The organism is Abyssisolibacter sp. ZYX002, assembly GCF_056892235.1.
In genome coordinates this window covers 1-115343 of the sequence record NZ_JARMXH010000008.1, presented here as the reverse complement: position 1 = coordinate 115343, position 115343 = coordinate 1, and the positions used below count along the sequence as shown (strand labels likewise).

103 protein-coding genes, 5 tRNA genes, 1 other RNA gene, 1 riboswitch and 3 other annotated features (1 of these 113 running past the window's edge) are annotated in these 115343 nt (G+C 29.8%); of the genes, 11 read left to right on the top strand and 98 right to left on the bottom strand.

Translation table 11 applies throughout. The features are described 5' to 3' along the window. From iorA to P3X86_RS18150, 5 genes are all read right to left on the bottom strand, one after another. Positions 1 to 229, bottom strand: the 5' end (the start) of a protein-coding gene (gene iorA, locus P3X86_RS18170; RefSeq protein WP_483294147.1) for an indolepyruvate ferredoxin oxidoreductase subunit alpha. Its footprint begins 1544 nt before the window's first position; only the first 229 of its 1773 coding nucleotides appear in the window; the start codon lies at positions 227 to 229; the stop codon falls past the left edge of the window. A gap of 30 nt (positions 230 to 259) precedes the next feature. Continuing rightward, the gene (locus P3X86_RS18165) at positions 260 to 1162 is read right to left on the bottom strand and encodes a bifunctional enoyl-CoA hydratase/phosphate acetyltransferase (RefSeq protein ID WP_483294146.1); all 903 of its coding nucleotides are present in this window, start codon (positions 1160 to 1162) and stop codon (positions 260 to 262) included. Positions 1163 to 1374: 212 nt separating this feature from the next. After that, the gene (locus tag P3X86_RS18160; RefSeq protein ID WP_483294145.1) at positions 1375 to 2514 is read right to left on the bottom strand and encodes a tetratricopeptide repeat protein; all 1140 of its coding nucleotides are present in this window, start codon (positions 2512 to 2514) and stop codon (positions 1375 to 1377) included. 6 nt (positions 2515 to 2520) lie between these two features. After that, positions 2521 to 4311, bottom strand: a complete 1791-nt coding sequence (locus P3X86_RS18155) for a B12-binding domain-containing radical SAM protein (RefSeq protein ID WP_483294144.1) — start codon at positions 4309 to 4311, stop codon at positions 2521 to 2523. Positions 4312 to 4675: 364 nt separating this feature from the next. Continuing rightward, positions 4676 to 5197: an amidase domain-containing protein gene (locus tag P3X86_RS18150; protein WP_483294143.1), complete on the bottom strand. Its 522-nt coding sequence runs from the start codon at positions 5195 to 5197 to the stop codon at positions 4676 to 4678. A 152-nt stretch (positions 5198 to 5349) separates the two neighbouring features. Here P3X86_RS18150 and P3X86_RS18145 point away from each other — a divergent pair, with 152 nt between their 5' ends. Further along, complete coding sequence (locus tag P3X86_RS18145; RefSeq protein ID WP_483294142.1) at positions 5350 to 5817, top strand: hypothetical protein; 468 nt, start codon at positions 5350 to 5352, stop codon at positions 5815 to 5817. Between the two features lie 39 nt (positions 5818 to 5856). Here P3X86_RS18145 and P3X86_RS18140 read toward each other — a convergent pair whose 3' ends face one another. From P3X86_RS18140 to P3X86_RS18015, 26 genes are all read right to left on the bottom strand, one after another. Beyond that, complete coding sequence (locus P3X86_RS18140; protein ID WP_483294141.1) at positions 5857 to 6903, bottom strand: hypothetical protein; 1047 nt, start codon at positions 6901 to 6903, stop codon at positions 5857 to 5859. A gap of 294 nt (positions 6904 to 7197) precedes the next feature. Then, positions 7198 to 7869, bottom strand: a complete 672-nt coding sequence (locus P3X86_RS18135; RefSeq protein WP_483294140.1) for a B-box zinc finger protein — start codon at positions 7867 to 7869, stop codon at positions 7198 to 7200. Between the two features lie 18 nt (positions 7870 to 7887). Then, a complete protein-coding gene (locus P3X86_RS18130) occupies positions 7888 to 8340 on the bottom strand; it encodes an anti-sigma factor family protein (protein WP_483294139.1) in 453 nt (150 codons plus the stop codon). Next, on the bottom strand, positions 8330 to 8893 hold the full coding sequence (locus P3X86_RS18125; RefSeq protein ID WP_483294138.1) for an RNA polymerase sigma factor: 564 nt from the start codon (positions 8891 to 8893) through the stop codon (positions 8330 to 8332). The genes P3X86_RS18130 and P3X86_RS18125 overlap by 11 nt, the downstream gene beginning before the upstream one ends. A gap of 23 nt (positions 8894 to 8916) precedes the next feature. Further along, a complete protein-coding gene (locus P3X86_RS18120) occupies positions 8917 to 10260 on the bottom strand; it encodes a DUF4097 family beta strand repeat-containing protein (protein ID WP_483294137.1) in 1344 nt (447 codons plus the stop codon). Between the two features lie 106 nt (positions 10261 to 10366). After that, positions 10367 to 11038: a lytic transglycosylase domain-containing protein gene (locus tag P3X86_RS18115; RefSeq protein WP_483294136.1), complete on the bottom strand. Its 672-nt coding sequence runs from the start codon at positions 11036 to 11038 to the stop codon at positions 10367 to 10369. 380 nt (positions 11039 to 11418) lie between these two features. Further along, entirely contained in the window at positions 11419 to 13116 is a 1698-nt protein-coding gene (argS, locus tag P3X86_RS18110) for an arginine--tRNA ligase (protein ID WP_483294153.1), read from the bottom strand. Positions 13117 to 13192: 76 nt separating this feature from the next. Continuing rightward, positions 13193 to 13416 (bottom strand) — a binding site (T-box leader). A gap of 58 nt (positions 13417 to 13474) precedes the next feature. Continuing rightward, a complete protein-coding gene (locus P3X86_RS18105) occupies positions 13475 to 14080 on the bottom strand; it encodes a GerMN domain-containing protein (RefSeq protein WP_483294135.1) in 606 nt (201 codons plus the stop codon). A 21-nt stretch (positions 14081 to 14101) separates the two neighbouring features. Further along, the gene (locus tag P3X86_RS18100) at positions 14102 to 14551 is read right to left on the bottom strand and encodes a 2-thiouracil desulfurase family protein (RefSeq protein WP_483294134.1); all 450 of its coding nucleotides are present in this window, start codon (positions 14549 to 14551) and stop codon (positions 14102 to 14104) included. 20 nt (positions 14552 to 14571) lie between these two features. Further along, positions 14572 to 16950: an endonuclease MutS2 gene (locus P3X86_RS18095; protein WP_483294133.1), complete on the bottom strand. Its 2379-nt coding sequence runs from the start codon at positions 16948 to 16950 to the stop codon at positions 14572 to 14574. 12 nt (positions 16951 to 16962) lie between these two features. Then, positions 16963 to 19407, bottom strand: a complete 2445-nt coding sequence (locus P3X86_RS18090) for a U32 family peptidase (RefSeq protein ID WP_483294132.1) — start codon at positions 19405 to 19407, stop codon at positions 16963 to 16965. Positions 19408 to 19437: 30 nt separating this feature from the next. After that, the gene (locus P3X86_RS18085) at positions 19438 to 19974 is read right to left on the bottom strand and encodes a cell division protein ZapA (RefSeq protein WP_483294131.1); all 537 of its coding nucleotides are present in this window, start codon (positions 19972 to 19974) and stop codon (positions 19438 to 19440) included. A gap of 281 nt (positions 19975 to 20255) precedes the next feature. Beyond that, positions 20256 to 21095, bottom strand: a complete 840-nt coding sequence (locus tag P3X86_RS18080) for a GNAT family N-acetyltransferase (protein ID WP_483294130.1) — start codon at positions 21093 to 21095, stop codon at positions 20256 to 20258. A 199-nt stretch (positions 21096 to 21294) separates the two neighbouring features. Then, positions 21295 to 21678: a DUF6608 family protein gene (locus tag P3X86_RS18075; protein ID WP_483294129.1), complete on the bottom strand. Its 384-nt coding sequence runs from the start codon at positions 21676 to 21678 to the stop codon at positions 21295 to 21297. A 174-nt stretch (positions 21679 to 21852) separates the two neighbouring features. Beyond that, positions 21853 to 24243, bottom strand: coding sequence for a phenylalanine--tRNA ligase subunit beta (pheT, locus tag P3X86_RS18070; protein WP_483294128.1), 2391 nt, complete (start codon positions 24241 to 24243; stop codon positions 21853 to 21855). A gap of 43 nt (positions 24244 to 24286) precedes the next feature. Further along, positions 24287 to 25309 carry a phenylalanine--tRNA ligase subunit alpha gene (gene pheS, locus P3X86_RS18065; RefSeq protein WP_483294127.1) on the bottom strand — a complete coding sequence of 341 codons (1023 nt, stop codon included), beginning with the start codon at positions 25307 to 25309 and terminating at the stop codon, positions 24287 to 24289. A 77-nt stretch (positions 25310 to 25386) separates the two neighbouring features. Beyond that, positions 25387 to 25607: a binding site (T-box leader), on the bottom strand. A gap of 8 nt (positions 25608 to 25615) precedes the next feature. Beyond that, the gene (locus tag P3X86_RS18060; protein ID WP_483294126.1) at positions 25616 to 25705 is read right to left on the bottom strand and encodes a YqzL family protein; all 90 of its coding nucleotides are present in this window, start codon (positions 25703 to 25705) and stop codon (positions 25616 to 25618) included. A 100-nt stretch (positions 25706 to 25805) separates the two neighbouring features. Next, positions 25806 to 26606: a 23S rRNA (guanosine(2251)-2'-O)-methyltransferase RlmB gene (rlmB, locus tag P3X86_RS18055; RefSeq protein WP_483294125.1), complete on the bottom strand. Its 801-nt coding sequence runs from the start codon at positions 26604 to 26606 to the stop codon at positions 25806 to 25808. A 10-nt stretch (positions 26607 to 26616) separates the two neighbouring features. Further along, a complete protein-coding gene (locus P3X86_RS18050) occupies positions 26617 to 27267 on the bottom strand; it encodes a potassium channel family protein (RefSeq protein ID WP_483294124.1) in 651 nt (216 codons plus the stop codon). A 12-nt stretch (positions 27268 to 27279) separates the two neighbouring features. Then, on the bottom strand, positions 27280 to 28632 hold the full coding sequence (locus P3X86_RS18045) for a TrkH family potassium uptake protein (protein ID WP_483294123.1): 1353 nt from the start codon (positions 28630 to 28632) through the stop codon (positions 27280 to 27282). 285 nt (positions 28633 to 28917) lie between these two features. Continuing rightward, entirely contained in the window at positions 28918 to 29271 is a 354-nt protein-coding gene (gene rplT, locus P3X86_RS18040; protein WP_483294122.1) for a 50S ribosomal protein L20, read from the bottom strand. A gap of 25 nt (positions 29272 to 29296) precedes the next feature. Then, the gene (rpmI, locus tag P3X86_RS18035; protein WP_483294121.1) at positions 29297 to 29494 is read right to left on the bottom strand and encodes a 50S ribosomal protein L35; all 198 of its coding nucleotides are present in this window, start codon (positions 29492 to 29494) and stop codon (positions 29297 to 29299) included. 25 nt (positions 29495 to 29519) lie between these two features. After that, a complete protein-coding gene (gene infC, locus P3X86_RS18030) occupies positions 29520 to 30026 on the bottom strand; it encodes a translation initiation factor IF-3 (protein WP_483294152.1) in 507 nt (168 codons plus the stop codon). 41 nt (positions 30027 to 30067) lie between these two features. Next, positions 30068 to 30190, bottom strand: a sequence feature (ribosomal protein L20 leader region). 67 nt (positions 30191 to 30257) lie between these two features. Beyond that, positions 30258 to 31586, bottom strand: coding sequence for a glucose-6-phosphate isomerase (locus P3X86_RS18025; RefSeq protein WP_483294120.1), 1329 nt, complete (start codon positions 31584 to 31586; stop codon positions 30258 to 30260). 66 nt (positions 31587 to 31652) lie between these two features. Beyond that, entirely contained in the window at positions 31653 to 33665 is a 2013-nt protein-coding gene (gene ptsG, locus P3X86_RS18020; RefSeq protein WP_483294151.1) for a glucose-specific PTS transporter subunit IIBC, read from the bottom strand. A gap of 291 nt (positions 33666 to 33956) precedes the next feature. Next, on the bottom strand, positions 33957 to 34799 hold the full coding sequence (locus P3X86_RS18015; protein ID WP_483294119.1) for a PRD domain-containing protein: 843 nt from the start codon (positions 34797 to 34799) through the stop codon (positions 33957 to 33959). 279 nt (positions 34800 to 35078) lie between these two features. Between P3X86_RS18015 and ftsH the strand changes: the two genes are divergently transcribed. Beyond that, positions 35079 to 36632 carry an ATP-dependent zinc metalloprotease FtsH gene (gene ftsH, locus P3X86_RS18010; RefSeq protein ID WP_483294118.1) on the top strand — a complete coding sequence of 518 codons (1554 nt, stop codon included), beginning with the start codon at positions 35079 to 35081 and terminating at the stop codon, positions 36630 to 36632. A gap of 82 nt (positions 36633 to 36714) precedes the next feature. Here ftsH and P3X86_RS18005 read toward each other — a convergent pair whose 3' ends face one another. The 14 genes from P3X86_RS18005 to P3X86_RS17940 form a co-directional block, all read right to left on the bottom strand. Then, positions 36715 to 37164 (bottom strand): N-acetyltransferase, encoded by a 450-nt coding sequence (locus P3X86_RS18005; RefSeq protein WP_483294117.1) that lies wholly within the window; start codon positions 37162 to 37164, stop codon positions 36715 to 36717. A 510-nt stretch (positions 37165 to 37674) separates the two neighbouring features. Beyond that, positions 37675 to 39354 (bottom strand): carbon starvation CstA family protein, encoded by a 1680-nt coding sequence (locus P3X86_RS18000; protein WP_483294116.1) that lies wholly within the window; start codon positions 39352 to 39354, stop codon positions 37675 to 37677. A gap of 165 nt (positions 39355 to 39519) precedes the next feature. After that, the gene (locus P3X86_RS17995) at positions 39520 to 40560 is read right to left on the bottom strand and encodes an SAM-dependent methyltransferase (RefSeq protein ID WP_483294115.1); all 1041 of its coding nucleotides are present in this window, start codon (positions 40558 to 40560) and stop codon (positions 39520 to 39522) included. A gap of 33 nt (positions 40561 to 40593) precedes the next feature. Further along, positions 40594 to 41199, bottom strand: a complete 606-nt coding sequence (locus tag P3X86_RS17990) for a DUF445 domain-containing protein (protein WP_483294114.1) — start codon at positions 41197 to 41199, stop codon at positions 40594 to 40596. A 198-nt stretch (positions 41200 to 41397) separates the two neighbouring features. Further along, the gene (ytxC, locus tag P3X86_RS17985; protein ID WP_483294113.1) at positions 41398 to 42300 is read right to left on the bottom strand and encodes a sporulation protein YtxC; all 903 of its coding nucleotides are present in this window, start codon (positions 42298 to 42300) and stop codon (positions 41398 to 41400) included. 68 nt (positions 42301 to 42368) lie between these two features. After that, a complete protein-coding gene (locus P3X86_RS17980) occupies positions 42369 to 43112 on the bottom strand; it encodes a DUF6873 family GME fold protein (RefSeq protein WP_483294112.1) in 744 nt (247 codons plus the stop codon). A gap of 106 nt (positions 43113 to 43218) precedes the next feature. Then, a tRNA-Cys gene (locus P3X86_RS17975) sits at positions 43219 to 43292 on the bottom strand. Between the two features lie 5 nt (positions 43293 to 43297). Next, positions 43298 to 43372 (bottom strand) — tRNA-Gly (locus P3X86_RS17970). A gap of 19 nt (positions 43373 to 43391) precedes the next feature. Next, positions 43392 to 43467: transfer RNA gene (locus P3X86_RS17965), tRNA-Phe, on the bottom strand. 105 nt (positions 43468 to 43572) lie between these two features. Beyond that, positions 43573 to 44445 carry an Hsp33 family molecular chaperone HslO gene (hslO, locus tag P3X86_RS17960; RefSeq protein WP_483294111.1) on the bottom strand — a complete coding sequence of 291 codons (873 nt, stop codon included), beginning with the start codon at positions 44443 to 44445 and terminating at the stop codon, positions 43573 to 43575. 139 nt (positions 44446 to 44584) lie between these two features. Continuing rightward, a complete protein-coding gene (locus tag P3X86_RS17955; protein WP_483294110.1) occupies positions 44585 to 44785 on the bottom strand; it encodes a cold-shock protein in 201 nt (66 codons plus the stop codon). 129 nt (positions 44786 to 44914) lie between these two features. Further along, complete coding sequence (locus tag P3X86_RS17950) at positions 44915 to 45655, bottom strand: class I SAM-dependent DNA methyltransferase (protein ID WP_483294109.1); 741 nt, start codon at positions 45653 to 45655, stop codon at positions 44915 to 44917. A gap of 65 nt (positions 45656 to 45720) precedes the next feature. Next, complete coding sequence (locus tag P3X86_RS17945) at positions 45721 to 45930, bottom strand: alpha/beta-type small acid-soluble spore protein (RefSeq protein WP_483294108.1); 210 nt, start codon at positions 45928 to 45930, stop codon at positions 45721 to 45723. A 405-nt stretch (positions 45931 to 46335) separates the two neighbouring features. After that, positions 46336 to 47271, bottom strand: coding sequence for a CPBP family glutamic-type intramembrane protease (locus P3X86_RS17940; RefSeq protein ID WP_483294107.1), 936 nt, complete (start codon positions 47269 to 47271; stop codon positions 46336 to 46338). 255 nt (positions 47272 to 47526) lie between these two features. Here P3X86_RS17940 and dapA (P3X86_RS17935) point away from each other — a divergent pair, with 255 nt between their 5' ends. Beyond that, on the top strand, positions 47527 to 48417 hold the full coding sequence (gene dapA / locus P3X86_RS17935) for a 4-hydroxy-tetrahydrodipicolinate synthase (protein WP_483294106.1): 891 nt from the start codon (positions 47527 to 47529) through the stop codon (positions 48415 to 48417). A gap of 2 nt (positions 48418 to 48419) precedes the next feature. Beyond that, positions 48420 to 49181, top strand: coding sequence for a 4-hydroxy-tetrahydrodipicolinate reductase (gene dapB / locus P3X86_RS17930; RefSeq protein ID WP_483294105.1), 762 nt, complete (start codon positions 48420 to 48422; stop codon positions 49179 to 49181). 203 nt (positions 49182 to 49384) lie between these two features. On the opposite strand, the gene P3X86_RS17925 is transcribed toward dapB (P3X86_RS17930), so the two are convergent. From P3X86_RS17925 to P3X86_RS17880, 10 genes are all read right to left on the bottom strand, one after another. Continuing rightward, a complete protein-coding gene (locus tag P3X86_RS17925) occupies positions 49385 to 49636 on the bottom strand; it encodes a CPF_0552 family protein (RefSeq protein ID WP_483294104.1) in 252 nt (83 codons plus the stop codon). A gap of 504 nt (positions 49637 to 50140) precedes the next feature. After that, positions 50141 to 50226, bottom strand: a tRNA-Leu gene (locus P3X86_RS17920). A 58-nt stretch (positions 50227 to 50284) separates the two neighbouring features. Then, the gene (locus P3X86_RS17915) at positions 50285 to 52012 is read right to left on the bottom strand and encodes a peptide ABC transporter substrate-binding protein (RefSeq protein WP_483294103.1); all 1728 of its coding nucleotides are present in this window, start codon (positions 52010 to 52012) and stop codon (positions 50285 to 50287) included. 76 nt (positions 52013 to 52088) lie between these two features. Further along, the gene (locus tag P3X86_RS17910; protein WP_483294102.1) at positions 52089 to 52643 is read right to left on the bottom strand and encodes a lytic transglycosylase domain-containing protein; all 555 of its coding nucleotides are present in this window, start codon (positions 52641 to 52643) and stop codon (positions 52089 to 52091) included. Then, a complete protein-coding gene (coaE, locus tag P3X86_RS17905) occupies positions 52636 to 53274 on the bottom strand; it encodes a dephospho-CoA kinase (protein ID WP_483294101.1) in 639 nt (212 codons plus the stop codon). The genes P3X86_RS17910 and coaE overlap by 8 nt, the downstream gene beginning before the upstream one ends. After that, entirely contained in the window at positions 53261 to 55969 is a 2709-nt protein-coding gene (gene polA, locus P3X86_RS17900; protein WP_483294100.1) for a DNA polymerase I, read from the bottom strand. The genes coaE and polA overlap by 14 nt, the downstream gene beginning before the upstream one ends. A gap of 421 nt (positions 55970 to 56390) precedes the next feature. Then, a complete protein-coding gene (locus P3X86_RS17895; protein WP_483294099.1) occupies positions 56391 to 57137 on the bottom strand; it encodes an SIMPL domain-containing protein in 747 nt (248 codons plus the stop codon). A gap of 13 nt (positions 57138 to 57150) precedes the next feature. Continuing rightward, the gene (locus tag P3X86_RS17890; protein ID WP_483294098.1) at positions 57151 to 58536 is read right to left on the bottom strand and encodes a DUF4349 domain-containing protein; all 1386 of its coding nucleotides are present in this window, start codon (positions 58534 to 58536) and stop codon (positions 57151 to 57153) included. Between the two features lie 22 nt (positions 58537 to 58558). Further along, positions 58559 to 59146: an RNA polymerase sigma factor gene (locus tag P3X86_RS17885; RefSeq protein WP_483294097.1), complete on the bottom strand. Its 588-nt coding sequence runs from the start codon at positions 59144 to 59146 to the stop codon at positions 58559 to 58561. Positions 59147 to 59310: 164 nt separating this feature from the next. After that, positions 59311 to 60753, bottom strand: a complete 1443-nt coding sequence (locus P3X86_RS17880; RefSeq protein WP_483294096.1) for a L,D-transpeptidase — start codon at positions 60751 to 60753, stop codon at positions 59311 to 59313. A gap of 133 nt (positions 60754 to 60886) precedes the next feature. Here P3X86_RS17880 and P3X86_RS17875 point away from each other — a divergent pair. Then, positions 60887 to 60973: transfer RNA gene (locus P3X86_RS17875), tRNA-Leu, on the top strand. Between the two features lie 44 nt (positions 60974 to 61017). Here P3X86_RS17875 and P3X86_RS17870 read toward each other — a convergent pair. The 4 genes from P3X86_RS17870 to P3X86_RS17855 form a co-directional block, all read right to left on the bottom strand. Further along, positions 61018 to 62100 (bottom strand): GerAB/ArcD/ProY family transporter, encoded by a 1083-nt coding sequence (locus tag P3X86_RS17870; RefSeq protein WP_483294095.1) that lies wholly within the window; start codon positions 62098 to 62100, stop codon positions 61018 to 61020. A 71-nt stretch (positions 62101 to 62171) separates the two neighbouring features. Next, the gene (locus P3X86_RS17865; protein ID WP_483294094.1) at positions 62172 to 63263 is read right to left on the bottom strand and encodes a GerAB/ArcD/ProY family transporter; all 1092 of its coding nucleotides are present in this window, start codon (positions 63261 to 63263) and stop codon (positions 62172 to 62174) included. Positions 63264 to 63422: 159 nt separating this feature from the next. Then, positions 63423 to 64520: a GerAB/ArcD/ProY family transporter gene (locus tag P3X86_RS17860; RefSeq protein ID WP_483294093.1), complete on the bottom strand. Its 1098-nt coding sequence runs from the start codon at positions 64518 to 64520 to the stop codon at positions 63423 to 63425. A 135-nt stretch (positions 64521 to 64655) separates the two neighbouring features. Then, positions 64656 to 65303, bottom strand: a complete 648-nt coding sequence (locus P3X86_RS17855) for a phosphatase PAP2 family protein (protein WP_483294092.1) — start codon at positions 65301 to 65303, stop codon at positions 64656 to 64658. An 82-nt stretch (positions 65304 to 65385) separates the two neighbouring features. Between P3X86_RS17855 and P3X86_RS17850 the strand changes: the two genes are divergently transcribed. Beyond that, complete coding sequence (locus P3X86_RS17850) at positions 65386 to 66288, top strand: selenium metabolism-associated LysR family transcriptional regulator (RefSeq protein ID WP_483294091.1); 903 nt, start codon at positions 65386 to 65388, stop codon at positions 66286 to 66288. Between the two features lie 639 nt (positions 66289 to 66927). Here the strand turns inward: P3X86_RS17850 and P3X86_RS17845 are convergent. The 9 genes from P3X86_RS17845 to P3X86_RS17805 all read right to left on the bottom strand — a co-directional run bounded on the left by P3X86_RS17845 (position 66928) and on the right by P3X86_RS17805 (position 78585). After that, on the bottom strand, positions 66928 to 67086 hold the full coding sequence (locus P3X86_RS17845; protein WP_483294090.1) for a hypothetical protein: 159 nt from the start codon (positions 67084 to 67086) through the stop codon (positions 66928 to 66930). Between the two features lie 103 nt (positions 67087 to 67189). Further along, a complete protein-coding gene (locus P3X86_RS17840; protein WP_483294089.1) occupies positions 67190 to 67843 on the bottom strand; it encodes a response regulator in 654 nt (217 codons plus the stop codon). Between the two features lies 1 nt (position 67844). Continuing rightward, a complete protein-coding gene (locus P3X86_RS17835; protein WP_483294088.1) occupies positions 67845 to 69008 on the bottom strand; it encodes a sensor histidine kinase in 1164 nt (387 codons plus the stop codon). A 122-nt stretch (positions 69009 to 69130) separates the two neighbouring features. After that, positions 69131 to 69589 carry a chemotaxis protein CheW gene (locus P3X86_RS17830; protein ID WP_483294087.1) on the bottom strand — a complete coding sequence of 153 codons (459 nt, stop codon included), beginning with the start codon at positions 69587 to 69589 and terminating at the stop codon, positions 69131 to 69133. Positions 69590 to 69816: 227 nt separating this feature from the next. Further along, complete coding sequence (locus P3X86_RS17825) at positions 69817 to 69996, bottom strand: DUF896 domain-containing protein (protein ID WP_483294086.1); 180 nt, start codon at positions 69994 to 69996, stop codon at positions 69817 to 69819. A 29-nt stretch (positions 69997 to 70025) separates the two neighbouring features. Continuing rightward, positions 70026 to 71552, bottom strand: a complete 1527-nt coding sequence (gene hutH, locus P3X86_RS17820) for a histidine ammonia-lyase (RefSeq protein WP_483294085.1) — start codon at positions 71550 to 71552, stop codon at positions 70026 to 70028. A gap of 309 nt (positions 71553 to 71861) precedes the next feature. Continuing rightward, positions 71862 to 72104: a YkuS family protein gene (locus P3X86_RS17815; RefSeq protein WP_483294084.1), complete on the bottom strand. Its 243-nt coding sequence runs from the start codon at positions 72102 to 72104 to the stop codon at positions 71862 to 71864. Between the two features lie 64 nt (positions 72105 to 72168). Continuing rightward, positions 72169 to 73170 (bottom strand): LacI family DNA-binding transcriptional regulator, encoded by a 1002-nt coding sequence (locus P3X86_RS17810; protein WP_483294083.1) that lies wholly within the window; start codon positions 73168 to 73170, stop codon positions 72169 to 72171. A 102-nt stretch (positions 73171 to 73272) separates the two neighbouring features. Then, complete coding sequence (locus P3X86_RS17805) at positions 73273 to 78585, bottom strand: diguanylate cyclase (protein ID WP_483294082.1); 5313 nt, start codon at positions 78583 to 78585, stop codon at positions 73273 to 73275. Between the two features lie 329 nt (positions 78586 to 78914). Here P3X86_RS17805 and P3X86_RS17800 point away from each other — a divergent pair, with 329 nt between their 5' ends. Further along, positions 78915 to 79847, top strand: a complete 933-nt coding sequence (locus tag P3X86_RS17800; RefSeq protein WP_483294081.1) for a peptidoglycan DD-metalloendopeptidase family protein — start codon at positions 78915 to 78917, stop codon at positions 79845 to 79847. 4 nt (positions 79848 to 79851) lie between these two features. Then, positions 79852 to 80253: a bactofilin family protein gene (locus tag P3X86_RS17795; protein ID WP_483294080.1), complete on the top strand. Its 402-nt coding sequence runs from the start codon at positions 79852 to 79854 to the stop codon at positions 80251 to 80253. 111 nt (positions 80254 to 80364) lie between these two features. Here P3X86_RS17795 and P3X86_RS17790 read toward each other — a convergent pair whose 3' ends face one another. The 9 genes from P3X86_RS17790 to P3X86_RS17750 form a co-directional block, all read right to left on the bottom strand. Then, complete coding sequence (locus P3X86_RS17790) at positions 80365 to 81258, bottom strand: YegS/Rv2252/BmrU family lipid kinase (protein ID WP_483294079.1); 894 nt, start codon at positions 81256 to 81258, stop codon at positions 80365 to 80367. A gap of 49 nt (positions 81259 to 81307) precedes the next feature. Beyond that, a complete protein-coding gene (locus P3X86_RS17785; protein WP_483294078.1) occupies positions 81308 to 81544 on the bottom strand; it encodes a hypothetical protein in 237 nt (78 codons plus the stop codon). A gap of 54 nt (positions 81545 to 81598) precedes the next feature. Next, positions 81599 to 82309 carry an OmpA family protein gene (locus P3X86_RS17780; protein WP_483294077.1) on the bottom strand — a complete coding sequence of 237 codons (711 nt, stop codon included), beginning with the start codon at positions 82307 to 82309 and terminating at the stop codon, positions 81599 to 81601. Further along, a complete protein-coding gene (locus tag P3X86_RS17775; protein ID WP_483294076.1) occupies positions 82296 to 83108 on the bottom strand; it encodes a motility protein A in 813 nt (270 codons plus the stop codon). Before P3X86_RS17775 ends, P3X86_RS17780 begins: the two co-directional genes overlap by 14 nt. A gap of 89 nt (positions 83109 to 83197) precedes the next feature. Continuing rightward, a non-coding RNA gene (ssrS, locus tag P3X86_RS17770) (6S RNA) lies at positions 83198 to 83376 on the bottom strand. 68 nt (positions 83377 to 83444) lie between these two features. Continuing rightward, positions 83445 to 85232 (bottom strand): ATP-dependent metallopeptidase FtsH/Yme1/Tma family protein, encoded by a 1788-nt coding sequence (locus P3X86_RS17765; protein ID WP_483294075.1) that lies wholly within the window; start codon positions 85230 to 85232, stop codon positions 83445 to 83447. An 88-nt stretch (positions 85233 to 85320) separates the two neighbouring features. Beyond that, the gene (locus P3X86_RS17760) at positions 85321 to 85899 is read right to left on the bottom strand and encodes a histidine phosphatase family protein (protein WP_483294074.1); all 579 of its coding nucleotides are present in this window, start codon (positions 85897 to 85899) and stop codon (positions 85321 to 85323) included. Beyond that, positions 85896 to 86300 (bottom strand): NUDIX hydrolase, encoded by a 405-nt coding sequence (locus P3X86_RS17755; protein ID WP_483294073.1) that lies wholly within the window; start codon positions 86298 to 86300, stop codon positions 85896 to 85898. Before P3X86_RS17755 ends, P3X86_RS17760 begins: the two co-directional genes overlap by 4 nt. Before the next feature lie 290 nt (positions 86301 to 86590). Continuing rightward, a complete protein-coding gene (locus tag P3X86_RS17750; RefSeq protein WP_483294072.1) occupies positions 86591 to 86872 on the bottom strand; it encodes a hypothetical protein in 282 nt (93 codons plus the stop codon). A gap of 197 nt (positions 86873 to 87069) precedes the next feature. Between P3X86_RS17750 and P3X86_RS17745 the strand changes: the two genes are divergently transcribed. Further along, positions 87070 to 87843 carry a hypothetical protein gene (locus P3X86_RS17745; RefSeq protein ID WP_483294071.1) on the top strand — a complete coding sequence of 258 codons (774 nt, stop codon included), beginning with the start codon at positions 87070 to 87072 and terminating at the stop codon, positions 87841 to 87843. Positions 87844 to 87853: 10 nt separating this feature from the next. Here the strand turns inward: P3X86_RS17745 and P3X86_RS17740 are convergent, their stop codons facing one another. Further along, positions 87854 to 88756, bottom strand: a complete 903-nt coding sequence (locus P3X86_RS17740) for an RluA family pseudouridine synthase (RefSeq protein WP_483294070.1) — start codon at positions 88754 to 88756, stop codon at positions 87854 to 87856. Between the two features lie 157 nt (positions 88757 to 88913). Between P3X86_RS17740 and P3X86_RS17735 the strand changes: the two genes are divergently transcribed. After that, positions 88914 to 89717: an NAD(+)/NADH kinase gene (locus tag P3X86_RS17735; protein ID WP_483294069.1), complete on the top strand. Its 804-nt coding sequence runs from the start codon at positions 88914 to 88916 to the stop codon at positions 89715 to 89717. Positions 89718 to 89722: 5 nt separating this feature from the next. Here the strand turns inward: P3X86_RS17735 and P3X86_RS17730 are convergent, their stop codons facing one another. The 4 genes from P3X86_RS17730 to P3X86_RS17715 all read right to left on the bottom strand — a co-directional run bounded on the left by P3X86_RS17730 (position 89723) and on the right by P3X86_RS17715 (position 93622). Continuing rightward, complete coding sequence (locus P3X86_RS17730; RefSeq protein ID WP_483294068.1) at positions 89723 to 90301, bottom strand: hypothetical protein; 579 nt, start codon at positions 90299 to 90301, stop codon at positions 89723 to 89725. A 168-nt stretch (positions 90302 to 90469) separates the two neighbouring features. Next, complete coding sequence (pepF, locus tag P3X86_RS17725; protein ID WP_483294067.1) at positions 90470 to 92269, bottom strand: oligoendopeptidase F; 1800 nt, start codon at positions 92267 to 92269, stop codon at positions 90470 to 90472. A 24-nt stretch (positions 92270 to 92293) separates the two neighbouring features. Further along, positions 92294 to 93085, bottom strand: a complete 792-nt coding sequence (gene yjbM, locus P3X86_RS17720) for a GTP diphosphokinase (protein WP_483294066.1) — start codon at positions 93083 to 93085, stop codon at positions 92294 to 92296. A gap of 18 nt (positions 93086 to 93103) precedes the next feature. Further along, positions 93104 to 93622, bottom strand: a complete 519-nt coding sequence (locus P3X86_RS17715; protein ID WP_483294150.1) for a cob(I)yrinic acid a,c-diamide adenosyltransferase — start codon at positions 93620 to 93622, stop codon at positions 93104 to 93106. A 184-nt stretch (positions 93623 to 93806) separates the two neighbouring features. Here P3X86_RS17715 and P3X86_RS17710 point away from each other — a divergent pair, with 184 nt between their 5' ends. Beyond that, on the top strand, positions 93807 to 94697 hold the full coding sequence (locus P3X86_RS17710; RefSeq protein WP_483294065.1) for a fumarylacetoacetate hydrolase family protein: 891 nt from the start codon (positions 93807 to 93809) through the stop codon (positions 94695 to 94697). 97 nt (positions 94698 to 94794) lie between these two features. Here P3X86_RS17710 and P3X86_RS17705 read toward each other — a convergent pair whose 3' ends face one another. The 16 genes from P3X86_RS17705 to P3X86_RS17630 form a co-directional block, all read right to left on the bottom strand. After that, a complete protein-coding gene (locus P3X86_RS17705) occupies positions 94795 to 96507 on the bottom strand; it encodes a phospho-sugar mutase (RefSeq protein WP_483294064.1) in 1713 nt (570 codons plus the stop codon). A 42-nt stretch (positions 96508 to 96549) separates the two neighbouring features. After that, positions 96550 to 98154 carry an amidohydrolase gene (locus P3X86_RS17700; RefSeq protein ID WP_483294063.1) on the bottom strand — a complete coding sequence of 535 codons (1605 nt, stop codon included), beginning with the start codon at positions 98152 to 98154 and terminating at the stop codon, positions 96550 to 96552. Positions 98155 to 98259: 105 nt separating this feature from the next. Continuing rightward, the gene (gene deoD, locus P3X86_RS17695) at positions 98260 to 98955 is read right to left on the bottom strand and encodes a purine-nucleoside phosphorylase (RefSeq protein ID WP_483294062.1); all 696 of its coding nucleotides are present in this window, start codon (positions 98953 to 98955) and stop codon (positions 98260 to 98262) included. Between the two features lie 471 nt (positions 98956 to 99426). Further along, positions 99427 to 101049, bottom strand: coding sequence for a Na+/H+ antiporter NhaC family protein (locus P3X86_RS17690; protein WP_483294061.1), 1623 nt, complete (start codon positions 101047 to 101049; stop codon positions 99427 to 99429). Positions 101050 to 101155: 106 nt separating this feature from the next. Next, positions 101156 to 101995, bottom strand: coding sequence for a DNA-binding domain-containing protein (locus tag P3X86_RS17685; protein ID WP_483294060.1), 840 nt, complete (start codon positions 101993 to 101995; stop codon positions 101156 to 101158). Continuing rightward, positions 101976 to 103256, bottom strand: a complete 1281-nt coding sequence (locus P3X86_RS17680; RefSeq protein WP_483294059.1) for a sensor histidine kinase — start codon at positions 103254 to 103256, stop codon at positions 101976 to 101978. Before P3X86_RS17680 ends, P3X86_RS17685 begins: the two co-directional genes overlap by 20 nt. A 96-nt stretch (positions 103257 to 103352) precedes the next feature. Then, positions 103353 to 104543 carry an aspartate aminotransferase family protein gene (locus P3X86_RS17675; protein WP_483294058.1) on the bottom strand — a complete coding sequence of 397 codons (1191 nt, stop codon included), beginning with the start codon at positions 104541 to 104543 and terminating at the stop codon, positions 103353 to 103355. A 12-nt stretch (positions 104544 to 104555) separates the two neighbouring features. After that, positions 104556 to 105266: a 2,3,4,5-tetrahydropyridine-2,6-dicarboxylate N-acetyltransferase gene (gene dapD, locus P3X86_RS17670; RefSeq protein ID WP_483294057.1), complete on the bottom strand. Its 711-nt coding sequence runs from the start codon at positions 105264 to 105266 to the stop codon at positions 104556 to 104558. After that, positions 105266 to 106045 (bottom strand): 4-hydroxy-tetrahydrodipicolinate reductase, encoded by a 780-nt coding sequence (gene dapB / locus P3X86_RS17665; protein ID WP_483294056.1) that lies wholly within the window; start codon positions 106043 to 106045, stop codon positions 105266 to 105268. The genes dapD and dapB (P3X86_RS17665) overlap by 1 nt, the downstream gene beginning before the upstream one ends. A 1-nt stretch (position 106046) precedes the next feature. Further along, a complete protein-coding gene (gene dapA / locus P3X86_RS17660; RefSeq protein WP_483294055.1) occupies positions 106047 to 106931 on the bottom strand; it encodes a 4-hydroxy-tetrahydrodipicolinate synthase in 885 nt (294 codons plus the stop codon). Positions 106932 to 106943: 12 nt separating this feature from the next. Continuing rightward, a complete protein-coding gene (locus P3X86_RS17655; protein ID WP_483294054.1) occupies positions 106944 to 107933 on the bottom strand; it encodes an aspartate-semialdehyde dehydrogenase in 990 nt (329 codons plus the stop codon). Positions 107934 to 107960: 27 nt separating this feature from the next. Further along, a complete protein-coding gene (locus P3X86_RS17650; protein ID WP_483294053.1) occupies positions 107961 to 109169 on the bottom strand; it encodes an aspartate kinase in 1209 nt (402 codons plus the stop codon). 140 nt (positions 109170 to 109309) lie between these two features. Further along, positions 109310 to 109461: riboswitch (Lysine riboswitch) on the bottom strand. A 78-nt stretch (positions 109462 to 109539) separates the two neighbouring features. Beyond that, positions 109540 to 110865 (bottom strand): pyrimidine-nucleoside phosphorylase, encoded by a 1326-nt coding sequence (locus P3X86_RS17645; RefSeq protein WP_483294052.1) that lies wholly within the window; start codon positions 110863 to 110865, stop codon positions 109540 to 109542. Between the two features lie 13 nt (positions 110866 to 110878). Next, complete coding sequence (locus P3X86_RS17640) at positions 110879 to 112051, bottom strand: phosphopentomutase (RefSeq protein WP_483294051.1); 1173 nt, start codon at positions 112049 to 112051, stop codon at positions 110879 to 110881. Positions 112052 to 112238: 187 nt separating this feature from the next. Further along, positions 112239 to 113492, bottom strand: a complete 1254-nt coding sequence (locus P3X86_RS17635; protein WP_483294050.1) for an MFS transporter — start codon at positions 113490 to 113492, stop codon at positions 112239 to 112241. A 232-nt stretch (positions 113493 to 113724) separates the two neighbouring features. Then, complete coding sequence (locus P3X86_RS17630) at positions 113725 to 114984, bottom strand: MFS transporter (protein ID WP_483294049.1); 1260 nt, start codon at positions 114982 to 114984, stop codon at positions 113725 to 113727. Positions 114985 to 115343: the final 359 nt, after the last annotated feature.

The window sequence follows — 115343 nt, the reverse complement described above, 5'->3', positions numbered from 1 at the left end:
CGACATGTTTCATAGCAGCTAAACTTCTAGCTCCTGCTATTGATCCTCCTATTGCAACTTCTAATGCAACTTTTTCGTTTGGAGCCCATTCTGAATATATTTCCTTGTATTTTGCCATATTTTCTAGTATTTCTGTACTTGGAGTTCCTGGATATGCTGAAGCTAATGTAACTCCCGCTTCAAATGCCCCTCTAGCTACTGCTTCGTTACCTGTAAATAATTTTTTCATTGTATATCACCCCTTTATTTTTTATAAAAGCTATACTGCCGATATTAAGCTCCCTAATGCTATTGAATTGAGCTTAGCTTTATGAGAGTCTGCTCTTGATACTAAGACTACTGGAGCTTTCGCCCCCATTATGATTCCTGCTGACTCGCTGTTCGCAAAATACGTTAGTGTTTTTCCTATTCCATTTCCCATCTCTATATTTGGGACTACAAGTACATCTGCATCACCTGCTACAGGGCTTTCATAGTGTTTTATCTTTGCAGCTTCTTTTGATATCGCTAAATCAAGTGCCATAGGCCCTTCTACTATTACTCCGTTTTCAAACTGACCTTCTAAATATCTCTGCTTGATATTTGCTGCATCTATTGTTGCTATCATTTTGTCATTTGGCTTCTCTTTAGCTGCTAATAATGCTATCTTTATTTCTTCTTTATTAAGTATTTTGCTAGCTTTTACTGCATTGTTAACTATTTTGATTTTCTGCTCTAATGTAGGGCTAATATTCATCCCTCCATCTGTTAGAAATAATAATTTCTTGTAAGCTGGAACTTCATAAACCATGACATGACTAAGTAAACTATCTGTTCTTAATCCGTATTCTTTGTTTAAAACTTCTTTTAAAAGTATTGATGTATCTACTAACCCTTTCATCACAAAATCAGCTTTTTTACTACTAACATATTGTACTGCTGTTTTTGCTGACTCTGTTAAATCTTTTACATCAACTTTTTCAAAATCATCAATGCAAATATTTAACTCTTTTGCGATTTTGTTAGTTTCATCGATATCACCAATAAGTATTGGGCTAATAATTCCCATCTGTGCTGCCTCTACTACCGCCATGAGTACTTCTTTATCTTGTGGTGCTACAACGGCTAAAGTCTTTGTAGGTTGGTTTTGAGCCTTTGTAATTAATTGATCTAAACTGTTCAATTCTTCACCCCTTTATTTTATTAACTCTTATATTTATATAAATCATGTTATTATAATATTTGATGATTTTACATCTTATATTTTAACATAAATAAATAATACTTCAAATAAATTTTTAATATTAAAAAAAATTGTAATACTTTTATAATATTTTAGTATTATCTTGGACAAGAAAAAACCCGCTATTTAACCTAGCGAGCTAATTTCTTTATTTAATGTAGTTGCCTTTTTACCTCTTCTATTTGTCTTTTGCAGTTTAGTGTTACTTCATCGTTTGGATTTATTTCATATGCCGTTTGTATATCACTCTCTGCTTCCTTTATTTTTCCAAAGTTTAACATGATCATCCCTCTATTGCACAATAACTCTGAGTCATCTGGCTTTAGAACTAAGGCTCTATCGATTTTTTCTATTGCACTATCAAAATTACCTATTGTTGCATAACTCATTGCAAGTTCATTTAGTGTGTCTATTTGGTCTTTATTTATTGCTAATACATTCTCAAATTCTTTTATAGCCAATGTATAATCTCCTAGTTGTCTATATGCAAGACCAATCATAAATAATAAATTCCACCAATCTGTGTATTTCTCTTTCAACTTTAATAATATATCTAACCCTTTTTGTGGTTGCCTGTTAAGCACATAGTTGTATCCTTCTTCGTATGCTACATCTTCGTTTATTGCTACTAAATTTTCTTGCACTTCTTCTATCAAATCACTATCTGTGGATAGTTCTATAAACTTTTCCCATATTATTTGAGCTTTTTTAAATAATTTAGCGTGTTTATAATGAAACCCAAGCTTGTAATACGTCAGCTCAAAATCATTATCTATGTCCAATATATCTTCTAAAATTGATGTGGATTCTCTAAGAAATATGTTTCCTTCTTTATTGTTGTTTTTATATTTTGTAATTGCTATTTTTTCTAGCACTAATGCATAATTGTACATACCTTTTACGTTATTTGGTTCTATTTTAGTTAACGCTTTGAAATATATCAATGCATCCTCATCTTTTTCTTCTTTTAAATATTGAAAACCTCTATAAAGTAGATATTTATCTAAGTCTTCATGAATTTGACCTAGTATTTGAATATAATCTTTTACATATTTAAATTCTTCGTCTACTGCTATCAAATATATCATGCCATCTACTAATATGTTTAGCTTTATTTCTTCTTGAGCTCTCTGCTCTTTTATCTCTGTTACTAAATTATCTATTAGCATTGGATACGGTATGTCTGTTCTTAATACACCTCTTTTTAATTTTATATCAGCTTGTTGCTTTAATTCTATGAATGTAATATTTTGTACTTTTTGAGTATAGAATTCTTTTATACTTTTTATCATATTTCTTTACCTTTCTTCTATTAATTTTGTAAATTCATCTGTTATATTGAATACTTGACATCTATCAAATACATTTTTACCTTTTAGATATTTAAATAGCAATATAACATCTCTTTCTATTAGTTTTACATCTTCTAATAAAAATCCTTTTTTCTTTAGCTCTAAAATATCTATTGTGAATTTTTCTATATGAATATCATTTATTGCTTTTTTTACTGGTTTTAATCTATCGCTAATGTATATATCTCTTTTATCTGTTTCTTTTAGAAAATCATGTCTTGTTTTCTGAATTATATTTACGTCTTTTCTAACCATAAAATTGGGTAATGTAGATGTCTTGTTTGATACTATATAGTCATATTTTATAAGCTGATTAAATATCGCATACTGATTAAGTTCTTTATATTTATAAAATTCATCTAAGATTATATAAAGCTTATTCCTACTATGCGATAATGTATTGTATTTTTTATCTACCCAATACTCTGCAAAATCTTCAAAGAAATCAAATGGTTCTATATAGAAATTATTTATTATAAATTTTAGTGCAAGTTCAAAGTAAGCTTCATCTGAATATTTCTCTACTATATGTTCTATTTCTTTTATCTTTGACATTTCCTCAAAGCTTATATATTTATTGTACATCACCTCATATGGAGGTTTGTCATAAAATACAAATCCATGCAAATCTATTTCTTCTCTTAATTTAGTTCCTTTCAATAGCTTTAGAAATCCCATTTGTAGTTTGTCAGCATTAAGCTTATATACGTCATTAAAAGATTTTTTATAGCTATCATAACCCTCGTAAGGTAATCCTGCTATTAAATCTAAGTGTTGATGTATGTTTTTATATGAATTAATTCTTTTTACCACTTTACTGAGTTTTTCAAAATCGGTGGTTCTATTGATAGACTTTATTACTTTGTCATTGGTAGATTGTACACCTATTTCAAACTGAAAAAGTCCTTTTGGAACTTCTTTCAGAAATTCAAGCATTTCTTCGTCTAATATATGAGCTGTAACTTCAAAATGAAAGTTTATATCTTCTACTTTTTGCTTAATTATATATTTCATTATTGTTATTGCAAAGTTTTTATTGGTGTTGAAAGTTCTATCTACAAATTTAACTTGTCTTACTTTTGCATCTATTAATTTTTTTAGTTCTCTTTTTGTTCTTTCTAATGGAAAATATCTTGTGCTTTTTAAAGTCGAGGATAAACAAAAACTACAATTAAAAGGACATCCTCGAGAGCTCTCAAAGTATACGATTCTATCTTTCAAATCTTCTGTATCATCATATGGCGATGGGATTATATCTAGATTTTCTACCAATCCTCTATCTTTATTTTTTATTATTTTATCTTGATGTCTATATACTAATCCATCTATTGTATTTATGTCTTTATTCTCATTATTTAAATATAGCACTAATTCCCTGAATGTTACTTCTCCTTCGCCAAATATTATGTAATCTATATATTCATTTTTTTTCATCACATCTATTGAATCAAATGATACCTCTGGCCCACCAAATATTATATTTATATCTGGGAAAATGAGCTTTATCTTATACGCTAATTCTTTTATGGCATTTATATTCCATATATAGCATGAGAAACCTATTACATCTGGTTTTAAATTGTAAATCTGTCTTGCTATTAAATCTACATTGTTGTTTATTGTGAATTCTTTTATATCTACTTTTACGTCTATATCTTTACACATGCTCTTTAAATACCTAAGCGCTAGTGATGAATGTATGTATTTAGAGTTTAGTGTTGTTAATAATATTTTCATTTTATTCTCCTTTGTACTTCCCTTGAGTATAACCCTTTATCTTTATAATTTGTTGAATTTGATTTGATTTTATCCTTCTTCTTTTTTATTAATATTATTAAATATAAGAGACCAATCTCTTATTATTTTGTCAAGTTACCAGCTTTTATTGTTTCACTCCATTGTATTTTACCATTTGGATTTATTAACTCAAAGCTCACTGAGCCTTCTGATACTTCTAACTCTATTTTTTCTCAATATTATAGTGAGCTCTACTTTCATACTTAACATAATAACACCCTGATAGTAAAATAAGCATAACTAATACCAAACTCCCATCCTAAAAGCACATTTATCTCACCTTATGTATATTATCTAATTATTTCTATTTTAATCTGTACCCTTCTATAACTAAAAATCTAAATTTTTCATAGTTATAGTTTGATAATCTATAATCAAATCTATCTATTGAATGTGTTGTTATATATATATCGTCTATAGTATTCCCTTCTTTCTTAGTAACCATAGTATTATGGGAAAAATCATATTTATTAGGAAATTTTATTTGCACTAAATCTCCTACTTCTAGTTCCTCTATAGTTGCATTTCTTGCTATCGGGCCTGCTTTTTTATTATTTGTTATAAAATTATAAAAATGGCTAACTGAAGTCCACGATGGCGACCTGTTATCTTTATTTATGTAAAACCATCCGTTTTTTGAATAGTTCATAACACACCCAGAGTAATGAAGTATCTGAGATATATAATTAGTACAATCACCACCACTATTTTCAAAATCATGGTATTTATTATTCCTTAAAAATGCCCATTTTGATGCATAATAGTAAGCTTTTTGCCTATTGTATGGTAATATAGAAGTGTCGGTCTTTTTAAAATTAAAGTTCATATTAAAATCCCCCTACTAACTATATATATAAAAACTAATATTTTTATTCATATATGTACTATACACTAATAAATCTTTATATTCAAGCTAGTTATTAGTTTTATTAATATAGTTTTTGGGTATAAATATAATAGAACAAAGGAGGAATTGAAATGGCTCTTATGACTGTGAGACAATTAAAACATCAAGCATGCCTTGATAAACTAAGAAATATTGGATGTACTGTTATTAATATTGAAGGTGTTATGTTCTTGATTAAGTATAAACTAAAAAACAATATGAAATTAACTTATTTTTATCATTTAAATGATGATAATACTTATTTTCTTGAAAGAATTAAACCCTATGTTGTTGAAGCTGGAACGTTTGATACTGAAGAAGAAATTGTAAATTCTATTATTGTTGATATAAATCAATTTATAAATGCTTCTAATAGTAAAAACTTTGGCGATTTTATAGATCTGACTACTAAACTCTCAAATAATGTTAAGTCTTTTGATGATTTGTTTTTACATTATAATATTTCTAAGGAAGACGTAGCTTCTTTTAATAAGCTTATATCAGAGTTTTCTTCTATGATGTCTTGTATTAAAGAACATAGTGAAGAAATAAAAATATAAAACTATTGCTTATGCAAAATACTCGGGCTAAAGTTATTACTATCCCGAGTATTTATATTTTAGCTTTTTAAAACCATAAATAGCTGATTTATTCTGTATTAACATTTTTATTTCATTATCATCATCTTTTTTACCAATCACTTTACACCTATTAAGCAAAGTATGATAAAACTCATTTCCTTTATTAAATTTAAAAACATTAGGATATGAATGATTCTTTATTTCTAGTTGCTCTGGACTAATTCTACCCTTTCTTAGCTTTATCAAATATGAAATCAAGTTTTTTATGAAACTCTTATTTATGAAGTCTAACTGTATTTTTTTATTGCTAAACCCACTCACTATTAAATAATTTGTAAATGTAGCTTCTACACTCTCATACGTGTTTACTTTATCTTTTATAATATTTAGACTCTCTCTAAATACACTAAATCTATTACTATTAATGCTATTTAACATATTAAGCATTTCAATCCTACATCTTTCAAAGTCTATGATATATTTTCCGTTGTAGGTTTTTAAGCTAAATTTAAACTCTATATTTTCTATTATATCTTTGACTGATATATTAATGATATCTTGTTTTATTTCTTTTATAATCGTGTCATAATTTATGTCTAAATCATTCACTATATTATAATATATTCTTGCTAATGCTATCGTCTCTATTAAATTTTCTATATTTCCTGTTGTTTTAAATGCTACTTTGATTATTTCATCTGTAATTACTTTAAAGTCATTATTGACTATAATTATTGGCAGTATTCTTGAAGTTAAACTATCATCATACTCTTTCCAATATATGTCAGCATTACTTAAGTTTAAGCTTTTATTTGAGGATATCTTGTATTCCTGCCATAGATCAAGCTCTTTTCCCAATCTTGTAATATCACAGTTAACACTAATCTCTTTTAATGAAGGTATTAGGGATTTAATCATAATAATCATTTGTTGTGATATATACGACATACAAAGCTGTCCTCTATGATAAAAAGTATATTGGTTATACTTTTTATTTTTTTTGAAATTTATACAATCACCTATTACTGAATTTAATACTAGGTTCTCTATTCTTTCCTCTAACATACTTCCTCCTGTACTTTACTGAACTCATACACAGTGTGCAAATATATTGTATCATTTAATCAACTGTTAATACAATACTTATTGTATTAACACAAGGACTATTGTTTTAACAATAGGACAGACTGTAGACAAAAGCCCAATTTTTTTGCGTTGCTCCAAAATCTCCGTTGCTCACTTATGTACTGTACATTGAATTTCCTAGTAAAACTTGCGTGCCGTTATTCTACTATTAGTAATAATACAAGATAAAAAAATAGAGAATATCATTTAAATGACATTCTCTATCTTCTTACCTTAATCGGTTCTAGATCTATTTAGGAATATTACGCCTATTACTATTAATCCTATAGGTATTATTGATCTTTCTATTGTGCTTGAAACATTATAATAAAGGTTCATTCCTAAAAATCCTGTAGATGCTTTAAGTAAATTCTTTAGTAGTATATATCCTCCGAATATTAACAATCCTATACCTAATTTCTTATTACTTATTCCTTTTATAAAATCTATATCTATGTCTACTACGTACTCATCTTTTACTTTTATACCACTTCTTATTTTTTTCTTAATCTGATGAGCGTCAAAGAAACTATAAAACCATACGATAAAAGTTGCAGCTACAAAAACTGATGGTAAAACTTCTGCCATAAGTATTATAGAAACTATAAATGCTGTGAGAAGCTGTATCCCTCTATGCATCAATCCCATATACATCTGAGCTGCTCCTGGTATTAATGAAGTTATAAATGTTAAGAATGGATTGCAATGCACTCTAATAATATATTCTTGTTCTCTAATTTCTTTTTTCTGTAGTTCTACTTTAGCATCTGTACTACTAATATCTTCATAACAATCTTTGCATATTATTTTACCGTTATATTTTATAGAACATTCTTCACAAATTAATTTACCACAATCTAAGCACCTACATTGTGCATCTTTGTTTTTGTGATTACTACATTTCATATATGTTTTACCTCCATTTTAATTATCAAATATATTTAAAAAATCTAAATCTGTAATAAACTCAACTATTGTATTAAGTTTTTTATTGATGGATCTTGTTATTGAGTACTTTTTGCTTATAATGTTATTTACACTACTTTCTATAGTCGTATCTGCAAATGAAATATTAACTATCGATATTAATATACCAGCAGCAACCAAACTAGATCCCCATAATCTATAAGCTTTTCTTTTATATCTCTTCGATTTTTCATTTATTTTACTAATCTCGTTCATGATATTATTGGTTAAATCAGATGGTGGACTTAGTAGTTGTAAATTTGATAATGATTCAAATACTTCTTCCATTTCATTAAATTCTCTATTACAGTCATCACAGTGAGCTAAATGCTCTAATAACTCCTTTTTTTCTTCATCTTTATTACTATTATATAATTCAAACATCTTATTTGAAAAATCATCACATTTCAATACTATCACCTCCATTTTTGCTTTTGTTAAGGATTTCTCTCAGTTTTCTTCTAGCTCTATACAGTCTTGTTTCCACTGTTTTAACTGGTATATCTAGTACTTCTGATATTTGGATATAACTTATATTGTTAAAATGATAAAGGTTTATCACACTTTTGTATTTGTCTGGCAACTCTCTTATTGCTTCATGTAGTTCTATGTTTTTTTCGTCCAACAAAATACTATCCTGAGGTGATATTTTATCATCTTTAACTTTAGACAGTGCTTTGTGTGAATCATTTACTATTTTAGGGCGTTTTTTCTTTGACCAATCTATACATACATTAGTAGCTACTTTATACAACCATGTAGAAAATTTACTGTCAAATTTAAATTTGTTTAAACCTTTATATACTTTTATAAATATCTCTTGGGTTAAATCTTGAGCTTCTACGTAGTCTTTGGTATAGCTATATGCCATAGAAAAAATCCTATCTTTATATAAGTCGACTATATTTTTAAATTCTTCATGAAATCCATCCTTGATCCGTTTCAAAATTTCTACTTCATTCAAGAATCATTCCTCCAATAATTACGTTATTTAGTCAAATTAATATCTCCATGTCTAACTCTTATGTTAAATTTACCTTTATCATTGTTTATTTTTGTCTTCAATTTGTGAATATTCTTATCAACTTTAATTAGGTCATTTAACTCAAATGAATCTGCTACATCTTTTATAGTACCATACTCTGTAAATATATCAAATTCTCCACCTTGTTCTTCATTGAGTTTTAAGTTCACATCTCCATGCTCATTTGTTATTTTTATAGTGTCATTGGCTTTATCTTCGAGGTCAATATCTATATGCCCATGACGGTTCCTTATATCGCATCTCTCTTTAACATTTTTTATCTCTATATTTCCATGTTCATTTTCTACATACATACCTTTTAATACTTCATCTGCTTCTATTCGTGAATGACTTGAGTTTACATTAACTTTCCCTTTTATGTTCTTTATTTTGATTTCTCTAAATGAAGCTCTTAATTTAACATCTCTTTCTATATTTTCTAAGTCAATTTCGCTATGTTCACTATCTATATCAGCATTACCTTGTATATTGAAAACTTTTATTTTTCCATGTCTATTATTTAGTTTAACATCTCCATTTACATTATTTACTGTCATATCACCGTGAGAACTTATTGCTTCTATTTCATTGGTATCGGTAAGACATATATCTCCATGCCTATTTGTTACTTTTATACCAGCTTTCACTTGCTTTATTTCTACGTCCCCAAATCCATTTACTACATCCAGTTTAATATCTTTAGGTAATGTTATATCGTAATCTATAGAAATACTCTTTATTAATCTTTTGTTATAGCTTGTTTTGCCAGATTTTATATCTATTGATGTGTCGTATTCTTTTACTCGTATTAATTCAGCGGCAAGTTTATCTGCGTATTCTTCATCATTATTTTTTATTGTTATTTTTGCTTCAATATTAATTTTGTCTACATCACCTTTTTTTATATACACCTCTCCGTATTCATTATCTAACTCTAATTTTTGTTGGTTATTTAATGGTATTTTATATTCTTTCGTGTATTCTGAATGATATTTTGAATAATTACTTATAAACATGATATTCCCAAAATCACCCTCTGCATAACTAAGTACTTTCAGTATAAAAATCATTACTATTATTATGAATATACTTGATTTACTGTAAACATATTTTATATCCTTTTTTCTTCTGTCTGTTATAGCTTTTGTAAACAGTATCTCAATACCTAACAGTATAATAATACAAGGCCATATTATATTCAGTACATTATTGATATTGAAATCTACAAACTGATATATTAAGTATGTTACCCCAACTACTATAAAAGTTATTGCTAATGTTATGATTCCTATTCGTTTTTTTTCCATATCAAACCTCCTTAAGTTTGCTCTCTATATTTTAGACGATGCTACTTTCTTATTCACTTCATTTCTTATAAAAAAACCTGCAATTTCATATTTGCAGGTTTTAATGTTATTCATTAGTTTTTTGAGAAATAGTTTTAAATTCGTTACTGTAGACATTTATAAATTTAACGACTTTTCTTGAATATGAGCTCTCTTGTGGTCTTTTTTCGCCAGCTCTTGATGCCATATGCTTGCGTAAACCACCTCTGCCTCTATTGTATGCTGTTAGCATTTTATGAATGTCATTATCATATTTATTCTCTAGATATTTTAAATGTTCTGTAAATATGTTTACATTGTACCTCACATCATAAAGGTATTCACGTTTGTAATCTATATTTAATCTCTTGGCTGTCAATCTAGCTGTATCGTCCATAAGTTGACCTATTCCAATTTCTCCTGAACGACCTACAACCTTATGACGAAAATCACTCTCTACTTTCATTACAGCCATTATTGTGAAAATATTCAAATTCTTATCTTCACATAAATCTATCAGAAATCTAGTATTTTCATCATTAAATCTAGCTCTTAACTTAATATAGTTTGACAATTCAATTTTATTCATAATATTTGGTACTATAACTGTATCTATAGTATTTATTTTAGTAGTTGTTTCTAATGTCGCTAATGCTATAACTTGGCTTTCGTTATCATAGTTCATGTTGCTTCTAGCGAAAACACTATTGCTAACTAAAATAAATATTATTGTCATGCTAACAATAACTTTTTTATCCATTTTTTTCCCTCCTTAAAAACAACACGAGCCACATTATATAATATAGTGATATCCAAGTCAACAATTTTTTATAACTATCGACAAATTTTAATTATTTGTAACATAGGATAATATAGCATGATATTCTAAACATATAGATTTTTAGTAGTTTTTTTGCATTATAAAAGACATCATTTTAACAATCAATGATGTCTTTTATTTTAACCTAAATTACTCATGGAACATTGATAAATATGCTGTAGTTTTCTAAATTACAGTATTTCAGCGATTTTGAAAGCGTACTGGGTGTACGGTGAAAAAGTGATGGATATATTGTAATTAGAAAGATGCAATATAGTTATTATTTTTCTGTGAATAATTTAGGTTTAATATTAATTTTTTTACATTTTATCTGGTGCTTTTATACCTAATAACGATAACGCTGTCTTTATTACAGTTTTTGTGCAGTAAACTAATAATAATCGTGCTTTTTTAAGCTCTAAATCTTCTACATTTATATGACAGCTGTTATAGAATCTATTAAAAGCTTGTGCTATATCAACCGTATGTCTTGTTACTAGTGAAGGTTCATTTTTATGCATAGCATCTATAACAACTTTTTTGAAACCTTCAAGTTCTTTAATTAAATGTAATGACTCTTCATTTGTAATCAAAGAAAAATCTACATTTTCATCTACCTTGATTCCAGCTTTTTCTATCAAGCTATTTGCTCTGGCATGAGCATATTGTACATAAGGACCTGTTTCGCCTTCAAATGTAAGTGTTCTATCCCATGAAAATGTATAATCTTTTATTCTATTGTTTGAAAGCTCTTGGAACATTATTGCCCCGATACCAACTTGTTTTGCTACTTCTTCTTTGTTTTCTAGATTTGGATTTTTAGTTGTTATAATCTCTTTTGTTTTTTCTACTGCTTTTGTCAGTACTTCTTCTAGAAAAACAACTCTTCCTTTTCTTGTTGACATTGTTCCTTCTTCTAAACTCACTGTTCCAAATGGTACATGTATGCAATCATTTGCCCATTCATGGCCCATTAACTCTATTACTTTAATCCATTGCCTAAAATGTAGTGCTTGAGTTGCTCCAACTACATAAATATTCTTATAAAAATCATAAGTATCTTTTCTATATTTTGCTGCCGCTATATCTCTAGTCATATACAATGTTGATCCATCACTTTTTGTGATCAACGCTGGTGGCATATCATATTCCTCTAAATCAACTATTTTAGCTCCTTTTGAATCCTGTAATAATTCTTTTTCGTTTAATTCTTCTATAATTTGTGGCATTTTATCTGAATAGAAGCTTTCTCCTGCATATGAATCAAATTCTATATCAAGCATACCATAAACTTTACTAAACTCTTTTAAGCTTATATCTCTAAACCATGTCCATAATTCAAATGCTTCTTCATCATTGTCTTCTAGCTTTTTAAACCATGCTCTAGCTTCATCTTCTAGTTCTGGATGACTTTCTGCTTCATCATGGAATTTAACATATATTTTTAATAGTTCTTTAATTGGATTAGCTTCTATAGCTTCTTTATTGCCCCACTTTTTATATGCTACTATTAATTTTCCAAATTGCGTTCCGTAGTCTCCTAGATGGTTTATACTTATTGCATTAAATCCTAAAAATTTATATATTTTGAATAATGAGTTTCCTATTACTGTACTTCTAATATGCCCTATATGGAAAGGTTTTGCTATATTTACTGATGAAAACTCAACTATAACATTTTTTCCTTTCCCTATATCTGTAGCACCAAATTTATCTTGTTTCTTGCAAATCTCTTTAAGCACACTCTCTACAAATAGCTTTTTATTAACAAAAAAGTTAACGTAACCACTTAAATTTTGTATTTTCTCAAAATATTCGTTTGCTTCTAACTTCTTCGCTAATTCTTCTGCTATTATATTAGGTGCTTTTCTAAATATCTTAGCTAATTTAAAGCAAGGAAATGCATAATCCCCCATATCGTAATTTGGTGGCACTTCTACTAGTTTTTCTAATTCTTCTATACTCATTTCTTTAACTTCATTTTGTAAAGCCTCTAGTAAATGTTTTTTAAAATCAATCATTCTTATTCCTCCAATTATTATTTTACGGTAATATAAAAATACAAAAGCTCTCATCTCTGTATTAATAAATAAAACAAGAGACGAGAGCTTGCCCGCGTTACCACTCTATTTGATATACTATCCTTTTAGAATAATATTATCCACTCAATAATTTTAACGCAATCAACGTCATACTATACTTTATTTCCAGTATGCTTCTTAGAGATTCTTTTCAAATGTAAGATTTTATTGAGCTTTCACCATCCTCAACTCGCTTAGAAACTACTTATATTCTACTGTTCTCTTCATTGAATTTATATATTATTTTATGAGTATATCACATATTAACTATTCTTTCAAGATTCCTTTTTACCTATTACTTGTCTGGAAAAAAGTCCACATTGTATTCAAATTCTTTTGTCATATCTACACCATTTAAGTTGTTTATTGTTTGCCCATTTATAGTAAATACTACTTTTTCTATGTCTTCTGCTACTGTCAACGTGTTAATAACACCTGCTAAGGATAACATTGTATTGTATACATCACCCTTCATATTGTCTTGAAACTCTTTTGAAAAATCAACTATTGCTTTGTTACCATCTATCTTTAGGCCAAGTAGTTTTGTACCACTAGGTATTGGTGATACTAAACCGTTAAATTCTCCAAAATCTATTAGATGCTGAAGTGCTATTTCTTTTATAGTTTTAGTTTTTAATCTTTCATCATTACTCTTTATTGACATTGTCTGGCTTACTATATTAGGATATCCTTTTTCTTTTAAAAATAATACATAATCTATATCTGTATTATCTGTAGATTCTTTGCCCTCTTCAGGACTATTGTTCTTATCCTCATTATCCTTTATTTTGTTTACATCGTTGTTTTTGTTAGCATCACTTGTTTCATCCTCTTTTGAACACCCTATCATCAGTGACATTGATAATATTATGATCATTGCTACTATCATTATTTTTTTCACATTTCGTCCCCCTATTCTTTCTTATTCTTTGTACCTTAATAAATCTGTATAATTTTCTTCATCATAAACACTTATATGATTTTCTGACAATAGTTTAGCTGTTAATCCATTTCCCTCTATTATATTACCACTAAATGTGCCATCATAGATTAAACCATTACCACACGATGGGCTTCTTTGCTTTAGTATTGCATTTTTTACATTTGCAAGCTTAGCTATTTTCAGCGTCTCTTTAGCCCCTTTTACAAATTCCTTTGTTACATCGTTTCCTTTACAGTCTTTTACTGTTATTGTACCATCCTCGATTACTATTTCAGATGGATTTCTTGGTGTTGTTAGCCCTCCTAATTGCTCTGGACAAACTGGTATTGCCTTTCCTTCTTTTATAAGCTTTGCTATATCTTCTATTATAACACTTTCACAATTATATCTGCAATCTAGCCCAACTAAACATGCACTAACAAGTATCATACTTTTTCTGTCTCCTTTCGCTAATTCAGCTCGACTACTGTAACTCCTGTTCCACCCTCGCTAAACGCACCTTGTTTATAGGTTTTCACATGTTTATGGCTTTTTAACAGTTGTCTAATCCCTTGTCTTAATGCTCCTGTTCCTTTTCCATGTATTATTGTTACCATACCTAAATTGGATATATATGCATCATCTAAATACTTATCTACATCTAACATAGCTTCCTCTATGGTTTTTCCTCGGATATCTATATTCATTTTTACTCCTCTGGTTTTACTCTTTATGAATTTCTTAGTTGATTTTACTATATCCTTGTTTTCTTCGTTTTTTGCAAGTTGGAGATTTGAAAGATTTATTTTTACTTTCATTATCCCTACCTGTACTAACACATTTCCACTCTCGTCAGGAAGCTCAATAACTGTACCTATCTGATTCAGATTTACAACTTTAACTGTATCTCCAATAGATAAACTCTTTGGTGGCTTGTAGTTTGGTACATTAAGCACATCCTCTGTAAGCTGCGAATTTATTTTATCAATCTTAGTTTTAAGCTTATCTTTTGACTCTTGTAATTTCTTTCTATGTTCTTTTTCTATATCAGTTGATATTTTTTGTATTCCTTTTATAATACTCTCTGCTTCTTCTTTTGCCTCAGCTAGTATTTTTCTAGCTTCTACTTTTGCATTTTTTTGAGCATCTCTCTTAATCTTAGTAATTTTCTCTTTTTGATTTATAAGCTCTTCTTTTAGCTGTCTTACTTCTTCTTTTAGCATTTGTGATTCTTCTCTGTTTTTTAGTGCCTTTACTCTATCCTTCTCTATATCTGATAGGATATCTTCAAATTGTATATTTTCTCCTGATATCTGGCCTTTAGCGCCATCTATTATGAAATCTGGTAGTCCCAGTCTTTTACTAATTTCAAATGCATTTGATTTACCTGCAACCCCTATTAATAGCTTATATGTAGGACTTAGTGTCTCTACATTAAACTCAACAGCTGCGTTCTGTACTTTATCATTGCTTAAAGCATAAAGCTTTAATTCACTATAGTGAGTGGTTGCTACTGTTCTTATATCTCTTTTATTTAGATGCTCTAGTATAGATATCGCTAATGCTGCACCTTCAACTGGATCAGTTCCTGCTCCTAGTTCATCAAATAACACCAAGCAGTTATGCTTAACATGTTTAAGTATGTCTATTATGTTTGTCATATGCGCTGAAAATGTACTTAAGCTTTGCTCTATACTTTGTTCATCTCCTATATCTGCAAATACATCTTCAAACACATTTATTGTACTACCCGATGCTACTGGTAAGTGTAAACCTGCTTGAGCCATAAGTGTCATTAAACCTATTGTCTTTAATGTTACTGTTTTACCACCTGTATTTGGCCCTGTTATCACTAATGAAGTAAACTCTTTGCCTACATAAATGTCTATAGGCACTACTTCTTTTTTGTCAATCAATGGATGTCTTGCTTTTTTCATTGACACATAACCGTCTTTGTTTAATTTAGGATTTACTCCATCCATGTCTATTGCTAGATGCCCTTTTGCAAATATAAAATCTATCTTAGCAAGTATCTTCATGTTCTTGTGTAATTGGTCAACTATTTCTGACACCATAGCCGATAGCTCACTAAGTATTCTTTTTATTTCTTCTTCTTCATCTAATTTTAGTTTATTTAATTCATTGTTCATATTCACTATTACCATAGGCTCTACAAACAATGTTGCTCCACTCGATGATTGATCGTGTATCATCCCACCAAACTGTGACCTGTATTCTTGTTTTACTGGTACAACAAATCTATCATTCCTCATTGTTACTAGGCTATCTTGCAAGTATTTTTTGTTTTGGGTTGAATTTATTATTGATGATAGTTTACTTCTTATTGACTGCTTTTTAAGCTCTATTTTTCTTCTCAATGATCTAAGTTTATTACTCGCATTATCTGATATTTCTTCTTCTGAAATTATTGCATTATATATACTATCCTCAATATCCTTGTATTCGTGTAACTGCTCAATTAAACTCTCTATTAATTGATAATGACTTCTTTTATCCCCTTTATCATTGCTGATAAATGACTTTACTCTCCTAGCTGCTCTGAGTAAATCGGCTGTATATATCAATCCCTTTGGTGATAATACTGCGCCTATTTTGGCTCTCCTAAGCTGATTATTTATGTCTCTTACTCCTCCTAATGGCGGAGTTCCTCTTTTTAAAAGTACATTCATTGCTTCATTAGTTTCTTGTTGCATTGTTTTAACAATTTCGTATTCAGATGATGGTTTTAATTCTTTTACCATCTCTTTACCTATGCTTGAAGCAGCTTTATCCTCTAGCATAGAAATTATCTTCTGATATTCTAATACTCTTAATGCTCTCTCATTCATTTTTCTTTCTCCTTATAATACACCTCTATAATAATGTCCTTTTGTAATTTGCGTCTTCTTTTTAAACTCTTTAACGAATTCTTTTAATTCCTGTTTATCACAAAAACTATTTAGATAGTCGTAATACATTGTCTGTATTTCTCTAATACCACTATCTTCTATTGTAAAATCTAATCTAAGATAATCTACATTCATATTTTTAAATTCATGTAAATACTCTAACATCATCAATGGTTCGCTATTATATATTATTGTATAATCACCATTTCTCCTAAATGGGAATATCTTTCCTATTCTATCTTTAAGCCCTAGTTTTTTACCTGTACACTGATTACAATCTGTACATTTTATGACTTTAGAAATAGGGCAATATTTTGTTATCATAGTCTGATAATAGCCATACACTACTGATTCGCTACAGCTAATTGTATGGTTTGACATTTCTTTGATTTGCTCTAATGAAAGTTCTAGCGAATATGTAAAGCTATTTGCTCTATAGTTACTTAGATAATCGATTGAATAGTTATTGAAAATATTAAAGCCCTCGTCTATGTGTAATATATAATCTGTATTTTTTAAGGCATTAAGCATCCCATAATTTGATACACAAATACCATCTATGTTTTTAATTTTTGTTATTTTATCAACTACAGAGTCTATCTGATTGTTTGATATGATTCTATCAGTTCTTATATAAACTTCTATATCTTTTATATGCTCCATCAAATATTCATCTAATCCATCAAAATATCTAACATACAACCTATCAACTTTAGTTAAATCTAACTGTTTTAATTGTAATAATGTATTTACTGAAATTGAAAGTTTTTTACTACTTTTTTTATCGTTATTTTTTAGCTTTAGAAGTTCTTCTTTATTGATTTTACTTACATTTATGATTTTTCTTTTATTAAAGTTAGCATTTATATTTTCTAATTTTTCTATAGCTTCCCTTCTAAGTTGATTGAGCTTACTAACAGGTACTATTATGTTATCATCCATATCTATGTTTATTTCATCTATGGTAAATATACTATTTCCTGCTTTACTTAGCTGTTTATTTATAATATCAGCTGTAGTTGGTTTGTTTCTTGCTTCTTCTATTATATAGTCACTATTTACTTGTACATAGTTATTATTATCATCACATGCTGTTAGTACCGGGGTTTCTCCTTTTTTGAGTTTTATGAATAGATTGAGTGATTTTGTTTTATTGGTTTTAATATCTTTATAAGTATCTGCTGCTTTTTGATTTAGAAGATAATCAGAAGTTTTCATAACTTTTGATGAGGCATACACACCTGATATATAAGGAATATCGACCGATTTACCTCTTTTTGCATGATCTGTTACTTTTCCACCTACAGTTATCTTATTGATTTTCATTCCTTTGCTTTCCATTCCTTCATCTACAAACTGTATACCGTCTCCCTTGTGTAAATCTTCATCTAATTTTATGGTTATATATCTATCCTTTTTTACTCTTGTGACGATACCAAGATATATACCTTTATTATTTGCTCTATCTAGTGATACCATATTTGGAGATTTTTCACCTAATATAAATCCCTTTGTGAAGCCTCTGTTAAATGCTTGCTTCATTTCTTTGATATCTTGGGATGTTATATTTTCTAATCCTTTATTCGATACTCTATCTAGTGCTTTTCTATATTTTGATACAATAGTCGCAACATACTCTGGCCTTTTCATTCTTCCTTCTATTTTTAATGACATAAGCCCTGAATCTACTATTTGTCTTATTTGCTCTATTGTCATAAGGTCCTTTAAACTCAATATGTATTTATTTATTAAGCTTTCGTTTATGTACTCTCCACTTTCTAAGTCTACTAGTGAATATGTCATTCTACATGGCTGTGCACACCTTCCTCTATTACCACTTCTCTGCCCTATAAGGCTACTCATAAGACACTGCCCTGAATAAGAAACACAAAGAGCACCATGAATAAAACCCTCTAGCTCTAGATGAGTTTTGGATTTGATATCTTTTATATCATCAAACTCTACTTCTCTAGCTAATACTACTCTTTTAAATCCACAGTCTTCTAAAAATTGTACGCCTCTATAGTTATTTATGGTCATCTGAGTGCTTGCATGTAACTCAAAATCTGGCAATACTTTTTGTACTATCTTAACTAGCCCCATATCTTGAACTATAATAGCATCAACGTCTATATTATAAAGGAATATTATATAATCTATCGCTTGTTTTAGTTCCTCATTGTTTAGTAGTATATTTAAAGTCACATACACTCTAACTCCACATAGATGAGCTAACTCGACTGCAGTCTTCATCTCTTCGTTGTTAAAGTTTGATGCATACTGACGTGCATTGAATAGTTTGCCACCCAAATATACTGCATTAGCTCCGTTTTTGACTGCTGCATACAGTGATTCCATGCTTCCAACTGGTGCTAATATTTCTATGTCTCTTTTCATGTTTTCCTCCCAAGCCTACCGCAAACCTCTTTATTCATATAGCTTTTTGAATTCTTCAAGTTCTTTTTTTGTTTGTAGCATTTCAACGTGATTTTCAAATAGCTTATTTTGAAGCTGGTTTATTTTCTCATGACAACTCTCAAGCTCAGCTTCTTTTAATTTAATAGTTTCTTCTTGTTGTTTGCATTTCTTTTGATATTTATCGTTTTCTTTTTTTAAATCATCACTACTTTGTATGTAATATTTGTTTTGCTCTATTAGTTTTGTGATTTCTTCACTATTATATTCTAGTTGTTTTTTTGCAGAGTCAAGCTCATTCAACGGTACTTTAATCTCTTTTTTTAACTCTTCAAGTTCTTTATCATTTTTATAAAGCTTATCAGCTATAGTAAATGCAGTTAATACTCCAGCCATAGACTGGCGTAACTTAGAATTTTGGGAAATTATCTCTTTCATAATCGAATCTACATACTCCGCAATCAAATGAATATAGTCTTCTGATTCTTTCCCGATGACTGTATAGTCTTGTCCATTTATTCTAACTATGACTTTATTTTTATCAGTCATATCAAAACCTCTCTTTCAAAAGATAAAATGTTTATTTTATCACAGCATTATTCATATATTTCTTGCAATATACATACTTTTCCTGCATATCTAGTTATATTTATAATTATATAACATTTAGCTTGCTTATGTATAGTTTTATTGTAGATTCTTATGAAAATGTTGATATTTTAAAGTAGTACTGCGTATATTTATAATTAAAAAAGATAGCATTGTACTATCTCTTTATATTTTTATTTATGGTTTCTATGGAACTAAAAATCATAAAATACTTCTATATTTTACCTTGCTAGTCTTCTAGCATCTTGAGATTGTATGACTCTAAAACCAAGTCGCCTATATATATTTTGTGCTTTTTCATTACTTTGCAATGCATTTAAGTAAACTCCATCTTCGTTTTGTTCTAATCCTCTATTTACTGTATATTCTAATATCTTTCTACCATAACCTTTACCTTGGTATTCTAGACTTACAAAAAACAGCTCTATTTCTGCGTTTTTAACCATAGAAACACCAACAATCTTTTCATTTTCTAAGAATAAGTAAATGTACTCTTTTTCTTGTAGTGTTTCTTTTCTACTACTTTCTAATGCTTCTTTGCTAGCACTTAAATACCAGTTGTATGGCTTTATATCGTTTTCTTTTCTTAGTGCTGTAAACGCTTCGCTTTCGAGTCTGATTTTATCTTCATAGTAGCTATCTTCATACTTTTGTACATATATTTCTGGTTCTTTAAATTTATCACCCTTATATTCAAAACGATTTATCGAATACCAATATTCAAACCCTATTTCATCAAATAATTCTTGCCAATTCAAGTTGTCTTTTACATGATATATTTCTATAAAATCTACTGAATTCTCAACTAAAAACTTATTTGCTTCTTCCCAAAGTGCTAAACCCACTGGTTTTATTTGTTCGTTAGATGCAATCCCCATTTCTACGTAGCAATAAGTACCACTCCTAGCTAAACGAATGAATCCTTGTATCCCATTATCTTCATATACTAAAATCTTTGTAGCTCTCTCTAGACTTTCTATTTCCTCTGGCATCGCTAAATATTCTAATGTATATAATCTTATTATCTCTTCTATATCTGATTGCTTATAATCTCTTATCATATGTTTATCGCTCCTTTTACTCTTATTAAGTATCGCCACACAGAATTTTTTAATATATACCTCTTACCAAAAAAATAATGTTATATAAATTATACATTTATTATAATATCGATTCAACAAAAAACTGCAAATATCTCACTTTATATACAAAAACACACTATTTTAAAGCAGTGCTTTTATTTAGTTCCATATACATTTTTTATTTATGTTTAGCTTGTTTATTTACTATTTTACTTTTAATAACTTCATAGAAGCTAAATACAATATATATACCTGTATAATTTAAGAAAATGTCTCTATAAGCTGTTTTTCCTAATTCCTCAATAAAACTGTTTAGCCAAACATAAAACAGAATAATCATTAAAGTACCTACATAGTGTATCAGTGTGGCAAATTTTGTTTTATCCCTAAGCCATATAAACACTGATAGTGATGATATACATATTACACATACCATAAAGCGATTGATTATGTGTAGATGTGTATCTGTTGTATTACCTATTATCAAATTTATAATTCCACTAAATAACGTTACAATAGTAAATGCCTGACAAATCAAAGTTAACATCCGTTTTAATTTCATAATTCCCCCCAAGTTTTCATTTGTTTCATATTATTCACTTAAAGTCTTACTTATTCATAAAAAAGAGCCACGCATATAAGCGTAGCTCAATTATCCTGAAATTATTACTGTATTTTTAAAAAACAATAACACCAATTTAAATACAAATTGATTATTTTTTTATAATTTTATTTATTATCTTTGACTAGCACCAAGCTCTCTCTCAAGTGAGTCTAGTATCTTTTGATGAACTTTTGCTATATCATCATCTGTCAGTGTCTTTTCGTATGATCTGTACTTTATTGAATACGCAACGCTTTTCTTGTCCTCTGGTATCTGCGAGCCTTTGTAAATATCAAATAAAGCTACACTCTCTACTAGCTTACCACCATTATTATTGATTACTTTTTCTATGTCTTTTACTAATACATCATCACTAACTACTACAGCAATATCTCTTGAGATTGCTGGATATTTAGGTAATGGTGTATATTTTTTCTTCATATTACTTAGTAGCGCTAACATCTCTATATCAAGCTCTGCAACATATGCTCTTTCTTTCATTCCATAGTTCTTTAATACGCTTGGATGAATCTCTCCAAGTATACCTAATACGTGATTTCCCTTTACTATACTACCTGTTCTTCCTGGATGGAATGATTTGTGTTGTTTCTCTGGTTCATATTCATAGTCCTTGATGCCTAATCTCTCTAATACTAACTCTACCACTGCTTTAAGCTTGTAGAAATCCACATCTTTATACATGCCTATTGTAACCGTTGAAGCCTCATATGGTAAGCTTGCTACTTCGCCTTTTTGTATAAATATCTTTCCTACCTCATAAACATATGCTTTTTCTACTCCATGTTTGTAGTTTTTAGATAGCACCTCTAATGAGTTTGGTATTAGTGTAGTTCTCATTACACTATAGTCTTCTCCAAGTGGATTCAACAGCTTAACGCTTTTTCTCTTCATACTATGCTCTGGAAGACATATCTTGTCATAAGCTTTTGGACTTATGAATGAATATGTTGTGATCTCGTTTAGTCCAGCTCCTGTTAGTACATCTTTTATTACGTCTTCTATGTTTCTTAGTGTTGATTTATCCCCTTTTGTCAATGCACCAAGTAGTGGTTTTGGCTCTATATTGTGGAAACCGTATATTCTACCAACCTCTTCTATTAAATCTGTCTCTATATTTATATCCTGTCTAAATGTAGGAACTACTGTGTTTATTATCCCATCTTTTAACTCTGCTCTTAGTTCTAGCTTGTTTAATATTTCTACCATTTTTTCTGTAGGTATATCTGAACCTAAAAGTTTATTTGCATTAGCTGGGTTTAGGGTAACTACCTTATCTTGATAGTCTTTGTCTCTTTCGTCATAGTATCCTTTTACTACTTCTCCTGCCCCTAGCATCTCTATAAGCTGACAAACTCTTAATGCAGCTATTTCTGATAAACCTGGATCTAAATCTTTTTCGTATTTCGATGATGCCTCTGTTCTTAGTCCTACTTCTTTAGCTGTAAGTCTTACGTTTCTACCATTGAAGTTTGCTGATTCTATTATTATAGCATTTGTATCTTCTACTATTTCGCTATTTTCTCCTCCCATAACCCCAGCTAAAGCTATAGCCTTATTTTCATCAGCTATTACCAACATTGAATCATTTAATTTTCTCTCTACTGAGTCAAGTGTTGTTATCTTTTCATCAATATTTGCTCTACGCACTATTATTTTTTTGTTATCTATCATCCTTGCATCAAATGCGTGTAATGGTTGACCATATTCAAGCATTACATAGTTTGTTATATCTACTATATTGTTTATTGGTCTCATACCACAGTCCATCAATCTGTTTTGCATCCATTGTGGTGATGGCTCTATTTTTACGTTCTTTACTACTTTTGCATAGTATCTTCTACAAAGCTCTTTATCTTCTATCTCTACTCCATCTAAATACTCACTTATATCTCCTGTTTCTTTTTCTATTTTTATCTCTCTTTGTTTCATATCTGAATTTAAAGTTGCAGCTGTCTCTCTTGCCATCCCCACTATACTAAGACAATCTGGTCTATTAGGTGTTATCTCAAATTCTATTACATAACCTTCTAAGTCAATTACTTCATTGATATCTATTCCTAATGGATAAGGCTTTTTGAGTATGTGTATGCCTAGCTTCTCACTCTCTGGTAATAACTGTTCATCTTTTCCTAGCTCTATCAGTGAACACATCATACCCTCAGATACTTCTCCTCTTAGCTTACCCTTTTTTATCTTTGTTCCATCTGCTAATTTCGCTCCAACTAATGATACTGGGATATAGTCACCTTCTGATATATTTTTTGCTCCTGTTACTATCTGCACTTCTTTACTTCCTATATCAACTGTTGTCACTACTAGCTTATCAGCATTTGGATGTTGCCAAATCTTTTTTATTTGACCTACTACTACATTTTTTATTCCCTTGTCTTTGTTTATAATTGAATCTACATGGGAACCAGACATTGTAAGTCTATCTGCTAGTTCTTTTTCATCTATATTAATATCAACATAATCTTTTAACCATGAAACTGGTACTAACATTCAAAACACTCCTTTACTGTTGTTATTTATTTATCTACCTAGTTTAAAATTGATCTAAAAATCTCATATCATTATCATATATTAGTCTAATGTCGTTTAATCCATATTTAACCATTGTCATTCTATCTATACCTAAACCAAAAGCAAACCCACTATATTCTTTTGAATCTATACCACAGTTTTCTAGTACGTTTGGATGAACCATCCCGCAACCTAGAAGCTCCATACTCCAGCCTGTTCCATTACATGAATCACAGCCATCTCCTTTGCATTTATGACATGATACATCTACCTCAGCACTTGGTTCTGTAAATGGGAAATCATGTGGCCTAAATCTTGTTTTCATTCCTTCTCCAAAGAGTTCTTTGATAAATAAATCTATTGTATGTTTTAAATTTGCCAATGTAACATTCTTGTCAACTACTAAACACTCAAGCTGATGGAACATTGGAGAGTGCGTATCATCTACATCATCTGATCTAAATGTCCTTCCTGCTGACACTATTTTAATTGGTGGTTTCACTTGCTTCATTACTCTTATTTGAACAGGTGATGTTTGTGTTCTGAGTAGTATTTTATCTGTTATATAAAATGTATCTGTCATATCTCTTGATGGATGGTTCTCCGGTGCATTCAGTGCATCAAAGTTATTATAAACAGTCTCTACCTCTGGGCCATCTACTACACTAAATCCCATATTAAGAAATATATTTTCAAGCTCCTCTTTTGTTTTCATAAGTGGATGACGATGTCCAAGCTTAACATCTTTGCTTGGTATTGTTATATCTATAGTTTCTTTGTCTAACTTTTTAGCAAGCTCTGCTTCTTGTAATCTAGTTTTAAGCTCTACAATAGCTGTCTCTATTTCATTTCTAACTACATTTGCAAGCTCTCCTATTACTGGTCTTTCTTCTTTTGATAGCTTCCCCATACCTCTAAGAACTTGTGTAAGTTCTCCTTTTTTTCCAAGATATTTAACTCTTATAGCGTCTACTTGTGCTAAATCAGAAGCTTCGTTGATTTCTTTTAATGCTATACTTTTTATTTCGTTAAGTTTCTCTTTCATTTGATTACTCCTTTCATTTTGTTGTATTTAATAATTTATAATCTGAATATAAAAAAACCTCCGTTCCTGCATAAATATACAGGGACGAAGGTTACTCCGCGGTACCACCCAAATAACACATCAATAAAGATGTATCGCTCATTTAATGTAACGGTAATTACCGACTAAGTTTACTATTATTTCAACTAAGTAGCTCCAGAGTGAACTTCAGTACTATAGGACTTAAAAATGCTTCCAGCTAGTTGCATTTTCTCTCTAAAAGTATTCTAATACCTACTCTCTCCTTCATAGCTTTTATATATTGTATTAGCTTGACATTAATTTTTTGTAAAGTATATAGGCATTTACCGAACCAGTTAATTTAAACAATTTCCAAAACAATTCAGCATCAAACATAAGATAAACACCCCTTCAATACTATTTAAGTAAATTATAGCACGAAGAATTGTAAATTACAAGCAATATGTAAACTAATTATTAAAATCTATTTCCTTAATTAATTTCTTTGCCTTGAAACCTCATACATCAATATTCCAGATGCTATTGCCGCATTTAGTGATTCTGCCTTGCCTTTCATAGGAATATTAACTGTAATATCTGAAGAATTTAAAAAATAATCACTAACGCCTTGCGCTTCATTTCCTATTATTAATGCTATGTTTTTTTTCAAATTTGCATCATAGCAGCTATAATCAGCATCGAGGGCAGTTGACATAATACTTATATTTTTTTGCTTTAATTTCTCTATTAGTTTGTTATTATCTTCATAATATGAAATATTAATATGAAATATTGAACCCATTGTCGATCTAACTGTTTTTGGGTTGTATAAATCGACACATCCTTTTGTCAATATTATAGCATTTACTCCCAATGCATCCGCTGTTCTGATTATCGACCCCATATTCCCTGGATCCTGTAATCTATCTAATATTATTATAAAATTATTTTCTTGTTTTAGTTCTATTTCGTTTTGCTTAATGTTAAAATTAACTACTGCAATTATTCCTTGGGGGTTCTCTGTTTCTGTAATATTATTCATCAACTTATCATCTATCATATAAGCTCTATATTGTTTATCTATACATAACTCTAGTAGTTTTATGCCTTCTTGTTTATCTTTGAAATCTTTTGTGTAGAGTAAGAAATCTATTTCTGCCGAGTTCATTATGGCTTCTCTTACTGAACGGATTCCATCTACTACAAATTTTTGCTCTTTCCATCTATCTTTTCTTTTACTTAATGCTCTAACTTGTTTTATTAATTTATTATTTAAGCTACTTATTATATTATCCATCTATAAACACCTAGCTATTTTTTTCTATTTTTTTAAGGTCTTTATTATCTCCAATTACTATTAATATATCACCATTCTGTATTACGTCCTCTGCATATGGACGTATATTTATGTCTTGCCCATGTTTTATAGCTATTACATTTATACCGTATTTCATTGGTAGTTGTAAATCTAGAAGCGTCTTTCCTTCCCACTCCTCTATTGCACTTATCTCTACTATGCTATAATCTGGCGCAAATTCAATATAGTCAAGTATGTTTGATGAAACTAGATTTCTTGCTACTCTCATACCCATATCTCTCTCTGGGAATACTACTCTATCTGCTCCTGCTTTTTCTAATACTCTACCATGAAGCTCGTTTTGAGCTTTTGCTATTACGTTCTTTACACCTAGTTCTTTTGCTATCAATGTAGCCATTATAGAAGCCTGAATATTTGATCCTATTGTAACTACTGCAACGTCAAAATTTCTAATACCTAGTGTTCTAAGTGTATTTTCATCTATAGCATCAGCTTGAACTGCATGTGTAACTTTTGTTGATATCTCTTGTATTCTTTCATCACTTTTATCTATTGCTAATACATCATAGCCTAAACTGTAAAGTGTCTCTGCTACACTTGTGCCAAACCTTCCACATCCTATGACAACAAATTGTCTCATTTGATCACACTCCTAACCAACTATTATTCTTTCTTCTGCGTATCTGTATACTCCCTTGTTTTCATTTCTCTTCTTTGCAAATGCAAATGCCATTGTCAATGGTCCTAATCTTCCTATAAACATAGTTACTGTTATTACTAATCTTCCTATTACTGTCAGCTCAGGTGTGAGTCCTCTGCTTAGTCCAACTGTAGCAAATGCAGATACTGTCTCGAATACTATATCTAAGAACGATCCTGCTTCTGTTATTGTTAATATCATAGTAACTAATATTACTATACTAAATGCAATTCCTGTTACTGCTATTGCTCTAAACACTAACTCTGTAGATACTCTTCTTTTTAGTATTTCTACATCTTTTTTACCTCGTATCACTGATATAATCGATAATACGATAGCTCCTATTGTAGTTGTTTTTATTCCACCCGCTGTTGAACCTGGTGAACCTCCTATAAACATCAATATGATTATAATAAATGCACTTGTGCTTGTTATAGCTCCCATGTCTATACTATTAAAGCCAGCTGTTCTAGGTACTATAGATTGAAAGATCGAAGCCAGTATTTTACCACCAAAAGATAGTTCTCCTAATGTTTGTGGGTTGTTGTATTCTAAAAACATTATCGCAAAGAAACCCAATACCAATAATATACCTGTAACCATCATAACAAGCTTGGTATGTAAAGACCATCTTTTAAATCTCTTCTGTGTTGTTATATCTATATATACTGTATAACCTAATCCTCCGATTATTACCAATAACCCAATTGTTATATTTACTATTGGACTACTTACAAATAGCTCCATACTAGTTCCTATTATATCAAAACCTGCATTACAAAAAGCTGATATAGAGTGGAATATTCCAAACCAAATACCCTGAGCTACTCCATAGATTGGAACGAATTTGAGGGATAGAAAAAAAGCCCCCAGTGCTTCTAACATCAGTGTCGATATTATGACGTATTTAGTCAGCTTAACTAATCCTGATAGTGTAAACTGGTTTAATTCTTCTTGTATTATCAATCTATCTTTTAATGTTATTTTTCTTCCTAGTAACAAGGCAACTAATGTTGCCATAGTCATAAATCCTAGCCCTCCAACTTGTATAAGTATGAGTATGACTATTTTACCAAACAATGTCCAATGAAGTGCTGTATTAACAACAACTAAACCTGTAACACAAACTGCTGATGAAGATGTAAATAATGCATCAATAAATCCTACACTTTTACCACTTACTGACGCCATAGGTAGATTCAATAATGTAGCACCTATAAGTATCAATGCTCCGAATCCAAGTACTAAAACTTGTGCTGGATTCAGTTTTAATTTCTCTATCGTATTATTCTCTATATTAATCATCCCCTAACTTTCTATCATATAGGAACATATCCACCTGATAATTCATACAATTTTAAATATCGCTGATTCTCTTATCATGTTTGAACAAATTTAATTTTCTATGAATAATCTGGTATCTTTTAATTATTACACTATTATACCACTTAATTGCATTGTTTAAAAGTAACGAATTAAATATTTAAATGTGTATACAATATATATTTTTATATTATACCTATTTTAATAGGATACTATCAGTTTTTGTTATAGATTATAAAAAAGCTCCGACAGCGAAGCTTTTATATGTTATATATTAGATTTTGCTAAATCGACTAATGTTTTGAAACCCTCTGCATCAAATATAGCCATTTCTGATAACATCTTTCTGTTTATTTGAACGTTAGCTTTTTTAAGCCCGTTTATGAATTTACTATAAGACATTCCATTCATTCTTGTTGCTGCGTTAATTCTAGAAATCCAAAGCTTTCTAAAATCTCTCTTCTTTAACTTTCTTCCTGTATATGCATAACTAAGAGATTTCATTACTGCTTGGTTAGCAGGTCTGAATAACTTGCTCTTAGCACCATAATATCCTTTTGCCAATTTCAATATTTTCTTATGCTTCTTCTTAGCATTAATTGCTTTTTTTACTCTAGCCATTTGTCTTTACCTCCTTTTCATCTTCTTAATTATAAGGCAATGAGCTCTTTAATCTCTTATAATCACTTGTACTTACTAATTTTGATTTTTTAAGTTGTCTCTTTCTCTTAGAAGTCTTTTTTCCTAATATATGATTTTTAAAGTTACTATTTCTCTTTAATTTTCCACTACCTGTTCTTTTAAATCTTTTTGCAACTCCTTTACGAGTTTTCATTTTTGGCATGCTTTTATCCTCCTCTCAATTACACCTAATTTTTCGGCATTAGGAACATTATCATATTTCTTCCCTCAAGTTTTGCTTTTTTCTCTATAGCACTTACTTCGGAAGTTAGCTCGGCAAATTTTTCTAATACTTCTTTACCTATCGCTGTATGTCCCATTTCTCTTCCTTTGAATCTAACTGTAACTTTTACTTTGTTACCACTTTCCAAGAACTTGATTGCTCTATTACTCTTAACTACTATATCATGCTCATCAATTCTTGGTGTTAGTCTAATCTCTTTTATATTAATTATTTTTTGGTTTTTCCTGGACTCTTTTTCTTTTTTCGCCTGTTCATATTTGTATTTACCATAATCCATTATCCTACAAACAGGTGGCTTTGCATTTGGTGCAACCTTTACTAAATCTAGCTTCTTTTCATCTGCCAATTCTTGCGCTCTCTTAACTGGTACTATGCCTAATTGATTTCCTTCTGCATCAATTAGTCTAACTTCTCTTTCCTTGATCTGTCCGTTAATCTGAAGATCTTTAATATTTAGACACCTCCTTGATTTAAATACACTCTTATTCTTCTATAATATAATAAAAGCGGATAATATAAATATTATCCGCATCATAAGCATACAAAACTAAACTAAATTATTAACCTTATTAGCCTCGCCATAAGGTGAGAAGCGGATAACTCCTACTTTATTATTATTTAACACTAATACAGTATATTCTATTTTAGACAAAATGTCAATGATTTATTATAAATTTTATTTTTATTTGTTCCTATTTTCTAATTCTTCTTTTAAATCTTCGTATCCTTTTTTACCAAGGAGCGCAAACATATTTTTCTTGTATGCCTCTACCCCAGGTTGATCAAATGGATTTACACCAAGCAAATACCCACTAATACCACATGCTTTTTGAAAAAAGTATATGAGTTGCCCAAAATAATATGCATCCATTTGTGGAATATTGAGAATTAGATTAGGAACACCTCCATCTATATGAGCTAAAAGTGTACCTTCATATGCTTTTCTGTTCACAAAATCTACGGTTTTATCGACTAGATAGTTTAACCCATCCAAATCCTCTGGATCTGCTTCTATTTTCATGCTACCATGTGAGTTTTCTATATTTATAACAGTCTCAAATAGTTCACGTCTACCATCTTGCAAATACTGCCCCATAGAGTGTAAATCTGTTGAAAAATCTACCGATGCTGGAAATATGCCTTTTCCATCTTTTCCTTCACTCTCACCAAATAATTGTTTCCACCACTCTGCTAAGTAGTGTATACTTGGTTCATAGTTTACTAACACTTCTATGTTTTTCCCTTTTTTGTGTAGCATATTTCTGGCTATTGCATATTTATAACACATGTTTTCGTTTATGTCTTCATTCATGTAATTTATTCTAGCATCTTTTGCGCCTTTCATCATATCATCTATATCTATCCCTGCTACTGCTATTGGAAGTAATCCTACAGGAGTTAACACTGAAAATCTTCCTCCTACATCGTCAGGTATAACAAATGTTTCATAACCTTCCTTAGATGCTAATTCTCTAAGAGCTCCTTTTGATTTGTCTGTAGTTGCATATATCCTTTTTCTTGCTCCTTCTTCTCCATAGCGTTCCTGCATGTATTTCTTTATTATTCTAAATGCTATCGCTGGTTCTGTAGTCGTTCCTGATTTTGATATAACATTAACACTTATTTCTTTGCCCTGTAATGTCTCTAATAAATCGTTTAAGTATTTTCCACTAATATTGTTACCTGCAAATATTATCTTGATATCATCTGTCATATTGTAAAAGGAATGACTAAGTGCTTCTATTGCAGCCCTAGCTCCTAGATACGATCCCCCTATACCTATTACTACCAATATATCGGAATCTTTTCTAATCTTTTTTGCTATATCTTTTATTCTGTCAAACTCTTTTTTGTCATAATTGATAGGGTAATCTACCCAACCTAAAAAATCATTTCCTGCTCCTGTTTTATCATGAAGCATTTTATGAGCAGCTAATACTTGCTCTTTTGCATATGCAAGTTCATGTTCTTTAATTGATGCATATTTATAATCAAAAAATATATTATTCATTTCATAGACCTCTCCTTCCTATTATATTATAACGTATAAATATCATTTTGCATTATAAAATAGAAATTATATTATTTTTATAATGTCATCTTTACCAGCTTCTACTTTTTCACCTGCATTTAATTTTATACTTTCATTTGCAGGCAAGTTAGTAATAATAATAGGTGTAATAAGTGAAGGTACTTTATCTTTAATCTTATCTATGTCTACCTTTAGTATAGATTGACCTGCTTTTATACTTTCTCCTTGAGTAACTAATGATTTAAAGCCTTCTCCTTTTAAATTGACTGTATCAATTCCAAAGTGAATAAGTACTTCATATCCATTTTCTGATGTAATCCCTATCGCATGTTTTGTAGGAAAAACTGTTGTTACTTCACCGTTTACTGGTGAAACTACATCTCCATTACTAGGATTTATCGCAAAGCCTTCTCCCATCATTCCATCAGAAAACACTTGGTCTGGTACATCTTTTAGTTCTAGTAATGTTCCAGTCACTGGGCAAACAAATTCTTCTTTTCCTTTTATTATATGCTTGTCTATTTTTATTTTATCTTCTTGATTTTGATAATCTATAATATTCTTCATTTGTGTTTTTAATTGATCTGATTTTGTTCCAAATATCGCTTGTATATTTTTATCTATTTCTAATACTCCTGTAGCTCCTAATGCTTTAAGTCTATTTTTATCCACTTTCTCTAAATCTTTAACACAAATGCGTAGACGAGTTATACATGCACCTAACTTACCAATATTTTCTCTGCCTCCTAATGCTTCTAGTACTTTTGATGCTAATTCATCTTTATCAACAATTTCTCTTGTTATCTCTACCTCATCTTCTTCTCTACCCGGTGTCTTTATATTCCACTTTCTAATTACAAAACGGAATCCAAAATAATAAATAATAAAAAATACTATTCCTACTGGTATTACTAGATACCACGGTGTTCTATTTGGTAATACTCCAAATAATATAAAGTCAATAACTCCACCAGAGAAGGTCATACCTATTTTAATATTTAGCAATTGCATAGTCATAAACGACAATCCTGCAAATACACAATGTACTGCAAATAACACTGGTGCTACAAATAAAAACGTAAACTCTAAAGGTTCTGTTATTCCTGTTAAAAATGAAGTAAGTGCTGCTGATGCCATAATCCCAGCTACTAGTTTTTTCTTCTCTGGTCTTGCTTCATGATACATCGCAAGTGCCGCTCCAGGTAATCCAAACATCATAAACGCAAATTTGCCTGTCATAAATGTTCCTGCCGTAAATGGAACTCCATCTATTAATTGTTTGAAGAATATAGTTTGATCTCCTCTTACTAAATCTCCAGCCTTTGTCACATACTCTCCAAATTCGAACCAAAACGGCGAATAGAAAATATGGTGTAACCCAAATGGTATCAATGCTCTTTCAATTACTCCAAATATAAATGCTGCTAAAGTTCTGTTAGCATTTATCATACTGCGAGAAAATGCATCTAATCCACCTTGTATATATGGCCATATAAGCATCATAACTGCTCCAAGTATGATGGATGATACTGCTGTGATAATCGGCACGAATCTCTTGCCAGCAAAAAAACCTAAGCTTGGAGGTAATTCGATATTATAGTATTTTTTATAGAGACTCGCTGCTATTATACCAATGATTATTCCTCCAAATACTCCTGTTTGTAAAGTTGAAATACCTAATACTTCTGTAAAAGCTTTAGTATTTTCTGCAATATCAGGTCTGATTGCAGGTACTAATACACCCATTGTCACATTCATAATCAAGTATCCTATTGTTGCTGCTATCCCTGCTACTCCTTCTCCGCCAGATAGCCCTACTGCTACTCCAATAGCAAATAATAATGGTAAGTTGCCAAATACAATTCCTCCTGTTTCAAACATCAGTTTAGCTATTAACTGAAATCCAGAGCCACCAAGAACTGGTATCTTATCTAATAAAAACGGGTTTTGAAGCGTAGCTCCTAATGCTAATATAATTCCTGCAGCTGGTAATAATGCAACTGGTAACATTAAAGCCTTACCTATTTGTTGTAATACTCCAAAAGCTTTTTTCATAATCAATATTCTCCTTTTTAATTGTTAATATTTTAGCGATCACTTAAAGCATTAACATTTTTTGATTAACTAATACAAAAAAAGGCATAAGTAAAAGAAAATAAAATAAGCATAGCCATCTATGTTTATTTTATTTCACTCTTTTACTCATGCCTAATCGAATTAGTAACACGTAAAATCATGATTATACATTGTTTATATTTTATCATAAAACGTTTTCTTATTCAATATTTTTTGACAAATTTCGCTTTGTATTGATCAATAGCTTATAAGGAATAAGTTCAAAGATATATATTAAACTTCCATACTATCTTTTAATCTATGTAAATGTAATGCTATATAACCTATTTCACTCTCTGGTATCTTAGAGCTATTCCATGTTCTTTCTATGATTTTAGATATATCGTATGCGACTTTATATTCAACCATCATCTCCTCCTTAATTTTAAGAAGCATTACATTTTTTATTGTTTTTTTATTTGTTATCCTATCTACTACCCCTTTTATATGCATAAAAAATCTTTTGTATTCAAAGGAACTTTTATCTATTATGATATTCAGTTTTTTCTGTACATAATTTACAATTGCATTCATCATCTTTGAGTTTGCGAGAGCTTCACTTTTATTTATTTGTCCTCTACCTCCATATATATGAAGAGTTAGAAACCCAATTTCTGCATCTGGTATATTTATTTTTAATCTTTCTTCTAATATATCGACAGCTTTTTGAGCTAAAACATATTCTTTAGGATATAACATTTTTGTTTCTACTAAAAATGGATTTATTATTTTTATACCTTTTTTTAGTCTTTGAATTGCAAAATCAATATGATCTATAAGTCCAACATGAATATTTGAATTAAGCTCTTCTCCTAATTCATTTTTTACCATCTCTATAATATCTTTAACTATTTCTATTATCTTGGGATCTACTTTGTTTAAAAAGTTTTCATATTCATTTTCTTTTAGGCCATTTAGTGATATAAATTTTTCTTCTATATTACTTACATCTTCTAGTATAGTTCCCTTTTTTTTATTGAATCCTATTCCTTTACCTACTAAGATATAGTTTTGTTCATTTTGACTGACAAGAACTACATTATTACTTAGTATCTTGACTATAGTGTATCTCTCCATTTTCTCCTCCCACACCTACTTATATGATGTATTTATTGTATTTCATTTTCAATGATTTATCAAATATTTGATTCTTTTTTTATAATATATTGCTTATAATCCTATTTAATTTGGTTACACTATAATTACAAAAGTATATAAAATGTGTATCCATAGATTAATAAATTAAAGCAAATAAGTTCATCTATATCATATTGTTCATGATTACCGTCTATGGATTAGTTTTTGTCTGAAACTATCATTGATATACTATAAATGACGATATAAGGTGGGAAGTAAATGAAAAAGAAAGTTACTTTAGTGCTATTTATAGTCAGCTTAGTCATTTCATCTTTTATTGCATATGAGAATCTATTTATCGGCAGTAATAGATTTGGTGCTTTTTTCAAAATGTTCATGTGGGTTTCAACTATTTGCTTACTTGTTTACTATTTAAAACAAGATGGTACTCCTCAATTAGTTCCATCTTCTATCCTAATGGAAAAAAAGTCTGATGACTCTAATAATGAAAATGGTAAATCTAACGTTTCTTTTGATGATGTTGCTGGTCTTGAAGAGATAAAAGAAGAACTTCACGAGATTATAGATTTCATTAATCACACTGAAAAATATAGGAAGATGGGAGCTAAAATCCCAAAGGGTATTTTGTTTTACGGTCCTCCCGGTACAGGTAAAACTCTTTTAGCAAAAGCTGTGGCCGGAGAAACTAATTCATTCTTTATCTATTCTAGCGGTTCTGAGTTTGTTGAAAAATATGTGGGTGTTGGAGCAAAGAGAATAAGGAATTTATATGAAAAAGCTAAGAAAAATGCTCCTAGTATAATTTTTATTGACGAATTAGATGCTATAGGGTGTAAAAGAAATTTAGATAGTAATAATGAAAAAGATCAAACTCTTAATCAACTATTAGTAGAAATGGATGGTTTTAATGATAACAGTAATATAGTTGTTATCGGTGCTACTAATAGATTGGATTTGCTGGATGAGGCTCTTCTTAGACCTGGTAGGTTTGATAGACACATATACGTTGGCAACCCAAATTCTAAAGCTAGAGAGGAAATTTTTAAAGTCCATATGAAAAATAAACCTATTGATGCTAGCGTTAAAATAAAAGACCTCTCTAAAAAAACTCATGGATTTTCTGGTGCTCAATTAGCTAATATCGCCAACGAGGCCGCAATACTAGCAGTAAGGCACAACAAACATAAAATAGATATTGTAGACTTCAACGCTGCTATCGAAAGAGTTGTAGCTGGCTTAGAAGTTAAACATCCCACTATATTGGAAAAGGAAAAACGGATAGTTGCTTATCATGAATCTGGTCATGCATTGATTGGGAGAATCTTGAGTGTTGATATGATACAGAAAATATCTATCATACCTAGAGGTCAAGCATTAGGTTATGTTTTAAAATTCCCCGATGAAGAAAGATATCTACATACAGAAAGCGATCTAGTAAGCAAAATTAAAGTTTTACTTGGAGGTAGAGCTGCTGAGAAAATAATATATAATGAGGTCACTACTGGGGCTAAAGACGATTTGGTAAAAGCATCTGAAATAGCTGAAAAAATGGTATGTGAATATGGAATGAGCTCTATTGGCAATATAGCCATTAAAGATAAATACAAGTACTACAATAGAAAAAAGATAGAGGATGAAATCAAAAAAATAATTGATTCTTCTTATAAAGATGCTTTAAATATCATTAATAATAATTTAAAGTTATTGCATGAAATATCTGCTTATTTACTTGAGCATGAAACTATGGATTCTGAACAATTGGAAACAATCTTTGCCAAAGAAAAAAGAGATGTATTTAATACTGCTACATAAAATACTTTACATGGAGTGTAGTGTGCAGTAAAATAATATAATAGTTAAAAAATGGTGTAGGGAAACCACACCATTTTTTGTGCTATTTTGATGAGCATAATTGTTTTTTAACCATAATATATTCTAGCTTATTTGTTTCTTCATTGAGCTGCTCATTTATAACTGTAAATCCTACATGTTTATAAAATTCTACTGCTTGTAGATTATCTTTGTATACTGCTAGAGTAAGTTCACCATAGATATCCATTGAATGTTGAATCAGTTTTTTTCCTATACCTTTTCCTTGAGTATTTACATCTACGAATATGGCACCTATAAATTCTTTGTTTATAATACTAATAAACCCTAAGATGGTTTTGTTTTCTAGATATACATATACGTCACTTAGAGGAATATACTTATCTTTTATATCTTCATAATTGCTGTTCCAATAGTCTTCAGGAATAAAAGGATGTGCCTTAATGGTCGATCGTAACCATAATTGCATGATGTTTTCTATTTCGTGTGCTGTTTTCTTAATTTTTCTAATCATTATAATTCTCCTTTGGTTTTTCTCATGATTGAATCAGGACATTTGATCCAAAACATGGTAATATGTGTAGGTTGTTGTTGTATACATTTTTATCCATAGAGAACTTTGCGACTATCAAGATGAGCTGATGACTAATTAATCTTGTAATACAATATAAATTAGAAAAAATTATGCGCAACACACAAACTTAAAGATGTTGAAATTATAAACCAGTATTGATAAGTGGATAACTAACCTAAAATAGATTAAAGAATTAATAGTATCACAAACAGGCTTAGTCACTAAGCTTTAAATGGATTGATTAAAATGAAATTCTAAAAAATAAATTAATTGTTATCTGTGCATCAATACCTCACTTTTCTATTAGTATGGATATAATAACATGAAATTCGAGTTACTGTCAACAGGAGTGAATATTTACAAATATAAGCTATAGCAGCATTTATCAGATACAGATGTATTCACATACGTTGAAGTCGTTGTAGGTAACAACTTAAAAAGCACTTTTTATTATGCTTTAGCTGCTCTTTCACTCTTTGACTTTCTAATTACGTTGATAGATTCTACCAACATCCATAGCTCTAACACCACTATTATTATGCCTATTATGAATAACAACCAATCTGATTTATTATAAAAATTCTTTATATTATAAAGCATTCCCCAGCCTGTCATTGCCATCATAAATATCATTGGTATTATTGTGAATACTATAGATTTACCTCTTTTAGCTAAATAAACAGTTATTATCATCAGTGCAAGGCCTGCTAGAAGTTGATTTGTTGCTCCAAACAATGGCCATAATATCATAGCTCCTGCTCCGCCTGGTTTTGCAATTGAAAGTAATACTGCTGTTATTACTGCAAAAAGCGTAGCTCCATGATTAGTAGTTAGAGGTTTTATTTTCATAGTTTCTGCGATTTCTGCAACTACATATCTTTGCATCCTAGTTGCTGTATCTAGTGTAGTCGCCGCAAAACTTACTACAAACACTGCTAGTATAGTTTTTGCAAATGCTACACTTATACCTATTCCTTCCATAAAGCTTGCTCCACCATCTATAAAAGCTCCTAGCTTTGCTCCTAATGAACTTGCATTAGACCAATCTATATATCTGGCTGTCCAAGCCGTAGTATCTCCTAAGCCTGCTGTACATGCAAGTATTACTAGTATGGCCAATGCTCCCTCTAGTAACATACCACCATATCCGATCTGCATTGCATCTTGCTCGTTATCCAACTGTTTTGATGACGTCCCTGAAGAAACTAAGCTATGGAATCCTGATATAGCGCCACAAGCTATTGTTATAAATAAGAACGGCATCATGGATGGTGCTCCTTTTACGCTTGTTCTTATAGCTGGTGCTACTATTGAAGGTTGCACTACTACTAATCCTAATATTAGCAATCCCATTGCTATAAGTAACTCGTGAGAATTAATATAATCTCTAGGTTGCAAAAGTTTTTGTACTGGCAATGCCGATGCTATATATGCATATATCATCAATATCACTACCCAGACTATTATTGGTTCCATACCAAAAATACTCATCATCTGAAAATCATTTATATATTTAGCTCCTATCCATATTGTCAAATACATAATCGCCACTGCTATAATAGATAAAATTGTAACGTTTTTGTTTTTCTTGTAAACTAGATGTCCTAAAATTAAAGCTATAGGTATTTCCATCCATACTGGAAAAACTGATGCTGGATACATTATAAATAATTTTCCTATGATCATTGCAAAAATTGCAATAACTATTAATAATAAGAAAAATATGATAGCTAAAAACAGATTTCTCGAAGTAGGACTCACTATATCTGATGTTATATCTCCAAGAGATTTTCCTTTGTTACGTGATGATATGATTAATGCTCCAAAATCATGTACTGCTCCTATAAATATTGAACCTACTACCACCCAAATAACTGCTGGTACCCAACCCCAGATTACTCCTATGGCTGGTCCTACTATTGGGCCTGTCCCTGATATGGATGTAAAGTGATGTCCAAACAAAATTTTTCTCTTTGTCGGAACATAGTCTACTCCGTCTTTCATATAATGTGCTGGTGTAACGTTGCTTCCTGTTAGCTCAAAAAGTTTTCTACTAACAAATTTGCCATATGTGTTATATGCAAGTATAAATCCAGCATAAGTAAGTATGGCTAATACCAAAGCATTCATACGAATCCCTCCAACAATTTATTTTTATCACACCTTAATTATACTACTCATTTCTGTATTTCCAACCTTTATTTTACATGTTTGTTTTATATTTTTATTTGCATAGTTAAAAACACTACTCAACCTGTATGATTAAGTAGTGTTTGAATCTTTTATTCTATAATATTACGTATTATCGTTACTTTTTTTAAGTACTACTGTTACTTCTGACCTATTATGAAATAACTGTCTTACTCCTAATATATCATACCAATCACTTAATTGATTAAGTGCATTATTTGTAATTGTTTGCCACCTTTTATTTGGTAGTTTTAATGTCATAATCGCGATACCACCGTCGTTCAAATATTTAGATGCCATACCCATTAATGATATTGAATCTTTTACGTTCATTTTCATATCGTTGACTATTACGTCAAATTTATTATTTTTTCTCAAATATTTTTGAGCAAGCCCTTTAAAATGAATTACATTGGGGTTTTTAGCTATAGATTTGTTAAGCTTTGCTGGATCTACTGCTACCACCTTTAAATCGTGTTTCAATAAAACCCTTGTCCAACCACCTGGTGCTGCTCCTAAATCTAACGCTGTCTTGTATTTATCTAAGTCTAAATCAAAGACATCTATGGCTTCTAAGAGCTTAAATTCTGCTCTACTGATAAGATTTTTATCTTTTCTATATTTACACTCTCCCGCGCACCAATCACTCAGATTATATGATGCATTTGATACTCCTAAGAGAGCCTCTTCATCTGTGTTAGTAATAGATATAATCTGCTCTGGATTCTTTACATCCTGCTTAAATCCTAAATTTTCTAATTTCTGTGCAAGACCTCTACTAATATCACTTCTTTTATAATCAAACTTTACATCACTACAAAGTCTAGCTTGTACCGAAAATGTTTTACCACTATCTAGCAAATCTTTAATCTCATCTATTTGTTCAATTATAATATTTATATCTTCTATGCTCTTTCTTATATCTATTTCCATGTTTACAGGACATATATGTCTTGTAAATATCATATTATCTTCTTTAAACGCTTTTGCTATTTTTATAAACGAAGTATGTAGATTTACCAACCCTATCCCTTTGTCTATCCACCTTTCAAAGGTTATATCTTTAAATTTTTTTATTATTTCATTCAACGCCATTTCACTTGAAAGCGTATCTGAAGTGAATAACAACTTATTTACTTTACGCATATTTTATATGTCCTTTCTAAGTCTAATCAACAATTATTTTATTATTATTACTAGTATACCTTGAACAAGTCCAATTAAAAAACCTAAAAGACCACCTAAAAGTTCTATGTGTTTTAATTCCTTCTTTGCTAATTTTACTATTATATCTTCTAGTTTACTTATTTCAAAAGAATTTATTTTCTCTTCTATTAACTGTGCTATACATATTTTTGTTGATGCTTTGTCTAGTGCTTTTTGTAAGAAATCCTCTAGTATTTTTCTACCCTCTTTGTCTATCATGTCAGAAATATAGGTTTTTATACTGCTTTTAAACATATTAGGTATTATACTTGGCATTTTTTCGTCTATTAATTTGAGTATCTTTGCTTTTATCTGCTTTTCTATTTTATCGATTTCTTCATCGGTTATCAATGTATTAAATATCTCTTCTATGTCAATTAACTCTTCTTCTATTATCTGTCCTATGCTTTTAGCAATATCTTTTCTTCTTTTTGGTATAAGTCCTTGTAGTTCATAATTAATAATGGGAATTTTTACAGCCTTATACGGCCTAAATATTAATTTTATTGCTATTATGTTTGTAATCCAACCAATTATCGCTCCTATTATAGACATGCTAAGTACGATTAGTATATTCAAAATCAACTCACCTCTTTTGTATTATTATCTTTATAAGCTATATTATTATAACATATTTTTCACACTATAATATCAAATTATAAATTAATTTTTTGAATTCTTCAAGATATAATTTTAAAGAATATATATTTTTCATTTAAATTTCATGAATTTAACAAACAAGCAGGATGTCTCATGAGACATCCCTAGCTCTTTTTGTTATTTCTCTTTTATAAGTATACCCTTTAATTTATTAATTAACGAGGAACAAAAATTATATTCTCTACAAATTTCTACTTTGTCTTCAAATACATTATTTATGATTTTAATTATCCCGTCTAATTTTCTATGCTCATCTATATGCATTATAACCTTTTTAGGTGCTATGGTTATTAGAGAGCTAATCAGCAGATCATCATAATTAACATCATTCTCTGACATTTCTTCAACTATTTCTTTTAAGTAATCGTTATTTATTATTTGATCTTTGTCATCGTATAATAAGTACTTACCATCATTTTCTATTACTACATTAATAACGTCTATTTTTGGTTCTTGTATTTCTACAAAATATTTTAGGATTTTGACAAATTCATTGAACTCTTTTTCCATAAAGTAATCTTCAACAGCTCTTTCGATAGTATTATCGATATAATCAATAAAAAATCTTAATCTAAATTTTATAAAACCTTCCATTATCATATAATCACTATTTTGTAGAAACTGCCTTATTCTATCTTTTATCATTACTCTGTACTGTGCTATTTCTGATACTTGATTTAAGCTATCTTCATCAATTATTTCATTAGTTTTGTTGTATACTGATTTTTTTTCAATGCTATCAAGGTAATAACAAGAAAAATTAATTCTATCTTGCACTATCTTATTTTTATAAATTTTCAATATAACATCCAACAAGCCACTTGATAAATTTTCGGAGAATTTGGAAATTAAATTTTTATCATAATTATCGTTTTTTGTGTGAAAATTATAAATATAAGTATCACCAATTTGGTCAATAGTCTTACAAAACTGATCAAATTCTTTTGTTTCAATTTTATTTTTTAATATATAATCTATGTTACTTATGTTTTCTTTGAAAGCTATTGAAAGAAATTCCATTTTGCATCTCCTTTCTGTAATAGTAGTTTATGCTTATATAAATGCTATATTCGTTTTATTGCTTAGTATTAATTGTACCTTAAAGTAATAATTGAACCGATATCAATAATTTTTTTTAAACTTAAAAAATTTGGTTCTTTCCCATATTTTTTTATAAATTTAAAAATCTCATCTATGTTTGGATGGTCTATTAGTTTACCTGAAAAAGAAACCTCATTCTGATTCAAACAAAAAGTAGCTCCACCAATAAAACCATAATCAAAACCTGGTAGTTCTATAAAACCTTCTTTGATATAGCAAACATCTATGCCTAATTGGGTTAGTTTTTTATGTATTGTAGCATCAGATGTTATTATTGCTTTTTCTGAAATTATTGCAGTTGAGCATTTTGTATAGCCCTGTTTCACATTGACAAACTGAATATTTTCTTTTTCAAAATAGTACTTGAGTACAGTATCCATTTTTTCAATTTTATGTACTGCATAATTCTGAACTCTTGCTACATTATATGCAATATCATCTGGATAGTTTCTACTTAATACCTTTTCTCCTCTAATTATATTTAAAGGCTTGTTTTTTAATAATTCTTTATAATAATTATAAACATTAGGTGCTACTACTATGGTACTAGGATTAACTGGATGCATCACCATGTCCGGATGGTAGGCTATAGGCTCAAGTATATCATCACATTTAACGGTTTTTATAATATCTATATTTCTATTTTTAAAATAATTTATCAAAGATTGATCTGCATTTGCATCAATAACTGCTAAATCAATTTTTTCATTAAATAAAAACGGATTTTTCATAGTATTCTCCTATATTCTTATTTTGTTTATATTATACTACCTCTTGCAAAATTTATCTTATTAAATTTGAGCAAAATAAAAAAAACTTCATAAAGAAGTTTTTTCATGGAGGCGGCACCCAGATTCGAACTGAGGGTAAAGGATTTGCAGTCCTCTGCCTTACCACTTGGCCATGCCGCCATATTTGGAGCGGAAGACGAGATTCGAACTCGCGACCCTCGCCTTGGCAAGGCGATGCTCTACCACTGAGCCACTTCCGCATTCTTGTTTTAAAATAAATGGTGCCCAGAGGCGGAATCGAACCACCGACACGGGGATTTTCAGTCCCCTGCTCTACCGACTGAGCTATCTGGGCTAGTTTATTTCTTAAGGACAAGATTCAGTATACATCATTTAAACTATAAAGTCAATAGCTTTAGCTATATTTTTATTATTTCTTCTATTTTGATTTAATCTATTATTATTGTATTAAAGCTTTTAGTTCTTTGTCACTAAAATTATAACTTTTTTTACAAAAATGACAAGTAAGTTCTGCTTTGCCATCTTCTTTTATCATATCTTCTATTTCTTCTTTCCCAACTGTTATTAATGCTTTTGCCATTTTTTCTTTACTGCAATCACATACAAAACCAATTTCTTTTTTTTCTACTATCTCCATATTAAATACACCAAAAACTCTCTCTAATATATCCTCTGGCCTCAAACCTTGCTTTATAAGTGAAGATATTGGCTGCATATCATTTATACATTCTTCTAACTTCAATAACTCTTCTTCTTCTATATTAGGCAATATTTGTACTATAAACCCTCCTGATGAAATTACACTTTCATCTTTTCCTATATGCACTCCTAATGCAACTGCCGAAGGTTGTTGCTCTGATACCACAAAATAATTGGCTATATCCTCTGCAATTTCACCTGATATAATTGGAGATTTACCTATGTAAGGTTTTTTAAGTCCAAGATCTTTTATTACTATAATACTACCGTTTCTTCCAACTGCTGAACCTACATCAAACTTGCCATCTTCTCTTGGTGGTAATTCAACATTGGGATTTGCTACTAACGCTTTTACATTCCCTTTATAATCAGATACTGATACCATACTTCCTATAGGTCCATCACCTTTTATCTGCAACGTAAGTTTATCTTGCTCATTCTTAAGCATAGCTCCCATGATAGAGGATGCTGTTATCATTCTACCTATAGCTGCTGTTGTTGTAGGATATGTTTCATGTATCCCTCTTGCTTTGTTCACCATATTAGTTGTCATACTTATAAATACTCTAATATTCTTTTTTTCATCTATAGCTCTTATCACATAGTCTTTCATTTATTCCACCTTTTCTTTAAAGAAATTTCTTTGCACAAAGAAATATAGAGTCTCTATTGAGACCCTATAAATGTTAAAAACTATATATAACTATAACAAAGAACGCTCTTTGTAATTATTCAATTTATAGTTTGTAACATTAGCACTTTGAAACGTTAGCAGCTTGTGGTCCTTTTTCGCCTTCAACTATTTCAAATTCAACTTCTTGACCTTCATCTAAAGTCTTGAATCCGTCAGAAACTATTGCTGAATAATGTACGAATACATCTTCACCATTTTCTCTTGTTAAAAATCCAAAACCTTTTGTTGCGTTAAACCATTTAACCTTGCCTCTTTCCATTAAAAACATACCTCCTGCGCTTCACCATGAAGCAAATTAATTTGCAAATGCATACATCTATAAGTAAACATCCACCTCTATTCAGCCTATCATATTTATCGCATACTGTCAATTATATTTAGTATTATATCACGTCTTTCGTGCAATAAAATTAAATCTTTGAGAGTCTACTTTAGGCTTATCGAATGTAAAGGCTTCGAATACTTCTATTTTATTAAATCCAGCTTCTTTTAAAGAATTGACTATATCGGATATATCATATATTTTTTGAGTATGAACTTCATCAAATCTTTCATACAGATCTGCATCTTTAACAAAGAATGTTAGATAAAAATTTACTGTATCTCCTTTTTTATCATGCTCACTTTCCCACGTATAATATATATCGTCATAATCATTGATAAATACATTTTTAGCTATGATATTTTCTAATTTGTGTCTTGAATTAATATCAAATATGAATATACCTTCTTCATTCATATGCTTATAAACATTTTTAAAAGTACTAACTAATTCTTTGTGACTTGTTATGTAATTTATGCTATCACATATACTTATAATAATGTCAAATTTCTGATTAAGATTAAAATTGACCATGTTTTGATTTAGTATAGTCACATTTTTGTACTTTCTCAATTTTTCGTAAGCAATCACTAACATCTCTTCAGATAAATCAAAACATGTTACCGAAAAATCATTTTCACATAATATTTCTGTAAGACTACCTGTTCCACATGCCATCTCAAGTATATTTTTAGTTTTTTTATTGCTTCTTATCTGAATCTCTTTTATATATTCATACCATTTATGATAATCAACGTCACTCATCAATTTATCATAGAGCTGTGCCATATTACTATACGAGCTCATTATGTCACCTCACGTAATATTATAAACATATTATAGCACAGTAATTCAAGCATTTATACATTTTTTTATTTATCTTGGACATTTTTCATCTGATCTATCTTCATCTTTTTCTTTCTTACTGTTATTATTCCACCTATTCTTCCTGTCTCTTTTGCTGTCAAGCCTCCCCAACCTAATGAGTTTACTTTATCCATTAACCCTAGCTCCTCTGCAATCTCATATTTCATCTTGTCTTCTAATGTTTCTATTTTTTTCTTTTTTTTACTTTTTACCATTTTATACCCCTCCCTTTGTATAGTATGTCATTTTTGACAAATATTTATACAAAAAAAGAGTTGATATTTTTTAATTTTAATGTTAAACTATATACTGTTGTGTTAAACCATGAACCTTCCCCCAATAGGTTCATATAGAAATATGTTGATTAACAAGATTTTTTTAAAGTTCGGCATAAATAGAGCTATCTCTTAAAGAGATAGCTCTATTTAGATTGATGACAAAAGTCATCAAGATAACATACTGTAGTAAGAGTTCAATTTCAAGGCGTATTAAAATTGAGTAGCAGAGCTTACTTAGAGGTAAGTAAGCAACGGAAATTTTAACACGGGCGCAGAAATTGGGCTTTTTTCTACAGTATGAGAGGTATCTCATATACGAGATACCTCTCTTTTTTGTTACACTTACTTTAATATTATATATGTCAAATATATGAATAATAGAGCCATAGGGATCAATGGAAGCTTCCCTATTACTTTCATCCACATCCCTGTCTCTACTTTTTCATCTGCAGAAAATGCAGCTGTTGTATCATCGCTTTTTAATTTTTTCAATAACCTTATTCCTAGAGGCAATATTAACAATGAAAGTCCGCCCATCACAACTGCTGCTATAATATACTGTTTTGGATCATTTGTATTCAAACTATTTTTTATTTCTGTATTTTTAGTTATATTTGAATATTTAAGCACTATATATGATAATGTAGTTGCAAAAGCATTGTTAACCATGTGAGCTACCATTGATGTAAGTATTGAACCAGTTCTATATGTCATATATCCAAAAATTATTCCTAGAACTATAGGTCCTAAAAGGTTATATATGTTAAAATGAAACATTCCAAACACTATCGCAGATAGTAATATGGCTATTTTCTTACCTAATTTTTCATATGCCCTCATAATGAATCCTCTGAATAAAATCTCTTCACATAAACCCGCTGATACTGCTACTATTAAAAAAGCCCTTAGTAATTCTACCTTGTTTTGCGGGGTAGGTATCTGGAAAACTTTAGGTTCTCTAAAAAAAGATATAAGTACTATTACAAGTGAATTTGCAAATACTGCAACTGGGTAAAAAGCCAATGTTATTATTGGCGCTAGTAGTACATTTTTTACACTTGTCTTTTTTATTCTAAATAATCTGCTTATGTTAAAACCTCTAAGTTTACTATATAATAAAACCGGCAACATTATTATCAAATACTCTGTTATAATTAACCCGCTATATAAATCTTTCTCTTGAAAGTATGCTCCTATTGTCAAAAGCGCTATTCCTATTATCAAATAATACGTATTAGCTTCTAACTCATTAGGTTTTCTTATTTTTATTTCTTCCACTCATGCACCCCCTAGAATTTCTTGATAAAAAAATACTGCAACTATTGTTATGTAAGTCAGCCTTTAACTATATGGTTAAGGTATCATTTTATTTTAAAACTGTCAATGATTAAATTGGTTTGATTTGCTATAAATATCTAATCTTTTCATCTTCACAACGTTGTATTGTTTTTAATATTATAGTATAAATCTATTTTTTAAAAATCAATGCTATTTGTGGTTATATTAAATATTATTATGTATGGAGGGATATTTATGTATTTATTTACTGGAAGCGGTGTTGCAATAGTTACTCCTTTTTCAGATTCTGGTATAAACTTTACAAAATTAGGCGAACTAATTGATATGCATATAGAAAACAAAACTGATGCTATTATCATATGTGGTACAACTGGTGAAGCTTCTACTATGAGCTATGAAGAACAAAAAAGTGCAATAAATTATGCCGTTAAAAAAACAAACAATAGAGTTCCTGTAATTGCCGGTACTGGTAGTAACAACACAGCACATGCCATAGAATTAAGTGTATATGCTCAATCTGTTGGAGTTGATGGCTTGCTAGTTGTAACTCCTTATTATAACAAAACTACCCAAGACGGCCTTAAATCGCATTTTGCTGCTATCGCTGATGCTGTAAATATACCTATAATCGTCTATAATGTACCTGGTAGAACAGGGTTAAATATGCTTCCACAAACACTCTATGAGCTTTCCAAACACCCTAATATATGTGGCATAAAGGAAGCTAGTGGCGATATACATCAAGTGGCTGAAATATCAAGATTATGCGGTAAGGACTTTGTTATTTACTCAGGCAATGATTATATGGTATTGCCTTTACTTGCTTTAGGCGGAAAGGGTGTAATATCTGTTATTGCAAATATACTCCCTAAAGAAACTCATAATATGGTGGAATACTTTTTAAATGGTGATGTTAAAAAAGCTATAGATATTCAACTAAACATAAATGCTTTAGTAAATGCTATTTTTGCTGAGACTAATCCTATTCCAATTAAAACTGCGATGAACATACTAAATATGGATGTAGGAGATGTGAGACTCCCATTAGTTAAGATGTCAGCAAAAAACAAAGAACTTCTAATTAGAGAAATGGTAAACTACGGTATTCTTGCAGAGGAGGAATAAATATGATTAACGTTATACTTAATGGCTATATGGGAAAGATGTGTCAAAATATAAGTGATGAAATGAAAAGTTTTGATGATATGGTTTTGATAGGTGGCATTGATAAAAAATATAAAGGTTTAGAGCACAATTGTATACCTGTATACTCCAGTCCATATGACATAAAGGAGATGCCTGATATCATAATAGATTTTTCTCATCATAGCTGTGTTGATGAATTAGTTGCATATGCTAGCTCTAGAAAGATTCCTTTAGTTATTGCCACTACAGGCTTAACAACAAACTCAAAGAATAATATTGAAAAAGCTTCTATTGAAATACCTATTTTTATATCTGCCAATATGTCCATTGGAATAAATCTTTTGTTACGTTTGGTAAATGAAGCTGCTCAATTACTAGATGGATTATTTGATATAGAAATTGTTGAAAGACATCACAATAAGAAAATTGATGCTCCTAGTGGAACTGCTTACATGATTGCTGATAGTATTAATAGAACTCTAAATAATTCTAAAAATTATATATTCCTTAGGCATGGCAATAAATCTAAACGGTCGTCGTCTGAGATTGGTATTCATTCAATACGTGGTGGTTCAATTGTTGGTGATCATAATGTAATATTCGCTGGTGAAGATGAGATATTAGAAATAAGACATACTGCATCATCTAAAAGAATCTTCGCTATAGGCGCTTTAAACGCCGCTAGATTCATTATAAACAAACAACCTGGTATTTATAGTATGGATAGTTTAATAAACAAATAAAGGGGCTATTGAGCCCCTTCTTGATTGATGCCAAAGTCATCAAGATAGCAGACTGTAGTAAGAGTTCGAGCTCAAAGCGTGTTTATATTGAGTAGTACAGCTTTACTTACGGTAAGTGAACAACGAAAATTTTAAACAACACCGTAGAAATTGAGCTTTTGTCTACAGTCTGAAATGGGCTATTTAACCCCTTCTAAATACCCTTATGAAAAGGTCATCTTCTGTACTTTAACACCATCTACTTCGCTTAAAGTAGTTTGAAGTTCTTCAATTCTGTCTTCATCTTCTCCTATTATCTCTAGTAAAATTAACCCTTTAGGGCTACATTGATTTTGAGCTTCATGGATACCTAGTCTTGTATTTATCATACATCCATGATCAGTTAATATACTCTGCACTTTAGGTACATTTTCATTTCTATCTTCTACTTTTATCCCTACTATAGTTTGCTTCATATTCTCCTCCTATTATTAACCTAAATTGATCATAGAAAATCAATAACTATACAGCATCCTTCTAATTACAATGCTTCCATCAATTTTTCATCGTACTACCTAGTACGCTTTCAAAGTAAACATATAGTTAGAAAACTACAGCATATTTAGATCGTTCCATAAATTATTCAGGTTTTATTAATTATATATTATGATTACTCTTATTTTTTTATACAGTATTTATTAAGAATCTATAATGTAACACTAATTTGTTTTATTCATATAATATAATAAAATTGTTACAAGGAGGTAATGGTATGGCTAATGGAATTCTTGGTTCTCTCTTCGATGACGAAGGTAGTAGCTTGCTATTTTTCTTTTTATTGTTAGTAATTTTCTTCGGTAGCGGTTACAATAGGTACTAATTACTTATAGACGAAAAATAGCGATTTGCTATGTAGTCTGACATAAAATACAACAAAAAAACTTCCTTATGGAAGTTTTTGTTGTATTTATAAAGTTATTTGGTGCGGAAGGCGGGACTTGAACCCGCACGGTCATTGACCGCCACCCCCTCAAGATGGTGCGTCTGCCGATTCCGCCACTCCCGCTAGATGAAGCTACCAATATATTATAGCTTCTCTATTAACTCTTTGTCAACACTTAATTTTATTTTTCTTTGTTAGGTATAAACCATTTTTCAATATTATTATACAAGTTAAATACAGTTGGTTTTATTTCTCCTTTTACTTTATCATTTACTAATATTGCTTTCTTTTTAAACAATAAGCTAACATATGGCAAATCTTGAGATATTAGTTTTTGTAGCTTGCTGTATGCTTGTTTCTTTGTCTCTCTATTCGTTGCTAAAAATGCATTTGCTAACAAGTTATCCATCTGTTCACTATTATATTTGATAAAATTTGTTCCGTTATCAATCTGACTTGAATGTAGCATAAACGAAAAATCAGGCACTAACGATAAATCCCATCCAAGTAAAAGCATATCGAATTTATTTTGCTTTATTTTAGTATTTAGATCTTGCCAAGCTTTAGTTATTGTTTCCTTCGGTGGATTCTCTACGTCTTTGTAATCTTTTACAACCTCAATACCTATTTCTTTTAAATCTGCTATAATCCTATCAGCCATGTCAGCTCTTACTTTATTATATGAGTTAGTTAATATTCTAATTTTAACTTTTTTACCACTAGCATCTTCAATTATACCATCACCATTTGTATCTTTAAATCCTGCTTTATTTAGTATATCTTTAGCTTTACTTATACTATATTCATATTTTTCGTTACTCTCATCATACAACCAAGACTCTGGGTTTATCGGAGTACTTGCACTTTGAGCATGACCTAAAAATACATTGTTTACTATTGTTTTTTTGTTGATTGCAAATGCTATTGCTTTTCTTAGACTAATTCCAGCATCTCCTTGAAATAAAGGGTTATTGAAGTTAAATGCTAAAAACTCGTATTTGTTTGTTATATAGTTATATATATCAACTTCTTTGTTCTCTAAGTATTTATCCCAATCTATACCTATTGCAAACGCAACATCTACTAAACCTGTTTCAAATGAAGCAAGCGCAGTTTCATCTGTATCTACTATTTTCCCTGTTATTGTTTGTATATATGGTTTCATACCATACCATTTCTCATTAACTCCTAGCTTTATTTCTTTTAATTTTTTATAATCCATAAATTTATATGGCCCTGTTCCTACTGGAGTTTTTATAAAGTTTTCGTTAAATGCGTTATCTAGACTACTTTTTGTTTGTGCTTTTCCATTTGTAAATTGATGCATAGGTAATATCGGAAACATCAACGCTTCTAGTGAATTTGAATAATTCCTATTTAGTTTTATTTCTATAGTACTATCGTTTATTACATTGGCACTAATTATCTGCTTTATCTCAGATAAATTAGCAGGTTTGAATACATCAGATAATAAATCCGTATATAATCCTGCTTTGGCACTCATTCTAAGCGCATCTATTGTAAATTTCACGTCTCTAGCTGTGAATTTTTTTCCATCATGCCAATAAACATCATTTCTTAGAGATAATTTTATAGTTCTACCTTCATTCTGTATCGAATAACTTTGGCACAACTGTCCTTTTACATTAAAATTTTCATCAAATACAAATAATGGTTCATATATTAACTTATAAAAATAGTATAAGCTTTTTTCCTTGTTTACAAGTGGATTGAACGTTTTAACATTTGATATTGGCACATTCATATTTCCTCCGTACCTAGGCTCATATGAAACTTCTACTGATTCTTTGTCCCCTTTATTTCCTTTTTCTGCATCTATCGCTTCTTTACAACCTATAAAAGATAAACATAGTGTGATTGCTAAAATCATTGCTATAATCTTTTTCATTTTACTCCTCCTCTTCACACCTTAATAAAAACTATAATGATTAATATTGTTAGTTATATTTCTAATCAGATTCATTTTATTCATGCAAGAACTTATATATTTTGTAATACATATTTACTCTTTTTATATATGTTTTAGTCTCATTAAATGGTATTTTTTCTGTGTAGCCGTTTTTTATAATACCGTTTTTTATCCATTTGTTGACATTACCACTTCCGGCATTATATGCAGCCAATATTATATCTGTCTCTCCATTATAATATTGACTAAGTTTATTGATATACCAACACCCTATGCTAATATTTGTATTTTCATCATATAACTTTTCATCGCTATATTCATCTATACCCATTTCTTTAGCTGCCCACTTTCCTGTACTAGGCATAATTTGCATTAAACCTATTGCACCTTTAGGTGATTTTACTTTAAGTCTAAAGCTACTTTCAGCTCTTATTATTGATGCAACTAAAAGAGGATCTAAGCTATATTCCTTAGCATAGGTATATATCTGTTTCTCATATTTTATTGAAAAAATAGCTTTACCTATTTTCTTAATATTTACAAGCCCTATAATTAGCAATACACACAGAATTAACAAAATACCTTTTCGACGCTTGTATACCTTAGCCAAGAATTAACCTCCTTAAAACTCTATTTAATTTTTCATCTACTTTTGATTCTAGTTCATTAATATTGCCTTCGTTTTCTATTATAACATCTGAAAGTTCTCTTTTTTTGTATATATTCATTTGAGATTTTATTCTCGACAATATTTCCGGTTCGCTTAATGAATCTCTTTTTATTAATCTTCTAACTTGAGTCTCTTTTTTCGCATAAACTAGCCATATTTCGTCCATTATTATACCTTCTTTTTCTAATTCATCTTTGCCTTCAAATAATAATGGAATATCAAGAAATATTATTTTTTCATCTGAATTAATCTCTATTTGTCTCTTTGTTTCATTTCTAACATAAGGATGTACTATATCATTTAGTATTTTTCTGTATTCATTCTTTTCAAATATAATACTTCCAAGCTTTTTTCTATCTATACTCTTGTCATATGCTATTATATTCTCACCAAATCTTTTTATGACTTCATAATACGCTGTTTTACCAATGTTAAGTGCTTCTTTTGCTATTTTATCGGCATCTATGACAACATATCCCTTTTTCTTTAGTATATTGCTAACTGTGCTCTTACCTGTTCCTATACCACCTGTTATTCCTATGATAAAAGATTTTTTTTTATTTTGTGTCATACCAGCTTTCACCAACCTGCATATCTACTTTTAATGGCACTTTTATATCTATAGCATTTTCCATTAAATCTTGTAATATTTTTTTTACTTCTTCCAGTTCATTTTCGTGTGCCTCTATTATAAGTTCATCGTGAACCTGAAGTATTAGTTTTGATTTTAATTTTCTTTTCTTTAATTCAAAATAAACACTTACCATTGCGATTTTTATTATATCTGCTGCACTACCTTGTATAGGTGTATTCATAGCAAGTCTTTCTCCTGAGCTTTTTATGTTAAAATTCTTTGAATTAAGCTCTGGCAGGTATCTCCTTCTACCCTGTATTGTCGATACATATCCATCTTCTTTACCTATTCTTATTATATCTTTCATGTATCCTGCAACCTGTTTATAATTCTTTAGGTAGTTATCTATATATGTTTTTGACTCTTTTCTAGGTATATTTAAATCTCTTGAGAGACCAAAATCACTTATTCCATATACAATCCCAAAATTAACCGCTTTTGCTCTACTTCTCATTAAATTTGTCACTTCATTTTTAGGTACATCGAAAACCTCCGAAGCTGTCTTAGTGTGTATATCTTCATCGTTTTCAAACGCCTCTATTAATTTGTAATCTGCTGAAATATGAGCTAACACTCTTAACTCTATCTGCGAATAGTCAGCATCTACTAACTTATTTCCATGTCCTGCAACAAACACTTTCCTTAGTTTCCTTCCTTCCTCAGTTCTTATAGGAATGTTTTGAAGGTTTGGTTCTGTGCTGCTTATTCTTCCTGTTGTAGTTATTGTTTGCTTAAAACTAGAATGAATCCTATTTGTTTTTTTGTCTATCAATGGTAAGAAACCATCAACATAGGTATTTTTAAGCTTAACTAGCTTTCTATATTCTAACACCTTTTCAACAATTTCATGCTCTTTCTGAAGTTTCTCTAAAACTTCTGCATTCGTTGAATAGCCTGTCTTCGTCTTTTTTATCACTGGCAATTTAAGTTTTTCAAAAAGCACGATTCCAAGTTGTTTTGGTGAATTTATGTTGAACTCTTCTCCAGCTATATTATATATATCCTTTGTTAGCTCTTCTATTCTTATTTTAAATTCCTCTCCTAGCTCTTTTAGTACCTTTATATCAACTTTAAACCCTACATGCTCCATACTAGCTAGCACTTCTATTAACGGCATTTCTATGTTTTCAAATAGGTCTACCATTTCCATTTCTATAAGTTTACCTTCTAACACATTGTATAGTTTCTGTATTATTGATATTTTGTTACAAAAGTACTCTATCAATTTATTGTTCTCTATTGATTTATAGCTTTTTTTATTTTTTCCCTTGCCTAATAAATCCTCTTCATCTTTTATTTCTATACTTAAATATTCCTCTGCCAGAGTCTTTAGTGAATATGATTTTTGAGAAGGATTTATTAAATACTGTGCTATCTTTGTATCAAATTTTATAGATTTTACATCTATCTTATTTTTAAACAATATTAATATATCAGATTTTAAATCATGTCCAATTTTATCTATTGATTTATCTTCAAAGACTTGTCTAAACTTATCTATTACTGCATCCTTATCTAAAGCACAATCTGAAGATAATAGTAAAATATCTTCTGCTATGGATGCAAACGGAATATAATACGATAGTTTACTATCTATCCCTACAACTAACCCTATAATATCATTATCTTGCCTTAATTCCTTAAAATTATCAACAAATTTAAATGCAAAGCTCTCATTTTTTATTATTTTATTTATTACTTCATCTATTTGAGAAAGATTGTTGATAATTTTATACTCTGATTTGTAATTCCTCTCTTCTGTATTTATGTTTGGCACTCTAGATAATAAGCTTTTGAACATGAGCTTTTTATACAAATCATACAATAAATTAGAATCAATGTCTTTCATCTTTATTTTGTCTGCATTAATATCTATAGGTACGTTGGTTATAATCTCAGCAAGCTTTCTGCTCATATAGGCCTGTACTTTATTTTCTGTTAAATTTTGATTCAATTTTTTGGCTTTGATATCGTCTAAGTTATCATAAATATTATCTAAACTATTATATTGCTTGAGTAGTTTTATACCTGTTTTTTCTCCTACTCCAGGTACTCCAGGAATGTTGTCTGATTGATCTCCCATCAATGCTTTTAAGTCTATGAATTGATTAGGTGTTAGCCCATATTTTTCAAGCATTACATCTTTATCATAAATATCTACTTCACTAACTCCTTTTCTAGTTATCCAAACTTTAATTCTATCTGTGGTAAGTTGTAATAAATCCTTATCTCCTGTAACTATTATTACCTGAAATCCTTCTTCATCAAATTTCTTTGATAATGTTCCTATTATATCATCAGCTTCAAAACCGTCAATCTCTATATAAGTAATCCCTAAGCAACTAAGCACCTCTCTTATCAATGAGAATTGCTCACCAAGTTCGTCTGGCGTTTTAGATCTTCCAGCTTTATATTTATCATATTCTTTATGCCTAAATGTTGGAGCTTTTCTATCAAATGCAACACATACATACGATGGATCATAATCATCTAGTATTTTATAGTACATAGTTAAAAAGCCATATACCGCATTTGTATATATTCCTTCTTTTGTAGATAACAATGGTAATGCATAATAAGCTCTATGCAATAAGCTGTTACCATCTATTAAAACCATTTTTTTATTTGTCATATTTTCCACTCCTTAAAACTAATCCTCTATGACTCATATACTTAGTATATATCAACATTATCTAAAATAAAATAGTATATTATAGTTTCATGCAAAAAACTTTTTATCTAATGCATATAAACAAATTTAAGTGCTAAAATAAATGCTTTAATACATAAAGCAGTTGATTATTTAACTATATTTTAAAAGCTGTAATATAAAAAGACTTCTCTTTTCATGAGAAGTCTTCAGACTGTAGACAAAAGCCCAATTTCTGCGTTGTTGTTAAAATTTCCGTTGCTCACTTACCTCTGAGTAAGCTCTGCTACTCAATTTTAACACGCCTTGAAATTGAACTCTTACTATAGTCTGCTATCTTGATGACTTTGTCATCAACCTAAAGACTTCTCTTTTCATGAGAAGTCTTTTTATTAAAAATATATTAGTATTTATACTCGATATTAACACTAGCTCTAATTTCAAGTTCACCGCTTGATATCGGCGTCTCTACTGAAAATTCTTTTGCATTCATGTTTCTAAATGAAGTATCCGCTTTTAACATTGTGTATCCACCATATGAATTTTCTATTACTCTTAATGGTTTTGAAACTGTTACGCCTACAGCTTTAGCTAAAGCGTCAGCTTTTCCTTTAGCATTTTTTGCTGCTAATTGTAATGCTTGATTATAGTATTCATCTTGTTTTGTTGTTCCAAATATTATATTTCTTATTAAGTTAGCCCCTTTACCAGAAACTGTGTCAATTATATTACCTACTTTAGTTATATCATTTATTGTCACTTGTACTTGGTTCTCTACTTTATATCCTGTTATTTCGCTTTTTCTTGTGTTTTCATTATACTGCATAATTGGAGATATGTTATAACTAATAGTTTTTATTTCGTCTTCTTTTATTCCTTTTTCTTTTAATGACTTTATAACAGCATCCATTTTCTTAGCATTATCTTTTTGTGCATTTTGACTAACTTTATTCTGACTTTCAACTCCTATATTTACATATGCAACATCTGGTTTTATTTTTACTATACCTTCACCTTTCACACTTAAAATATTCTCTCTTACCTCCTCTGTGCTTGCTAACGTTTTATCATTCATTATTCCTGTAGCCCCAAATGCTAATCCTAATAATAATGTGAATGATAACGCTACAACAACTAATATTTTCTTCATATTAATCCTCCTCTTATTTTATTCTTTTATATATAATATATAGTAGCCATAATAATATCATTGTTGGTATTATAACTGGCAACCCACTAATAATGCCTATAAACAAATTCTGAAAAAAATGTATTATTCTATTTATGTTCAAGACAAAACCCTCTTTAGCTCTATTCCATATGTTGTCATCATTTGAAGCAATCTTATTGTTGCTATAAAATGCTTGCTCTATATCTAAGTGAATAGTTGAATATTGTACTAAATCATCCCATTTTTTAAGCACCTGTGTTTTTTTATTTATTTCTGTTCTAATACGCCTTAATTCATCTTCTATTTTAAGTATTTCTTCAACTTTTTCAGCCTTTTTTAGTACCTCTCTTAATCGTTCTTCTTGTATTTTAAGATTTTCTACTTCACTATTAACATCTAAATAATTCTTTGTTATATCATCTACACTTGTATCGATTCTAATAGTTCGACCTAAATCTTGTATAAACTTTGTTGCATTATCTATATATTTAACAGGTACTCTGATAACCATATCTCCATTTTTTGCATTTTGGCTACTCTTTACTCTCTCACTACTATTTTCTATAAATCCTCCTAGTTCTTGCATATGTGATTCTATTTGTTTTTTAGCCTCATCAAAATCACTTACTTCTATTGCAAGGTCTACATTTTTTATTAACTTTCTTTTTGATTTTACTTCTTTATTATTATCTATTGAATCTTCTTTTATTGGAGCTTTATCTGCTTCTCCACTTATTATATTATTATCAATATTAGTACCATCTATATTATCTTGACTCTTAAAATCTATGGATTTTTCCTCATTGTTATCATTTTCAGTGTTCCTACCGGCTGCATGTTCTTGGATTTTTACTGTATCATCTTTTGTTTTATCGCCTCTACTACTTTCTGTATTTTTCGTAGTAAAGCCTATTGATTTTTCTTGTTTATCTTCTGATTTTAGTGTATAACTATCAGATTTTTTATCATTACCACTAAATCTATCCGCCTGATTCTCTGCACTTCTAGGCTCATCATAAGGTATTTGATTTTTTTCTTGAAGATTTTCATATTTTGTTGTTGATAGTAACATAGCTGAAGTTATAACTACTAATAAACTCGCTGCTACTAATGAGTATTTTTTCCAAATATTACTTTTATTTTTAGATTTATCTTTATTACACTGTTCGAGCTTTTGTCTTAGTGATTTCTTATAATCTTTTGGTAACTCTTCTAACTCGATATCCTTGGTCATTTCTATAATCTGCTTCATTTGTTCGTATTGCTTTCTACATTTTTCACAATTTTCTAAATGCTGTTCAAATTCTTTTTGATCTATTTTATCTAATTGACCATCTATATAAAGAGATATACTCTCATCAAATTTCATGCAATTCATCTTTATCCCTCCTTTCAATTATTTAGACGAAGTTTTTTATATTTTGTTCCTTATCTTTCATTATTATTTTTTTTAGTGCAATCCTTGCTCTATTTATTCTAGACTTAACTGTTCCTTTACCTGTTTGTGTTATCTCTGCTATTTCTTCGTAACTAAATCCATGTATGTCCCGGAGTATTATTGCGACTTTATGTATTTCGCTTAACTCATTAATACTATTATGGACTAATTCTCTTGTTAATTTCTTTTCTAATATCCTTTCAGGAGTATTCTTAGTATCAGCAATCTGACTTTTTATTTCTCCATCTTCTGTTTTAATTGTGCTATCAATAGATAAATCTTTTTTCTCTTTCTTTAAAAAATCTATACATGTATTAACTACTATTCTATATAACCACGTTGAAAATGATGCTTGAAAATTAAATTTATTAATGGATTTATATACTTTTATAAAAGCTTCTTGAGATACATCCATAGCATCTTCTCTATTTTTTATCATTTTAAGTGCTATGTTATATGCTATTTTTTCATAACTCTCTATTAATATCTCAAAAGCATCGATATCGCCCTTCTGACATCTCTTAATCAGCATTTCATCGTTATTGTTCACCTATATACCCCCTCTCTGTTTGCAAACCCTTTCTTTTATTAGACTTGTTATTAAATTAAAAGTTCCACGAATTTTTCAGTTTTAGCTTTTTTTATATGCTTGTCCTAATATTTTTACTATTTATACAAATTTCTGTGTATAAATAGTCTTTCAATACGTATATTTTAATTCCTCCTTTTTAGAATGAATTTTGTATCATAACTATTTTTTTCAATTTCAAAAAGATACTTTACTTTGTCAAACAATACGTACTCCACATTATCTATCATGCTAACATAATTACTTATATCCTCAATTAACATTGATACATTGGATTCTTTTCTTTCCATATTTGAGTCATTAAGTAATATCTCTATTGGTATATATACATTTTCATCTATAATTTTCCCATATCTTAGTATGTCTTCACATACAAACTCGGGATCTATTACAACATCAATCTTTCCATAATATGTTGATACATTTACTTTTGAATTTCTCAAATTTAGTAGTTCAATTAAATCTATGAACATCTCCTTTTCTTTTGTTCTATAACTAACCATTTTATTATTATGAGAAATAATAATTTTGTTATCATCTAATTTTATATCTATATCAAATAAACTTATAGCTTTATTTAATGGAATTTTTGGCAATGTTGTAATATCTATTGCATTTGATAAAAGTTTATTATTTATATTAATCAAATCAGCATTTAATGTAATACTTCTTTGTATATCATCTTTTATTAAAGTTCCTCTTAAAATGCTCTGTATATCTCCTATATTTACATATTTAATTTTTTCAAGTATTATTTCCTCTATTTCTCTTTCTAAAAAATAAGCTCTCCCTTGCTTACTTGAGCTATATATATCAACATTAAAATATTTCTGTATGTCCTTTTTATTTACATAGTATTTTTCTTCTCGAAGCTTAATATCACAGGTAATATACTGTTTATTAATAAATAAACACCACTTATCACTAAACACTACATCTCTTTTTTGCACTTTTTCTATTAGCTCTTTAATTCTAGTTTCATCTAATTTACTTAATAGATTATTATTACTTAATGTATTTATTATTACATCCTCATAATTTTTTAAATTTTTATATTCATCTATATGTGCTTTTATTATAGGATTATTGCCATTTATATCGTGCATAATTTTTATCGGATTGTATTGTATATTTACTGGTGTCCCCTTAGTTGTTATACTATATATTTCCTGCACATCTCTTTCAAACATTCTTATACATCCTCCTGATGCATATGATCCAATTGATTCTGGTTCATTATTCCCGTGTATCCCATAATGATATTTAAAGCTAATCCATCTGCTTCCAAGTGGATTTTCTTCGCTTCCTCCTTTTATTCCTAATTTTTTATAATACGGGTTTTTAGCTTTATTTAATACTTTAAAACTACCTATGGGTGTCTTTGATATAGCTTTACCTACTGCTATTGGATATTCTTTTATTTCTACACCTTTTTTTATAAATAATGTTTTTTGAGCAACATTTATTATTATTTCTCTGGCAATATCTCTATTCGATCCAAAACTTAAATTATTTGTAAAAATAATCATATAAATAAAAAATAATACATAATAAGCTTTTTTATTCATAGCTACACCTCCATAATCCCACCTATTAATTCTATTTTTTATTTATAATTTTTATGATTATTTCTTAAAATCACTTGACTTAAGCCCTCTAAATATGCTAATATATTATTTGTCACTACGAAAGCTAATTTATGCCGGCGTGTCGGAACTGGCAGACGAGACAGACTCAAAATCTGTTATCCGTAAGGGTGTGTGGGTTCGAGTCCCACTGCCGGCACCATAAAAAACTTGATACATTGCGTATCAAGTTTTTTTATACTATCTCTATTCTCTTTTTAACCGTTTTCTTATTAGCCCTGCTACTAAAATAAAAATTGGTACTATTATTAAAAATAAAAGAGCATAATAGATGTAAATTTCAAATATATATTCGTTATATGACATTATACTCTCAAAATTAAAATAGATGAACATCAATGCTATTAATATAATTGGTAATAGTATTTTTTTATAACTCCTTAGATCGAAAACCTTTTGAACACACATACTCGTTGCCATTAAATATACACTGATTTTAACAAATGTTGCTACTGTAAAAGATGTAGCTGCTAATATTTCACCTCTTTTTAAGAATCCAATCTCTATGTGCTTTGCAACTCCATATGATATAAAAGTTAAACTTGTTGCATAATTTTCTCCAAGTACCATTATTATAACACTAGACATTGCAAGCATGTATACACCTGATAATAGTGTGCTGGTATAAAGTATTTTTTTTACTTTCTTAGTTTTATATGAATGTAACAATACAATTAAGAACATTAGTATTTCGCCGTACGGATATATTACTAGTTCAAATGTACCTTTTATAACAGGTTTTATTCCATTATTTAGTATAGGTCTTAAGTTCTGCACATCCGTCTCTTGAAGAAGAGCTATTGCCGTAATTATAATATAAGCGTATATAAAAATAACAAATACCCTACAAATCTTTGCCAATGGATTTATCCCTCTTCTACATACCCATACACAGACTATAGCCATAAGCCCTACTGATAAAATACGAGGAGTTTTATCAAAGCTTGTAACTGATATAAAATGTAATACATCAATCAAAACTAGAACTGTTAAATCAAAACAATACACGCCGTATATCGCTATTAATAGCTTACCAATTCTTTTGCCAAATACTTTCATTATAATATCAAGGAAATTGCTATTTGGATATAGTTTTAATAGATTGACATATGCTACCATAAGTATCAATGAAAGAATTGTAGCTATTATAACTGATATCCATACGTCTTTTTTAGCTGAGAATCCAGATGCTAATATTGAAAATTCCCCGACCTCAAACAATACTATTATAGCTATAGCTTCTTTATAATCTACAAGTTCTTTCTTCATTTTAATCTCCAATTAAAATATTTAATAAATTGATCTAAGTTTGGTAGCTAATTATTTTTTGATAGTTTATTTTAATCGTGTCTTTTCTTTTTAAAATGCTTTTTTATTAATCCTGCTAAATAAATTAAAACAGGTACTATTATTAAAAATAGAAAAGCATAGTAAATGTAAATTTCAAATATATATTCATTATATGTCATTATACTATCAAAATTAAAATTTATTAATGTCAATGAAAGTAACATAAGTGGCATTAATATGATTTTATAGCTTTTTAGATTGAAAACCTTTTGAACGCACATACCCGTTGCCATTAGATACACACTAATCTTAATAAACATTCCAAGTGTAAACATTGTTGATGCCCATATCTCACTTCTTTTTAAGAACCCCAATTTTATATGCTTAGCAACTCCGTATGCTATGAAAGTTAAACTTGATGCGTAATTTTCTCCAATTACCATTATTATAACACTAGACATTATAAACATGTAGATACCTGATAATAGCACACTGCTATACAGTATTTTTTTTACTTTCTTAGCTTCGTATAAATGTAATAATACTATTAAAAACATGAGTATTTCACCGTAAGGATATACTATTAATTCAAATGTACCTTTTATAACATGCCTTGATCCATTATATAGTATAGGTTGCAAATTTCGCACATCCGATACTTGTAAGAGGATTATTGCTGTAATTATAATGTAACCATACAATAGAACAGCAGATACTCTAGATATCTTAGCTAGTATGTTTATGCCTTTCTTACATACCCATACGCATAAAATAATCATAAACCCTGCTGGTAAAATACGAGGTGTTTTATCAAAACTTGTAACTGTTATAAAATGTAACGCGTCTAGTAAAATTAAACTTGTTAAATCAAAGCAATACACAGCATACATAGCTATTAATATCTTGCCTAATTTTTTGCCAAATATGTTAATTATAATATCAAGAAAATCGCTATTAGGATACAATTTCAATAAATTAACATATAATATTACCATCATCAGAGAAAAAACTGTAGCTATTATTACTGATATCCATACATCTTTCTTAGCAGAAAATCCGGATGCTAATATTGAAAACTCTCCTACTTCAAACAATACTATTATAGCTATAGCTTCTTTGTAATTTACAAGTTCTTTCTTCATTTTGTTCTCCATTAAAATAATTAACCCTTAATAATACAACTTTGTATTACGGTCACTGTTATTGTTTGAAATATTAATACTATTTATTACAATTTCGTGATTAATAAATATTAAAAATCTTATCTTTGTATTCAAATTCTTAGCAGATATTAGGCAATATTAAATGTTTTTGGTTTTGTTATGTCTTAGCCTTTTTTTCAATAATCCAATTATTAAAAAAACAATAGGGCTGAATATTTGAAAGGGAAAAGCATAAAAAACAAAAATCTCAAATATGTATTCATTAAATGACATTACACTCTCAAAATTAAAATATTGAAATGGTAAAATTAATAATCCTATAGGAATTAGAATTTTTTTATAACTTTTTAAATCAAAAACCTTTTGTATACACATTCCTGTTGCCATCAGATATATACTTATCTTAACAAATGCTCCAAGTGCAAACAATGTTGATGCTAGTATTTCACCTCTTTTAAGGAACCCTATTTTTATATGTTTAGCAATTATGTATGTTGGAAATGTAGCACTTGATGCATAATTCTCTCCTATTGTCATTATTGTAATACAAGATATTATAAAGATATAAAATGCAGATACAATCAAACCGCTATATAATATTTTTTTTGCTTTTTTTACTTCATAAGAATGTAGTACTACTATTAAAAATAATAACACCTCAGTATATGGATACATCAGTAAATCAAATGCTCCTTTTACAACTGGTCTTATCCCATTATATAAAAGCGGTCTGAAATTATTTATATCTGCTTTGGGAATAAGCGATACTCCTGAAATAAGAATATATCCATATAGTAAAAAAAAACACACTTTAGCTATTTTTGCTAATGTGCCAATTCCTTTTCTACAAACAGATATACACAGAAATATAAAAAACGTAGATATCAAGAAACGAGGTGTTTTATCAAAGGCTGTTACTATTATGAAATTTAATCCATCAAGTGCAACTAAACCAGTTATATCAAAATAAAAAAATGCGTATACGATTATTATTATCTTACCAATTTTTTTACCAAATATATTTATTATGATATCAAGATAATTGTTATGTGGATAGAGTTTTAATAAATTAGTATATACTATTATCATTATAAAAGAAACAATTGTAGCTATTATAATTGATAACCAAATATCTTTTTTAGCTGAAAATCCAGATGCTAATATTGAAAATTCTCCTACTGAAAACAATACTAAAGTAGCTATAGCTTCTTTGTAATCTACAAGCTCTTTCTTCATTTTATTCTCCAGTTAAAATAATTAACCCATTGATACAGTTTTGTACTATGGGTTATTATTATTATTGGATTATTTAGTATTATTTATTAATAATTTCTATTATTTTAATAAAAAAACTGCCTTTAATTATATTTATCAAGACAGTCTTTTATCTAATTTAACGTTAAATACATAATCTTTTTCGTACTTCCAGTATCCTATTACTACAGCTATTGTACCCACAGTCATGCCTGCAACTACATCTAATAAGCTGTGTTGTTTTGTAAACATAGTCGATAATATAATCGAACCTGCAATTATAAAACTACCTATTGCTACTTTATCATTTCTTTTACATACTTTTGAAATTGCTATATGTGTTAATACAGACTGTAAAACATGTAGACTAGGTAACGCATTTACTGGGTTATCACTAGTATAGGTCAGCATCACCATCCTGCTGAAAACATCTGTACCAGTTATCTCTGGTCTTATTGTATATGTCGGAAATACTATAAATATAATTATACAAATAAGCTTAGCTATAATAGTAGTCTTTGCATGTATAAAAAATATATCTTTATTTTTATAAAGGACAAATAGTAGTCCAGCCCAAATATATACGTACCATATATTATAAGGTATAATCGTATATTTTATAAAAGGTATATAATAGTCTATCTTCGTGTATGTTAAATTAAATCTTAAATCAAGCTTATTAGTAAGTAGATATAATACGTTCAAAAGTATTAATTGTACTATAACTATTACAACTCTTTTATCTATTTTTCTGTTTTTGACCATTCTATCCCTCCTTATCTCCTTTTTTTATCGATAAAACAATGATATAATATATAATTATTAATACTAGAAAGCGGTGATTTACTTGGATTTTAGACAATTAGAAACTTTTGTTGAAATTATAAACTCTAAAAGCTTTTCTAAAGCAGCTAAGAAGCTTTTTTTAACCCAGCCAACAGTATCTAATCATATTCAAAATTTAGAAAAAGAACTTGATACAATATTGCTTAATAGATCAAATAAATATATATATCCTACTGAATCTGGCACTATTTTATATAAATACGCCCAAGAAATACTTGATATAAAGAATAATGCTCATTTTACATTAAATAAATACAAAGGAAAAATTGATGGTAATTTATATATTAGCTCAAGTTCTATTCCTAAACAGTATCTTTTGCCTAAAATAATAAAACAATTTTCAAATAGATATCCTGATGTCAAATATACTATATCTCATAAAGATTCTAAGGATGTTATTGAAAGCATCTTACAAAACCAAACCGACTTTGGTATTGTAGGAGCTAAATATTCTTCTAAAAAACTCGAATTTATCAAACTAATGGAAGATGAGATGGTTATAGCCTCACCATATAATCTTACATCCTTAAATCCGTATTCAACTGTAGATACCGATTTCTTAATGAACAACAACATAATCTTAAGAGAACAAGGCTCTGGATCACGTCTTCAATTTGAAAAAATATTAGATGAACTTAGTATAAATATATCTAACCTTAATATTATAGCCTGCATTGAAGATAATGAAACAATTAAGCAATTTATAAAGCAAAATTTAGGTATTAGCATCATGTCTTTATTGGCTATCAAAGAAGACATAAATAGCAATACTATAAAACCCCTTTGCTTAAAATCTCAATACACAAAGAGAAATTTTTATTTCGTTTATAATAAAAATAAATACCTTTCTCCATTAGCAAAAACCTTTAGAGATTATATTATTAATACTTATTTTCATAATTAATTTATTATGTTACAAAATTACTAGTAGAACAAGGTTTATAACCTTCTGTCATAATTCTTTACTTATTTAATTATATATCAAATTGACAACTTACTCAATATCAATTTTGTAAGATATACATTTTGTGCCAAATTAACACTTTAATAAATAAAAAATAGAGGTATCCTTCCTTGATATCCTCTATTTTTTGCTTATACAAATTGCTTGTCAAAATTGCTCATAAAACAATAATTTTCAAATGAAATATGACAAGCACATGTAATTTGTCAATCTAATACCGCACTTTTGTAAAGTTTTCTAGTTGATTTTTTTCTTAAATTATTCTCAATACACCCTTCCATTTTATGATTTTATTAGTATATTAGGTCTTTTAGCATAACTTATATAATAAGTACATATCATTTCTTAATATTCATGTTCTTTTACACAAATATATCCACATTAGCTAGTGCATTACACTTCTTAAGTTTATAATTATGCTTTTTTATCAACAATATTTTTTTGTTTTTTGTAATTTCTTCATTGCGGTATCTCCTTTCATAGTCTATATTTACATTTTATTACTTTTTTTACAATTTCGCAACGTTTGTGATAAAAAAGATTGTCATATGACAACCTTTTCTCCTTTTTATATGAATACTATCTGTCAAAATTCCTCATAAATGTATAATTACCGAAATGCTCTTTTGAGATATGGCATGCACACATACAATTTGAAGGTCCACCAATTGGAGTCGGAGTAATGCCACTACACTTCTTTAACGTTTTAATGTTAGTTTTTTGATTTAGTCTTTTCATTTTCCACATCCTTCTTGTTTTGTTATTTATTATATTATATAGCATAATTTGTTTTTTGGCAATATATACTAAAAAAGATTGTCATATGACAATCTTTTATCTCTTATATTTTTTTTATATTATTTTTATACGCAAATATTGCAGCTTGTATTCTATCTGTTACTTCTATTTTTTTAAATATATTTGATACATGATTTTTCACTGTCTTTTCGCTAATAAACAACCGCTTAGCTATTTCCTTATTATTTAAGCCCTCTGCTATCAGTGTAATAACCTCATATTCTCTCTTCGTTAGATTCTTTTTGTTACCCGCTAACCCGTCGTCATCATTTTTATATCTTTGGGAAAGCAAGTTAGCTATTGAAGATTGTATGAACCTACTTCCTCCCATTACGTTTCTTATTGCATTTATTAATGTACTTGACTCTGCATCTTTCAATACATAGCCATCTGCACCTATATTAAGTGTCTCACTTAAATATTCCACATCATTGTGTATAGTTAGCATTATTATTTTTGTATCAATACCTATATCCTTTAGTCTTCTTAAGACTTCTATCCCACTTAATTTAGGCATATTGATATCAAGTAACACTACATCTGGCTTTATCTCTAAACATCTCTGGATTGTTTCTTCGCCATCTTTAGTTTCCTCAATGACCTTTATATCATCCTCAAGCTCTAATATTTGTTTTAGACCTTGTCTCATCAACGCATGGTCATCTGCTATCATTATTGTTATTATATTATTATCCATCTTAGTGTTCATCCTTTCCTAAATACGGTATAGAAACGCTTATTGTTGTACCTTTGTAAGGAACCGATTCTACTTTTATTTGTCCGCTTAATAATTCAACTCTTTCTTTCATTCCAAGCATTCCGAAACCGCTATTAGAATCTTCTTCATTTCCTGTATGCTCTATATCAAAACCAATACCATCATCTTTTACAGCTACATTCAAGCATCCATTTACATATTCTAATATAATCTCTACATTTCTTGCTTTTGAGTGCTTTATTATATTACTAAGTGCTTCTTGAATTACTCTAAAAATTGATAATTGTACTATTGAATTTATATATTCGTGTTCTCCAAGTATTTTAAATTTAACGTCAATACCTGTTTCTTCGCTAAATCTATTTTTTAATTTTTCTATAGTGGGTATTAAACCTAAATCATCAAGAGACATAGGTCTTAAATCATATATAATCCTACGTACATCTGTTAGACATCCTCTGACTACACTTTTTAAACTTCCAAGCTCATCTTTAGCTCTATTAGGATCTTTATATAATAATTTTTCACACAGCTCAGCTTTTAGTACTATATTAGCCATTGATTGAGCTGGCCCATCATGTATCTCTCTTGCTATTTTTTTTCTTTCTCTTTCTTGAGCTTTTATAATTTTTACACCATAGTATTTCTTTCTATCCATATCTTCTATTGAATCTATGATTTCTTCAAGATTTCCATTAAGGTAATCTATCGCTGTACAAATCTTAGAACCTAACCCATCAGCTTTTTCTAATGTTTTAGCAAGGTTTCTATACCTTATCTCTAATTCATTTCTACGGTTAATAAGATCTTTTTCCTCTTGTCGTTTTAATACCAAATTTATTCTAAAATTATTTGCATTTTCGTAAGCATTTTTTATATGTTCTTCATTAAATTCATTGAAATTCTTGCTAACTCTCATCAATTCAAATCTAGCCTTTTTCTCCTCTAGTTCGAGTATATCTAACTCATTAATAATAGTTTCTATTTTAGATTTTAGCAGAACTAATTTTGAGTTTACTATATCACACTCTTTTCTTACGCTTTCTGCTATTTCAAATATTTCTTTCTTCCCCTCTGCTATAGTATTTAAAGCATTACCAAGTATACTATGAATCCTATTTGCAGTTAAAATATCATTTTGCATGACTAACACCATTGCCTCCTCAAAATATATTACTAACTTTTTTCTTTACTATACTTACATTAACCATTTATATAATTTAAACTACTATATCTCTAAACAAATGGTGTTAATTTTGAGGATTATTACTCAACTTTCATATTATAAATCTCTACTTTTTCTGCTTCGCTTAATACTCTTTCTAAATCAATGAGAATAATTAATCTATTATCAAGTTTACCTACTCCAGTTATGTATTTTCTATCTATGCCACTTACAATGTCTGGAGCTGCATCTATTGAGTCATCTGATAGCCTTATTGTTTGTGACGCTTCATCAACAAGAAAACCTATCTGTTTTTCATGTAAATTTATTACAATTATTCTTGTATTTTTATCTACCTCTGTCATATCCAAACCAAATCTCTTTTTTAAGCATATAATTGGTATAACATTTCCTCTATAATTTATTATGCCTTCTACAAAAGAAGGTGCATTGGGTATTTTGATACTTTCCTGATATGGACCAATTTCCTTAACATTCATTATATCAATACCATATTCTTCTTTTCCTAATTTGAAAACAACAAACTGTTTTTCACTCATATTTTCTCCCCCTTCGTGAGTATTCGACAAATTTAATGATGCCCAATTTCTCTTAACTATTTATTTCTACAAATTTTCTAAATTTCCTGCAATCATTTTCAATTGATAATTTTTTCAAAAAAAGTTGCTTCCATAATGATTATACTTGTAATTTCCTTATTGAAAGCTTAGATGATCTACAGTATTATCATTATTATGAAGCAACTCATAGTTTCTTATATTTAGTTTTAGTTCTCGTCTTTTATAACCTCTATTGATTCAACTTGTTTTTTAAAGTTCTCCCTAAACCCTGCTAAATACTCTTTTCTAAGTCTTGCTTGTTCTTCTTTTTCTTCACTAGACAATCCAACTGTCTTTGATTTTTTCGCTAGAGCATTTATTTTGTCAATTAATTCTTTGCTTATCAATTACATCACCTCTATAGCTAACTATTTATTTAGCTTAACTCTCCAATTTTTTCTTCAACTTTTTCTAATATCTCATTTGTACTTAGTATGTCTTTAACTTTGTCTATCTCTTTGTACATTATAACATCATTTTCTATTGTGTCAACTTGTTTTCTAATTATATCGTATGCAATACTAGTAGCTTTACCCAATCCTTTATTTTCTTGTAGGTCGATTGCTTGGCAGGCAGCCAAACACTCCATTGCTAATACTGCACTTGTATTTTTTAATATCTCAGCTGCCTTTCTAATAGCTATAGTTCCCATTGAAACATGGTCTTCTTGATTAGCTGATGATGGTATTGAATCAACACTAGCTGGATGAGATATAGCTTTGTTTTCGGATACCAATGCTGCTGCGGAATATTGTACTATCATGAAGCCTGAATTCAAACCACCTTTTTTAGACAAGAAGGCCGGCAGACCACTTAGCGCAGGATTAACTAATCTTTCAAGTCTTCTCTCTGATACGTTAGCCAATTCACTAAGAGCTATAGATAAATAATCAAACGGTAATGCCATAGGCTCTCCATGGAAGTTTCCTTGAGAAATAACATCTCCCTCGTCTGGGAACAATAATGGATTGTCTGTTACAGAATTTATTTCTATATCTATCTTACTCTTTACAAAGCTTATAGCATCTTTTACTGCTCCATGAATTTGTGGTAAACACCTAAGTGTATAAGCATCTTGTACTCTAATCTCTCCTTGTCTCGTTGTCATATTGCTACCATCTAAAATCTTCAACATATTACTTGCTGTGTTTATTTGCCCCTGATGTCGTCTCAACTGATGAACTCTACTGTCAAAAGCATCTGTTATACCATTTAATGCTTCTATTGTCAAACCTGCTACAATGTCTGCTGTTTTATAAAGATTAATTGCATCATAAACTGCTAAAGTTCCAATTGCTGTCATAACTTGAGTTCCATTTATTAATGCTAGTCCCTCTTTAGATGTCAATCTAACGGGCTCTATATTTGCCATTTCTAAAGCTTTTAATCCACTCACTTTTTCACCTTTATATATAGCCTCACCCTTACCTAATAATACCAGCACCATGTGAGCTAAAGGAGCTAAATCTCCACTTGCACCTAGTGAACCTTTCTCTGGTATTATTGGATGTACATCTTTGTTTATCATGCCTATGAGTGATTGTAATGTACTTAGTCTTATTCCAGAATGTCCTTTTGCTAAAGCATTTACTCTCAATAGCATAATTGCTCTTACAACATCTTCTTCTAAAGGATTTCCTACTCCACATGCATGGCTTTTTATTAGATTTTCTTGTAGCTCCATAGTTTCTTCCTTGGATATATATGTATCGCTGAATTTTCCAAAACCAGTCGTGATACCGTATACAATCTTTTCCTTATCAACTAGATCATCGACCAGCTTTCTTGCACGCTTTATACGTATTTTAGATTCTTCTGTAAGTTCTACCTTATAAAAGTTTCTTGCTACATTCACAACATCTTTGATACTTAAGCTATTCCCATCAATAAAAACAGTATTCATAATTACACACTCCTATTATAATATTTTATCTATATGGTTTATATCTTAGGATAAATACCCAAAGGTTATCTAGTCTAACTATAAAGACAACCTTATTACTTTTGTAAAATCTCGACCAATACTATTATACTCCTTTTTGTGTATAGATTTCAAAAAATTTTTTAGACTTTATAAATTTTAGTATTTTAACGCTTTATTATGATAAATCGCTCATTTAAAAAACCCTCCTTATGAGGGTCTTTAAATTCTTACTATAAAATTCAGTTTCTGTTAACATATAGGATTGTCTTTTACGCATATCTTTAAAGTTTATGATAATGTCTCCTTTATTTGATTATATATCTCTTCTGATGTTTTTCCTCTTGCATTTATAATTGGTTTATCTGTCTCAGTGTTGCTTATTCCCATAATATTTGAATCTCCACCTGTTACAACAATAGCATCACAACTATTAATATCACTATTTTCTATTGTGCTAACATCAAAACCTTTACCATTTAAATATTTGCTAACATCTGTTAAAGAGTCTTCTACTAAAATTTTCTTATGCATAATACACCTCCAATAAAATTTATCTAAAATTTATTATTACAAATATTGAAGGCTTTTATACTTGTTATAGTTTTTTACAACTACCTCGTTTTTGTATTTGAAATGGTAATTTTATAATCTCATCTTGAGATTTTTCACCTTTTATCTCTTTTATTATTCTTCTGATTGCAACTGCTCCTATATCATAGAAAGGTTCTTTGATTGTTGTAAGCTTTGGCCTAATTAAAGACGCTATCTTATAATCTCCAAATCCTGTTACTGATATATCATCTGGCACTACTATATTATTGTCATTTAAATAGTTTATTAATCCAACTGCTATTTCATCTTTGCTACATATCACAGCGGTTACATCTCCTATTTTTTTAAGTAATTCTACCCCAGCATTATATCCTTTTTCATAGCTACTATCTTTAACTTTTATTACATTTTCTTTAGCATCTTCATATTCGTATAATGCATCTTTATATCCATTTAGTTTTTGCAGCTCCATAGTATTTTCTTCTTTTATGTCTCCTATGAATGCTATATTTCTATGTCCTAATGATAATAAGTAGTTAGTCATTTCATATGATGCCTCATAATTATCAACTTGTACGCTTGGAGTTCCTTTAGATATAGAATTCCTACTTAAATACACAAAAGGAATCTCTAAAGTTTTAATATCTGCTTCTACTTCTTTGATTAATTGCTCTCCTATTATAACTATCCCTGCTACCTGTTTACTGTTTAGTAGTTGAATGTATTTTTTTTGGGCTATGGTATCTCCATATGAGCTACACAATAATATATCATAATTATACATCTTGCCTATTTCTTCTATTCCTCTAACCATTTCTGCAACATATGAATGACCTATGTCAGAAATAATAACTCCTATTAAAAAGGATTTTTTTGTAACTAATGACCTTGCTATTTCATTTGGCTTATACCCTATTTCTTCTATTATCTTTAGTACTTTTTTCCTAACTTCTGGACTTACTGGTTTTGAATCGTTTATTACCCTTGAAACTGTTGAAATCGATACTTCTGCTAATCTAGCAACATCTTTTATTGTAACTGCCATTAATATCCCCTCCATTATCAGATCTTTATCTTCTTTTGTTATTTTTGATCAGTCTAAAATATAATAACTAAAAACATTAAAATTATAGTTCCTTGAATATTATTATAGCATTCCAGACATTATCTCTCCAATTATGCTTACAAAATTATAGGTTTCATAATCAAATTCTTTTTCATTCAATGGAACAGACAATTGTAATATTCCTTTAAGTTTACCTTCAAATATAATAGGGACTAAAATCAATGAAAACCAGTTTGGGTTTCCTGTGAATAGCTCCTTTTCTTCTATATTTTCCCAATCAATTAAAAACTCTCCTCTTCTAGTCTTGATTATTTTTTCTATAGTTTTTTTGTTTATGTTTGGATATTCTATCCAATCATCTGTAAATCTCTTTCTTGAATAAATATCTTTGGTATATTTTTCTTTATTCAAAGTTATCAAAACCCCGCTGTAAGCTTCTACTATTTCTATAAGCCTACCTAGCGCTAAATATATCTTATCTTTTTTTGATAATTCCCTTTTAAGCAAATCTATTATCTCTATCATTACTAGTACATTTCTCTGGTCATTTACTATATTCCCTGATACAATTCCTGCAAGCTTATCTAACCTAGCTGTTTTACCTATAGTATTACTCCAAATCACGGTTTTATTTCTACCAGTTTTTTTCGCGCTATATAGTGCTTGGTCTGCCTTGGCTATTAATTCTTCTTTATGCGTTCCTTGCGTCGGGTAAGTTGATATACCTAAGCTTATAGTCAAAGGATTATCTTTTCCTAACAAATTATCATTTTCTACTTTTTTACGTATCTTTTCGGCAATACTGTAAGCAGTATCAGTATCATTATTATATAATATTATTAAAAATTCTTCTCCACCATATCTACCTACTATGTCATCTCTTCTAACACTACTTAATAGTATCTTCCCTATCTTTCTTAATATCTGATCTCCTTTTTGATGACCAAATTTATCATTGACATTCTTAAATCTATCTATATCAGCCATAATTATTGAGAATATAGAGTCTTCACTCACATTTTTAAGTATATCATCAAAGCTGTATTCTAGGTATTCTCTGTTTTTTATTCCCATAAGTTTATCTGTTGATGATTTAGCTTTTAGACTATAGATGTCTAAATTTACATATGCCAAAGAAGCTAATGTTTTAAACATCGGTATTAAATCATTGCTTATTCGATTGATTAATTTGTCTGTCTCTATATAGAGATATGCTACAATTTTGTTTTCAACTATATTACTCATTTTTCGTCTTTCATTTATAGTATATTCGTCTTTTTTCTCTATTATTGGTAAACAAACTAAGCCAGTTATATCATCATTCATTTGCTCTGATATTAGCTTGTTTTGTACTTTGTTATCTACTCTATTAAATATTATTATGTTTCTATTTTTATTTACGTAATCAATTATATTATATATATACTTATTATCTTGTACATTTCCTATACTATGCTCTGCTATTATATAGTAGCTTTCGTCTTTCTTCACTGCAATAAATCCTCTGTCAGCTAGAGTCATTCTCATAGCATACCTTAATATTAATTTAAGATTAGTCTCACAATTTGATGTAAAATTATCTACTAACATCTGTATTGAATCGATATTGACTAGTTGAGAAGAGCATTTTTGTCTTGTTAGCATTTCTAAAAATTTGTTATTCCTAAGCATATCATATAAACTATCATCAGCAGTTAAGAGAGTATCATCTATACTATCCTCTTCCTTGTAAATATGTTTAATACATTCATTTAATCTCTTTTTTGCATCTTTTATTATTATACTATATATAAATTTTCTAATTAGCTTATTATTTCTTATCTTAGATACTGTTCTATGGAATATATAAAGAGTATTTATATAACAGTTAATAGCCTCCACATACTCTTTATCGTTTAAATGTAAATTCCCAATGCTGAAATTCACTATAGCTTCTAAGTCTTGTATACTCTTCGATTTTATAATAGCTTTGAGCCTTATAAGTTCTTCTTTATTTTTATCTTCAATAAAAGCATGGAACAATTTGTTTTTCATATCAAAATACTCGTTAGTAAATATCTTTGACAAATCATCATCTTTTTTTAAAACCTTTTTTGCATATTGATTATCATTGTAAAGTAATGCCAGTTCTAAAATTTGTATTACTGCATATCTCCTATTTCTATAAGACTGCATTTTTTTTATATTGTCTATGACTATATCTAGTTTATTGTAATCAAGCTTGCCATTCTTACAGCATAAAGTAAGCGTTTTAGTAGTTTCTGATACCAAATATTCATCCATACTATTTTTTTGATTAATAAGCTCTTTATGAATATCTTCTATTAGCTCCCATCGGTTGAATTTATAATAAAACTCTATTAAAAAAAATTTATATCTATTTTCATCTTGCCATCTAACTACTTCTTTATCGTATAGCTTGTTTATTATCTTTGTATATTCATAGCATTTTTCATACTCTCCCATTTTAAGGTATACTATTGCAATATTGACATTTACTATGAACATAAGCCTTTTATCATTATATTCATTAGACTCTTCTTTTAATTTCAAGAAATGAGCCAATGCTTCACTGTATAAATCTCTTCTTATTAATGACTCTCCTAAGCTATTATTAAAGCTAAGAGCATTATCTATTAAATTATATTCTTTACTGAGTTCTAACCCTTTGCGAAAATAATGCAATGCTTTGTCAAAATCATCTATATATTCTTCATATATTACTCCTAAATTGTTTAGAACTATTAGGTAACCTAAGATATCCTCAATGTTATTACATTTCTCAAAATAGCTTACACCTTTGTTTACATATATTAAACCTTCATCCATATTGGAACGAAGTATGTTTACTACGCCTATTTGATTATATAAATGACCTAGATAGTTCACTCTTTGATGCTTTTGTGCCACATTTATATATTTATTACATAATGTAAATATATCATCTAATCTTGATACTGAAAAATATACTCTATTTAATATTTTTACAGATTCTAAATATCCGTCTATATAACCAATTTCTTCTGCCATTAATTTTGCTTCTTTAACATAGCTTTCTGCTTCTTTAAAGTGCTTTTGCATATTGAGTAAATCTGATATTACGTTTTTAAAATTAACTATATAGTAACTATAACCATAGCTAATTGCTATCTCTAATCCATCTCTTGCTAGTTTCATACAATTCTCAATATCAGTATAGAGTAAATAAAGTTTTGATAGATTGTATAAAACCTCTAGTTTTCTATAATTGTCACTATCTTCGAGAAGTTCTTTCGCATAATTCCATAGCTCTATTGCTTGCGATATAATCATCATATTTTGCATGTTTTTAGCAAATTTTATTACATAGTCAATAGCTTTTTCTTTCTCCCCAGACATTATACAATGATATATTATCTCATCATAGTTAAAATTCACACTCACTTCGTATATATCTCTAAGAACTATACTCGCTTTTTTATGAAGCATTTTTCTTTCAATTATATTTATTTTCCTATACACATATTGTTTTGTGTGTACATTTTTTAAATTGTATGTGAACCCATAATCTCCAACTGTTTTTTCAAGTATATTTATTTCTAATAACTCATCTACAACTTTTACTAGTTTATCATCTTTAAAACCAACTAATGATTTTATTACTTCCCATGACACTGGAGTTTTAAATATACACACACATTTTAAAACCTCATATTGATACTGAGTAGTAATATTCAACTGTTCGTTTATTGCTTGTTCTATATTACTGGGTATCCTTATTTCTGCATAATCTTGGTACTTTCTTTCCCAATAACCATCTTCATTTATAAACAGTTCTTTGTGATTATATAAATTTTTCAAGACTTCTTCAATATATGCTGGATTGCCTTTTGTATCTCTCATTACTCTAGTTGCAAACTTGATAGGCAAATAGTTCATTTCCAAAATATTCTGTATGAATTCAGCTGTTTCGTTTATATTGAATCTCATAAGCTTCAGCTCATGTATATCTTTGTTATTAAGTAAGTTCTTATTATGCTGATAGCGCTCTTTATTGAGTTCCCTATTATAGGATACTATGAACACTAATGGGCTGTTCTTGATATTGTTAACCATATATGTGATAAGTTTTATTGTATGCTCATCACAATAATCTATATCATCTAGAATTATATATGTAGGCTCATCTTTTATAAAATCAAGCATAAAATTTAAAATTCGATTATATAACCTTAGCTCCTCCCGTCTACCTTTTAGGAGCGTTGAAGGTTTAATATTATCTATATAGCTTAACTCAGGTACTATTTTAACTAATTCGCTTCCGTATTTGCTTAATAGATGATATTTATTTTGCTGGCTTGCTCTATTCTGACAAACAGATATCATAGTTTTCAATATGTCGACAATAGGTTTTAGTTTTTGCTTGTTTTCTGATATCTTACTTGTATATACATAGCTTCCTTCCATCTTCAACCGATAGGCAATCTCTTTTAATAATCTTGTTTTTCCAATCCCTGAAGACCCATTTACTGTAATAAGTTTTTCTTTATATATACCTTCTTGCTTATGCTTGTTTACATTTAATATATAATTTATCAAGTTATCTCTACATATAGTAGGTGTATCAAAATTTAACACCTCTTTAAATCTAAAAATATCCTCATTTTTGACTTCATCACACAATTTGGACAAAGTTATCAATAAGGAACTAACATTTTTGTACTCGTTAAGGGTTTTCTCTATATTGATACTTTTAACTATATCTCTCAAATGAACATACTTATTATCTTCTTTGTTTGAGACTTTGCTTAATAAATAATTACCAATACTTGCTATACTATATATATAACTATACAAATTTTCTTTATTATCTTTAGCTTTATCACTTGTATCTTTAGATTTGTTTATTATATAATTGATATTTGATTCATTTGCAGATATATAGCTTTTAAGTTTTAGCTTTAGATTTCCTTTATCTTTGAACAAAAATAGGTTATCAGCTTTAAAATCAACATATATCTTACCTTTTGTATACAAATAATCAGCTATTTTACTTATCTCAATCATCATGTTTATTACTTGCTTTACAGTAAATTCCCCTGTATAATCATTAAGAGTAATAGTGTCTATGTATTCTGTTATAAAAAAATATTGTTTGTTATAATTTGGCTTATTATCTATAGTACAAATTAAATCAAATAACATATCTTGGGCTATAGTCTTGTGTTTTATGCTCCTTATTGAAATAAAATTTTTAGTTAAAAACTCTATAAGCGGTTTGTTTTTTATACTGTTTGAAAGAACTTTCAATAATACAATTTTATTTCTAATTAAATCTGTCGCTTGATAGACAATACCATTATGTTCTCGTTTATAGATAGAGTTTATTCTATATTGTTTATTTATAAGTTCCATGTTGAACACTTCCTCAATTTAATAAATATTCATCAATATATTTGTTTTATAAACACTTATTACTAGTAAATTATATCATATATTTATTAAATAAAATATATTTTATGGAAATTGGTAAATAACTATATTAATTGATTTTTTAATATTAATTATTAAATTGCAAATAATATTATCACACAATTGTAGTTGTATCAAGTATATAATATATAGGTCAAAGTATTTATTTAAACATAAATTATTAACTAAAGGAGGGTTTTTGTAAATAATATAGAATATAATAGACAAAATGTTAATTAATTTATCAAAAACTGCTGAAAGAGGGTGCTATATTGAAAAATAAACAACATATTAAATCAAAAAAACACAAACATTTTTCTTTATTGATTGTCCCTCAGTCTAAACCAACTAAACAGATTAAAATTGCAAATTGGATACCTAAGGTGTTTTCCTTTATTTTAGTCACTTCATTTTCGCTAACCACAATTTGGGTTTACAATATGTATACATCATATAATTTTATGAAAGTAGATTACCAATCAAAAATAGACAAAATTGATGAGCTCAATAAAATAAAAAAAACTCAGGAAAAAGAAATAGTAGTGCTCAAAGAAAAAACACTTGAATTTGAAAATAAATTAGCACAAATTGAAGACCTACAGGATACAGTTAAAGATATGGTTGGTTTACCGACTGATGATACTAATGAAAAAAAGATACCTTTAGCTTCCCGTAGTAATACATATAGTGATTTTAATATTAAAGAAGTAAATGGAGATATGATTGAAATTTCAAGATTGCTAGATCAAAGCGAAGAAAACCTTAACTGCCTAATAAGCGATGTTGAGAAAAGGTTGAATTTCCTAAGTGCCGAGCCTAATGACTATCCTTGTAAAGGGAAAATAACTTCTGGCTTTGGTTACAGAAAAAATCCTACTGGCAGAGGATTAGAGTTTCATAAAGGTCTTGATATTGCCAATAACTATGGAACAAATATCTGTGCATCTGGTAACGGTATAGTAATTTTTTCTGGATATAGAGGTAGCTATGGAAAAGTTATTATTATAAACCACGGTTATGGATATGAATCATTTTACGGTCATAACAGCAAACTGCTGGTAAAGGTTGGAGAAAAAGTAGAAAAAGGTCAATTGATATCACAAATGGGAAACACTGGTCGTAGCACAGGAACACATGTACACTTTGAAATCAGAAAATATGGTAAGGCAATTAATCCGTATAATGTGCTAAGTAAAAAGGAGTGATTTTATGTTTGGAAGCAAGAATAATAGCGGTTCTTCTAATCCTAATCATATAGATACGTTGATAGGAAAGGACTCTGTAATAGAAGGAAAAATAGTTACTAATGGTACTTTGAGAATTGATGGTACTATAAATGGTGATTTATCTGTTAAAGGCAATATAATAATAGGTGAAGCAGGTAAAATAAAAGGAAATCTAGAGTGTCACAACATTGAGATATCTGGCACTGTGGATGGAAATATTAAGTGTGCCGAACTTTTAAGGATTACTGATACTGGCAAACTATTTGGAGATATAGACGTTAAAAGCTTTATAGTTGATGAAGATGCTGTGTTTGAAGGTAACTGTAAAATGAATAAAAACAATGTTAGCTCTTTCAATCGTGATGAAGAAGAAGCTACTGATTAAATAAATTAGCGCTAAAAAAGCTTTACTCCATATGAGTATTGCTTTTATTTTACTCCTATATGATAAAATTTAAAGTGGCTTGTGATTAAGCCACTTTGTTGTATTTTAATATTATGGTACTAACACCCTAAATTGTCCTTTTAAAACCTCAAATTCTGCAGGAAGTTTTCCTGCATATTCTCCATCTACATCTATATCAGTATCTTCGTCAGACATATTTGTAACATATAGTTTTCTTGTTTTGAAATATGTTACATTTGGATGGTTTACGTGTTCTCCTCTTAACACTTTTATACATAACGATATTATTTCCGGTAGTTCAGATTTTTTAATTATAACACAATCTAAATACCCATCCTGTACTTCTGCTGCTGGTGCTAATTTTTTAAAACCACCTATAGATTTTGTATTTGTCACTAAAAATAATAACACATCGTCCTCGCCTTCGTATTCCTCAGACTGGAATTTTAGCTTTATAGGCATAAACTTTTGTTTTGGTAATTCTTTTGCACCTTCTATGTAGTAAGCTATCTTTCCTAAATATGTTTTTAACTCACTTGATGCCTTATGTGCCACGTTGGTTAGTAAACCTCCTGCTGCTACATTCACAAATATAGAATCATTGCATCTACCCAAATCCACGTCCATAATATTTTCATCAAATACCATTTCACAGAAGCTTTCAACGGTTTTAGGCAATTTCAAAAATCTAGCAAAATCATTAACTGTACCTGACGGTAATATACCTACTGGGATTTTTCTACCTCCCATAACTATTCCTGTCGCCACTTCGTTAACTGTACCATCTCCACCAGACACTAAAATAATATCCCAATCTCCTTTACAACACTCAATTGTTTTATTCATTGCATCGTACTTTTTGGTTGTAGCATATTTAGATACTAGATAGCCTCCATTTAATAAACCAATACATATATTGTCTATTCTTTTTTGTACAATCTGTCTACCTGACGAAGGATTATATATAAACATTACCTTTTTCATCTTATTCCCCTTTTCTAGTACAATTTATTTGTGACTTAATTTATTGTTGCTAAATTTTTATTTTGTTGATAGCAACTTGCTTATCAATATTACATGATTTACATGTAAATAAATGCATACATTCTTCGCATGATGCACCATCTACTAGCTCAGTAATACTACTTGACAGATACGGACTATAGTTGTCCATATAATCAACTACTCTGCCTTTATCTATCATTTTCCTACCACAAACATCACAGTTTACTACTAATTCCTTTACACCATTGCACATTGGGCAAATCAATTTAGAAACCTCCTTAATACCTTTATGTAACTATTTTAACCAATAAAAGAGGTTTTATTTTAATATAGTTATTTCTATTCTTCTATTTTGTCTTCTGCCTTCTTCTGTATCATTAGTTGCTATTGGTTTTTGCTCTCCCCAACCTATAACAGACATCCTATTTTCTTTGATGTTTTTCTCATTTACAAAGTATCTAACCACATTAATTGATCTAGCAACTGATAGTTCCCAGTTAGATGCATATTTACTTGTATTTGTTTTTACATTGTCTGTAAATCCCTCTATCCTAATCATATTATTCATTTTAGCTATTTTATTACCTATTTTATCTAGCACATGTATTCCTTCACTCGATATCTTATCATCACCACTTTTAAATAATACACTGTTTTTGAATCTTATCTTAATTCCAAAACCATCGCTTATGATATCTACATCTGATAAAAGATGGTTCTCTTTTAAATATTTTATAAAATCTTCGTCAGGCCCTTCACCTTTATCTGTATTAGTTTGAAATATATTTTTAATTAGGTTCTTGTTAACCTCTGATAACACCTTATTGCTCTTTAGTAACTTACTATTTTCATTTTCTAGCTCTTCAAGTTTAATATTGAGTGAAGTTTTTATCTGACTTAATAAACTTGATTCGTTAGATGTTAATGTGAAAAGCAATATAAAAAAGCAAAGAACTATTGTTATCATATCACTATATGTAATCATCCAATAATTTTCAAACTCATCTTCCCTATTTTTATTTGTATTCATTCGCTACCTTCCTCTCCTTCAGCTTTTTTCTAGGGTAAATAAGTTTCTTTTCTTGTGGCAGCATTGAATTCATCTTTTCAAAAACATTCCTTGTCGTATCATTTTTAGATATTAATACACAACCTTCTGCTATGATTTTATAGTATAATATTTTCTTGTATATATACTCCTTAATTCTCCCCATAAGTGGAACTGCTATAAAATTAGCAACAATCGCTCCATAAAGTGTGCTTACTAACGCACAAGACATGCTATTAGCCAAAAGGCTTGTATCATTTAGGTGTGACAATAATCCTATCATCCCTATAAGTGTCCCGATTAATCCAAAAGCTGGCGCTACTTGTGCTATTAGCTTAACTACATTATAAGCTCTGTATAAGTGGTTCTCTGTTGCCTGTATTTCTTTATCTAATATATCTTTCATATCATTAGGCTTTACGTAGTCACATACCAAAAGCATTGAGTTTTTAATGAATTCAGGCTCTTTTTCCACCTCTGGCTCTATCTTTATTACACCATGTTTTTTTACTTTAATCGCATAATTGTAAATTGTATGTATTCCACCTTCATAATCAATGTCATCTTTAAAACTTTTTCTTAGTATCTTTACTGTAAACAACAAAGTATCAAAAGAAAAGCTAATAATTATAGTTAGTAATACTCCTGCGAATATTAACTCTATTGCTCCAAGGTTAAAAAGACTTTTCACAGAAACATTGCCTATTAAAGAATGTATTAACACTATAATCAGCAGTACTATCAGTATCATACTATATTTGTTGACTTTAAATTTAATCATTTAATCACTCCTGATTTTCACTAGTATATTTTTAACTGTAAAATTTGCCATTCATTTTAGGCAAAAAAAATATGGTCTTTGACCAATTAAGCATCTCCAAGGTGCCGTTATACTCATAATTCACACCCGCTCACACTAGCAGGTGGGTGTCCTATCAACGGCTTCTAACTTCCAGCTTATACAGGCATGTTATACACAATTGAACCCAGACTCCCGTATAAATTACGTCGGTTGAATTATAAAGCAAGAACAAACACCTCAGAGTTCCTATACTTATTATACTATAATTTAGCATAAAATAAAAACAAAATATATGTTATTGTATTCAGTTTTTGGTTATTTGCTAATTTGCAGTGAAAATTGTTTGTTTATGTTAGCTGATATAATGTCTTCTAAATCTTTTTCACATAGTATTTCTTTATCTATCAATTTATCTGTAATTAGCTTTAAAGTATTGATATTTTCATATATTAATGATTTAGTCTTTTTATAGAGCTCATCAATTACTTCTTTACTTCTTGATATCATATCCTTACTAACGCCGTTATCATTACCAAGGAACTTAAGATAGTTTAATAAACCTGTCTTCTCATCCATCCCAAACTTATATAGCATAGACAATATCATATCTGTTGCTTTCTCAAGGTCATTAACAGCACCTGTTGTAATGCTCTCTATTCCGTATATTAATTCTTCTGCCGCCCTGCCACCTAGCGCTATCATTATATTATTGATTATGTCTGTTTTTGTTTTATACATTCTTTCAACTGGTATATTCATACTAAATCCACCGACACCTTTTGTACTAGGTATTATTGAAACTTTTGTTACTCTATTTTCAGGACATAATAACTTTGTAACCAATGCATGTCCAGCCTCGTGATAAGCTGTAATCTCTTTATCTACTTTAGAGATAGTACTTGTATCCTTTTTTTCTTCTCCAACAAGTATGCTATTGTATGCTTTATCTATATGCTTCATTTTTATTTCTTCTTCTCCATGGCGTGCTGCTAATATAGCAGATTCATTCATTAAACTTTCAAGCTTCGCTCCACTAAAATATACAGTTTCAAATGCAACTTTTTTTAAATTAACATCTATAGCTAGAGGTTTATTTTTTGTATGAACTTCTAGTATTTTATGCCTTGCATTTACATCTGGTAACCCTACTTCTATCTGTCTGTCAAATCTTCCAGGTCTTAAGAGCGCATCATCTAATATGTCTACTCTATTAGTCGCTGCTACTACTATAATTCCTTCGTTACCCTTAAATCCGGACATCTCTGTTAACAATGCATTTAAAGTTCTATCATTTTCATCATTTCCCATCTCATTACCGCGTCTTTTCTTCCCTACAGCATCTATCTCATCTATAAAAATTACACATTTTTCCGCTTCTCTTGCCTTTTTAAATAGTTCTCTTATTCTACTAGCTCCTAGACCCGCGTATACCTGCACAAAGTCTGATCCATTAACTGCAAAAAAGGGTACTCCAGCTTCTCCTGCAAGTGCTCTAGCTAATAGTGTCTTTCCTGTTCCTGGTGGCCCATAAAGCAACACTCCTCTAGGTATTCTAGCACCTAGTCTTTCATATTTGTATGGGTCAGATATAAAATCCACCAACTCTTTTATATTGCTCTTTACTTCTTCATTACCTGCTACATCTGTAAATTTTATTTGTGCTTTTTCATCGTGGCTATTTGTAATATTTGATAATTCATTTATTTCCTTTTGCGCCTGCCTACTTTTGCCCTTATTTAAATAGATGACAATCAAAACAAACAAGCCTACTAAAATAACTGCTTGTAATATATCCATAGTACTCATACTACTCTCTTTTTCTTTAACTTTTATACCTTCGAGTAATAATAATTCTTTGAAATTTTCTGTTCTTGGATTATCTGTTGTAAATAATTTACCATTTTTCAGATATCCCTTAATCTTTGCAGTATCATTTAATATGACCTCTTTAACTTGTTTTTCCTTGATTAGTTTATTAAATGTTTTGTAATCTATTTCTTGAGGCTTGGCCTTATTTTGAGTGTAAATTACTACCGAGCTGATTATGGCTATAACTATAACTAAGCTAATCAGAATGAAGTGTTTTCTAGATAATGAACTCATATTTATCACCTTTCCAGTTTACATAATATGTTTTATTGTATCATATTTTAGGCGACAAGTCCATTGTATAGAGCATGGTTTACATAACCTATTTTGCCATTTCTATGTTTTTATTGAGAATTTCTTCTATTTTAATCAGATTTACCTCTTCGTATTCGAGACAGATTATGAAAGGCATTATTGGTCTTATTCTCTCGAAATCCTCATAACCAAATTCACTATTGTAATAATTCAATATAGTGCTGAGTGCTGTCCCGTGAGTTGCTATTACTATGTTTTTATCTTGATTTGATTTTAATAAATCTTCGAGTGCATTTATATTTCTTTCTTGTACTTCTTTTAAACTTTCACTCTTTTGAGTTTTATAATTTAGATCCATCCATTGCTTTTTAGCAAAGCTATCAAAATCTTCTATCCACTCTCCTGTCATTCTTTCTCTTAATGCATCTACTATTTTGATTTGTTTGCCTAGCTCCTTGCTAAGATATGCTATAGTATCTATAGACCTTTTATAAGGACTTGAATACATAATATCTATATTCTTATCTTTTAGTATACCTACTATGTGTCTTGCATCCTCTTCTCCCTTTGGCGTCAATGGCCTTGTTAACTCATCATGAATACTTATGTCTGACTGGGCATGTCTTACAAAATATACTTTTGTCATACTAGCTCCTCCAAATTGAAGATATTATTATGTTCAAAATCTCTTAATATATCACCGGTTAAATAATTTGTTATTTCATTTTTTCTAATCCATAAATACTGGCTATGTTCATGTGATAACTCAACTTTATCATCTTTTGCAAAACAAAGGTATGTTAAGATTAATGCTTGCTTTTCTTGTTCTTTTTTAAATATAGTAGCATATAAAAGTCTACCTATTCTAACCTCTAGTCCTGCTTCTTCATAAATCTCTCTTAAAAGTGCTGTTTCTAAATCTTCTCTTTCTTCCATTTTACCACCAACACATTCCCACTGGTTAGCCCCTCTCTCTTTATATGCTGTTCTTTTTACAATCAGCATCTTGCCCTTATAAACAATTATCCCTTTAACTACTACATCCATATATTACTGGCTCCCTTCTGTTTTATATACTATATTAGTTTTCATATACTTGCAAGTAAAAAGACTGCCTCAATAAAGACAGCCTTAATTCATAGCCGAAACTTCGATTTCTTTAAGCTTAGCTAAATAAGTTTAGATACTGTTTTTTTCTAATTTCTATAGTTTATCAAAATAATAATTACGCAAAAGCAATCACTTGCCAGCATATATACGTTATCCATGCGTCACATTTATCGTTTCTTTCACTTTTAACGTATTTAACGAATCTATCTAATTCCATTGCATATTCTCTACTCACCTTTTAACATTTTCATCACACCATCAAGTTTCTTTTGCTGATCTGAATTTAAGAAAGGTCTAATCATCTCGAAACGTTTTAGTTTTTTATTAAACTCTTCGTCTGTGCTATCTCCTTTTAATTTTTCTTTAAGTTCTAGTAATTCTTTCATTACTTCATCCTCTGATTTATCTGAATAATTATTAGCTAAATCTTTAAACTTATTAAATTGTTCCTGATTCCCCCCAACGTTAAGCTTTTCTAAAACTTTTTCAAGCTTTTTATTATCTTTCATATATAACCCCCTTTGTTTATAAAATATCGTGACAATTCTATATTTAAATTTATGAAAAAAATCTGATATATATTACTTACTTAATTATTTATGATTAAATCAATCATTTAATTTTATAAACACATGAACAATTTTAGTGCTATTAACATATTATATAATCATCACAGAAATTCTCAAGGATAGGAGGTACTTTAATATTGAAAAAAATAGTTTCTAAACCAGTCAATAAAAATCAAAATCAATATGCAAACCGTAATTCTAATTTGACTATAGACATAGAAGAAAACGACGATTTTAATTCGTCGCCAATTAGTACATTATTTGCACCACTTTTTGCAACACCAATATTAGGTTATGCTGTACTTTTTTTAACATCTGGATACGTTGTTAATAGTATAAAAAGTTTTACTAAAAATAACTTTGATAGCATAGGCTTAGATATCCTAGGATTAGATAACATAGGATTGGATAGTTTTAATACAGATACTATAAACTCTCTAAGAACAAAGATTGATACAGCTATTAAAATCGCACCTTATCTTCCTGAAAGCATAATAACAACAATGAACAAATATATCCCTATGTACAATAATTTTAATAGAATCTATTCTCTAGTCGAGTTTGCTCAAAATAACGCTAGTATTTCTAAAATACAACCATCTATGACATTAAGCTCTCAAGATAAGATAAATAATATATTAGAAATTATAAAGGAAGACTACCCAGAAAGTGCATTAAATGGAGTTAAGCCAGTCGTAGAAATATTTTCTAATATGGACAAGTATAAAACAGTCTTAAACGGAATAAAAAGTATGTCAAACGGTACAAAGGCCCCAGAAAATACAATAAGTTCTATAATTGATATTGCAGGACCTTTACTTGGTTTAGATATTGCAAATCTTGGCAAAATAAAAGAAATGGTAGAGATGTTTCAGTTAATAAACGTTGTAAATTCAAAAGATGAAGAATAGTAGTATACTACTATTCTTCGTTTATATTTTTTAGTAACTTTTCTATATCTTTTGGATACTCAGCCTTTATATTTATTCTCTGGCTATTCCTTGGATCTAGAAAACTAATATAATTTGCATGTAACGCTTGTCTGCTTATTATATTAGTGTTGTTTTTGTTGTATAAACTATCACCTACTATTGGATGTCCAATGTGAGAAAGATGAACTCTTATCTGATGTGTTCTGCCTGTCAATAACTCTAATTCTAGTAGTGTGTGCGATTTATATCTTTTTATGACACCATACTTTGTCATGCAGTTTTTGCCTGAAGGTATAACTTTATTCTTAACTGAATCAGTTTCATCTTTACCTATTGGTAAGTCTATTACCCCATCATCTTCGTTGATAACACCATCTACTACTGCTATATATTTCTTCACTACATAGTTTTTTTCCATTTGATTAGCAAGCTTTATATGCCCAAATGGGTTTTTAGCAACTATTACTATACCCGAGGTATTCATATCTAGTCTATTAATAAGTCTAACTTTTTTATGAATCTTTTTATCTTTAAAATAATAAGCAATCCCATTACTTAGTGTTCCTTCTGTGTGATTCTTGGTTGGATGTACCAACATAAAAGGTGGCTTGTTTATTAATAGCAAATCCATATCTTCATATAATATATTTAAAGGTATATTCTGTGGACTATAAACAGGTGTTTCATCTTTCATACTTATTTTTATTATATCTCCAATATATACTTTTGATTTTCTTTTTATGTTTTGACCATTTAGCTGTATGCTCTTATCTTTAACGAGGCTTTTAAAAAACCTAGCTGAAAGCCCCATTTCATCTATAAATGCGTCAAATACAGATTCGTGGTTTGATTTTGCTATATATATTATAGTACTTTGGTTTTCTATTTGCATTGTTACCTCCATTTATTTACTAAAAAAGATTTAATGGTGCTTGCATTATATGTATTTAACAAATATAATGAACTATGAAGAATTATATATCGTTTATAAGGTTATAGCAAGATAATATTTTATACCTAAACTTGTTAATTATAAAGAAGGTGCTTTTATGAATGCTAAGAAAATAAATATTATACACAATAATACATCTAAATCTTTGGATATAGCATTATTGCTAAAAGAAAAACTAGAAGAACATGGTTTTAGTGTGTCTAACAATTATAGTAATGATGCATTTTTAAATATATGTATAGGAGGAGACGGAGCATTTCTAAGAGCTGTTCATAGCACTGAGTTCTCTAAAATTCCATTTATAGGAATCAACACAGGGACTTTAGGCTTTTTCCAAGAAATTTCACCTGAAGATCTTAATTCTTTTGTAGAAAAATTAAAAAATGATGATTATAACATAGAACAGTTTTTCTTAGTCGAAGGAACTATCTGTACTAGAACAAGTTGCCTAGAACTGATAGCTTTGAATGAAATAGTTATAAAGGGTTATCAGTCTAAAACTATACATTTAAATGTGTCTATTGAAAACAATTATTTAGAAAAATTCAGTGGTGACGGAATAATTGTATCAACCCCTATAGGAAGTACTGCATATAATTTTTCTTGTGGTGGTAGCCTAGTTTATCCTACTTTAGATGTGCTTCAATTAACACCACTAGCCCCTATACATTCAAAGGCATATAGATCTTTAACTTCTAGCATTATTGTTCCAAATAGTCTGCTAATACAAATAACTCCTGAGTACAGAGATGAAAACTCTATTCTTATAGTTGTAGATGGTCAGGAGTATAAGTATGAAAATATAGTTGAAATATCTTTTAAAATATCATCTATGAAGGTCAATATCATGACTTTAGGAAATCACAATTTTTGGACAAATGTAAAGGATAAGTTTTTATAAAAGACTTATACACGAAATACTAACACTAAATTAGTGTTATTTTTCTTTTCACTAACAATAAGATATTTTTCAAATTTTTGTTTACAAATATCATATAACTTTGTATATTCCATACCGCCTTTTATTTCATATATATGTACTAATACTGTCTCCCACCCATACCTTAATAGCTTGTCCACCGATTCTTTTGTTATAAGCTCTTTTGGTATAGAACCAAATATATTCCCATAAATAACGTTATTTGCAGTCCAAAATTTATTGTGTATTAGCATAGCTCCACTATCCTGTAACTCTCTTGATCTTCTCTCTGCAAATAGCTCTAAATAATTACCTTCATAATAGTTCTCAATTGTTGTAGGCTTATATAAAAAATCTAAGCTACTAGCATGCTCAAATACTTCGCTATCAATCTTATTATCTGTATCAACGACTAAATCGTCCACTTTTTTAAGTTGTTCATATATATGACTACTAAGTTCAACTATTTCTTTTACTTCTAATAGTGTCTGCTTTGCATTTTCATTTATCAAACTAGCTTCTAGATTATTTACTGCATTTCTAAGTTTATCTACTGCTCTAAACATTAACATCACCTCTGTAAAGTTTTAAGACGGAATTTTTACTGACCTATTTCAATTCTACATTTAATAAACAATTTCTTCAAGAAATTTCTTACTTAATTTTAGTAAAAAATTTTTCTGTATTATAAAACTCGGAAATGTATTTAAAACACTTCCGAGTTTTATTTTAATCTATATTAGTTCATCCATCTCATCAACAAGCTTTGAAAATAATTTAAGAGCATTATCAACCGGAGTAGTTGTAGTCATATCAACTCCTGCTTTCTTTAACACATTTATAGGATAATCTGAGTTACCACTCTTTAAGAAACCAATGTATTTATCTAAGTTTTCCTTATTCTCTAATATTCTCTGTGAAAATGCAATTGCAGCAGAAAAACCTGTAGAATACTGGAACACATAGAAATTATAATAAAAATGAGGTATTCTAGCCCATTCTATTGCTATTTCATCGTCTATTGCTACATCTGGGCCATAGTATTTTTCATTTAGTTCTTTATACATCTTGCATAAATTATCTGCTGTTAAAGCTCTGCCCTCTTCTACTTCTGTGTGTATCATCTTCTCATATTCTGCAAACATTGCCTGTCTATATACTGTTGTTCTAAATTGCTCTAAATAGTAATTAAGTAGATATAGTCTCTCTGTTTTATCTGTAACATTATTTAACATATGATTCATAAGTAATGCTTCATTTGTAGTCGATGCAACTTCTGCTACAAATATACTATAGTTACCATATATAAATGGTTGGTTTTCTCTTGAATAATAACTATGAAGTGAATGTCCCATTTCATGTGCTACTGTAAACATATCACTTAATGTATCATGATAGTTTAACAGTATAAATGGTTCTGAATCATAAGTCCCCCATGAGTATGCTCCACTTCTTTTACCTCTATTTTCATATACATCTATCCATCTTGAGTCAAATCCTTTTTCAACAAAACCTAAATATTCTTCTCCCATAGGTTGTAGTCCTTTAAGGATTGTCTTTTTACACTCATCATAAGGTATTTTCATATCTACATCTTTAACGATAGGAGTATATATATCGTACATATGTAGCTTTTCTACACCTAATGCTCTCTTTCTAATGCTCATATACTTATGCATTGCAGGCAAATTGTCATGTACTGCTTTTAATAGATTATCATAAACACTTGTAGGTACATTGTTTTCATCTAGTGAAGCCTCTAAAGCAGAACCATATTTTCTTGCGTTAGCATAGAATTTATTCCTCTTAACTACACCACCAAGCATAGATGCGAAAGTGTTTTTGTAATCAAAGAGTGTATTGTAAAAGTTTTTAAAAACATTCTCTCTTACAGTTCTATCTTTACTCAGTAACATTGGAACTAGATTCCCTTGGCTTAATTCAACCTCATGTCCATTTTCATCTTTTACTTTAGGGAATTTAAGGTCTGCGTCACTAAGCATTGAAAACACATTATAAGGTAATTCTGCTACATCTCCAGCTTTAGCTAAAAGTGATTCTTCTTCATATGATAATACATGTTCTTTCTTTCTCATTAATTCATCAAATTTTTGTTTGTATAATGCTAACTCACTATTTGACTGTATATATTTATTTATAGTCTCTTGATCTAACTTCAATATTTCTGGTTGAATAAAAGATGTAACTTCGTTAGCTTTTACAGCAAGTGCATGTGATCTTGAGTTGTATGCTTGGTATTTGTCTTCTCTTGTATCTTCATCCAGCTTCATCTTAGCATATGTCATGATATTTCCTATAAGCCTCTCTATTTCTGCTCCTAGATTCGATACTGCAAGCAAATTATCGCTAGATTCTGTTACTTTACCTTTGTATTCTGCTATCTTTTCAAATAAAGAGTTTGCTTTGTTAAAATCCTCTTCCCATTTTTCATCACTCTCATAAAGAGAGCTTAAATCCCACTTGTACTCTTCACTTACTTGACTTCTTTCTTTTAATACTTTTGCCTCACTCACTATTTCATCCTCCTTAATTAACATTTAAAACTTGCACATTGTTTCTAATAGTGCTTCTAGTTTATTATTAAAGCTTATTAGCTCTTTAAACACTCCTTCTTTTTTTAGATATAAAAATTCTTTTTGAAGCTTTTCAGCATCAGAGTATCCCAGCTTCTTTAACTTTTGAATATTTTTTACTATCTTTTCTACTACATTAGATTTAGCTTGAAACAACTCTTGAGCATCTACTACTTCGTCTCTAATTTGTGACATCTCCATATCAAGCTTATATGCTGCCTCTGCTGCATTTTTTAGCCTATCTTTTACATCTTGAGGTATTTGAGATTCGAATTTATAGTTTAAAGAATGCTCTATAGTTGCCCAGAAATTCATAGCAAGAGTTCTAATTTGTATTTCTGCAAGTACTACTTTTTCTCCAAACACAGTATGTAATGGATATTTTATGATTATATGATAGCTTCTGTATCCACTTTCCTTTATAGCATCTAAGTAGTTGCGCTCTTCCACTATATGTAAGTCTTTATTATTTCTACTTCTTATAAGTTCGATTACTTTGTAGATGTCTTCAGTAAATTGGCACATTATCCTAATACCTGCTATATCTTCTATTTCTTCTTCAACATTTTCTAATGATATATTTCTTTTTGCTGCCTTATTTATAATACTAGAGATTTTTTTTACTCTACCAGTTACGAATTCTATTGGTGAATATTCATCTATTTTTCTATATTCTTTTCTTATGCTTTTAAATTTTATTTTTAGCTCTTCTACCGCTTGTTCATACGGCAAAAGGATTTTTGTCCATTTTATCATGTTATCTTGCTCCTTATATCAACTTTCTATGCCTTTACGAGCCTCTACTCCAGTAGAATAATAATGCTTTATCTCCTTCATTTCAGTAACCAAATCAGCTATTTCAATAAGCTCCTTAGGTGCATATCTTCCTGTCAAAATAAGCTCAATATTCTCTTTTCTACTTCGCACCAATGATATTACATCTTTTAACTCAATTAGCTTAAAATATAGTGCTATATTAATTTCGTCCATTATTACAACATCATAGTTCTGACTTAATTTTTCTTTGCATATTTCAAGCCCTCTTTTTGCTCTCCTTACATCTTCCTTAGTGGGCTCTTTGTATATAAAACACTCTAATCCAAATTGCTGTATTTCAATATCTGGAATAAAATTTGAAACTTCTACTTCGCTGTATTTCATTCCCTTAACAAATTGTCCTATAAAAACTTTCTTACCAGCACATGCAGCTCTGAGTGCTAATCCAAATGCAGCTGTAGTTTTCCCTTTACCATTGCCAGTATAAACATGTACATATCCTTTTTCCACTTTTATCACCTTCATTTCTTGGCTCTATAGTATATTTTACCATACTAATGACTATTTTATCAGATATAAATTGATTTTTTATTTATAATTTTTTAATATTATCTTATATTATTATTTTATCAGAATAGACTTTATTTTGTATTACAATTATAATTAATTTACGGGGTAAACAACATTAAGGAGGTTTTTTATGTATTTATTAACTTATATTTATGATGACAAGTATAATTTAGGAACACTCACTAAAGAAAAGGATAAGGTAATACCTATTGATGTAATATACCGAGAATTAAAAATGTCACCTCCTAAAGATATGCTAGATTTAATAAAAACATCAAACTCTACTATAATAAAAAAAATATCAAACATTAGTGGTATTATGTATAATCAAGCTATAGACATAGCTACAGTAAAAATAACAGCACCTATAAGGTATCCTCATAGTGATATAATATGTCTTGGCAAAAACTATGCTGATCATGCTAAGGAGGTAATGGGTATGACCTCTGATAATCTAGGTTTACCAAAATATCCTATATACTTTAGCAAACGAGCAAACCCTGCTATAGGAGATAATGATATTATAAAATATCATACTGATAGTATGGATTATGAAGTAGAACTTGCGATAATTATAGGTAAAGATGGTATTAACATTAATAAAGAAGATGTCAGCGATTATATTTTTGGATACACTATAGCTAATGACATATCAGCTAGACGACTTCAAAAGAAACACATCCAATGGTATAAAGCTAAAAGTCTAGATACATTTTGCCCTATGGGACCTTATATAGTACATAAGAGTAGTCTACCTTCTAAAATCAATCTAGATATCCAGTGCTATATTAATGGTGAACTAAGACAGAATTCTAATACTTCAAATCTAATATTTGATATACCATATATTGTAAGTGATCTATCTAAAAATATGAAGCTATATAGTGGAGATATAATATTGACTGGAACACCTGCAGGAGTTGGATTGGGATATAAACCACCAAAATTCTTAAAAAGAGGAGATAAGATAGAGAGCTTTATAGAGGGAATTGGAACACTTGTAAACTATGTATCAAAATAGTTACCCACTATATAATTGTTTTATAATACTTCTATAAAAATTTTATTAATATTTAAAAAGAGTTATCAAATATTTACATATCGATAACTCTTTATTTTTATACGCTACTAATAACATCCTTCATATAATGCTCTATTTTTGAAACCTTAAACTGTGCATCTTTACTTTCGTTAGATATACAATTAATATATATTTTAAGTTTAGGTTCTGTTCCAGATGGCCTTACAGCAAACCATGAACTATCATCAAATACATATTTTTTTGCATTTGTTCTCGGTAAATCCAGGATTTCTTTATCTCCTGTTTGCAGATTGTACTTTGTAGATTCATTGTAATCTATATATTCTACTACGTTAGGTAGTAAGTTGCTTTTTTGTGGAGATATATTATTCATTATCTTTTTGATCTTCTCTGCTCCATCCACTGGATTTAATTTAATAGTTAAGAGCTTTTCATTGTGATAGCCATATACTTTATACAGTTTATTTAATACATCACACAAGCTTTTGCCTAACATTTTGTAATAAGCGCATGCCTCACACAATAACATAGATGATATTACTGCATCTTTATCTCTTACTATTGTGGAATATACATATCCTATGCTCTCCTCATATCCAAATATAAATTTGTATTTACTATCTTCTTCATACCCATTTTTCCCTTGGCAAATGTATTTAAATCCTGTTAGTGTTTCAATAGTTTTAACACCGTAGCTATCAGCTATTTTTTTACCTAAATCGCCGGTTACTATAGTCTTAACTATAACTCCGTTAGAAGGTATGCTATGTTGCTCATTTCTAGCTTCTAGTATATAATTTATCAATAACGCTCCTACTTGGTTTCCATTTAGATATTGATAACTACCGTTATCTCTTACCATACATGTCATCCTATCACAATCTGGATCAGTTGCTATAATCAAATCTGCATGCTTATGTTCTCCTAATTTTACAGCTAAATCAAATACTTCTCTATTTTCAGGATTGGGATAACTAACAGTTGTAAAGTTAGGATCAGGTAACTCTTGTTCTTCAACAACATATACATTTTTAAAACCTCTAATATCTAAAACTCTTCTTACTGGTATATTACCTGTTCCATTCAATGGAGTATATACTATAGATATACTTTTATCAACATTGTCTCTCAAATGTAGTTTTAATACATCATTTGTATAATCCTTATCCATTTGTTTTCCTAATATATTAAGCAATCCACTTTCTAGTGCTTTATTTTCATTTAAAGATGCTATGCTGGTTACATCCTGTATTTTTTCCATTTCACTCGATATTTCCTGTGCAATATCTCCTAGTATTTGTGAGCCTTCTTTCCAATACGCTTTATAGCCGTTATATTCTCTAGGATTGTGACTTGCTGTAATCATAATACCTGAGTAACAGTTCAATTTTCTAATAGCATAAGAAACCATAGGTGTTGGCCTGATACCTTTGTATAAATATACCTTTATACCATTGTTCGCCATAATCAAGGCGGCAGTTTTGGCAAATACATCTGAATAATGTCTAGTATCATAACCTATCACTACACCTCTAGCTTTAGCTTTTTCACCACCTATTTTAATGATAGTATGTGCTAGAGCCTCTGTTGCCAATGATATCATGTACTTATTCATCCGGTTAGTTCCAGCACCAATTATACCTCTTAGACCTGCTGTCCCAAACTCTAAGTTTTTATAAAATCTGTCTTTTATCTCTTCATCATCATCCCTTATACTTTCAAGTTCTTTTCTAATATCTTCATCTAGACATTTATTATTGAGCCATTTATTGTATCTCTCTTTATACATAAAATCACTCCTTTTTGATAAACATTAAAGCCAAAGATGTTATTATATACTTGCTATTTTCCCTTCAACATAAGTTTGCTCTACTTTTGAGCCGTTATAGTCTTCATACAGCATAGATATCTCATTATCTAGCACTACAAAATCAGCTTTTTTCCCTATCTCAATACTTCCTCTTTCACTTTCTTGATGCGTGTAATATGCTGAATTGATTGTAAACATCTTGATAGCTTCAAAGATAGATACTTTTTCTTCTGGTAGCCACCCTCCTTTAGGTAATCCTTCCATATCTCTTCTAGTAATAGCTGCATATATTCCATACAGCGGATTAAAGGTTTCTATCGGTGCATCTGAACCCCCAACACATAGTATTCCATTTTTTACAAAAGTATTCCAGCAATACGAATATTTTTCTCTAGTTTCACCAACTCTTTCTTTTACTATTCTCCAATCTGTACATACAAAAATAGGTTGAATATTTGCCACCACATTTAATTTTTTCATATCATCTATGATTTTTTGATTATTTATTTGGCAATGTATTATAGATGGTGTCAAACCTTTCTGAGTGTAAATATCCTTATATTTTCTATAGCTATTCAATATAGTTTGCATTGTTCTATCTCCAATTGCATGTATAGCTACATCAAAATCATTTGTAAAACTTTCGTATACTAATTTATCTAAATGCTCCTGCGTTTCTATTAAGATACCTCTGTTATCACCCTCATTTTCATACGGCTCTATCATTGCCGCTGTACATGAGCCTAAGGAACCATCGCCGATTATTTTTATAGGCCCTATGGTTATCCTGTTATCTTTTTGGTGAGATTTAAGTCCCATATCTCTATATCTATGTACATCTTCTACACGCTCTGCTCTTAGTTGCAATACTATATTTATTGGTAACTTACCTTCTTTATTCAAATCTCTGTATGCTTTTAATAACATATCTCTATCTTCTACATATGAAAAATCATCAATACACACAGTAGTAAGTCCAAGTTTAGCTGAATCATGTAATCCTACTAATAAGAGTTTTTTTATGGTATCTATATCATTTACAGTTGGAACTAAATCCTCTACTAGTGTTATGGCATTTTCTCTTAAAACACCTGTAGGATATCCACTCTCTTCTCTATCTATATGCCCACCTTCTACATCTTTAGTATGCATTGTGATATTGGCTAGCTCAAGTGCTTTAGTATTTACAACACCTATGTGATAACATGCTCTGATTAGTATGATAGGATGTTCTTTTGATATCTCATCTAAAACAATTCTATCTGGCATCTGACTATTTTCAAAATATGTATGATTCCAGCCAACTCCAACTACCCACTGTCCTTTTTTTATATTCTTATCTTGTATGAATTTTTTAGTTATATCTACTAACTCTTTAAGTGACCTTACCCCAGTTAAATCCACTTGTCTTTCTTTCTTAGTAGCATACGACAATATGTGCATATGTCCATCTGTAAATCCGGGTGTAACTGTTTTCCCATTTAAATCAATTATTTCTCCTGTAAAATCATCTGGCTTAAATTTAGTTCCAACTTCTTTAAATACACCATTTTCCTCAATGAAATAATCAGATATTTCACTGCTACTATTCATAGTAATAATATTACCATTTATATATGCTTTCATAAATTAAATCCCCCTCTTTTAGTGTAAAAGGCTGTCTTAGAATGTTTAGCTCACTCTATAACAGCCCTGAAGATATCTCTTAAAAACATACCTTTTATTTATAATTTATAATTCTAATGCAATTTCTATCATTTCATTTAAAGTTGTTTGTCTTTCCATTGATGTAGTCTCTTCACCAGTTACAAGGCTATCACTTATTGTAAGTATAGACAATGCATTAACTCCAAATTTAGCTGCTAGTGTATATAGTGCTGCTGTTTCCATTTCTACAGCCATTACTCCAAATTTAGCCCAATGCTTCCACTCGTCAGGATTGTCACCATAGAAAGAATCACTTGTCAATATATTTCCACACTTTACATCTAGCTTCTTTTCTTTTGCTATATTATATGCTTTATATAAAAGGTCAAAGTTTGCTGTTGGCGCATAATCCATCCCACTAAATCTTAATTTATTTATATGAGAGTTAGTTGATGCACTCATAGCTAAAACTACGTCTCTAACTTTAATGTCTTCTCTTAAAGAGCCACATGTACCAATTCTTATTAGATTCTTAACTCCATATTCATTTATAAGTTCATGCGCATATATAGATATAGATGGTATACCCATACCTGTACCTTGAACTGATATTTTTTTCCCTTTATACTCTCCAGTGTAACCATACATAGCTCTAACTTCGTTGTAACAAGTCACATTTTCAAGAAAATTTTCTGCTATATATTTAGCTCTTAACGGGTCTCCTGGTAATAATATAGTTTCTGCTATATCACCTTTTTTTGCGCTAATATGAATACTCATTTTATCTCTCCTTTGTGTAGCATATATTATTATTTTACTGTAGTAACTTTTTTAGTTATTATCATTATATCTATATATATTGACATTATCAAGGCTTTTAACATATGTACTATATGTGTATATATTAACTATTTATTAGTTTTTCTCTGTAGGTCATGTGATTGCTCACAACTTCAATGATTCAGCTTTTTAAGATGGTTAATTAACATCTTTTTTATAACTTTATTCTTATATGATATATCAAGTTATGAAATTAGGAAAGCCTAACCTTTTACCATATTAATTTTCTAAAATATTATCAAATTGCCTTTTCCTCCGTATTTTCCTTCTAATATTATTTCAAGTAGCTTCACTATAATAATCATTGTTTTTCTTTCCCATTTGTAACTATAAAATAGCTAGACCATACTATAAATCATGAAAAATTATGTAACAAAAAAAGGGCAAAGCCCTTTTTTATACATTAATTATTTAATCAGCATCTACTTTTTTTCCAATAAATCTAACTACTAAGAATGCTAGTATTGCACCTACTGCTAATGAAATGTACGGATTTATACCTAATACTGCTGCTGGTAAATACCCGACTAATATTGCTATCGCTGAACATGTGAGTGCATATGGCATTTGTGTCTTGACATGATCTAAATGATCTGAAGCTGAAGCCATTGAACTCATTATCGTTGTATCTGATATAGGTGAACAATGATCACCGAACACTGCACCTGTAAATACTGCTCCTATTGTTGCATAGAGTATTACACCTGTATCTCCACCACTTAATTCAAACACAAGTGGAACTGCTATAGGCATCAATATAGCCGTAGTTCCCCAAGAAGTACCTGTTGCAAATGCTATAATACTACCCATTATGAATACTCCTGCTGGAATAACACTTGCTGAAACTCCCATCTGTTTAAATATTTCAACTAGGAATTTAGCTGTCCCTAATTCTTTACATACTCCACCTATTCCCCATGCTAGAACTAAAACCATGATTGCTATTACAAGTGACTTAGCTCCATCTACCCATGCTTCTATGGTCTCTTTAAAGTTAAGTATGCGTTGTGATAATACCAATATAAACGCTACTATAGTTCCACAGAAAGAAGCATACATCATAGCTACCGCAGCTTTCGCAGCTCCTAATATTTCACGTATAGCATCTGCTGAAAAAGGTGACGATTTTACTAATTGTATCATGCTCGCGTCGTCTCCTGCCAATATATTATTTCGTCCATTAATATATAAACCAACTATAACCATCACTATAACTGTTAATACTGGAATAATTGCATTAATAGCTCTTAATGGTATATCCTCTTTTATTTCCATCTCTGTTAACTCTTTTGATGCAAGAGGAACAGCTCCATCTGCTACTAATTTTCCAGTTTTTCTAGCTCTTCTCTCAGCCTTTAACATCGGCCCATAATCTCTACCTGTTACTGCTATAAATAGAACAAATACCAGCATTAAGATACTATAAAATCTAAACGGTATAGACTGCATAAATGCTGAATACGTGTTAACTTGAACTCCTATAGAATCAAAAGCATCTTTTAAAAGTCCTATCTCATAAGCTATCCATGTTGATATAAAAGCCATACTAGCTACTGGTGCAGCTGTTGCATCTGTTAAAAATGCAAGTTTTTCTCTTGAGATTCTTCGTTCATCTGTCAGTGGTCTCATTGTAGTTCCAACGAGTAGAGTATTTGAGTAATCATCAAAGAATATTGCAAGTCCCATAGCCCAAGTAGCAATCATTGCTCTTCTTGCGTTCCTAGCTTTCTTACCTAGCCACAAGGCTATTGCTTTTGCCCCTCCAGATTTGGCGACAATTCCAATCATACCTCCTAAAGCTATATCAAATACTATGATACCAGCATGCCCTTCATCTGCAACGGAACCAGCTATGTACTTGTGGATTGTCTGTGTGAATCCTGTGAAAACGTTACCTTTACTCATAATAGTTGCTCCTACAATTATTGCTATAAATATTGAAGGTAAAACTTGTTTGGTGGTAAAAGCTAATATAATTGCTATTATTGGTGGTAACAATGACCATAAACCATAGTGCAAAATTGCTTCATCCATATAAACCCTCCTTTTTCTATATTATACACATATATTTCAAGACGCTTCATATAGCTTCAAAAAAGTTCGCTTAATTTATCGAAATTTTTAGAATATTTGGTCGTATTTACACTCTCGTACTTTGTATTAATAGATTTTCTATAAATTTACTTACACTTACTTTCCCTCCAGTACTTTTTTTGCCTCTTATATAATCCATCTCTAATTTTACATTCTCAAAATCATATAATGTATTAGAATACCTTTGGAATGTGTCGTTCATATAATCTTCTATGCCTGCATTTGCTATATTTCTTAGTCCTTTAATTATCGCTCTACGCATTCTCTGCTTAACAACTTTCTTATTACTCCAAAGCTTTGAGTAGACGCTATCTACCTTTAACGAGTTATTTTCGTTTTGTATTATATAGCTACAAATCTTAACTATGTCATTTGAACCTTTCTCTCCAAATATACCTATGTTACCTAGAATATATTTTATATTATCTATTTGCATGACTTTCTTATCTCTTTTATTGTATTCTAAGGGCTTATTGTCAATATTTATCATACCTTTTATCGAAGATATTGTTCTACTCATATCTATTTTTTCGGATACAGATCTGACTACTTTTTGAACTTCAATCATATTTATTGGCTTATTAATATAGAACTCTACTCCAGATTCATATGACTGTGCTATCATTTCTTTATCTGATATCTTTGATATAATTATAAAGTATATATCTTGGTTTATTTTTCGTATATTTTTAGTTAATGTTGCTCCGTCTATGTTTGGCATTAGATAATCCACTAGCACTATATCTGGTTTTTTTTCTAATATCTCATTATAAGCTATAGCTCCGTCATACGAATGTCCAATAATTGTACCAAGTTTTTTATCTATTATTATATTCTCTAGTATTTTTACAATATTAATATCATCATCAACTATATATATCTTCATTAGTATCCCCCTCTAGAATCTCTTTTCTAATAGTAACTGTAAACTTTGTCCCATTATAAAGACTTGACTCAACTTTTATATCACCTTTAAAATGTTCATATACTAAATCCCTAACTATAGCTAACCCTATACCTCTATTTATATCGCCAGTCTTCTCATTAAATTTAGTAGAATACCCCGGATTAAAGATATAGTTCATATCATCTTCTTTTATATATTTACCATTATTGTAAACATTAAACAATACTGTATCATCAATCTCGCTAATATCTAAATTAATCCTAGGATGTTCATCTTCTATTGATGACTCTATAGCATTGTTTATTAGATTTCTAAATATAGACATTAAGTAGTAATGGTCTTCTATATAGATATCACATTTTATGCTCACATTTAAATCTACATTCAAATTTTCTGCTTCTAAAAATTCTTTTGTATTTATTACTAATATATTAATCATATCTTTTAAATATATCTTCTGTTTTTCAAACTTATCTCCAAACAACAATTCTAAGCCACTAATCACTCTAATATAATCTTTTTTTATTTCATGTATATCCTTGGAAATGTCTAGTAACATTGCTTGTAACTTGACTTTTGAACTATTTTCACATGCATACTTATAAGACTTGAATGTTTTTTTAGTAACATTTTCAATATTGTCCATATTTTTTCTCATAAAATATATTTCACTCTTGAAATTTGATATTAATAACATCAGTTTTTTGTATCTTTCTTCATGTTCTTGTTTAATTAGAAATGATTTATATCTTTTTAGTAAAACTATGATAATTAAAACTAATACACACCTAACTGTTGCTATTAAGATTAAGCCTTTTACTACTTTTCCTTCTAGCCCTATTATTTTGGTTCTAACACTTACTTCTGATAAATTTGCTAAAAAGTCGCTCATAAAAATACCTATAGCAAACTTAGTCAAATCTTTTCTATTTTTATGACAAAAGAAATAAAACAAAAAACCATAAGCTATGTAAAATACAATATCGGGTGATACCATGATTATTACCTTATTTAAATTTTGGATATTTAGTAACATAACTATTGATCTAAATAATGGAGAAGCAACAGCTGTAACCATGCAGGTTAAAATTGGATTTAAATCTTTGTATTTATATAATAATAATGGTAAAAGAACTATAGACAATGTGATAATAAAACCGTCTACAAAAAAGTTTACATAAAACAGTGCCCCTACGGAGATTATTGCTCCTATCATAATCATCTTTTTAAAATTCTGCATATTTTCCACCTGTATTATAGTTTTTGTGTATATTATATAGTTCTATTAATTTGATAAATCACCTTTTAATTGCATAAAAAATCACTAAAACTATATTTAGTGATCTTTTATCTCATTCATTATATTTCTTATTATATTCAAGAATACATTTATATCATTATCTTCTATTTTTAAGGATGGTAAAAGCCTTATAACAGTATCATTTGTAATATTTATCAGTAAATTTTTCTTTTTAGCTCTTTCTTTGATATCATGTGCATATTTACCCACATCTATTCCTATCATTAACCCGCTACCTCTGATATCCTTTATAATGTCTGGATAGTCAGACTTCATATCTTTAAATGCATTTATTATTTTATTACCTTTCATCTTTATTGAAGCTAAAAATTCTTTATCTGCAATATTTCTTACTATATATTCTCCTGCAGTACATGATACTGGATTTCCTCCAAATGTACTACCATGATCTCCGGGTTTTAATATATTTTCTACTTCACTACTTACAAGCATTGCGCCAAGTGGTAATCCGCCCCCTATTGATTTAGCAAGTGTAACAATATGAGGTTTTACTGCGTATTCGTCACAAGATAAGAACTCTCCTGTTCTACCTATACCTGCTTGTATATCATCTATAACTACTAGAAAATCATGTTCCTGTGATAACTGCATAATAAGTTTCATAAATTCATTTGAAGCCTTTATTATTCCGCCTTCTCCCTGTATGGTTTCAATAAATAGACCACATACATCTTCATTTACTAATGATTTTAAGCTCTCTAAATTATTATACTCAAAATTTTCAACTCTAGGAAGTAAAGGCAAAAAATCAGTTTTGTATCTATCCCTAGCTGTAAGCGATAAACTACCGCATGTCCTACCATGAAATGAATTTTTTGCAGTAAGTATGATGTTTTTTGTTTTACTTTTGTTCTTACCATATTTTCTAACAAGCTTTATAGCTGCTTCGTTTGCCTCAGTGCCTGAGTTAGTAAAAAACACCTTTGAGGCAAAAGTATTCTCTACTAATAATTTTGCTAAATTCACTGAGGGCTCATTAGCAAAATAGTTAGACAAATGAGTATATTTTTTGGCTTGCTCATATATAATCTGCGCCAGTTCATCTCCTAAATGTCCTAAATTATTAACAGATATCCCACTATACATATCTAAGTATTTATTTCCATCTTTGTCATATAAGTAAACTCCATGGCCTCGCTCTATTTCTATATCTAATCTATTATAAAGATTAAGTATATACTCTTTGTCCTGCTTTAGTAGATTCACTACCTTTCCCCCTTACTCTCTTAAATCACTAAGTATCTTTACTTTATCTGCTGTTTTTTCATCCTTTTCTTTAATTATCCTTGCTGGCATACCTGCAACCACTACTCCTGATGGCACATCCTCTGTAACTACTGAACCAGCTGCAACTACTGCACCTTTTCCGATTTTCACACCTTCTAATACCACAGCATTAGCACCAACTAATACTTCATCTTCAATTATTACTGGTGTCTTACTAGGTGGCTCTAACACACCTGCTATTACTGCTCCTGCCCCTATATGAGCATTTTTTCCTACTGTTGCCCTAGCTCCAAGTACAGCATTCATATCTATCATAGTGCCTTCACCAATCTCTGCACCTATGTTTATAACTGCTCCCATCATTATAACTGCGTTTTTGCCTATCTCAACTCTGTCTCTAATTACTGCACCTGGTTCTATTCGAGCATGTATGTGTTTTGTATCTAGTATAGGAATTGCTGAATTTCTCCTATCATGCTCAATGTGATAATCAGATATATACTTTTCATTGTTGCTTAGTACATCGTTTACTAATTCGTATTCACCAAACAAAACACCTGACTTGCTATCTCCAAAATATTTATAATTATTAAGCTCTATATTTTCTAGCTCTCCTTTAATATATACCTTAACTGGTGTTGTTTTCTTTGCATCCTTTATAAATCTAGCTATCTCGTAAGGATCTGTCATTTTTTCACTCACTACATTTCACCTTCCCTTTTGTAATTTAATACATCTCTCATATCGTATAGTCCGTTTTGTTTTGTAGCTATAAATCTTGCTGCATCTATTGCTCCACTTGCAAATATCTTCTTTGATAATGCTATATGCTTGAATTCCAATATCTCGTCTTCTCCTGCGAATATTACAGTATGCTCACCTGCTATGGTTCCTCCTCTTACAGCATGTATCCCTATTTCTTTAGCATTTCTTTTAGCATTATTGCCCTCTCTTCCATATACCAATTCCATAGTATCATCTAATGTGCTATTTATCTGATTAGCTAACATAAATGCTGTTCCACTAGGGGCATCAAGCTTTTGATTATGATGCTTTTCTACTATTTCAATATCAAAACTATCACTTAGTGCACGTACAGTTGTTTTTAGAACCTCTAACAGTATATTTACTCCTGTTGATGTATTTGAAGCTTTAAATATAGGTATGTGCTTTGAAGCTTCATGTATTTCTAACTTATCTTCGTTAGTTAATCCTGTCGTTGCTATCACTAGTCCTACACTATTTTCTACTCCGTAAGCTATTAGTTCTTTTAAGCACTCTCTACTTGAGAAATCAATTATTACATCTATCCCGTCTATTATATCGTTAACTTGTGTATATACTGGAATTTCGTTATGATGTATAAGATTATTATTTCTATCTACGCCAGCTATTATGATAATATCTTTATAACTTTTTAATTTTTGGTATACAACTTGTCCCATTTTTCCAGCAAAACCGTTTATAGCAACTCTAATCATATCATACCTCCATTTTTAGTTTTCTCATTTGATTTACTAATATTTCCACGTTTTCTTCTTGCATTTCATATAGTGGAGCTCTAAGTTCTCCAACTTCCATATCTAATAGATTCATCGCCGTTTTGACTGGTATTGGATTAGTCTCTATGAATAATGAATTTATTAGACCGTTAAGCTTTAACTGTATTTCTCTAGCCTTGACTGTATCTCCATCTAAATATTCATGTACCAAGTTATGTGTTTCGTTTGGCAATATATTGGCTACTACAGATATTACTCCACTTCCGCCTATAGACATTATAGGAACTATAATATCATCATTGCCTGAATATATATCAAAGTTATCATCACATAATCTTGCAATCTCTGTTACATAGCTAATATCACCACTTGCTTCTTTTATAGCTTGTATGTTTTTGTGCTTTGATAATTCTACTACTGTGTCTATAGATATATTCATACCTGTTCTAGAAGGAACATTGTAAAGTATAATAGGTATATTTACACTATCAGCTATAGCTGTGAAATGATTTATTAAACCTTTTTGTGTCGTTTTATTATAATATGGTGTAACTATTAAAAGTCCATCAACACCAACTTCCTCACTGTATTTACTTAACTCTATACTATAACTCGTATCATTACTACCAGTACCAGCTATGACAGGTATTCTTTTATTTACAACTTTTACTGTAAATCTAATGACTTCTCTGTGTTCTTCATCTGTCAGTGTAGAAGCTTCTCCTGTCGTTCCAACAGTTATGATTGCATCTGTATTATTCTCAATATGATACTCTATTAGTTCTTTATATTTATCATAGTTTACACTACCATCTTTTTTAAAAGGGGTAACTAGAGCTACCCCTGATCCTCTGAATATACTCATTTTATCTTCCTCCTATAGTTTATCTAATAAGAGCTGTGCTATCTGTACTGCATTTGTAGCTGCTCCTTTTCTTGCGTTATCTGCACAAACCCACAAGTTTAATCCATTATCTACACTATAATCTCTTCTTATTCTACCGATATAAACTTCATCTGTCCCTTCGATTGTGAGTGGCATTGGATAAACATTATTACTTACATCATCTTGCAATATTATACCTTCCGACTCTCTATAAATAGCTTTAACTTCTTCTATATCAAAACTTTTTTCTAATTCTACATTTATTGATACACAGTGTCCGTATTTTACTGGAACTCTAACTGCTGTTGAGGTTATTTTTATATCTTGATCTCCTAGTATTTTTCTCGTTTCGTTTATCATTTTCATTTCTTCTTTTGTATATCCATTTTCAAGAAATACATCAACATGAGGTATACAATTGTAAGCTATTTGATGAGGGTACTTTGTATTTTTCTCACCTTTTATACCATTCTCTAAATCTTTAAGCCCACCTATTCCTGAACCTGATACTGCTTGATATGTTGAATAAACTATTCTTTTAATGCCATATCTATCTTTTAATAACTTTAGCGGTTGCATACATTGTATTGTTGAACAATTTGGATTAGCTATTATTCCATTGTTCCAATTTATATCTTGTGGATTAACTTCTGGAACTATTAGTGGTACCTCTTCATTCATTCTCCATGCACTACTGTTGTCTATCACTATGGCACCTTTACTCTTTGCTATAGGTGCAAATTTTTTACTTATTTCTCCTCCAGCTGAAAATAGTGCAATATCTATATTTCTATCAAATGATTCCTCTGTAAGTTCCTCTACTTCGTATTCCTGTGAATTAAATGTAACCTTAGTACCCTTTGACTTTGCAGATGCAAAGAAATAAATATTCTTTATTGGAAACTTCATTTCCTCTAAAACTTTTATAAAAGTCCTACCAACCATTCCTGTTGCGCCAACTATAGCAATATTTACTTTCATATTAACTCCTCCAAACTATAATATTTTTTATAAATTAAATTCTCTAGCTAAATTGCTTACTATCGTCATTGTATCTTTTTTATTTATTGCATACGATACGCTTATTTCTGACGTTGTAACTAATTTAAAATCAATATTACTATCTGCATAAACACCAAATATTCTTGAGGCTACACCTGATTGATTCATCATCCCCATACCAACTAAAGAAATTTTGACTATATCTTCTTCTATAGTATATTCAGCACTTTTAATTTCTGCACAATATTTATTTAGAACTTTTTCTACTATATATTTATCCTCATCATCAGCAGTAAATGATACACTCACTAAACCGTCTTTTTGAGAATTTTGACTTATCATATCTATGTTTACTTTTTCTGTTGCTAATAGTTTAAATAGATGAGATATATCTACTGGGCTATAATTTATGTTATCTACTGTTATCATCAATACACCTTTTGCCATAGATAGACCTGTTACTCCTCTCTCTTCCATCTTTTTCAACTCCTTTATATATGTTCCTCTTATCATCCCTGTATTTAGGGCGACCATTATTGGTACACCATATTGTTTGCCTAATTGAACAGCTCTAGTCTCTAATACTCCAGCTCCTAAGCTTGACATTTGCATCATTTCTTCGTAAGATATCACATCTAGCTTTCTAGCATTTTTATACACCCTTGGATCTATTGTATATACACCATCAACGTCAGTATATATCTCACATGAACAATCTAGCATAGCTGCTAAAGCTACAGCAGTAGTATCTGAACCTCCTCTTCCTAGTGTTGTAATATCTCCTGATTCGTTTACTCCTTGAAACCCAGCAACTACAACTATACAACCTTGGTCTAAATATTTTTCTAGTTTCGCAGTATTAATATCTTTTATAGTATTTTTAGTATGCACTCCTGTTGTTTTGATATCAGCTTGGAACCCTGTAAGTGATATAGCTTTATATCCCTCTGCTTCTATTGCCATAGATAAAAGTGCTATTGATTGTTGCTCTCCTGTAGATATAAGCATATCTAATTCTCTTGTGTTCATCTTATCTTTTGAAATCTGTTTAGCCATATCTATAAGATTATCTGTTGTATTTCCCATCGCAGATACTACTACTACAACATTCTTTCCTTGTTCTTTTCTTTTTGCAATTATTTTCGCAACTTTCTTAATATTGTCTATATTTTTTACGGACGTTCCTCCGTATTTCATAACTACTCTATTCAACACTTCACCTCGCTTTATCGCTTTAACTTTACGAATCAAATATCGTACTATTATTTTATAAAGTGTTATTTTATGTATAAAAAAAAGTCCAGAGTAAAAGAACTCTAGACTTCATGCACGCATAAATCATTTCTCTTACCCTAATGTGAAACAGCACTCCTATTGTAGACTGGGTAACCAACAATAGACAGTACTATATTTGTTCAACATAGTCCCAACATATCTAGTATGTTTCGGCAGTAATTCCTTTCTTGCTAATGCAATACTAATAATTCCTGCGGCCTCCGTTACACATTAATATTCAATTCGTTTAATACACTATAACAATATTGTTTCTAAATGTCAACATATATTTTAAATTTTCTTGTTTATTTTACATTTTCCTTATTCCATCTTTTGTGACTACTCCTTTTATGAGCTTATCTGGCACTACTTTATTATCAGATATTGTGTACGCATTAAGTATCATTTTTTCTGCTTCTTTTGCTTTGTCCATACAATTTGCATGGATAGTTGCAATAATATCACCAGCTTCTACCTTATCCCCTATTTTCTTTTCTAGGTATATTCCTACAGCTAAATCAACTACTGATTCTTTAGTTTCTCTTCCTGCTCCTAATATCAATGCTGCTATTCCTATATCGTCTGCTTTTATTTTTTCAATATAACCACAACTGTCAGTTCTAACTTCTAAAGCATATTTTGATTTATCAAATAATTCTATATCATCTATGCATCTAACATCTCCACCTTGAGCTTTTACAAACTCTCTGAGTTTTCTAATCGCATCTCCTGACTCTATAGCATTATCTATTAATCTTTCTGCTTCCTCTACATCATCAGCAACACCACTTAGTAATAACATATATGTGCTAATCTTCTTACTTAAATTAGTCAAATCTTCAGGCCCTTGCCCTTTAAGTGTTAATATTGCCTCTTTGACCTCAAGTATATTACCTATAGCATTTCCTAATGGTTGATCCATATCTGATATTATTGCTATCGTATTTCTATCTAATCTACTGCCTATATCAACCATAGTTTTTCCAAGCTCGAAGGCACTATCGTCATTTTTCATAAATGCCCCACTACCTGCTTTTACATCAAGAACTATAGCGTCAGCACCTGAGGCTATTTTTTTACTCATTATACTACTAGCTATTAATGATACATTGTCAACCGTAGCTGTTACATCTCTCAGTGAATATAGTTTTTTGTCCGCTGGTGCTAGATTAGCAGTCTGTCCTCCAACTGCAATACCAATTGTATTGACATTATTTATAAATTTATCTATAGTCATATCTACTTTGAAACCTTTGAATGATTCTAATTTGTCTATTGTACCTCCTGTATGCCCTAGTCCTCTTCCAGACATTTTTGCTACAGGCACTCCTAATGATGCTACTATTGGTCCAACTACCATAGTAGTAGTATCTCCAACTCCACCTGTACTGTGTTTGTCTACTTTTATACCGTTAATTGGTGATAAGTCAATAATTTCTCCGCTATTTATCATAGCTCTTGTCAAATATGAAGTTTCTCTATCGGTCATCTTCTGAAAATAAACTGCCATCATCAAAGCAGAAACTTGATAATCTGGTATATTTCCTACTGTATATTCATTAATAAAAAACTCTATTTCTTCTTTTGATAGTTCTCCTCCATTTCTCTTTTTCATTATAATATCATACATTCTCATGACTAAATCACCTCTATTTAGTTATTAGTTTCAAAAAGCTTTCTCCGTGTTTTATTTTATTAACACCAAAGATTTCTGCTACAGTTTGACCTATATCAGCAAATGACTTTCTAGTGCCTAAGTTTACGTTTTCTTTTAACTGCTTGCCATAAGCTAAGAACGGAACATACTCTCTAGTGTGATTTGTACCAGGGAATGTAGGATCACATCCATGGTCAGCAGTAATAAATAATATGTCATCATCCTTCAAACTATTCATTATATCTTTTAATCTAATATCAAAATCCTCTAATCCTTTAGCATATCCCTTTACATCGTTTCTATGACCCCACTTCATATCAAAATCAACAAGATTAGTAAAAATTAAACCTTTACTATCTTGTTTAATATAATCTATTGTCTTGTCTACACCATCCATATTTGATTTTGTATGAACTGCATCTGTAATTCCTTGTCCTAGGAAAATATCTTCTATCTTACCGACTGCTTTAACATCATAGCCACTAACCTTAAGTTCATCGAGTAGTATTGTATGAAATGGCTTCAATGAAAAATCTCTTCTGTTTGCTGTTCTTACAAACTCCCCTACTTTTCCTGTAAAAGGTCTAGCTATCACTCTAGCAACCGCGTGCTCATCTTTTAGTAAATCCCTTGCTACTTGACATATTTCATATAATCTTTCTAAAGGTATGACATCTTCATGAGCCGCTATTTGAAATACACTATCTGCAGAAGTATATACTATAGGGTACCCTGTCTTCATGTGTTCCTCTCCTAATTCTTCTATAATAGCAGTTCCTGAAGCAGGTTTATTTCCTAATATTTTAGCGTTAATCAATCTCTCATACTGCTTAACTAAATCATCTGGAAATCCATCTGGATATGTCGGGAATGGATTTTCCATATATATACCACACATTTCCCAATGGCCTGTAGTTGTATCCTTTCCATTTGATTTTTCCATTAATCTTCCATAACAACCAATAGGTCTTTCTATACTATCTACTCCAACTATATCATCAATATTACCAAGACCTAGTTTTTGCATATTATAAAGCTTCAATCCACCCATGTCTTTTGATATATTTCCTAATGTATTACTCCCTACATCGCCATATTTATCTGCATCTGGAAGTGCTCCTATCCCTACACTATCTAATACTATCCATACAACTCTATTTATCATATCTCATTCTCCTTTTGTTATACCTTAAAATGTTGTTATCACAGTGTTGCTTTAGTTGAATATCTGTAATTATATGTTATTCTATATTTCGCTATATTTCAAGAAATTTATAGCCACCTTGTATTATTATTTATAACCAAAATATGATTTTTAAACCACTGCTAATTAATTAGTAAAAGGATATCGTTTAGACATCCTTTCTAGTTTTTCTATTTTTCTTACGTTTCTTTCTCTCTAATATTTCAAGCCACAACATTAAAGATGCAAATATAAACATAAATATACCTATGAATTTCCATGCACTTGCAAAAGATTTGTATTTTACAAACCATCCCATTACAAATGGTCCTATTACATATCCAGCTCCCATTATAATTGGTATAACTGAGTTTATTCTACCTCTATGCGAAGCTGGTGAATGACTAGCTATAAACGGCATACAGTTAGTGGTAATGGTTACTTCTCCAAGTGTTATTATCACAACTAGTATCAAAAATCCTAGCTTGAAATCAACAAATGCAAATGTTCCAAATCCTACCACATACAGCAACCCTGCAAAAAATATCTTCAAAAGATTGCTTATTCCTCTGAAATATGATGTTATTAACGGTGTTGCAACAATAACTGTAAGTCCATTTATTATAGTTAATTTCCCAAAGAAACTCGCTCCATGTCCTGGATATAAATTTTCCATATGTAAAGGAACTAAGAATCCCCATTGTGAGTATACGAAATAATATCCAAATAACACTAACGAAAAATATATTAGTATCTTTCTATCTAGTAATACACTTTTTAATGAACCTTCAACACGTTTTTCTTTTTCTCTACTTATATGTTCATCTTCTGTTTTATTTATAGACTCCTTTACAAATATAAGTAGTAATAATGTAGAAATTATTGCTGTAACTGCATCTCCAATAAATATCAAATTCAAGTGATTTTCAAATAACATCCCAGCTATAGCTGGTCCTATAGCATATCCAACATTAGAACCCAAGTATATCAGCGAGTAAGCACCTTCTCTTTCACTGGGCTTAGTAATATCTGCTACTAATGCATTCAGTGCGGGATCGGCAACAATCATTAATACACAAGCTGCCATTATCAGATATATCAACTCAAAGCTCTCGGGCATTAAACCACAGATTATGTACACAGATGCTCCAAGCATATTAAATATCACTATTATCTTTTTTCTACCAAAATTGTCCGCTAATTTGCCTCCCAAAATACTTGCCATTGCATATATTATCCCTGCGGCTGCTATCCATATACCTGTCTCTTTTTTTGATAAACCCAATTTTTTAGTAAGTATCAATGTAAGTAATGGAAACACAAAGGCTCCTAGGGAATTTATGAGTTTAGCGAAAAATACTATGTAAATATCTCTATGAAAATGACCATATATTCTTTTTATTTGCTTTATTTTATATCTCATTCATTTTGTTCTCCTTAATATCTATTACATTATAGTAATTTATTTATGGGCTTACTATATAATATTATGTTCATATATTGCTAATAAATTGCGTGCAATCTTCATCTTTGTAAGTGCAACATTTTTATTATATTCTACAGCTATATATATGTCAAATGCATAGTGCTTAAAAAAAGCAAGATTGCAATCACTCCAATCTAGCTTTTATTCAAATCTTCTTATATTTATTCAATTAATCATCTTGGCTTTGTTCAACTTTTCCTCCTAATTTCACTTCGTTTTTCTGTAACAAAACCATAAAATATGAAAACATAAGCATCATTACAAGTATTATTTTCCACATAACTTCTATAGTAGTTATTTGTAGTATTTTTCCAGTTGCAAGTGGTCCTAGTACACTTCCAATACCAATTATAGTAGGTAGCAAGGCTCCAACTCTTCCTCTATGCGAAGCTGGTGTATGATTCATAATAAACGGAGATGAAGAAACAGTAACTACTATTTCTCCTATTGTAAATATGAATATAGCTACAAAAAACGCTATCTTGTTACTGTAGAATCCCAACATACCTAATCCTAGCGCATAAAGCACTCCACCTATAGCTATTTTTCTAATATTGTGGATTTTCATTTTAGTTAATAAAGCTGTTACAACTGCTGTAAGTAACACAACTACAATTCCATTAAAACTAGCTAAATAACCATACAATTTTGCCCCATTACCAACATAGTTTGCTTCAGTGTGTAATGGCACTAAAAACCACCACTCAGAGTATACAAATGAATATCCAAACATTATAAGAGCGTACAACACTAATATCGGTCTATCTAATAGTACTTTAAAAACAGATCCTTCAACATGCTTTTCCATAGCTCTATTTTCATCGAATTTCTCTTCTTTAGCTTTTGATAGGGTATCTTTTACAAAAATTAAAATTAAGCTCGTAGCTAGCACAGCTGTCACTGCATCTCCAATAAATATCCATTTAAAGTAGTTTTCAAATAATAGTCCTCCTATTGCAGGCCCCAATGCAAATCCTATATTAAATCCCAAATATGAAAGTGAATATGCCCCCTCTCTATTTTCAGGAGTTGTTATATCTGCAAGTAATGCATCATGTGCTGGCCCAGCAATTCCAAATAAGAATGAGGCTCCTCCTATTAGGTATACTGTTACCATACTAGTCTCTACAGCACTGCATAACAAATAACAAACTGAACCTAATAAGTCAAATATCACTATAATTTTTTTCCTTCCAAAGCTATCTGCTAGTTTCCCACCAATTAACGCTGCAGGTATAACTACAAATCCAAGTAGTGATACATATAATCCTGCCTCATCTTCTACTAATCCAATTTTCTTTGTTAGTATCAATGCTAATAATGGAAATATAAATGCACCCATTGCATTTACTATTCTTGCAATAAATATTACATATATTGGTCTAGGTAATCCTATATATGGTTTAAATATCTTTTTTACTATGCTCATGATTAAAATCGCCCCTTTTTCTTTTGTGAGATTGTTATTTTTCTAGTTCACGTAAATTGATTCTCTTCTAGATTTGTAATTTTTGATTCTGTTCTTAGTTTTAACATAATTTATACCTCCTTCAAAAAAAAGATAGATGCCCTAGGCATATATCTATAGATGATGACAAAGTCATCTAGATAGCAGACTGTGGTAAAAGTTCAAGTCGGGAGCTGTTAAAATTGAGTAGCAGAGCTTACTTAGAGGTAAGTGAGCAACGGAAATTTTAACAACAACGCAGAAATTGGGCTTTTTTCTACAGTCTGAGAGAGATGCCCCAGACATCTCTCTTTCAAAAAAATAAAGACCACGGGTTAATA

Bases quoted from the DNA above. Each gene is read 5' to 3' on its own strand.
- P3X86_RS17995 (WP_483294115.1), bottom strand. From the start codon at position 40,560: ATGCGTAAAGTAAATAAGTTGTTATTCACTTCAGATACGCTTTCAAGT.
- P3X86_RS17855 (WP_483294092.1), bottom strand. From the start codon at position 65,303: ATGGTCAAAAACAGAAAAATAGATAAAAGAGTTGTAATAGTTATAGTA.
- P3X86_RS17750 (WP_483294072.1), bottom strand. From the start codon at position 86,872: ATGAAAGATAATAAAAAGCTTGAAAAAGTTTTAGAAAAGCTTAACGTT.
- P3X86_RS18005 (WP_483294117.1), bottom strand. From the start codon at position 37,164: ATGATTAGAAAAATTAAGAAAACAGCACACGAAATAGAAAACATCATG.
- P3X86_RS18045 (WP_483294123.1), bottom strand. From the start codon at position 28,632: ATGATTAATATAGAGAATAATACGATAGAGAAATTAAAACTGAATCCA.
- yjbM (WP_483294066.1), bottom strand. From the start codon at position 93,085: ATGATAAAATGGACAAAAATCCTTTTGCCGTATGAACAAGCGGTAGAA.
- P3X86_RS18115 (WP_483294136.1), bottom strand. From the start codon at position 11,038: ATGGATAAAAAAGTTATTGTTAGCATGACAATAATATTTATTTTAGTT.
- P3X86_RS17640 (WP_483294051.1), bottom strand. From the start codon at position 112,051: ATGATAAATAGAGTTGTATGGATAGTATTAGATAGTGTAGGGATAGGA.
- P3X86_RS17925 (WP_483294104.1), bottom strand. From the start codon at position 49,636: ATGAAGCAAACTATAGTAGGGATAAAAGTAGAAGATAGAAATGAAAAT.
- P3X86_RS17740 (WP_483294070.1), bottom strand. From the start codon at position 88,756: ATGCAAATAGAAAACCAAAGTACTATAATATATATAGCAAAATCAAAC.
- P3X86_RS18090 (WP_483294132.1), bottom strand. From the start codon at position 19,407: ATGAAAAGAGACATAGAAATATTAGCACCAGTTGGAAGCATGGAATCA.
- pheT (WP_483294128.1), bottom strand. From the start codon at position 24,243: ATGTTAGTACCAGTTTCATGGTTAAAAGATTATGTTGATATTAATATA.
- P3X86_RS18060 (WP_483294126.1), bottom strand. From the start codon at position 25,705: ATGTTTGATGCTGAATTGTTTTGGAAATTGTTTAAATTAACTGGTTCG.
- P3X86_RS17635 (WP_483294050.1), bottom strand. From the start codon at position 113,492: ATGAGATATAAAATAAAGCAAATAAAAAGAATATATGGTCATTTTCAT.
- P3X86_RS17775 (WP_483294076.1), bottom strand. From the start codon at position 83,108: ATGATTAAATTTAAAGTCAACAAATATAGTATGATACTGATAGTACTG.
- P3X86_RS17680 (WP_483294059.1), bottom strand. From the start codon at position 103,256: ATGCAGAATTTTAAAAAGATGATTATGATAGGAGCAATAATCTCCGTA.
- P3X86_RS17950 (WP_483294109.1), bottom strand. From the start codon at position 45,655: ATGAGCTCGTATAGTAATATGGCACAGCTCTATGATAAATTGATGAGT.
- P3X86_RS18095 (WP_483294133.1), bottom strand. From the start codon at position 16,950: ATGAATGAGAGAGCATTAAGAGTATTAGAATATCAGAAGATAATTTCT.
- dapB (WP_483294105.1), top strand. From the start codon at position 48,420: ATGATTAACGTTATACTTAATGGCTATATGGGAAAGATGTGTCAAAAT.
- P3X86_RS18145 (WP_483294142.1), top strand. From the start codon at position 5,350: ATGGCTCTTATGACTGTGAGACAATTAAAACATCAAGCATGCCTTGAT.
- P3X86_RS17865 (WP_483294094.1), bottom strand. From the start codon at position 63,263: ATGAAGAAAGAACTTGTAAATTACAAAGAAGCTATAGCTATAATAGTA.
- P3X86_RS17895 (WP_483294099.1), bottom strand. From the start codon at position 57,137: ATGAAGAAAATATTAGTTGTTGTAGCGTTATCATTCACATTATTATTA.
- P3X86_RS17915 (WP_483294103.1), bottom strand. From the start codon at position 52,012: ATGAAAAAGATTATAGCAATGATTTTAGCAATCACACTATGTTTATCT.
- P3X86_RS17835 (WP_483294088.1), bottom strand. From the start codon at position 69,008: ATGCAAAATGATATTTTAACTGCAAATAGGATTCATAGTATACTTGGT.
- P3X86_RS17710 (WP_483294065.1), top strand. From the start codon at position 93,807: ATGTATTTATTAACTTATATTTATGATGACAAGTATAATTTAGGAACA.
- P3X86_RS17630 (WP_483294049.1), bottom strand. From the start codon at position 114,984: ATGAGCATAGTAAAAAAGATATTTAAACCATATATAGGATTACCTAGA.
- rlmB (WP_483294125.1), bottom strand. From the start codon at position 26,606: ATGGATAATATAATAAGTAGCTTAAATAATAAATTAATAAAACAAGTT.
- P3X86_RS18025 (WP_483294120.1), bottom strand. From the start codon at position 31,586: ATGAATAATATATTTTTTGATTATAAATATGCATCAATTAAAGAACAT.
- P3X86_RS17755 (WP_483294073.1), bottom strand. From the start codon at position 86,300: ATGGATGTAGTAGTTAAAGGGATAATTGTTTATAAGGGCAAGATGCTG.
- P3X86_RS17845 (WP_483294090.1), bottom strand. From the start codon at position 67,086: ATGAAAAGACTAAATCAAAAAACTAACATTAAAACGTTAAAGAAGTGT.
- P3X86_RS17760 (WP_483294074.1), bottom strand. From the start codon at position 85,899: ATGACAAAAGTATATTTTGTAAGACATGCCCAGTCAGACATAAGTATT.
- P3X86_RS17730 (WP_483294068.1), bottom strand. From the start codon at position 90,301: ATGTTTAGAGCAGTAGATAAACTTAGAAATGCAGTAAATAATCTAGAA.
- P3X86_RS17790 (WP_483294079.1), bottom strand. From the start codon at position 81,258: ATGAAAAAGGTAATGTTTATATATAATCCTTCGTCAGGTAGACAGATT.
- deoD (WP_483294062.1), bottom strand. From the start codon at position 98,955: ATGAGTATTCATATTAGCGCAAAAAAAGGTGATATAGCAGAAACTATA.
- P3X86_RS18015 (WP_483294119.1), bottom strand. From the start codon at position 34,799: ATGGAGAGATACACTATAGTCAAGATACTAAGTAATAATGTAGTTCTT.
- P3X86_RS18100 (WP_483294134.1), bottom strand. From the start codon at position 14,551: ATGATACTTGTTAGTGCATGTTTAGTTGGGCTAGATTGCAGATATAAT.
- P3X86_RS17870 (WP_483294095.1), bottom strand. From the start codon at position 62,100: ATGAAGAAAGAACTTGTAGATTATAAAGAAGCTATAGCTATAATAGTA.
- P3X86_RS18155 (WP_483294144.1), bottom strand. From the start codon at position 4,311: ATGAAAATATTATTAACAACACTAAACTCTAAATACATACATTCATCA.
- P3X86_RS18085 (WP_483294131.1), bottom strand. From the start codon at position 19,974: ATGACTGATAAAAATAAAGTCATAGTTAGAATAAATGGACAAGACTAT.
- pheS (WP_483294127.1), bottom strand. From the start codon at position 25,309: ATGAAAGAGAAACTTAACGAAATAAAAAGTATAGCATTAAAAGAAATC.
- P3X86_RS17705 (WP_483294064.1), bottom strand. From the start codon at position 96,507: ATGTATAAAGAGAGATACAATAAATGGCTCAATAATAAATGTCTAGAT.
- P3X86_RS17945 (WP_483294108.1), bottom strand. From the start codon at position 45,930: ATGGTAAAAAGTAAAAAAAAGAAAAAAATAGAAACATTAGAAGACAAG.
- P3X86_RS17655 (WP_483294054.1), bottom strand. From the start codon at position 107,933: ATGAAAGTAAATATTGCTATAGTTGGCGCAACAGGAATGGTTGGTAGG.
- P3X86_RS18150 (WP_483294143.1), bottom strand. From the start codon at position 5,197: ATGAACTTTAATTTTAAAAAGACCGACACTTCTATATTACCATACAAT.
- P3X86_RS17815 (WP_483294084.1), bottom strand. From the start codon at position 72,104: ATGCATAAGAAAATTTTAGTAGAAGACTCTTTAACAGATGTTAGCAAA.
- P3X86_RS17765 (WP_483294075.1), bottom strand. From the start codon at position 85,232: ATGAGTTCATTATCTAGAAAACACTTCATTCTGATTAGCTTAGTTATA.
- P3X86_RS18140 (WP_483294141.1), bottom strand. From the start codon at position 6,903: ATGTTAGAGGAAAGAATAGAGAACCTAGTATTAAATTCAGTAATAGGT.
- P3X86_RS17955 (WP_483294110.1), bottom strand. From the start codon at position 44,785: ATGGAAAGAGGCAAGGTTAAATGGTTTAACGCAACAAAAGGTTTTGGA.
- P3X86_RS18000 (WP_483294116.1), bottom strand. From the start codon at position 39,354: ATGAATGCTTTGGTATTAGCCATACTTACTTATGCTGGATTTATACTT.
- P3X86_RS17685 (WP_483294060.1), bottom strand. From the start codon at position 101,995: ATGAAGATATATATAGTTGATGATGATATTAATATTGTAAAAATACTA.
- P3X86_RS17890 (WP_483294098.1), bottom strand. From the start codon at position 58,536: ATGAATTGCATGAAATTTGATGAGAGTATATCTCTTTATATAGATGGT.
- P3X86_RS17830 (WP_483294087.1), bottom strand. From the start codon at position 69,589: ATGAGTGAAAAACAGTTTGTTGTTTTCAAATTAGGAAAAGAAGAATAT.
- hslO (WP_483294111.1), bottom strand. From the start codon at position 44,445: ATGAAAGACTATGTGATAAGAGCTATAGATGAAAAAAAGAATATTAGA.
- ftsH (WP_483294118.1), top strand. From the start codon at position 35,079: ATGAAAAAGAAAGTTACTTTAGTGCTATTTATAGTCAGCTTAGTCATT.
- P3X86_RS17880 (WP_483294096.1), bottom strand. From the start codon at position 60,753: ATGAATAAAAAAGCTTATTATGTATTATTTTTTATTTATATGATTATT.
- dapB (WP_483294056.1), bottom strand. From the start codon at position 106,045: ATGATTAGAGTTGCTATAAACGGTTTTGCTGGAAAAATGGGACAAGTT.
- P3X86_RS17780 (WP_483294077.1), bottom strand. From the start codon at position 82,309: ATGAATACAAATAAAAATAGGGAAGATGAGTTTGAAAATTATTGGATG.
- polA (WP_483294100.1), bottom strand. From the start codon at position 55,969: ATGACAAATAAAAAAATGGTTTTAATAGATGGTAACAGCTTATTGCAT.
- P3X86_RS18120 (WP_483294137.1), bottom strand. From the start codon at position 10,260: ATGGAAAAAAAACGAATAGGAATCATAACATTAGCAATAACTTTTATA.
- P3X86_RS17860 (WP_483294093.1), bottom strand. From the start codon at position 64,520: ATGAAGAAAGAGCTTGTAGATTACAAAGAAGCTATAGCTACTTTAGTA.
- P3X86_RS18075 (WP_483294129.1), bottom strand. From the start codon at position 21,678: ATGAAATTAAAACGGATGTTAACTTTGATTTGTCAGGCATTTACTATT.
- P3X86_RS18050 (WP_483294124.1), bottom strand. From the start codon at position 27,267: ATGAGACAATTTGTTGTCATAGGATGTGGAAGGTTTGGCACAAGTGTA.
- rpmI (WP_483294121.1), bottom strand. From the start codon at position 29,494: ATGCCAAAAATGAAAACTCGTAAAGGAGTTGCAAAAAGATTTAAAAGA.
- rplT (WP_483294122.1), bottom strand. From the start codon at position 29,271: ATGGCTAGAGTAAAAAAAGCAATTAATGCTAAGAAGAAGCATAAGAAA.
- P3X86_RS18080 (WP_483294130.1), bottom strand. From the start codon at position 21,095: ATGATAAGAGATTATAAGCAATCAGATATAGAAGAGATAATAAGATTA.
- P3X86_RS18160 (WP_483294145.1), bottom strand. From the start codon at position 2,514: ATGATAAAAAGTATAAAAGAATTCTATACTCAAAAAGTACAAAATATT.
- P3X86_RS18135 (WP_483294140.1), bottom strand. From the start codon at position 7,869: ATGAAATGTAGTAATCACAAAAACAAAGATGCACAATGTAGGTGCTTA.
- P3X86_RS17840 (WP_483294089.1), bottom strand. From the start codon at position 67,843: ATGGATAATAATATAATAACAATAATGATAGCAGATGACCATGCGTTG.
- P3X86_RS17735 (WP_483294069.1), top strand. From the start codon at position 88,914: ATGAATGCTAAGAAAATAAATATTATACACAATAATACATCTAAATCT.
- coaE (WP_483294101.1), bottom strand. From the start codon at position 53,274: ATGACACAAAATAAAAAAAAATCTTTTATCATAGGAATAACAGGTGGT.
- P3X86_RS17645 (WP_483294052.1), bottom strand. From the start codon at position 110,865: ATGAGAATGTATGATATTATAATGAAAAAGAGAAATGGAGGAGAACTA.
- P3X86_RS17700 (WP_483294063.1), bottom strand. From the start codon at position 98,154: ATGAAAGCATATATAAATGGTAATATTATTACTATGAATAGTAGCAGT.
- P3X86_RS17690 (WP_483294061.1), bottom strand. From the start codon at position 101,049: ATGGATGAAGCAATTTTGCACTATGGTTTATGGTCATTGTTACCACCA.
- P3X86_RS17980 (WP_483294112.1), bottom strand. From the start codon at position 43,112: ATGAAAAATCCGTTTTTATTTAATGAAAAAATTGATTTAGCAGTTATT.
- dapA (WP_483294055.1), bottom strand. From the start codon at position 106,931: ATGAGTATATTCAGAGGATCAGGGGTAGCTCTAGTTACCCCTTTTAAA.
- P3X86_RS17805 (WP_483294082.1), bottom strand. From the start codon at position 78,585: ATGGAACTTATAAATAAACAATATAGAATAAACTCTATCTATAAACGA.
- P3X86_RS17810 (WP_483294083.1), bottom strand. From the start codon at position 73,170: ATGGCAGTTACAATAAAAGATGTTGCTAGATTAGCAGAAGTATCGATT.
- ytxC (WP_483294113.1), bottom strand. From the start codon at position 42,300: ATGGAATTTCTTTCAATAGCTTTCAAAGAAAACATAAGTAACATAGAT.
- dapA (WP_483294106.1), top strand. From the start codon at position 47,527: ATGTATTTATTTACTGGAAGCGGTGTTGCAATAGTTACTCCTTTTTCA.
- P3X86_RS17795 (WP_483294080.1), top strand. From the start codon at position 79,852: ATGTTTGGAAGCAAGAATAATAGCGGTTCTTCTAATCCTAATCATATA.
- hutH (WP_483294085.1), bottom strand. From the start codon at position 71,552: ATGAATACTGTTTTTATTGATGGGAATAGCTTAAGTATCAAAGATGTT.